This is a genomic window from Qipengyuania sp. B-5 (genome assembly GCF_056857815.1).
On sequence record NZ_JBSXNU010000053.1, the window covers coordinates 112,917 to 228,259 of the forward strand.

Annotated in this window: 107 protein-coding genes and 2 tRNA genes (2 of these 109 cut by a window edge); 63 read left to right on the plus strand and 46 right to left on the minus strand. The window is 58.8% G+C overall.

The window, feature by feature from the left end; translation table 11 throughout:
- Both istB and istA read right to left on the minus strand, forming a co-directional pair.
- A protein-coding gene (gene istB / locus AC13CE_RS12845) for an IS21-like element helper ATPase IstB (RefSeq protein ID WP_482972649.1) crosses the window boundary here: on the minus strand, positions 1-101 show its 5' end (the start). The gene continues 736 nt to the left of window position 1, outside the view; the window shows 101 of its 837 coding nt (coding positions 1-101); its start codon is at positions 99-101; the stop codon falls past the left edge of the window.
- Positions 98-1,612 (minus strand): IS21 family transposase, encoded by a 1,515-nt coding sequence (gene istA, locus AC13CE_RS12850; RefSeq protein WP_482972686.1) that lies wholly within the window; start codon positions 1,610-1,612, stop codon positions 98-100. Before istA ends, istB begins: the two co-directional genes overlap by 4 nt.
- A 181-nt stretch (positions 1,613-1,793) precedes the next feature.
- Here istA and AC13CE_RS12855 point away from each other — a divergent pair, with 181 nt between their 5' ends.
- From AC13CE_RS12855 to AC13CE_RS12870, 4 genes are all read left to right on the plus strand, one after another.
- Positions 1,794-2,312, plus strand: coding sequence for a ComF family protein (locus AC13CE_RS12855; RefSeq protein ID WP_482972650.1), 519 nt, complete (start codon positions 1,794-1,796; stop codon positions 2,310-2,312).
- A gap of 343 nt (positions 2,313-2,655) precedes the next feature.
- Positions 2,656-3,030, plus strand: coding sequence for a phosphoribosyl-AMP cyclohydrolase (gene hisI, locus AC13CE_RS12860; protein WP_221538874.1), 375 nt, complete (start codon positions 2,656-2,658; stop codon positions 3,028-3,030).
- Positions 3,031-3,063: 33 nt separating this feature from the next.
- The gene (locus tag AC13CE_RS12865; RefSeq protein ID WP_221538876.1) at positions 3,064-3,507 is read left to right on the plus strand and encodes a MerR family transcriptional regulator; all 444 of its coding nucleotides are present in this window, start codon (positions 3,064-3,066) and stop codon (positions 3,505-3,507) included.
- 58 nt (positions 3,508-3,565) lie between these two features.
- Positions 3,566-5,371, plus strand: a complete 1,806-nt coding sequence (locus tag AC13CE_RS12870) for an acyl-CoA dehydrogenase C-terminal domain-containing protein (RefSeq protein WP_221538878.1) — start codon at positions 3,566-3,568, stop codon at positions 5,369-5,371.
- Between the two features lie 77 nt (positions 5,372-5,448).
- Here AC13CE_RS12870 and cysK read toward each other — a convergent pair whose 3' ends face one another.
- The 4 genes from cysK to tyrS form a co-directional block, all read right to left on the minus strand.
- A complete protein-coding gene (cysK, locus tag AC13CE_RS12875) occupies positions 5,449-6,369 on the minus strand; it encodes a cysteine synthase A (RefSeq protein ID WP_482972651.1) in 921 nt (306 codons plus the stop codon).
- On the minus strand, positions 6,366-7,673 hold the full coding sequence (locus AC13CE_RS12880; RefSeq protein WP_345719427.1) for an MFS transporter: 1,308 nt from the start codon (positions 7,671-7,673) through the stop codon (positions 6,366-6,368). Before AC13CE_RS12880 ends, cysK begins: the two co-directional genes overlap by 4 nt.
- A gap of 74 nt (positions 7,674-7,747) precedes the next feature.
- Positions 7,748-8,086, minus strand: a complete 339-nt coding sequence (locus tag AC13CE_RS12885; RefSeq protein WP_160727993.1) for a PilZ domain-containing protein — start codon at positions 8,084-8,086, stop codon at positions 7,748-7,750.
- A 111-nt stretch (positions 8,087-8,197) separates the two neighbouring features.
- Positions 8,198-9,427, minus strand: coding sequence for a tyrosine--tRNA ligase (gene tyrS / locus AC13CE_RS12890; RefSeq protein WP_221538882.1), 1,230 nt, complete (start codon positions 9,425-9,427; stop codon positions 8,198-8,200).
- A 164-nt stretch (positions 9,428-9,591) separates the two neighbouring features.
- Between tyrS and AC13CE_RS12895 the strand changes: the two genes are divergently transcribed.
- Both AC13CE_RS12895 and AC13CE_RS12900 read left to right on the plus strand, forming a co-directional pair.
- Entirely contained in the window at positions 9,592-10,002 is a 411-nt protein-coding gene (locus tag AC13CE_RS12895) for a DOMON-like domain-containing protein (RefSeq protein ID WP_345719428.1), read from the plus strand.
- Entirely contained in the window at positions 9,999-11,201 is a 1,203-nt protein-coding gene (locus AC13CE_RS12900) for an exo-beta-N-acetylmuramidase NamZ family protein (RefSeq protein ID WP_221538886.1), read from the plus strand. Before AC13CE_RS12895 ends, AC13CE_RS12900 begins: the two co-directional genes overlap by 4 nt.
- Before the next feature lie 29 nt (positions 11,202-11,230).
- On the opposite strand, the gene AC13CE_RS12905 is transcribed toward AC13CE_RS12900, so the two are convergent.
- Complete coding sequence (locus AC13CE_RS12905; RefSeq protein WP_221538889.1) at positions 11,231-12,412, minus strand: vWA domain-containing protein; 1,182 nt, start codon at positions 12,410-12,412, stop codon at positions 11,231-11,233.
- 142 nt (positions 12,413-12,554) lie between these two features.
- Between AC13CE_RS12905 and AC13CE_RS12910 the strand changes: the two genes are divergently transcribed.
- Together AC13CE_RS12910 and AC13CE_RS12915 are read left to right on the plus strand one after the other, a co-directional pair.
- Entirely contained in the window at positions 12,555-13,955 is a 1,401-nt protein-coding gene (locus AC13CE_RS12910; protein WP_221538891.1) for a methyl-accepting chemotaxis protein, read from the plus strand.
- Positions 13,956-14,048: 93 nt separating this feature from the next.
- Entirely contained in the window at positions 14,049-15,332 is a 1,284-nt protein-coding gene (locus tag AC13CE_RS12915; RefSeq protein WP_482972652.1) for a Y-family DNA polymerase, read from the plus strand.
- 6 nt (positions 15,333-15,338) lie between these two features.
- Here the strand turns inward: AC13CE_RS12915 and AC13CE_RS12920 are convergent, their stop codons facing one another.
- Complete coding sequence (locus AC13CE_RS12920) at positions 15,339-16,193, minus strand: AAA family ATPase (RefSeq protein WP_221538896.1); 855 nt, start codon at positions 16,191-16,193, stop codon at positions 15,339-15,341.
- Between the two features lie 97 nt (positions 16,194-16,290).
- On the opposite strand from AC13CE_RS12920, the gene AC13CE_RS12925 reads away from it, so the two are divergent.
- Complete coding sequence (locus tag AC13CE_RS12925) at positions 16,291-17,511, plus strand: bifunctional alpha/beta hydrolase/OsmC family protein (RefSeq protein ID WP_221538897.1); 1,221 nt, start codon at positions 16,291-16,293, stop codon at positions 17,509-17,511.
- A 46-nt stretch (positions 17,512-17,557) separates the two neighbouring features.
- Here AC13CE_RS12925 and parE read toward each other — a convergent pair whose 3' ends face one another.
- Both parE and AC13CE_RS12935 read right to left on the minus strand, forming a co-directional pair.
- The gene (parE, locus tag AC13CE_RS12930) at positions 17,558-19,546 is read right to left on the minus strand and encodes a DNA topoisomerase IV subunit B (RefSeq protein WP_221538899.1); all 1,989 of its coding nucleotides are present in this window, start codon (positions 19,544-19,546) and stop codon (positions 17,558-17,560) included.
- A gap of 61 nt (positions 19,547-19,607) precedes the next feature.
- Positions 19,608-20,753: a penicillin-binding protein activator gene (locus AC13CE_RS12935; RefSeq protein WP_221538901.1), complete on the minus strand. Its 1,146-nt coding sequence runs from the start codon at positions 20,751-20,753 to the stop codon at positions 19,608-19,610.
- Between the two features lie 38 nt (positions 20,754-20,791).
- Here AC13CE_RS12935 and rsmI point away from each other — a divergent pair, with 38 nt between their 5' ends.
- The 4 genes from rsmI to AC13CE_RS12955 are packed head-to-tail and all read left to right on the plus strand — an operon-like array spanning position 20,792 to position 23,629.
- Positions 20,792-21,646: a 16S rRNA (cytidine(1402)-2'-O)-methyltransferase gene (gene rsmI / locus AC13CE_RS12940; RefSeq protein WP_345719429.1), complete on the plus strand. Its 855-nt coding sequence runs from the start codon at positions 20,792-20,794 to the stop codon at positions 21,644-21,646.
- Positions 21,643-21,993, plus strand: a complete 351-nt coding sequence (locus AC13CE_RS12945; protein ID WP_482972653.1) for a YraN family protein — start codon at positions 21,643-21,645, stop codon at positions 21,991-21,993. Before rsmI ends, AC13CE_RS12945 begins: the two co-directional genes overlap by 4 nt.
- A 34-nt stretch (positions 21,994-22,027) precedes the next feature.
- Positions 22,028-22,996, plus strand: coding sequence for a glutathione synthase (gene gshB, locus AC13CE_RS12950; RefSeq protein ID WP_221538908.1), 969 nt, complete (start codon positions 22,028-22,030; stop codon positions 22,994-22,996).
- A 24-nt stretch (positions 22,997-23,020) separates the two neighbouring features.
- Positions 23,021-23,629: a VTT domain-containing protein gene (locus AC13CE_RS12955; RefSeq protein ID WP_221538909.1), complete on the plus strand. Its 609-nt coding sequence runs from the start codon at positions 23,021-23,023 to the stop codon at positions 23,627-23,629.
- Here the strand turns inward: AC13CE_RS12955 and AC13CE_RS12960 are convergent.
- Complete coding sequence (locus tag AC13CE_RS12960) at positions 23,626-24,522, minus strand: tyrosine recombinase XerC (RefSeq protein WP_221538911.1); 897 nt, start codon at positions 24,520-24,522, stop codon at positions 23,626-23,628. The genes AC13CE_RS12955 and AC13CE_RS12960 overlap by 4 nt on opposite strands.
- The gene (hemW, locus tag AC13CE_RS12965) at positions 24,519-25,673 is read right to left on the minus strand and encodes a radical SAM family heme chaperone HemW (protein ID WP_482972654.1); all 1,155 of its coding nucleotides are present in this window, start codon (positions 25,671-25,673) and stop codon (positions 24,519-24,521) included. Before hemW ends, AC13CE_RS12960 begins: the two co-directional genes overlap by 4 nt.
- Positions 25,674-25,721: 48 nt before the next feature.
- Between hemW and AC13CE_RS12970 the strand changes: the two genes are divergently transcribed.
- Positions 25,722-26,297: a CAP domain-containing protein gene (locus tag AC13CE_RS12970; protein WP_221538916.1), complete on the plus strand. Its 576-nt coding sequence runs from the start codon at positions 25,722-25,724 to the stop codon at positions 26,295-26,297.
- Here the strand turns inward: AC13CE_RS12970 and rdgB are convergent.
- Both rdgB and rph read right to left on the minus strand, forming a co-directional pair.
- The gene (rdgB, locus tag AC13CE_RS12975; RefSeq protein ID WP_221538918.1) at positions 26,291-26,920 is read right to left on the minus strand and encodes an RdgB/HAM1 family non-canonical purine NTP pyrophosphatase; all 630 of its coding nucleotides are present in this window, start codon (positions 26,918-26,920) and stop codon (positions 26,291-26,293) included. The two genes, AC13CE_RS12970 and rdgB, sit on opposite strands and share 7 nt — an antisense overlap.
- Complete coding sequence (gene rph / locus AC13CE_RS12980) at positions 26,917-27,633, minus strand: ribonuclease PH (protein ID WP_221538920.1); 717 nt, start codon at positions 27,631-27,633, stop codon at positions 26,917-26,919. Before rph ends, rdgB begins: the two co-directional genes overlap by 4 nt.
- 84 nt (positions 27,634-27,717) lie before the next feature.
- Between rph and hrcA the strand changes: the two genes are divergently transcribed.
- From hrcA to AC13CE_RS13000, 4 genes are all read left to right on the plus strand, one after another.
- Complete coding sequence (hrcA, locus tag AC13CE_RS12985; RefSeq protein WP_221538922.1) at positions 27,718-28,761, plus strand: heat-inducible transcriptional repressor HrcA; 1,044 nt, start codon at positions 27,718-27,720, stop codon at positions 28,759-28,761.
- A 12-nt stretch (positions 28,762-28,773) separates the two neighbouring features.
- Positions 28,774-29,385 carry a nucleotide exchange factor GrpE gene (gene grpE, locus AC13CE_RS12990; RefSeq protein WP_221538924.1) on the plus strand — a complete coding sequence of 204 codons (612 nt, stop codon included), beginning with the start codon at positions 28,774-28,776 and terminating at the stop codon, positions 29,383-29,385.
- A 25-nt stretch (positions 29,386-29,410) separates the two neighbouring features.
- A complete protein-coding gene (locus AC13CE_RS12995; RefSeq protein ID WP_221538926.1) occupies positions 29,411-31,162 on the plus strand; it encodes a DUF885 domain-containing protein in 1,752 nt (583 codons plus the stop codon).
- A gap of 62 nt (positions 31,163-31,224) precedes the next feature.
- The gene (locus tag AC13CE_RS13000; RefSeq protein WP_482972655.1) at positions 31,225-31,515 is read left to right on the plus strand and encodes a hypothetical protein; all 291 of its coding nucleotides are present in this window, start codon (positions 31,225-31,227) and stop codon (positions 31,513-31,515) included.
- 56 nt (positions 31,516-31,571) lie between these two features.
- Here AC13CE_RS13000 and AC13CE_RS13005 read toward each other — a convergent pair whose 3' ends face one another.
- From AC13CE_RS13005 to AC13CE_RS13015, 3 genes are all read right to left on the minus strand, one after another.
- Positions 31,572-32,786, minus strand: coding sequence for a PrnB family protein (locus AC13CE_RS13005; protein ID WP_482972656.1), 1,215 nt, complete (start codon positions 32,784-32,786; stop codon positions 31,572-31,574).
- Positions 32,787-32,848: 62 nt separating this feature from the next.
- Positions 32,849-33,283, minus strand: coding sequence for a vgr related protein (locus AC13CE_RS13010; protein WP_247710344.1), 435 nt, complete (start codon positions 33,281-33,283; stop codon positions 32,849-32,851).
- A 101-nt stretch (positions 33,284-33,384) separates the two neighbouring features.
- Entirely contained in the window at positions 33,385-33,870 is a 486-nt protein-coding gene (locus AC13CE_RS13015) for a copper chaperone PCu(A)C (protein ID WP_221538930.1), read from the minus strand.
- A 176-nt stretch (positions 33,871-34,046) separates the two neighbouring features.
- Between AC13CE_RS13015 and dnaK the strand changes: the two genes are divergently transcribed.
- Entirely contained in the window at positions 34,047-35,978 is a 1,932-nt protein-coding gene (dnaK, locus tag AC13CE_RS13020; protein ID WP_221538932.1) for a molecular chaperone DnaK, read from the plus strand.
- 75 nt (positions 35,979-36,053) lie between these two features.
- Entirely contained in the window at positions 36,054-37,178 is a 1,125-nt protein-coding gene (gene dnaJ / locus AC13CE_RS13025) for a molecular chaperone DnaJ (RefSeq protein WP_221538934.1), read from the plus strand.
- 3 nt (positions 37,179-37,181) lie between these two features.
- Here the strand turns inward: dnaJ and AC13CE_RS13030 are convergent, their stop codons facing one another.
- On the minus strand, positions 37,182-39,497 hold the full coding sequence (locus AC13CE_RS13030) for a patatin-like protein (RefSeq protein ID WP_221538936.1): 2,316 nt from the start codon (positions 39,495-39,497) through the stop codon (positions 37,182-37,184).
- A 71-nt stretch (positions 39,498-39,568) separates the two neighbouring features.
- Between AC13CE_RS13030 and radA the strand changes: the two genes are divergently transcribed.
- The 9 genes from radA (at position 39,569) to rnr (ending at position 50,723) form a co-directional block, all read left to right on the plus strand.
- Positions 39,569-40,933 (plus strand): DNA repair protein RadA, encoded by a 1,365-nt coding sequence (gene radA, locus AC13CE_RS13035; protein WP_482972657.1) that lies wholly within the window; start codon positions 39,569-39,571, stop codon positions 40,931-40,933.
- A gap of 34 nt (positions 40,934-40,967) precedes the next feature.
- The gene (locus tag AC13CE_RS13040) at positions 40,968-41,513 is read left to right on the plus strand and encodes a CvpA family protein (protein WP_221539013.1); all 546 of its coding nucleotides are present in this window, start codon (positions 40,968-40,970) and stop codon (positions 41,511-41,513) included.
- Positions 41,510-41,938, plus strand: a complete 429-nt coding sequence (locus AC13CE_RS13045; RefSeq protein WP_221538940.1) for an iron-sulfur cluster assembly scaffold protein — start codon at positions 41,510-41,512, stop codon at positions 41,936-41,938. The genes AC13CE_RS13040 and AC13CE_RS13045 overlap by 4 nt, the downstream gene beginning before the upstream one ends.
- Before the next feature lie 53 nt (positions 41,939-41,991).
- On the plus strand, positions 41,992-43,635 hold the full coding sequence (locus AC13CE_RS13050; RefSeq protein WP_425594517.1) for an MFS transporter: 1,644 nt from the start codon (positions 41,992-41,994) through the stop codon (positions 43,633-43,635).
- Positions 43,636-43,666: 31 nt separating this feature from the next.
- On the plus strand, positions 43,667-44,680 hold the full coding sequence (gene alr, locus AC13CE_RS13055; protein ID WP_247710345.1) for an alanine racemase: 1,014 nt from the start codon (positions 43,667-43,669) through the stop codon (positions 44,678-44,680).
- 71 nt (positions 44,681-44,751) lie between these two features.
- Entirely contained in the window at positions 44,752-45,306 is a 555-nt protein-coding gene (gene phaR, locus AC13CE_RS13060; protein ID WP_221538944.1) for a polyhydroxyalkanoate synthesis repressor PhaR, read from the plus strand.
- 161 nt (positions 45,307-45,467) lie between these two features.
- The gene (gene proS, locus AC13CE_RS13065; protein ID WP_221538945.1) at positions 45,468-47,009 is read left to right on the plus strand and encodes a proline--tRNA ligase; all 1,542 of its coding nucleotides are present in this window, start codon (positions 45,468-45,470) and stop codon (positions 47,007-47,009) included.
- A gap of 36 nt (positions 47,010-47,045) precedes the next feature.
- Positions 47,046-48,404 carry a M20/M25/M40 family metallo-hydrolase gene (locus tag AC13CE_RS13070; protein WP_221538947.1) on the plus strand — a complete coding sequence of 453 codons (1,359 nt, stop codon included), beginning with the start codon at positions 47,046-47,048 and terminating at the stop codon, positions 48,402-48,404.
- 21 nt (positions 48,405-48,425) lie between these two features.
- Complete coding sequence (gene rnr / locus AC13CE_RS13075) at positions 48,426-50,723, plus strand: ribonuclease R (protein ID WP_482972658.1); 2,298 nt, start codon at positions 48,426-48,428, stop codon at positions 50,721-50,723.
- On the opposite strand, the gene AC13CE_RS13080 is transcribed toward rnr, so the two are convergent.
- Positions 50,720-51,172 carry a universal stress protein gene (locus tag AC13CE_RS13080; protein ID WP_160728033.1) on the minus strand — a complete coding sequence of 151 codons (453 nt, stop codon included), beginning with the start codon at positions 51,170-51,172 and terminating at the stop codon, positions 50,720-50,722. The two genes, rnr and AC13CE_RS13080, sit on opposite strands and share 4 nt — an antisense overlap.
- Before the next feature lie 129 nt (positions 51,173-51,301).
- On the opposite strand from AC13CE_RS13080, the gene AC13CE_RS13085 reads away from it, so the two are divergent.
- From AC13CE_RS13085 to AC13CE_RS13110, 6 genes are all read left to right on the plus strand, one after another.
- Positions 51,302-52,630, plus strand: coding sequence for a pyruvate dehydrogenase complex dihydrolipoamide acetyltransferase (locus AC13CE_RS13085; RefSeq protein WP_221538951.1), 1,329 nt, complete (start codon positions 51,302-51,304; stop codon positions 52,628-52,630).
- On the plus strand, positions 52,627-53,289 hold the full coding sequence (locus AC13CE_RS13090) for a hypothetical protein (RefSeq protein WP_221538953.1): 663 nt from the start codon (positions 52,627-52,629) through the stop codon (positions 53,287-53,289). Before AC13CE_RS13085 ends, AC13CE_RS13090 begins: the two co-directional genes overlap by 4 nt.
- Complete coding sequence (locus AC13CE_RS13095; RefSeq protein WP_221538955.1) at positions 53,282-53,686, plus strand: acyl-CoA thioesterase; 405 nt, start codon at positions 53,282-53,284, stop codon at positions 53,684-53,686. Before AC13CE_RS13090 ends, AC13CE_RS13095 begins: the two co-directional genes overlap by 8 nt.
- Before the next feature lie 274 nt (positions 53,687-53,960).
- Positions 53,961-55,376: a dihydrolipoyl dehydrogenase gene (gene lpdA, locus AC13CE_RS13100; RefSeq protein WP_221538957.1), complete on the plus strand. Its 1,416-nt coding sequence runs from the start codon at positions 53,961-53,963 to the stop codon at positions 55,374-55,376.
- 28 nt (positions 55,377-55,404) lie between these two features.
- Positions 55,405-57,261: a cation:proton antiporter domain-containing protein gene (locus AC13CE_RS13105; protein WP_221538959.1), complete on the plus strand. Its 1,857-nt coding sequence runs from the start codon at positions 55,405-55,407 to the stop codon at positions 57,259-57,261.
- 97 nt (positions 57,262-57,358) lie between these two features.
- Positions 57,359-57,538 (plus strand): hypothetical protein, encoded by a 180-nt coding sequence (locus AC13CE_RS13110; protein ID WP_221538961.1) that lies wholly within the window; start codon positions 57,359-57,361, stop codon positions 57,536-57,538.
- Position 57,539: 1 nt separating this feature from the next.
- Here the strand turns inward: AC13CE_RS13110 and AC13CE_RS13115 are convergent.
- Positions 57,540-57,629 (minus strand) — tRNA-Ser (locus AC13CE_RS13115).
- A gap of 128 nt (positions 57,630-57,757) precedes the next feature.
- Here AC13CE_RS13115 and AC13CE_RS13120 point away from each other — a divergent pair.
- From AC13CE_RS13120 to AC13CE_RS13150, 7 genes are all read left to right on the plus strand, one after another.
- Complete coding sequence (locus AC13CE_RS13120; RefSeq protein WP_221538963.1) at positions 57,758-58,777, plus strand: lytic murein transglycosylase; 1,020 nt, start codon at positions 57,758-57,760, stop codon at positions 58,775-58,777.
- A 130-nt stretch (positions 58,778-58,907) separates the two neighbouring features.
- On the plus strand, positions 58,908-60,062 hold the full coding sequence (locus AC13CE_RS13125; protein WP_247710346.1) for a D-alanyl-D-alanine carboxypeptidase family protein: 1,155 nt from the start codon (positions 58,908-58,910) through the stop codon (positions 60,060-60,062).
- Entirely contained in the window at positions 60,059-60,700 is a 642-nt protein-coding gene (gene tmk / locus AC13CE_RS13130) for a dTMP kinase (RefSeq protein ID WP_221539015.1), read from the plus strand. Before AC13CE_RS13125 ends, tmk begins: the two co-directional genes overlap by 4 nt.
- Positions 60,700-61,644: an AAA family ATPase gene (locus AC13CE_RS13135; RefSeq protein ID WP_221539017.1), complete on the plus strand. Its 945-nt coding sequence runs from the start codon at positions 60,700-60,702 to the stop codon at positions 61,642-61,644. Before tmk ends, AC13CE_RS13135 begins: the two co-directional genes overlap by 1 nt.
- Positions 61,637-63,199 (plus strand): methionine--tRNA ligase, encoded by a 1,563-nt coding sequence (gene metG, locus AC13CE_RS13140; RefSeq protein WP_247710348.1) that lies wholly within the window; start codon positions 61,637-61,639, stop codon positions 63,197-63,199. The genes AC13CE_RS13135 and metG overlap by 8 nt, the downstream gene beginning before the upstream one ends.
- A complete protein-coding gene (locus tag AC13CE_RS13145; RefSeq protein WP_221538967.1) occupies positions 63,199-63,975 on the plus strand; it encodes a TatD family hydrolase in 777 nt (258 codons plus the stop codon). The genes metG and AC13CE_RS13145 overlap by 1 nt, the downstream gene beginning before the upstream one ends.
- On the plus strand, positions 63,972-64,739 hold the full coding sequence (locus AC13CE_RS13150) for an MBL fold metallo-hydrolase (RefSeq protein ID WP_221538969.1): 768 nt from the start codon (positions 63,972-63,974) through the stop codon (positions 64,737-64,739). Before AC13CE_RS13145 ends, AC13CE_RS13150 begins: the two co-directional genes overlap by 4 nt.
- 237 nt (positions 64,740-64,976) lie before the next feature.
- On the opposite strand, the gene AC13CE_RS13155 is transcribed toward AC13CE_RS13150, so the two are convergent.
- Both AC13CE_RS13155 and AC13CE_RS13160 read right to left on the minus strand, forming a co-directional pair.
- Positions 64,977-66,944 carry a tetratricopeptide repeat-containing sulfotransferase family protein gene (locus tag AC13CE_RS13155; RefSeq protein ID WP_221538971.1) on the minus strand — a complete coding sequence of 656 codons (1,968 nt, stop codon included), beginning with the start codon at positions 66,942-66,944 and terminating at the stop codon, positions 64,977-64,979.
- 81 nt (positions 66,945-67,025) lie between these two features.
- Entirely contained in the window at positions 67,026-69,674 is a 2,649-nt protein-coding gene (locus tag AC13CE_RS13160; protein ID WP_221538973.1) for a TonB-dependent receptor, read from the minus strand.
- A gap of 567 nt (positions 69,675-70,241) precedes the next feature.
- On the opposite strand from AC13CE_RS13160, the gene mazG reads away from it, so the two are divergent.
- Positions 70,242-71,003, plus strand: coding sequence for a nucleoside triphosphate pyrophosphohydrolase (gene mazG, locus AC13CE_RS13165; protein ID WP_221538975.1), 762 nt, complete (start codon positions 70,242-70,244; stop codon positions 71,001-71,003).
- Here the strand turns inward: mazG and hflX are convergent.
- The 7 genes from hflX to dusB form a co-directional block, all read right to left on the minus strand.
- On the minus strand, positions 70,998-72,338 hold the full coding sequence (gene hflX / locus AC13CE_RS13170) for a GTPase HflX (protein WP_482972659.1): 1,341 nt from the start codon (positions 72,336-72,338) through the stop codon (positions 70,998-71,000). The two genes, mazG and hflX, sit on opposite strands and share 6 nt — an antisense overlap.
- Entirely contained in the window at positions 72,317-72,853 is a 537-nt protein-coding gene (gene hfq / locus AC13CE_RS13175; protein ID WP_221538977.1) for an RNA chaperone Hfq, read from the minus strand. The genes hflX and hfq overlap by 22 nt, the downstream gene beginning before the upstream one ends.
- Positions 72,854-73,023: 170 nt before the next feature.
- Positions 73,024-74,406: a nitrogen assimilation response regulator NtrX gene (gene ntrX, locus AC13CE_RS13180; protein ID WP_221538979.1), complete on the minus strand. Its 1,383-nt coding sequence runs from the start codon at positions 74,404-74,406 to the stop codon at positions 73,024-73,026.
- A gap of 3 nt (positions 74,407-74,409) precedes the next feature.
- Positions 74,410-76,650 (minus strand): sensor histidine kinase, encoded by a 2,241-nt coding sequence (locus AC13CE_RS13185; RefSeq protein WP_482972660.1) that lies wholly within the window; start codon positions 76,648-76,650, stop codon positions 74,410-74,412.
- Positions 76,651-76,711: 61 nt separating this feature from the next.
- Positions 76,712-78,127, minus strand: coding sequence for a sigma-54-dependent transcriptional regulator (locus AC13CE_RS13190; protein ID WP_221538983.1), 1,416 nt, complete (start codon positions 78,125-78,127; stop codon positions 76,712-76,714).
- Positions 78,124-79,200: a two-component system sensor histidine kinase NtrB gene (locus AC13CE_RS13195; protein ID WP_221538985.1), complete on the minus strand. Its 1,077-nt coding sequence runs from the start codon at positions 79,198-79,200 to the stop codon at positions 78,124-78,126. The genes AC13CE_RS13190 and AC13CE_RS13195 overlap by 4 nt, the downstream gene beginning before the upstream one ends.
- The gene (gene dusB, locus AC13CE_RS13200) at positions 79,197-80,222 is read right to left on the minus strand and encodes a tRNA dihydrouridine synthase DusB (RefSeq protein WP_221538987.1); all 1,026 of its coding nucleotides are present in this window, start codon (positions 80,220-80,222) and stop codon (positions 79,197-79,199) included. The genes AC13CE_RS13195 and dusB overlap by 4 nt, the downstream gene beginning before the upstream one ends.
- A 74-nt stretch (positions 80,223-80,296) precedes the next feature.
- Here dusB and AC13CE_RS13205 point away from each other — a divergent pair, with 74 nt between their 5' ends.
- Together AC13CE_RS13205 and AC13CE_RS13210 are read left to right on the plus strand one after the other, a co-directional pair.
- On the plus strand, positions 80,297-81,442 hold the full coding sequence (locus AC13CE_RS13205; RefSeq protein WP_482972661.1) for a bifunctional 2-C-methyl-D-erythritol 4-phosphate cytidylyltransferase/2-C-methyl-D-erythritol 2,4-cyclodiphosphate synthase: 1,146 nt from the start codon (positions 80,297-80,299) through the stop codon (positions 81,440-81,442).
- Positions 81,443-81,458: 16 nt separating this feature from the next.
- Positions 81,459-81,962: a CinA family protein gene (locus tag AC13CE_RS13210; RefSeq protein ID WP_221538989.1), complete on the plus strand. Its 504-nt coding sequence runs from the start codon at positions 81,459-81,461 to the stop codon at positions 81,960-81,962.
- Here AC13CE_RS13210 and AC13CE_RS13215 read toward each other — a convergent pair.
- Together AC13CE_RS13215 and lipA are read right to left on the minus strand one after the other, a co-directional pair.
- On the minus strand, positions 81,959-82,414 hold the full coding sequence (locus AC13CE_RS13215; RefSeq protein ID WP_221538991.1) for a type II toxin-antitoxin system RatA family toxin: 456 nt from the start codon (positions 82,412-82,414) through the stop codon (positions 81,959-81,961). The genes AC13CE_RS13210 and AC13CE_RS13215 overlap by 4 nt on opposite strands.
- Positions 82,414-83,376 (minus strand): lipoyl synthase, encoded by a 963-nt coding sequence (gene lipA / locus AC13CE_RS13220; protein ID WP_221538992.1) that lies wholly within the window; start codon positions 83,374-83,376, stop codon positions 82,414-82,416. The genes AC13CE_RS13215 and lipA overlap by 1 nt, the downstream gene beginning before the upstream one ends.
- Positions 83,377-83,485: 109 nt before the next feature.
- Between lipA and AC13CE_RS13225 the strand changes: the two genes are divergently transcribed.
- Both AC13CE_RS13225 and AC13CE_RS13230 read left to right on the plus strand, forming a co-directional pair.
- Complete coding sequence (locus AC13CE_RS13225) at positions 83,486-84,124, plus strand: carbonic anhydrase (protein WP_221538994.1); 639 nt, start codon at positions 83,486-83,488, stop codon at positions 84,122-84,124.
- Positions 84,125-84,160: 36 nt separating this feature from the next.
- Positions 84,161-84,886, plus strand: a complete 726-nt coding sequence (locus tag AC13CE_RS13230) for an NYN domain-containing protein (protein WP_221538995.1) — start codon at positions 84,161-84,163, stop codon at positions 84,884-84,886.
- A 65-nt stretch (positions 84,887-84,951) separates the two neighbouring features.
- On the opposite strand, the gene AC13CE_RS13235 is transcribed toward AC13CE_RS13230, so the two are convergent.
- Entirely contained in the window at positions 84,952-86,274 is a 1,323-nt protein-coding gene (locus AC13CE_RS13235) for a hypothetical protein (RefSeq protein ID WP_221538997.1), read from the minus strand.
- A 302-nt stretch (positions 86,275-86,576) separates the two neighbouring features.
- Between AC13CE_RS13235 and gyrA the strand changes: the two genes are divergently transcribed.
- On the plus strand, positions 86,577-89,420 hold the full coding sequence (gene gyrA / locus AC13CE_RS13240) for a DNA gyrase subunit A (RefSeq protein WP_482972662.1): 2,844 nt from the start codon (positions 86,577-86,579) through the stop codon (positions 89,418-89,420).
- A 14-nt stretch (positions 89,421-89,434) separates the two neighbouring features.
- Here the strand turns inward: gyrA and AC13CE_RS13245 are convergent, their stop codons facing one another.
- Positions 89,435-90,091 (minus strand): lysoplasmalogenase, encoded by a 657-nt coding sequence (locus AC13CE_RS13245; protein ID WP_221539001.1) that lies wholly within the window; start codon positions 90,089-90,091, stop codon positions 89,435-89,437.
- Between the two features lie 75 nt (positions 90,092-90,166).
- Here AC13CE_RS13245 and trmFO point away from each other — a divergent pair, with 75 nt between their 5' ends.
- Positions 90,167-91,534: a methylenetetrahydrofolate--tRNA-(uracil(54)-C(5))-methyltransferase (FADH(2)-oxidizing) TrmFO gene (gene trmFO / locus AC13CE_RS13250; RefSeq protein WP_482972663.1), complete on the plus strand. Its 1,368-nt coding sequence runs from the start codon at positions 90,167-90,169 to the stop codon at positions 91,532-91,534.
- Here trmFO and AC13CE_RS13255 read toward each other — a convergent pair whose 3' ends face one another.
- Both AC13CE_RS13255 and AC13CE_RS13260 read right to left on the minus strand, forming a co-directional pair.
- Positions 91,535-92,002 (minus strand): EF-hand domain-containing protein, encoded by a 468-nt coding sequence (locus AC13CE_RS13255; protein ID WP_221539021.1) that lies wholly within the window; start codon positions 92,000-92,002, stop codon positions 91,535-91,537.
- A 40-nt stretch (positions 92,003-92,042) separates the two neighbouring features.
- The gene (locus AC13CE_RS13260; protein ID WP_482972664.1) at positions 92,043-92,681 is read right to left on the minus strand and encodes a hypothetical protein; all 639 of its coding nucleotides are present in this window, start codon (positions 92,679-92,681) and stop codon (positions 92,043-92,045) included.
- 156 nt (positions 92,682-92,837) lie between these two features.
- On the opposite strand from AC13CE_RS13260, the gene AC13CE_RS13265 reads away from it, so the two are divergent.
- The 3 genes from AC13CE_RS13265 to AC13CE_RS13275 are packed head-to-tail and all read left to right on the plus strand — an operon-like array spanning position 92,838 to position 95,316.
- Complete coding sequence (locus AC13CE_RS13265) at positions 92,838-94,424, plus strand: TadE/TadG family type IV pilus assembly protein (RefSeq protein WP_221540025.1); 1,587 nt, start codon at positions 92,838-92,840, stop codon at positions 94,422-94,424.
- Positions 94,421-94,882, plus strand: a complete 462-nt coding sequence (locus AC13CE_RS13270) for a TadE/TadG family type IV pilus assembly protein (protein ID WP_221540023.1) — start codon at positions 94,421-94,423, stop codon at positions 94,880-94,882. Before AC13CE_RS13265 ends, AC13CE_RS13270 begins: the two co-directional genes overlap by 4 nt.
- Positions 94,879-95,316, plus strand: coding sequence for a TadE/TadG family type IV pilus assembly protein (locus AC13CE_RS13275; RefSeq protein ID WP_221540021.1), 438 nt, complete (start codon positions 94,879-94,881; stop codon positions 95,314-95,316). The genes AC13CE_RS13270 and AC13CE_RS13275 overlap by 4 nt, the downstream gene beginning before the upstream one ends.
- A 59-nt stretch (positions 95,317-95,375) precedes the next feature.
- Here AC13CE_RS13275 and AC13CE_RS13280 read toward each other — a convergent pair whose 3' ends face one another.
- The 3 genes from AC13CE_RS13280 to AC13CE_RS13290 all read right to left on the minus strand — a co-directional run bounded on the left by AC13CE_RS13280 (position 95,376) and on the right by AC13CE_RS13290 (position 98,280).
- Complete coding sequence (locus AC13CE_RS13280; protein ID WP_221540020.1) at positions 95,376-96,755, minus strand: pyruvate dehydrogenase complex E1 component subunit beta; 1,380 nt, start codon at positions 96,753-96,755, stop codon at positions 95,376-95,378.
- A 3-nt stretch (positions 96,756-96,758) separates the two neighbouring features.
- Positions 96,759-97,829 (minus strand): pyruvate dehydrogenase (acetyl-transferring) E1 component subunit alpha, encoded by a 1,071-nt coding sequence (gene pdhA, locus AC13CE_RS13285; RefSeq protein WP_247710430.1) that lies wholly within the window; start codon positions 97,827-97,829, stop codon positions 96,759-96,761.
- Between the two features lie 136 nt (positions 97,830-97,965).
- The gene (locus tag AC13CE_RS13290) at positions 97,966-98,280 is read right to left on the minus strand and encodes an FtsB family cell division protein (protein WP_482972665.1); all 315 of its coding nucleotides are present in this window, start codon (positions 98,278-98,280) and stop codon (positions 97,966-97,968) included.
- A gap of 192 nt (positions 98,281-98,472) precedes the next feature.
- Between AC13CE_RS13290 and hppD the strand changes: the two genes are divergently transcribed.
- The 3 genes from hppD (at position 98,473) to AC13CE_RS13305 (ending at position 101,132) form a co-directional block, all read left to right on the plus strand.
- The gene (hppD, locus tag AC13CE_RS13295; RefSeq protein ID WP_221540017.1) at positions 98,473-99,594 is read left to right on the plus strand and encodes a 4-hydroxyphenylpyruvate dioxygenase; all 1,122 of its coding nucleotides are present in this window, start codon (positions 98,473-98,475) and stop codon (positions 99,592-99,594) included.
- Entirely contained in the window at positions 99,591-100,163 is a 573-nt protein-coding gene (locus AC13CE_RS13300) for a VOC family protein (RefSeq protein ID WP_221540015.1), read from the plus strand. The genes hppD and AC13CE_RS13300 overlap by 4 nt, the downstream gene beginning before the upstream one ends.
- Before the next feature lie 90 nt (positions 100,164-100,253).
- Positions 100,254-101,132, plus strand: coding sequence for a mechanosensitive ion channel family protein (locus AC13CE_RS13305; protein ID WP_345719455.1), 879 nt, complete (start codon positions 100,254-100,256; stop codon positions 101,130-101,132).
- Positions 101,133-101,585: 453 nt separating this feature from the next.
- Here the strand turns inward: AC13CE_RS13305 and AC13CE_RS13310 are convergent, their stop codons facing one another.
- The 5 genes from AC13CE_RS13310 to grxC all read right to left on the minus strand — a co-directional run bounded on the left by AC13CE_RS13310 (position 101,586) and on the right by grxC (position 103,541).
- The gene (locus tag AC13CE_RS13310; protein WP_221540013.1) at positions 101,586-101,801 is read right to left on the minus strand and encodes a hypothetical protein; all 216 of its coding nucleotides are present in this window, start codon (positions 101,799-101,801) and stop codon (positions 101,586-101,588) included.
- A 74-nt stretch (positions 101,802-101,875) separates the two neighbouring features.
- Positions 101,876-101,952: transfer RNA gene (locus AC13CE_RS13315), tRNA-Arg, on the minus strand.
- 39 nt (positions 101,953-101,991) lie between these two features.
- Positions 101,992-102,456, minus strand: coding sequence for a DUF1178 family protein (locus AC13CE_RS13320; protein ID WP_221540011.1), 465 nt, complete (start codon positions 102,454-102,456; stop codon positions 101,992-101,994).
- 6 nt (positions 102,457-102,462) lie between these two features.
- Entirely contained in the window at positions 102,463-103,278 is an 816-nt protein-coding gene (locus AC13CE_RS13325; protein ID WP_221540009.1) for a carbon-nitrogen hydrolase family protein, read from the minus strand.
- Positions 103,275-103,541, minus strand: coding sequence for a glutaredoxin 3 (gene grxC / locus AC13CE_RS13330; protein WP_221540007.1), 267 nt, complete (start codon positions 103,539-103,541; stop codon positions 103,275-103,277). Before grxC ends, AC13CE_RS13325 begins: the two co-directional genes overlap by 4 nt.
- A 167-nt stretch (positions 103,542-103,708) precedes the next feature.
- Between grxC and AC13CE_RS13335 the strand changes: the two genes are divergently transcribed.
- Positions 103,709-104,176, plus strand: a complete 468-nt coding sequence (locus AC13CE_RS13335; protein WP_221540005.1) for an Hsp20 family protein — start codon at positions 103,709-103,711, stop codon at positions 104,174-104,176.
- A 373-nt stretch (positions 104,177-104,549) separates the two neighbouring features.
- On the opposite strand, the gene AC13CE_RS13340 is transcribed toward AC13CE_RS13335, so the two are convergent.
- The 3 genes from AC13CE_RS13340 to tpiA form a co-directional block, all read right to left on the minus strand.
- The gene (locus tag AC13CE_RS13340) at positions 104,550-106,184 is read right to left on the minus strand and encodes a CTP synthase (protein ID WP_221540004.1); all 1,635 of its coding nucleotides are present in this window, start codon (positions 106,182-106,184) and stop codon (positions 104,550-104,552) included.
- A gap of 101 nt (positions 106,185-106,285) precedes the next feature.
- On the minus strand, positions 106,286-106,645 hold the full coding sequence (gene secG / locus AC13CE_RS13345; protein WP_221540002.1) for a preprotein translocase subunit SecG: 360 nt from the start codon (positions 106,643-106,645) through the stop codon (positions 106,286-106,288).
- Positions 106,646-106,724: 79 nt separating this feature from the next.
- The gene (gene tpiA, locus AC13CE_RS13350) at positions 106,725-107,486 is read right to left on the minus strand and encodes a triose-phosphate isomerase (RefSeq protein WP_221540000.1); all 762 of its coding nucleotides are present in this window, start codon (positions 107,484-107,486) and stop codon (positions 106,725-106,727) included.
- 215 nt (positions 107,487-107,701) lie between these two features.
- Between tpiA and AC13CE_RS13355 the strand changes: the two genes are divergently transcribed.
- The 7 genes in view from AC13CE_RS13355 to trpC are tightly spaced (at most 60 nt apart) and all read left to right on the plus strand, a layout consistent with a single transcriptional unit that may run on beyond the window.
- A complete protein-coding gene (locus AC13CE_RS13355; RefSeq protein ID WP_221540043.1) occupies positions 107,702-109,639 on the plus strand; it encodes a SurA N-terminal domain-containing protein in 1,938 nt (645 codons plus the stop codon).
- A gap of 20 nt (positions 109,640-109,659) precedes the next feature.
- Positions 109,660-111,162, plus strand: a complete 1,503-nt coding sequence (gene trpE / locus AC13CE_RS13360) for an anthranilate synthase component I (RefSeq protein WP_482972687.1) — start codon at positions 109,660-109,662, stop codon at positions 111,160-111,162.
- Positions 111,159-112,004, plus strand: a complete 846-nt coding sequence (locus AC13CE_RS13365; RefSeq protein WP_221539998.1) for a phosphodiester glycosidase family protein — start codon at positions 111,159-111,161, stop codon at positions 112,002-112,004. Before trpE ends, AC13CE_RS13365 begins: the two co-directional genes overlap by 4 nt.
- Positions 111,997-112,959 (plus strand): prolyl aminopeptidase, encoded by a 963-nt coding sequence (pip, locus tag AC13CE_RS13370; RefSeq protein ID WP_221539996.1) that lies wholly within the window; start codon positions 111,997-111,999, stop codon positions 112,957-112,959. Before AC13CE_RS13365 ends, pip begins: the two co-directional genes overlap by 8 nt.
- Positions 112,960-113,019: 60 nt before the next feature.
- Entirely contained in the window at positions 113,020-113,634 is a 615-nt protein-coding gene (locus tag AC13CE_RS13375; protein WP_221539995.1) for an anthranilate synthase component II, read from the plus strand.
- Complete coding sequence (trpD, locus tag AC13CE_RS13380) at positions 113,631-114,623, plus strand: anthranilate phosphoribosyltransferase (RefSeq protein ID WP_221539993.1); 993 nt, start codon at positions 113,631-113,633, stop codon at positions 114,621-114,623. Before AC13CE_RS13375 ends, trpD begins: the two co-directional genes overlap by 4 nt.
- Positions 114,620-115,343 carry the 5' portion of an indole-3-glycerol phosphate synthase TrpC gene (trpC, locus tag AC13CE_RS13385; protein WP_221539992.1) on the plus strand. 62 nt of this gene lie beyond the right edge of the window, so 724 of the gene's 786 nt are visible here — the first part of the coding sequence; it begins with the start codon at positions 114,620-114,622; its stop codon lies off the right edge, out of view. Before trpD ends, trpC begins: the two co-directional genes overlap by 4 nt.

Genomic DNA, 115,343 nt, shown 5'->3' on the forward strand with positions numbered 1-115,343 from the left:
TCCGCGCGTTCGGCGAAGCTGGGCCACATCTGCTTGATCGTGGGAAGCCGCAGTTCGTTGAGCATAAGGGTGAGCCTGGTGGTGTCGATCGCCTGGGTCATGCTGTTTCCTCCACGCGCCGGTCGAGCAGCGCTTCGTAGAGGGCAAGCGGCACCGCATCGATCCGCACTTCGGGCAGCGTGGCCGGATCGGGTGCGAACCGGGCGCGAAGCTTCGCCATATCGGGCATACCGCCAGGCAAAGCGAGCAGGTCCTCCATTACGCCAGCCAGTTCGGCCTCGCAGGCCCTCTCATGCGCCAGGCTGAGCAGTTCGACCATGGTCCGGCACGCCATGCGATCGGCAAGCCGCTCGCGCAGCCGTTCGAACATCCTGGCATAGGCCTCGCGCGGGAACAGCTGGTCGCGGTAGACCAGGCCCAGCAGCGCCATGGGTTTTCGGCGGAGAGCGTGGATCACATGGCGGTAATCGACGACATGGCCATGCTTGCCGCTCGCTTCGGCGCGCCCGCGCGGCAGGGTAAACAGCGCGGTTCCGCCCAGGAAGAGATCGAGCCGGTCATCGTAGAGGCGTACACGCAACCGGTGACCGATCAGCCGCGAGGGAACGGTGTAGAAGACCTTGCGCAGGGTAAATCCACCCGAGGACGTCACCGCGACCAGCACTTCCTCGTAATCGGTCGTTCTCGTCGCCGGGAGCGGTTGCAGTGCCCCGCGCTCGGCATCGATGCGCTTGGCATTTCGGGCATTCTTGCGCGCGACGATCTCGTCGATGAAGCGCCGGTAGGCGGCAAGATCGGCAAAATCATTCGATCCACGCAACAGCAGCGCGTCGCGAACCGCGGCCTTCAGGTGACCATGCGAACTTTCGATCGCACCGTTCTCATGCGCCACTCCGCGATTGTTGCGGGTCGGCTCCATCCGGTAGTGCGCACACAGCGCATCGTAGCGCCGGGTGAGATCCTCCCTTGCATCGCGAGCGAAGTTGCGGAACGCGGCCGACAGGCTGTCGCTGCGATGCTCCCTTGGCGCTCCGCCCAGGGTCCACAGCGCATTTTGCAGGCCCTCGGCCAGCGCGACATGGCTTTCGCCGCCCAGGATCACATGGGCATGCTCGAAGCCCGAACAGGCAAGCCTGAAGTGATAGAGCAGGTGATCGAGCTTCTCGCCGACGATGGTTACGCCGAGTTCCCCCATGGCGGTAAAATCGGATAGACCGAGCCGGCCGGGTTCATGCACCTGGCGGAAGATCACATCGCGCTCGGGACCGTGCAGCGCCCGCCAGGAGCGGATACGCCGCTCCATCGTCCGTCGCACCCCATCAGGCAGCTCGGGATGACGGCGTTGCATCTCTTCGAACACCGCGACCGCGCGGATTCCAGGAGCCGCCTCGAGCAAAGGCACGATCTCGCTGTCGAAGATATCGGCCAGCGGATCGGGCCGCCGCCGGCCACGTACCGCCTTCTTCTGCGACGGCAGCCGGGTGTCGCTCTCGATCCGGTACGCCGTCGCCGTGCTGAACGCGCAGGCGGCCGCCGCCGTCACCGGCGGCAAGGTTCGTCTCAATGTCATGTAAAGCCTCATCTGATGATCGTTGACGTGTCTGCCCGGCACAAGACGGCTCTCCCGAAAAAGGAAAAGCCGTTCGCTACCAGACACATCGCGATCACCCATCACCTCTCCACCAAGCGAAAAAGGCCATTTGCGGTGTGGAGCCGAAAAACCTTCGGGCTACGCCCTACGGTCTCCCGGCTCCACACCGCATTCTCATCCTGATTGTCGCAAGATCCTCACCTTGTTTGTCGCGCAGCAAGCAGGCACACTCTACACCGATACCTCGCGCAAGCTGGTTCTGGCGCTCAAGCACGGCCGACGAATCGCGCTTGCTCCGCTGCTCGCCCGGTTGATCGCCGCCCGAATCGTGTCATGCGAAGAAGAGCGGCTTCTGATCCCGGTTCCATTGCATCGCTGGCGGTTGTGGCACCGTGGGTTCAACCAAGCGGCACTGCTAGCCCGCGAACTGGAGAAGTCAGGACACGGCCTCCTGACGGTCGACGGTCTTGTGCGGACAAAGCGCACCCCGAGTCTCGGCGGGATGGGTGCGAAAGCGCGGGCGAGAGCTCTGGCCGGTGCAATTGCAGTGCGCAGGCCCGATGCGGTCAAAGGGCGCCATATTCTCCTTGTGGATGATATTCTCACCAGCGGCGCCACCAGTACGGCGTGCGTCAAAGCGCTGAAGCGTGCAGGCGCGAAAAGCGTCGTCATAGCGTGCTTCGCGCGGGTTCTCGACGAGGCGCTCGATCATGCGCGATAAACGAAACGCCCGGAGTCCGAAGACCCCGGGCGCCACGTGACGAAATACACCGGACCCGTCTTGCGACTAAGTGCAGCCCCCCAGCATGCACCAGATCCTATCCCTCATCGTTACCGGATGCGCCGCGTGTAAACCCCCATGCGGCTGCGGATCCGGGACCCCCTGAACCTGGCGCTCTGCTGGCACCGATGCTCCGGCGGGCAAGCCTCACGTGCTTGCTGGGTGATACATCCTCTAAAATTTGCGTTCATCAAACAGCGATCTGCCGCTAGTGTCGATTTTGGACATCTCTTGTGGTGATCCTGCAACAACCTGTCGCATATATACAATTTCAGGAGCATTCGTGGCCCGAGATCAAAAAGAAATCGAACAAGGCACTACGTTTGTACCGAAATTCGATCCGCAGGGCCTGCTGAGCGCGGTCGTGCAGGACGTTACGACGGATCGAATCCTCATGATCGCCTACATGGACCGGGAAGCGCTCGATGCGACCATTTCCACAGGTGTGGTACACTTCCACTCCCGGTCGCGCGGGAGGCTGTGGAAGAAGGGGGAAAGCTCGGGCAACGTTCTGAATGTCGAGGAAGTACTGGTAGATTGTGACCAGGACGCGCTGGTCCTGCGTTGCCGCCCTGCGGGGCCGACTTGTCATACCGGCAAAGTCAGCTGCTTCTATCGCTTGCTGGAAGATGGCATTCTCCGGCCCGTCAATTCTTGACGCTTACGTAAACGTTGGGTTAGAGATGTCGACATGACCCAGCCGCTTTCCAATACCGATAACGAACGCCGCCATGCCGGTGCCCATCTCGACCGACCTGACAAGCTCGAGCGCGAGCAATTTTCGATTTCGGACCTGACCAGCGAATTCGATTGTACGGCCCGGGCCCTCAGGTTCTACGAAGACGAAGGCTTGATCGCACCATCACGGGTGGGGCTGACGCGAATTTATTCGAAGCGCGATCGTGCTCGGCTGGCATGGATCATGCGGGCCAAGAACGTGGGCTTTTCGCTCACCGAGATTCGTGAGATGATCGATCTTTACGATCTCGACGATGGCCGCGCCGAGCAGCGCCGCGTGACATTGGAAAAATGCCGCAAGCATGTCGCCAAACTGAAGGCGCAGCGTGCCGATATCGACAGCTCGATCAAGGAGCTCTCCGAATTCATAAAGCTGGTCGAAGACCAGCTCGACTGACCCCGCTTACTCCCCGGCGAGACGCCACCCGAACGACACTCTCTCCCAAGGACGAACAATGCCCACCTATACTGCACCCGCCCGCGATGCCCGTTTCATCATCAACGAATTGTTGGATCTGGCCAGCTATGGAAACCTGCCGGGATTCGAAATGGTCTCGGAAGATGTCGTGGAAGCCGTCATCAACGAAGGCGGCAAGTTTTGCGCCGAGGTGCTCGCACCGCTCAACCGCGTCGGTGACGAGCATGGCTGTGTCCGCAATGAAGACGGGTCGGTCACCACGCCTCCAGGTTTCAAGGAAGCATTCGACCAGTTTCGCGAAGCGGGTTGGGGTACGATCTCCGCTCCCGAAGAGTTCGGTGGACAGGGCATGCCGCATGTTCTGGGCTTTGTGATGGAAGAGTTCATCTCCAGCGCCAACCAGGCCTTCGGCATGTATCCGGGTCTCACCAATGGCGCGATTTCGGCACTTATCGCGAAGGGCTCGGACGAGCAAAAGACGATGTACCTTCCCAAGATGATCTCGAACGAGTGGACGGGTACGATGAACCTGACCGAGCCGCATTGCGGAACGGACCTTGGCATGATCCGTACAAAGGCAGAGCCACAGGGCGATGGCAGCTACTCGATCACAGGCACCAAGATCTTCATCTCGGCCGGTGAGCACGACATGAGCGAGAACATCATCCACCTCGTTCTCGCCAAGACCCCGGGCGCGCCCGACAGCACCAAGGGCATCTCGCTTTTCGTGGTGCCCAAGTTTCTCGTGAACGAGGACGGTTCGCTGGGCGAGCGTAACGGTGTGATGTGTGGCTCGATCGAAGAGAAGATGGGCATTCACGGCAATTCGACCTGCGTCCTCAATTATGACGGCGCAAAGGGCTGGCTAGTCGGTGAGGAGAACAAGGGGCTTGCCGCCATGTTCATTATGATGAACGCCGCGCGCCTCGGCGTCGGCATCCAGGGGCTGAGCCAGGCCGAAGTCGCCTATCAGAACGCAGTCGCTTATGCGCTCGACCGTCGGCAGGGCCGCGCGTTGACCGGTCCGGCCGAACCCGATCAACAGGCCGATCCGATTTTCGTCCACCCCGACGTCCGCCGCATGCTGATGGACGCGAAGGCTTTCACCGAAGGCATGCGCGCGCTCGCCCTGTGGGGCGGTTTGCTGGTCGATCTGATCCACAAGGCCGAAACCGAGGAAGAACGCGAAGAAGCCGACCTGCTACTCGGGCTGATGACTCCGGTGATCAAGGGTTACGGCACCGACAAGGGCTATGAAGTCGCCACCAACATGCAGCAGGTCTTCGGCGGCCATGGCTACATCGAGGAATGGGGCATGAGCCAGTTCGTCCGCGACGCGCGAATCGCCCAGATTTACGAAGGCACCAACGGCGTGCAGGCGATGGATCTTTGCGGTCGCAAGCTCGCCCAGAAGGGCGGGGCCGGGGTGCAGGCTTTCTTCAAGCACGTGGGCGAGGAAATCGCTGCGGCGAAGGAAGTCGACGAATTGAAGGACATGGCCGAACAGCTTGAGAAGGCCCTTGGGCAGCAGCAGGCAGCGACCATGTGGTTCATGCAGAATGCCATGCAGAACCCCAACCACCTTGGCGCAGGTGCGCACCATTATATGCACATTATGGGCATCGTGACCCTGGGCCTGATGTGGCTGAAAATGGCCAAGGTGGCGCAAGCGAAGCTCGGCAGCGCCGGCGATGACAAGGCGTTCTACGAGCAGAAGCTGGCCACTGCACGCTACTACATGGACCGTTATCTGCCCGACGCTGGTGCGCTGCGCCGCAAGCTGGAAGCCGGCAGCGACAGCCTGATGGCGCTGGGCGAGGATGCCTTCCAGACGGCCGCCTGATAGCGAGCTATGGCAAAAGAGAAGGGCGCCTTCCGCGAGGAGGGCGCCCTTTCTTTGCGTTGAAAGTCTGCCAAATCCTATTCGGTTGGCAGGAAGTCCGGCACCGATAGGTAACGCTCGCCTGTGTCGTAGTTGAAACCGAGGATACGGCTGCCTGCATCGAGTTCGGGTAGTTTCTTGGCGATCGCGGCAAGCGTGGCGCCGCTCGAGATGCCTACCAGCAAACCTTCCTCTGCGGCGCACCGGCGAGCCCACTGCTTGGCATCCTCCGGTTCGACCTGGATTGCCCCGTCGATTGCCGAGGTGTGCAGATTTTCCGGCACGAAGCCTGCACCGATACCCTGGATGGGATGGGGGCCCGGCTGACCGCCACTGATTACGGGCGAGGCGGTCGGTTCTACGGCATAGGCCTTCATGCCGGTCCAGGTTTCCTTCAGTACCTCGGCGCAGCCGGTGAGGTGGCCGCCGGTGCCGACGCCGGTAATCATTACGTCGATCGGCTCGTTAGCGAAATCCGAGAGGATCTCGCGTGCCGTGGTGCGCTTGTGCACCTCGAAGTTGGAAGGATTGTCGAACTGGCTCGGCATCCATGCACCCTCGGTCTGCTGGACCAGCTCGTGCGCACGTTCGATCGCACCTTTCATGCCGCCTTCCTTGGGTGTCAGGTCGAAGGTCGCGCCATATGCCAGCATGAGTCGTCGACGCTCGAGGCTCATGCTTTCAGGCATCACAAGGATAAGCTTGTAGCCCTTGACCGCGGCGGCCATGGCCAGACCGATGCCGGTATTGCCGCTGGTCGGCTCGATGATCGTTCCGCCCGGCTTGAGCTTGCCGTCCTTTTCCGCATCTTCGACCATTGCGAGGCCGATACGATCCTTGATCGAGCCGCCCGGATTGGCACGCTCGCTCTTCACCCAGACCTCGTGGTCGGGGAACAGGCGAGCGAGGCGAATGTGCGGCGTACCGCCAATGGTTTCTAGGACTGACTGGGCTTTCATGGGATCTGCTCCTGCAGCTTTTCTTCGGGTGTCTGTTCTTGCAATTCTTCAGGCGGGTCGAAGGTCCTCGTGGTGCGAAGAACGGGAAAAATCTTTGTCCAAGCCGCCACCGTGATGATCGCACCCGCCCCGCCGCTCACGACCGCGGCTACCGGGCCTATCGCATATGCCAGGCTGCCGGAAAAGAAGTCGCCGAATTCATTCGAGGCGCTGATGGTCAACAGGCTCACCGAAGATACCCGCCCTCGCTTTTCGTCTGGCGTGTGCAATTGGATCAGCGACTGGCGGATGTACACGCTGAACATGTCGGCCGCGCCGACGATGAAGAGCATGGCGAGGCTAAGCGGCATCGAGGTCGAAATGCCGAAAATGATCGTTGCCACACCGAAAATAGCGACGGCCCAGAGCATCTTGGGCCCGACCTGTGTCCTGAGCGGGCGGAAGCTGAACCATAGCGCCGTGAGCGCAGCTCCGACAGCGGGCGCCATTGCCAATTGCGCTAGCCCGGTTTCTCCGACTTGTAGAATATCGCGGGCATAAACGGGAAACAACGCCGTCGCGCCTGCGAGGAATACTGCGAAGAGGTCCAGTGTAATTGCACCTAGAACCATCTTGTTGCGCACGACATAGCGCAGCCCTTCGACCATCGCGTGGATCGGGCGCTGATTCTGCGGACGGGGCGGCTGCGGAACCTTGCCGATAAAGGAAAGCGCGGTGATCGAGACCAGAAACAACCCGCCGGCGACTATGTAGGGCAGGGAAGGAAAGACGGCATAAAAATAGCCGCCGACCGCGGGACCGACAATCATGCCGACCTGCCATGAAATGCTCGAAAGGGCGATGGCATTGGGAAGAATCGCCTTGGGAACGAGATTCGGAGCGAGCGCCGACAGCGCGGGACCTGCAAATGCGCGGGCTATGCCAAGCAGGATTGCGACGCCGAAAATCCAGGGCAGAGCAATGGCATCGGTCCATGTCAGCCACGCCAGAATTGCTGCGCAAAGCAGTTGCAGGAGGACGGTCAGTCGCCCGAGGTTTCGGCGGTCGAAATGATCCGCTGCCCAACCGGAAAAGGGCGTCAGCAGGAACAAGGGGACGAATTGCAGCAGGCCGATCAAGGCCAATTGGCCGGAGGCTTCACCAACGGACATCCCGCCGTCGCGCGCAATGTTATAGGTCTGCCATCCGATGATCAGCATCATCGCATATTGCGCCAGCGTCATCGACAGGCGTGAAAGCCAGTAGGCGCGAAAATTGGCTATGCGAAGCGGCGATGTGTTGGGGGAGGCGATGTCTAACGTCACCCCAGACGCATGGCAGGCGCCCTTTCGCTTGTGAAGAGACGCCTGCTTGCTCGATTAAAAAGAGATGTTGGCGTTCAGCGCAGCTTGCGCAGGCGCGGGTTCGGCTGCAGCGTGTCGATCATCGACAGGAAATCGTCGACACGGATGATGCGTTCGAACTGGAATCCGGCACGGTTGTCGCGGCACCAGATGCAATAGGCTTCGATGCGGCCGATGACCGGCAGGCGCACGACGACACGCTCGCCCCGATTGATGGCATCGGCATCGTCGATCATGAAACCGTTGGCGGAAATGTTCGCGATATGCATCCGCATGTCGCCCTTGCCGAAATGCTCGGCGATGACCGGGTGGTCGACCGGGTGCCGCGCCATCCGGCGCTGGTCGGTTACGCTGAGTTGTGCTCCGGCGCTCATGCGGTGTGACCCTTTTGATGTTCTCGTGACCCGCACCTTATCGCTCAAAATGCCGAAGAAATAGTAAACCGAAAGGGCGATTTTCTAAAGGATTTGGTACCCGCAGGGCTGCTACTGTCTGATAATCGCGTGTCTCTTCTTTCCCAGTGACAGCTTGGCCTCTTTGCCTGCTGCAATCTCGACAAGATGCCCCGGATCGGTCACTGCGACACCATCGATCTTCACGGCGCCTTCGGCCAGCTTGCGCTTGGCTTCCTTGCCAGAGGCAACGAAATTCAGCGCAGTAAGCACCGCACCGATCCGCATTCCTTCAGTGCCGACAGTGATCGAAGGAAGGTCTTCGCCTGTTCCGCCGCCGGCGAAGGTCTCTGCTGCGGTTTTCTCTGCCGATACCGCTGCGTCCCGTCCGCGGACCAGTGCCGTGACTTCATTGGCGAGAACCGTCTTCGCCTCGTTGATTTCGGCTCCTTCGAGAGCTTCGAGTTGGGAAATCTCGTCAAGTGACAAGTCCGTAAACAGGCGCAGGAAACGGCCCACATCCCGGTCGTCCACATTGCGCCAGTATTGCCAGAAATCGTAGTTGGGGAGTTGGGCTTCGTTCAACCAGACCGCACCGGCAGCGGTCTTGCCCATCTTTGCTCCGTCCGCAGTGGTCAACAGCGGCGTGGTGAGGCCGAAAAGTTCGCTGCCGTCCATCCGGCGCGCCAGTTCCATACCGTTGACAATGTTGCCCCACTGATCGCTTCCGCCCATTTGCAGGCGGCAGTCATAACGCTGTGCGAGTTCTCGGTAGTCGTAGGCCTGGAGGATCATGTAGTTGAATTCGAGAAAGGTCAGCGGCTGCTCCCGATCGAGCCGTAACTTGACCGAATCGAATGTAAGCATGCGATTGATAGTGAAATGCGGTCCGACGCTCCGAAGAAGTTCGATGTAGCCGAGCTTGCTGAGCCACTCGTCGTTGTCGACCATAATTGCATCGGTCGGACCGTCGCCAAAGGTAAGCAGGCGTTCGAACACCTGCCGGATTCCGGCAACATTTTCAGCGATGATCTCGTCGGTCATCAGGCGCCGGCTTTCGTCGCGTCCGCTAGGATCACCGATCTTGCCCGTTCCACCGCCCATAACGACAATGGGCTTATGCCCGGCCTGCTGGAGCCTGCGCAGCATCATGATCTGCACGAGACTGCCGATGTGAAGCGACGGTGCGGTGGGATCGAATCCGATATACCCAGGAACGATCTGCCGTGCGGCAAGGGCGTCCAATCCCTCCGCATCGGTAATCTGGTGGATATAGCCGCGCTCTTCGAGCAGACGCAGGAGATCGGATTGGTAGGTGCTCATGATGGAGCGCCCGCTAGCATGGGGATTTGGCTTTGCAAACGCATGAACTCATCGCTCACGGGGCCTACCCGCCACTGGAGGTATCTGCCGTATCCGCGCGGGTCGTCTCGCTAGATGGCAACTGGTTGCGACTACGCTGGAGAATCGAGGGTTCAGGCAAGCTGATGGTGCCTCCCTTCGCGGGGAAGGGACGAGCTGACGAATTGTGGCGTACAACCTGCTTCGAACTGTTCCTGAAACCCGATGGCGGGGATGCCTATTGCGAGTTCAACCTTTCCCCATCTGAGCGTTGGGCGGCTTATGACTTCTCCTCGCCCAGGGAAGGCATGAAGGACAGGTCTTCTCCACGCGAACCGGAGTGTACCATGCGGCAGGGCAGCAGCTTTGCAATCTTCGACGCGGCGATACCTGCGGGCGCTCTGCCCGCAGGCGATTGTTTTGCCGGAATAACTTGCGTGCTGGAAGAAGAAGGCGGGATCAAGAGCTTCTGGGCGCTCGCACATTCACAGGACGAACCGGACTTCCATGATCACGCTTGCTTCACCGCTCGCCTTGTTGCACCCACGCCCGCATGAAATTCGGGATCGATCGCCTCATCACTGAAGACGAATTGCGTGCGCCCCTTGAAGGCAAACGCGTTTCGCTTGTCGCCCATCCAGCCTCGGTCACTGCTCAGCTCGAGCATTCGCTCGATGCGCTAATAGGCCGCGGGATCAACGTGACCTCTGCTTTCGGTCCGCAGCACGGCCTGAAGGGCGACAAGCAGGACAACATGGTCGAGACTGCGGATGAGACCGATCCGCGATATGGCATTCCCATCTTCAGCCTTTACGGCGAAGTGCGCCGGCCGACTGGCCAGATGATGTCGACCGCCGATGTCTTCCTTTTCGACCTTCAGGATCTTGGCTGTCGGATCTATACCTTTGTCACAACGCTGCTCTATCTGCTTGAGGAAGCTGCGAAAACGGGCAAGTCGGTCTGGGTGTTGGATAGGCCCAACCCGGCGGGAGGCCCCGTCGAAGGCACACTGCTTCTCCCCGGACAGGAAAGCTTCGTTGGCGCTGCGTCCATGACGATGCGCCACGGCATGACGATGGGAGAGATGGGCCACTGGTTCGTCGAGCATTTCAAGCTCGATGTCGATTACCGCGTCATAGAGATGGAAGGCTGGAAACCGGGCAAGGCGCCCGGCTTTGGCTGGCCCGACAACCGCGTGTGGATCAATCCGAGTCCCAACGCAGCAAATCTGAACATGGCTCGAGCCTATGCCGGTACGGTCATGCTCGAAGGCACGACGCTGAGCGAGGGCAGGGGGACGACCCGGCCACTCGAAGTGCTTTTCGGTGCGCCCGATATCGATGCCCATGCCGTGCTGGAGGAGATGAAGCGCGTTTCGCCCATGTGGCTGCGTGGATGCCGCCTACGCGAATGCTGGTTCGAACCGACCTTCCACAAGCACGCAGGCAACCTATGCAATGGCTTGATGATACACGCTGAAGCGCCGTTTTACGATCATCACGAATTCAAGCCTTGGCGCTTGCAGGCGCTGGCCTTCAAGGCGATCCGCACCCTATATCCGGATTACGAACTCTGGCGCGATTTCCCTTACGAGTACGAGTTTGATCGCCTTGCCATCGATGTGATCAACGGCGGTCCAGTCTTGCGCGAATGGGTCGACGATACCGAGGCCGAACCGGGCGATCTTGAAGAGATTGCCGGAACCGATGAGGAAAGCTGGCGCGAAACAATCGCGCCGCATCTGATCTACAGTTGACCCCCTATCGAGTGGGATCCGACTGCCTCTCAGCCTTGTTTTCGGCTGAGTTCGCGCATCGCATCGTCCAATCCGTCTAGTGTGAGGGGATACATCCGATCGTTGACGAGGTGCTTCATCACCTTGGTCGATTGCGAATAACCCCACTGTTTTTCCGGCACGGGATTGAGCCATACAGTTGCCGGATAGGTGTTTGTCACCCGCTGCATCCAGGCGGCGCCGGCTTCTTCGTTCATGTGTTCGACGCTGCCACCGGGATGGGTAATCTCGTAGGGGCTCATCGCGGCATCGCCGACGAAGACGACCTTGTAGTCGTGTCCGTACTTGTGGAGTATATCCCAGGTCTTGGTACGTTCTTGCCACCTGCGTCGGTTGTCCTTCCAGACGCCTTCGTAAAGGCAATTGTGGAAGTAGAAGAATTCGAGGTTCTTGAACTCGCTCGTAGCGGCGCTGAAAAGCTCCTCGGTAATCTTGACGAAAGGATCCATCGATCCTCCGACATCGAGGAAAAGCAGGAGCTTCACCGCATTATGCCGTTCTGGCCGCATGCGGATGTCGAGCCATCCCTGCTTGGCCGTGCCCTCGATCGTCGCATCGAGATCCAACTCGTCCGCCGCACCTTCGCGGGCGAAGCGGCGTAGGCGGCGCAGCGCCATCTTGATATTGCGCGTGCCCAGTTCCTTGGTGTTGTCGAGGTTTTTGAACTCTCGCTTGTCCCACACTTTGATCGCGCGCTTGTGCTTGCTTTCGCCCCCGATACGCACACCCTCGGGGTTATAGCCCGAATTGCCGAAGGGTGAGGTGCCTCCGGTGCCGATCCACTTATTGCCGCCCTGGTGACGCTCGTGTTGTTCTTCCAGCCGCTTCTTAAGCGTCTCCATGATTTCGTCCCAGTCTCCCAGGCTCTTGATCTTTTCCATCTCCTCTTCGGAAAGGAATTTCTCGGCGACTGCCTTCAGCCAGTCTTCCGGAATATCCACCGGATTCTGGCCGTAATCGGTCATGATTCCCTTGAAGACCTTGGAGAAAACCTGGTCGAACCGGTCGAGAAGGCCTTCATCCTTCACGAACGTCGCGCGGCTCAGATAATAGAAGCTTTCCGGGGATTGCCCGATCACTTCCCTGTCGAGCGCCTCGAGCAGGGTAAGGTGCTCCTTGAAACTCGCGGGAATGCCTGCTGCGCGCAGCTCGTCGACGAAATTGAAGAACATCGTTCTTTCCTAACCCGCACATCGCCGACGCGCCAGCCCCCGCCAGCCACCAATTCTTCGAATGTGCAGTTAGACTTAACGCTCCCCTAACCATTCGCCCCTAGAGTGCAGGGCGAACATTCCAAAACAGGGGTCACGACAGATGGAAGTGAGCGCAATCGATGCACGGGGAGCATCGGCCCTCGACCGCATTCCGGAAGCCTGCGGCAAGGTCACAGTCGGGTGCTCCGATGTCGCCGGTATCGTCCAGGCGGTTCTCGACAGTTCGGGTGTCCTGCGGGCAGAGCACATCGAGCTTCAGGGAACGGTCAAGGAGCTCGAAGCCGATCAGCGCAAGGTTTCCGAGGCCAGCGACGAGGCGCGACTGCTTTCGGCGCGGGCGATCGAGCGGCTCAACATGGGCACCAGTCAGATCCAGTCCTCGCTTCAGCAAATTACCAATCTGCTCGATCTCGTGGAAACGCTTGCCACCCATGTCACCGGTTTCGCTGCTGCGATGGATCAGGTGAAGCGATGCTCGCAGGATATCGAGCAGATCGCGGAGACGACCAACATCCTCGCGCTCAACGCCACTATCGAGGCTATGCGTGCGGGTGATGCGGGGCGTACCTTTGCGGTAGTTGCCAATGAGGTGAAGACCCTCGCCGGCGAGACACGCAAGGCGACCGACGAGATCAGCGACGTCATCGAAACGCTGGGAAGCGAAGCGGCAACCGTCATCGAAAGGATCGAAGCGGGTGCCAAGGCATCCAATGAAGCGAAGACTTCGGTTGCCAGCATCGACGCAACTATTTCTGGCGTTAGCCAGTTGGTCGAGGAAGTCGACCAGCAGAACGACCAGATTACTCGCGCCACCGGTATGATGACCGAACACGTCGACCGGGTATCCAGTGTGATCGATAGCTTCGACCGGGCTGCCAATGAAAACGAGCACCGGCTTGAAACCGCGCACGAGCGGATCGAGGAGCTCGAACTGACCGCCAGCGAAATGTTCGACCAGATCGTGAAGGCCGGCCTATCTCCGCAGGACAGTCAGATGGTTGAAAAAGCGCAGCACTTCGCTGCCGAAGTCATCGCGACCGCGGAAAAAGCCATTAACAGCGGCTCGCTGAGCATGGACCAGTTGTTCGACGACAACTACCGGCTCCTCGAAGGCACCAACCCGAAGCAGTATCGCACGGCGCTGAGCGATTGGGCCGATGCCCACTGGCGCCCGATCAACGACCGGGTCGTAGGCGAGGGTGGTCCGATCATGATGTGTTCGCAGGCCGACATGAAAGGCTTCCTGCCCACGCACATCACCGACCGGTGTCGCAAGCCGACCGGCGATCTGACACATGATACCACCTACTGCCGCAACGGGCGGATCATGCTCTACGCGATCGACAAGAAAGCGAAGCAGCAGAACGATGCCTATATGATGGCCGTCTATCGCCAGGAAGGCGACGGGAAGAATTATGTCGTCGTTCGCAACGTCTATGTGCCAATCGTAATCAACGGTCGCCGCTGGGGTGATTTCGAACTGGCGTATAGCTTCCGTTGATCAGAGCGGTGCTTTTCGAAATGAGCTGACAGCGCAACTTGTTCTCAATATGTTCTCATCGCGAGCGATTCGCGAAGGAGGACGATTGCGACAATGTTTGCCCGTACCGGGCCGCACGAATTGCGGTACCTGTTCATCGACTTCAATGCCTATTTTGCGAGTGTCGAACAGCATGACGAGCCTGCGTTGCGCGGCAGACCAGTCATCGTCACGCCGCTGAAGTCCGAGTATAGCGGTGCAATTGCGGCCAGTTACGAAGCCAAGGCATTGGGTATTTCCCGCGGCACTTCGGTGGCCGAGGCACGCCGTCTCTGTCCAGACATAGCCGTGCGTCCGGCACGCCATGATCGCTATGTCGCGATCCACAAAGAGCTGATGGTGGAAATCGAACGGCACATCCCGGTCGTACAAGTTTGCTCGATCGACGAATGCTTGTGCGAGCTGGACCGGACCGAGACGACGAGACTTGCTGCAGAGGCAAAGGCACGGGATATCAAGCGCGGGATCGCGCGCAATATCGGTCCGATGCTGAAGGCTTCCATCGGCCTGTCGACAAGCCCGCTCCTTGCCAAGCTCGCCAGCGAACTGGTCAAGCCGGATGGGCTGACACTGATCGACAATTCCATGCTGCCCGACGCGCTGGTGGATTTACCGCTGCGTGCCATTCCCGGTATCGGGGAAGGCGTCGAGACACGTCTCGCCCGAGCGGGAGTGAACGATTTCACGGGTCTGTGGAAGCTTCAGCCAAAACAGGCGCGCGCGCTATGGGGTTCGGTCGAAGGAGAGCGCTTTTATTACGGCCTGCATGGATACGACATTCGACGCGAGACGCCTGCCGCAAAACGGATGATCGGTCATAGTCGCGTCCTTTCGGGCGAATACCGACGGTCCGACGGTGCGCGGATCGTCGCCCGCGCGCTGATCCTCAAGGCGGCGAGCAGGTTGCGATATTACGACCTCCACGCAGGCGCCATGCATTTCACCGCCAAGCTCGCAAGCGGGATCGCGCTTGGCCATGAGGCTGTTTTCCGTCCAACGCAGAATAGCTGGCGTTTTCTGCGCGAACTTGACGCATTCTGGCCGCAAATAATGGATGTTGTGCGCAGTAGCGATGGCGCGAACGCGGAGCTCAAGCTGGTATCATGCTATCTTCACGATTTACGCGCGGAACCGCCGCCGCTCGACCTGTTTGTCTCGCGCGAAGAAGATGCCCGCGATGCCCGCCAGGCTGCGCTATGGTGCTGCATCGACGACCTCAACCGCCGCTATCGCAAACAAGCCGTGGTCCTGAGTTCACAATATGGACTCGATCTCAACTATCTCGGCGTGAAAATTGCCTTCAGCCGCGTGCCTGAGGCGGCGGAGTTTGAATGTTGATCGGCCTCAGGTCTGACGCCGGGCCATGAAGGCAAGCCGCTCGAACATCATCACGTCCTGCTCGTTCTTCAGCAATGCACCATGGAGTGGCGGGATGGCGCTGTTCGGATTGCTGTCCTGCAAGACTTCCAGCGGCATGTCCTCGTTCAGCAGTAGCTTGAGCCAGTCGAGTAGTTCACTGGTCGAAGGCTTTTTCTTGAGGCCGGGTACGTCGCGAAGTTCGTAGAAGATTTCCATCGCCTTGCTGACGAGGTTCTTCTGGATACCGGGGAAGTGGACCTCGATGATGTCACGCATCGTCTCGCGGTCTGGGAATTTGATGTAGTGGAAGAAACAGCGGCGCAGGAAAGCGTCGGGCAGCTCTTTCTCGTTGTTCGAGGTGATGACCACGATAGGCCGTTCTTTCGCCTCGATCCGCGTATGCGTCTCGTAGACATCGAAACTCATGCGGTCGAGCTCCTGCAGGAGGTCGTTAGGAAACTCGATGTCGGCCTTGTCGATCTCGTCGATCAATAGGACTGGCAGCTCGGGTGAAGTAAAGGCCTCCCACAGCTTGCCTTTCTTGATGTAATTCGAAATGTCGTGAACACGCTCGTCACCAAGCTGGCCGTCGCGCAAGCGAGCTACCGCGTCATATTCATAGAGGCCTTGCTGCGCCTTTGTCGTCGATTTGACGTTCCATTCGATCAGCGGAGCATCTAACGCTTTCGAAATTTCATGAGCCAGTACGGTCTTGCCCGTCCCCGGCTCCCCTTTGACCAATAGCGGACGACGAAGCGTAACGGCTGCATTGACGGCGACTTTCAGGTCTTCGGTGGCGATATAGGACTGCGTACCTTCGAAGCGGGTCGTTTCGGACATCGGTTTTCCCTTGCAACTTTACGGATGCGTTAGGGCGCTGGCACTTCAAGGGCAAGGGGGCGTTGTAGTGACAAGGCCAAGGAACGACGGAGGGATCATGCCGACGGAAAATATCACGATTACCACGGATGCGGGACACGACCTGACCGGTTCGCTTGAGCTTCCTACCGGACTGGTGCGAGGGGCTGCCCTTTTCGCCCATTGCTTCACCTGCACGAAGAACAGCAAAGCGGCAGTTGCCGTGGCAAGAGAGCTGGCTGGCCAGGGCATCGCCTGCTTGCGCTTCGACTTCACGGGGCTTGGAGGGAGTGGCGGCGATTTCGGAAGAGCGGGCTTTGCCGTCGACGTGTCAGATCTGGTGGCAGCCGCCCAGGAACTGATCGACAGATTCCCTCAGCCAATCCTGCTTGTGGGACACAGCCTCGGCGGTGCGGCAGTCCTTGCTGCTGCGGACGAACTCGGCTTCGACAAGGTCGCGGCGATTGCAACCATTGGGGCACCATCGGATGTGCCTCATGTCCTATCGAATATCGATGGTGATCTCGAAAGGATACGCGACAAGGGTGAGGGCGTGGTGAAAATTGGCGGCCGCGAATTTACTTTGGGCCGCGAGTTTATTGAAAAGGTCGAAAATACGGACCTGCTGGCCGAAGTCGGTCGCTTACGGAAGCCGCTCCTGTTTCTCCATTCCCCGACAGACGACATCGTCGGTATCGAACACGCTAGTGCACTGTTCCAGGCGGCCCGGCATCCGAAGAGCTTCATCAGCCTGGAAGGCGCAGACCATCTCCTCTTGAAAGAGCAAGACGCGAAATTCGCCGCGAGCGTCATCGCTGGCTGGGCCGGGCGCTATCTACCGCTTCGCGAGGACTGGCCGATGCCTGACAAAGGCGTGGTGACCTGTATGGGTCATGGCAAATTCGGCACGGAAATCCACACGACCAGCCACCGGTTCATCGCCGACGAGCCGAAATCCTACGGTGGCGACGATACCGGCCCCACGCCATACGATCTGTTGCTAGGCGCCTTGGGCGCGTGCACCTCGATGACCCTGGGGATGTACGCCGAGCGCAAGAAATGGCCGCTCGAGGGCGTTAAAATCAATCTGGTTCACTCGAGCAATCATGCCAAGGATTGCGAAGAATGCTTGGCGGAAGAAGAGGGAATGCCGCATCAGCTCATTACCCGTGAAATCGTTCTCAGCGGGAATGATCTCTCCGAGGAGCAGCGGACACGTTTACTCGAAATTGCCGACAAATGCCCGGTTCACAAGACCCTGGAAGGTAGGATTTACGTAAAGACGCGGCTTGCCGAATAACTAATTATTTCGGGCATACCCATACGGCCCTTCCGGATCACGGGTGTCAGGCATCAATCATTTCTCGGTCGAACTCGCCTGCATTGTTCTGGATGAAATTGAAACGGTGTTCGGGATTGCGGCCCATGAGTTGATCGACCAGTTCCTTAACCACTGCACGTTGCTCGAATTCGGCAGGCAGCGTGATGCGGATCAGGCTGCGCGTATCCGGGTCCATCGTGGTCTCGCGTAGTTGTTGAGGATTCATCTCGCCAAGACCCTTGAAGCGGCCGACGTCTACCTTCTTTCCCTTGAATACGGTTTCTTCGAGCTCCTTGCGATGTGCATCGTCACGCGCATAGCGGCTCTCCTTGCCTGATGTGAGACGGTAGAGCGGAGGCTGTGCGAGGTAGAGATGTCCGCCGCGTACCACTTCGGCCATTTCCTGAAAGAAATACGTCATAAGCAGCGTGGCGATATGCGCGCCGTCGACATCGGCGTCGGTCATGATGATGATGCGGTCGTAACGCAGGTTCTCCGGGTCGCAATCCTTGCGTGTGCCGCAGCCCATGGCGAGCGTCAGGTCGGCTATTTCACTATTGGCGCGGATCTTGTCGGCAGTGGCGCTGGCGACGTTGAGAATTTTGCCGCGGATAGGCAGGATCGCCTGTGTTTTGCGGTTGCGAGCCTGTTTGGCGCTGCCGCCTGCACTGTCGCCTTCGACAATGAACAGTTCGGTTTCTCCGTCGCCTTCGCCGGAGCAATCGGTAAGCTTTCCGGGCAGACGCAGTTTTTTGGCATTGGTTGCGGTCTTGCGCTTGATCTCGCGTTCCTGCTTGCGGCGCAGGCGCTCGTCCATCCGCTCCATAACCTGGCCCAGCAGAGCCTTGCCTCGGTCCATGTTGTCGGAAAGGAAGTGATCGAAATGATCGCGCACTGCGTTCTCTACCAGTCGAGCTGCCTCGGGTGATGTGAGGCGGTCTTTGGTCTGGCTCTGGAACTGCGGATCGCGGATGAAGACGCTGAGCATGACCTCGGCACCGACCATGATATCGTCAGCCGTGAGGTCCTTTGCCTTCTTCGTGCCGGTCAGTTCGCCGAACGCACGCAGCCCCTTGGTAAGGGCCGCACGGACACCTTGCTCGTGCGTACCGCCGTCGGGCGTGGGCACCGTGTTGCAGTACCAACTCGTCGAACCGTCAGAATAGAGTGGCCATGCAATCGCCCATTCGACGCGGCCCTGTTCCATGCCGTCCTGCTCGGGAAAGTCCTGCGATCCGGCGAATGGCTGGGCAGTGACGCATTCTCGTCCGCCGATCTGCTCGGCGAGGTGATCGGCCAGGCCACCTGGAAACTTGAAAATTGCCTCTGCAGGGACTTCTTCCGAAGCCAGACTTTCGGTGCATTTCCAGCGGATTTCCACGCCCGCGAACAGATAGGCCTTAGAGCGGGCGAGCTTGAATAGCCGTTTGGCGCTGAACTTGCGGTCACCGAAGATTTCGCTGTCGGGAACAAAAGTTACCGTTGTCCCGCGCCGATTTGGGGTAGGGCCAAGTTCTTGGATATCGCCCTTGGGCGCGCCCTTGGAGAATTCCTGCGCATACAGCGTCTTGTCGCGCGCTACCTCGACCCGTGTGTAGTCCGACAGAGCGTTGACCACGCTGACGCCCACGCCGTGGAGACCGCCGCTGGTAGCATAGGCCTTGCCCGAGAACTTGCCGCCCGAATGGAGCGTGGTGAGGATGACTTCCAGCGTCGACTTGCCCGGATACTTCGGATGCTCTGCCACCGGCATCCCGCGCCCGTTATCAGAGATGGTGATGCGGTTGCCTTCCTCGACCCGGACCTCGATCCGGCTGGCATGGCCGGCGACCGCCTCGTCCATCGAATTGTCGAGCACTTCGGCGACGAGATGGTGCAAAGCCCGGTCGTCAGTCCCGCCGATATACATGCCGGGGCGTCGGCGCACAGGCTCAAGGCCTTCGAGGACCTCGATGGAAGAAGCATCATAGTCGCCGGAAGATGTCGGCGTATTTTCGAACAGGTCGTCGGACATTGCCGCAGGCTATATCGCTCGCAGTGCTCGCCGCAAGCTGGACGGTAAGGTTATCCGCCTGTCAGAAGCCCTTGGGGGCAGCCGAGACAACCTCTACGTCGCCATTGGTTACCCGGCGTACTTCCATCGAGCGCTGAATCACGCCGTTCCGTTGAAAGCGAAAGGGGCCATCGATACCGTCGAATCCCCCCGACTGGAACAGAACATCGGTAGGAAATGGACGGCCGAAGCGCCATTCGCGTGCTGCCCGAAGCGTCAGCAGGACAGCGTCGTAACCAAGCGTCGCAACGCGATAAGGCTGTCCGCCGAACCGTTCCTGATAGCTACGCACAAAGCCGGCGTAGCGAGCATCGCTGACAGCGGAGAAGAGCGCGCCGCGCAGTGCGGAAGACCGTAGTAACGCACTGTCGCCGCTCCAACGTTCGGTCCCCAAAATCCGGAGGCCAGCAGACTTCACGGCTTCCGCACCCCGGATCGAATTGGCACCTCCGTCAGCGATCAGGATCGTGTCGAAGCCGCCGCGCTGCTTCAACCGGCCCGCGGCACTGACGACCGAAGTATTGCTGCGGGTATAGTTTTCGCTCGCGACGAGGTTCCCGCCGTATTCGGAAAGAGCCGAACGCAGCGCTGCGTCGGCGCGCACTCCATAATCACCGTCGGGCGCGAGTATGGCGAAACTGTCGGCTCCATTGTCGCGTGCATATTCCACACTGCGCGCAATCGATTGTTCGGGAATATGACCCATCACGAATACGCCAGGGCCGGCCACAGTCGCATCGTTGGAAAAGCTGATAATCGGCACGTTGGCTGGAGCGGCCTCGGCGCGGACCGAAACGACGTTGCTGCCCAGCAAGGGGCCTATTATCAGCTTGCTGCCGTCGGCAATCGCCTGCCTAGCCGCTGCCTGCGGACCTTCGGCAGTGTCATAGGTGGTAATGCGCAAGTTGCTCGCTTCAGTGTCGAGGATCGCCATGGTCGTTGCGTTGGCGATCGATTGTCCCACTTCGCCGTTCTGGCCGGAAAGGGGCACCAGCAGTGCAACTCGGTGCAGGTTCTCGTCCTGGGGAAGGGTGGTCGCGCTCGGCTCCGGTGTGGGGGTGCCCACGGTAGGGGCATCGCCGCCTTTCGGAATTATCGAACAGCCTGAAAGCAGGACTGCGCCTGCCGCCATCATTACGTTACGCCGGGTGACAAATGCGCGCTTCATTCTTGCCGCGTCCCTCTAAGGTAGTTCATGGGGAGAGAGTGAGCGATGCCGCCCAGCCTCTACAGGACCGCCTTACACCCGGTCTTTACCTTGTTGCCACCCCTATCGGCAATCTGGGCGATATCACCATGCGAGCCGTGGACATTCTGTCACGCTGCGACGCGGTTGCTTGCGAGGACACGCGGGTCACCGGCAAGCTTTTGAAGCATCTGGGTATTTCCAAACCGCTTTGGCGGTACGACGATCACAGCGAGCATCGCGACCGATCCCGCCTTGTCGAATCCGTCCGTACGCGCGCGGTCGCGCTGGTGAGCGACGCGGGGACACCGATGATCTCCGATCCAGGATACCGGTTGGTGAACGATTGCCGTGCGGAAGGCATTCCTATCACGAGCCTGCCCGGTGCATGCGCTGCGATCGTAGGGCTGACGCTTTCCGGCTTGCCGAACGACCGATTTCTCTTCGCCGGTTTCCTGCCGGTCAAGGACAAGGCCCGGCGCGAAACACTCGAGGAACTGTCTGCCACCAATGCGACACTGGTTTTTTACGAAACAGGGCCACGCCTGCTCAAATCGCTGAAGGTACTGGGCGAGGTCCTGCCCGAGCGGGAAATCGCAGTTGCGCGCGAACTCACCAAGTTGCACGAGGAGTGCCGCCGTGGACTGTCCGACGGATTGATCGCCTATTACGATGCTAATCCTCCGAAAGGAGAAATCGTGCTTCTCGTCGGACCGCCGCAAGATCATGCTCCCAGTGATGCGGATGCGGACCATATGCTCCGTGAAGCCATGCAGACGATGAAGGCAAGTCAGGCCGCCGGACAGGTCGCGAAGGCGACCGGTCTGGATCGCAAGGCGCTCTATGCCCGCGCGATGGAGTTGAAGTCCGAATGAACCGTCAGCAGGCCGAGCGCAGCGGTCGCGATGGCGAGACGCGTGCGGCGCTCTGGCTGCGGGCGAAGGGGTGGCAGATTCTCGACCGGCGCATCAAGACGCCGGCAGGAGAGATCGATCTCGTGGCGAAACGCGGCAGGCTGATCGCTTTCGTCGAGGTGAAATGGCGTAAGAAGCGCGAGGAACTAGACTACGCGATTGACCAGACGCGCTTGACCCGCGTTGCCGCAGCGACCGAGGCCGTGGCGCATCGATATGCACAGGAGGGGGAGGATATCCGTGTCGATGTAATCCTGCTTGCACCTGGTGCCTTCCCTCGCCACATCGCCAACGCCTGGCAGCCCTGATCCTGCGGCGGGCTCAGTATAACCGGAGTTTGAGATGACCCTACGTGTCGCCGTACAGATGGACCCGCTCGAAAGCATCAAGATCGCGGGAGACAGCAGCTTCGCTTTGATGCTCGCAGCGCAGGAGCGCGGGCATGAGGTCTGGCATTACGATGTCGCAAGTCTCGCCTGGCAAAGCGACGGTACGCCCGCGGGCCAAATCACAGCGCATGCCGCACCGGTCAAGGTTCAGCGGGTCGAAGGCGCTCACTTCACTGCCGGGGAACGCCGCCGTATCGATCTTGCAAGGGATATCGACGTCGTGTTGATGCGGCAGGATCCCCCGTTCCATCTTGGCTATATCAGTGCCGCTTTTCTGCTCGATCGGTTGAAGGGCACTACTCTGGTCGTAAATGATCCGCGCGAAGTGGTGAACGCGCCCGAGAAGATGTTCGTGCTCGATTATGCCAGGTTCATGCCACCGACCATGATCGCGCGGCATCTTGACGACCTCAAGACCTTCCAGCGTGAGCACGGTTCGGTGGTTGTAAAGCCGCTCCACGGCAATGGCGGCAAGGCGATTTTCCGCCTTGATGAGAGCGGTACAAACCTGTCGGCACTCAGCGAGGTATTCGACCTTACCTGGCCAGAGCCGCATATGTTGCAGCCATTTCTCCCGGAAGTGGCGGAAGGCGACAAGCGTATAGTCCTCGTCGATGGTGAATTTGCCGGGGCAATCAACCGCTTTCCCGGAGAAGGTGAGTTTCGTTCGAATCTGGCGCAAGGCGGTCATGCGGAGGCTGCGACATTGACCCCGCGTGAAGAGGAAATTTGTGCTGCAATGGGGCCCGAACTGAAGAAGCGCGGTCTGGTATTTGTCGGGATCGACGTGATTGGCGGGAAGTGGTTGACGGAAATCAACGTTACCTCGCCAACCGGAATCGTTGCAATCGACAGATTCAACGGTACCGACACGGCCAGCCTTATCTGGGAAGCGATCGAGCGCAGATACGCGGACCAATAACTCCGATCGGCCGTTAGACGCACTGTGAACGATTTCATCCTAAGTGCTATCGCCAGCGGCGGATATTTCGGCATCTTCATCCTGATGGCGCTGGAGAATATCTTTCCGCCCATGCCGTCGGAAATTATCATGGGCTATGGCGGTGTGCTGGTTGCACGCGAGCAGATGTCCTTCATGCCGCTTCTGATGATCGGCACGCTGGGCACGGTGGCGGGAAACTATTTCTGGTATTGGCTCGGTTATCGCTGGGATGAAGATCACCTCAAGAATTTCATCGAAAAGCGCGGGCGCTGGCTGACCTTCGAATGGGAAGAATTCGAAAAGGCGCGCCACATGTTCCGTCGCCACGGTGACTGGATCGTCTTCCTGCTGCGCTTCTCGCCGTTCCTTCGCACCATTATCTCTTTGCCTGCCGGGCTTGCCAGGATGAAGCTCTGGCGCTTCCTCCTCTTCACCTTCCTCGGATCGCTGATCTGGAATGGAGCGCTGATCCTTGGCGGCAGTGCTCTGTCCGGCCTGATCGACCGGTACGATGTCTATGCGAGCTGGGCGGTCGGCGGTTTCATTGCCATGGGTGTAGCCTGGTATGTGTACCGGGTGGCCACGTGGAAACCGGCGAGCAGAAAGTCCTAGTCCGTCTCTCGCGGGTGGGCGCTGCGGTAGGTATCCAGCAAGCTCGCCGCATCGACCTTCGTATAGATCTGGGTCGACCCGAGACTGGCATGGCCGAGCAGCTCCTGCAGGCTGCGTAGATCGGTCCCGGCGCCTAGCAAATGCGTTGCGAAACTATGTCTCAGCGCGTGAGGAGTGGCGGTATCGGGAAGGCCAAGCACACGCCGCGCACGGGCGGTGACTTTCTGCACCACGCCTTGTGAGAGCGGCCCGCCCTTGATGCCGCGAAAGAGCGGATCTTCGCCGGAAAGAGACCACGGGCATTGGCGCACATAGGCATCGACCGCCTCACGGATCAGTGGGACGAGCGGGACCATCCGCTGCTTGTTGCCCTTGCCGGTAACCGTGAGCGTTTCACCCAGCGGCAAGTCGCTGCCCTTGAGCGAAAGCGCCTCCGAAATGCGCATACCTGCGCCATAAAGCATCAACAGCACTGCCCGGTCGCGTGCGCCGACCCAGCCTTCGGCGGCGAGCGCTTCTACCGTTTCGGCCAGTCCGATCGCGTCGTCGGGGGTAACCGGGCGAGGCAAACCTTTTTTAAGGCGCGGTCCCCTGATGCGAGGGGATTCGGTCACCTCGTATCCCGCCTGCGCACGGGCAAAGCCGATGAAAGCTTTGAGCGCCGAGAGTTCGCGCGCGGCGGAGGCGTTGGACAGTCCGTCGACCCGCCGTGCAGCCAAGTGGGCGCGCAGTTTGGCAGTCGAAAGGCTGGCGATTTGTTCGAACCCGGTTATTTCGAGACTGGTCAGTAAGCGCTCGGCGGCCTTGTGATAGGCGCGCACGGTATGTGGTGACCGCCGCAGGCCGAGCGCAAGATGGTCATGCCACGCGCCAAGAACATCCTGCCTGCTCAACTGCTCACGAGCTCCTCGGGTACGAGTTCACCGAGAAGCCCATCTAGCAGCGGCATACCCGCTTCGGACACACCCAGCCGACCGTCCATGGTCCATATCAGTCCGAGATTTCGATAAAGAGCCAGCTTCTTTTCATCGATCAGGCCACCGCGGGAAATGCCGAAGCGGGATTCCAATTCGGCGAGGTCGATGCCATCGGCGAGGCGCAGGCCCATGAGTATGGCTTCCGAGGCCTGTTCGCGATTATCCAGAATTCTGTGCTCGGCGATACCGTCACCTTGCCTATCGATGGAGGCGAGGAAATTCTCGGGTTTCTTGTGGCGTGTCGTTCCAATACCGCCGCGCCGCCCATGCGCGCCCGGACCGATGCCGTGGTAGTCGCGGTATCGCCAGTAGGTGAGATTGTGACGGCTTTCCTCGCCCAGCTTCGCGTGGTTGCTGATTTCGTAAGCCGGGAGGCCAGCCTCGTCGGTCATGGCGCGGGTAAGGGCGAAGAGGTCGGCCGCCGGATCATCCTCCAACGGATTGACACGCCCCAGTCTAACATCCGTGGCGAAGCGCGTCGTAGGCTCGATGGTCAATTGGTACAGTGACATATGCGACGTTCCCAGCGCCAGCGCCTCCGAGAGTTCCTGCCGCCATTCGTCCGGCGTCTGATCGGGCCGGGCATAGATCAGGTCGATCGAAACGCGGCTGAACAGTTTCTGCGCTGTTTCGAGCGCATCAAGCGCTTCATTCGCACCATGGAGCCTCCCCAGAAAGCGCAACACGTCGTCACGCAGGCTCTGTACACCAAGCGAGACACGGTTGATCCCCGCGCTAGCAAGATCGGCAAAGTTCGCGGCTTCCACCGATGAGGGATTTCCTTCGAGTGTAATCTCGATGTTCTCCGCAAAGCCCCACAGTTTTTCAGCTTCTCGCAGGAGAGACGCCACGAGGGCAGGCGGCATGAGCGAAGGTGTTCCTCCACCGAAAAAGATACTTAGAAGCGACTCTTCATTTTCTACCGAAGCAAACTCGGCGCGCATATCGGCCAGCAATGCAGCTTCCCATACGGCCATGTCGGTGCGTCCGCGAACGTGGCTGTTGAAGTCGCAATAGGGACATTTCGCCAAGCAGAATGGCCAGTGGATGTAGAGAGAACGGGCCAATTCTTGGCTTCACCTCAAATTAAGCAGGAATACGGTTATAGCATTGCCATGGACGGGTCTAAAATTCTGATTGCGGCAAGCGCCGCATTCGCTGCGCTATGTGCCACGGGCATCACGGTTGCCGCAAGCGCTAGCAACAGCGGCAATGGGTACCGAACCGGAACAGCTTACGACAATCGCATGGATGATAGGCTCGCCTTGCGCATGCTCGACGCGCATAATCGTGAGCGGCAGCGCCTCGGCTTGCCCAAGCTGAAATGGAACCGCGCGCTGGAGCGCGAGGCACAGCAATGGGGCCGCGAACTCGCCAGACGTGGACGGCTAGAACATGCCGACCGCCGCACGCGCAACAGCACGGGCGAGAATCTATGGATGGGTAGTCAGGGCCAATGGGACGTGCTTGTCGGGCTCGAAATGATGATCGATGAAAAGAGGCATTACAGGCACGGTAATTTTCCCGAAATTTCCTCGACGGGAAAGTGGGCCGACGTAGCGCATTATACCCAGATAGTCTGGCGCGACACCAAGGAAGTTGGCTGTTCGGTAGTCAACGACCGGGGCTGGGACGTGCTGGTGTGTCGCTACTGGCCCGCCGGCAATGTTTGGGGTCAGAAGGCTTACTGACCGAACTGTTCGTTTACGAGTTTGGCGAAGGCATCGGCGCGATGGCTGATCGCGTGTTTTTCTTCCGGTGCGATCTCTGCGAAAGTTTGCTCGCGTCCCTTGGGAACGAAAACCGGATCGTAGCCGAACCCCATTTCCCCGCGGGGCGGCCACGTCAACTTTCCGGGTGCCGTACCTTCATAGACGGCGTGCTCGCCATCGGGCCAGGCGATTGCAAGTACACAGTGGAACGCGCAGGAGCGATCGGCATCGGGGCCTTTCCGCTGGAGCATTCCCTCGACCTTGCCCATGGCCATGTACCAGTCGCGGCCCGGATTGCCCTCGAACCACTGCCGTTCCGCCCAGTCTGCGGTATAGACGCCGGGGCGTCCGTCCAGTGCATCGACCGAAAGACCGCTGTCGTCGGCAAGGGAAGGGAGGCCCGAGGCCTCGGCTGCTGCGCGCGCCTTTAGCAGAGCGTTCTGGACGAAAGTCGTCCCCGTTTCCGCCGGTTCGGGCAGGCCCAGAGAGCCTGCGGAGATGCACTTCACCCCATGCGGGGCGAGCAGCGCGGAAATCTCCTTGAGCTTGCCCGCATTATGCGTGGCGATCACCAGGCTGCCCGAACCGATGCGGCGTGTCATTTGCGCGTAGCCTCGTCCTGCGCCTTGAAGATTTCGGCACAGCCCATCTGGGCCAAACGGAGGAGCCGCAGGAAGGCTTCTTCGTCATAGGGCGCGCCCTCTGCGGTTGCCTGTGCTTCAGCGATCTTGCCGCCTTCGATTAGTACGAAATTGGCATCGGCATCTGCCGAGCTGTCTTCGGGATAATCGAGGTCGAGCACAGGTGTTCCCTTGTAGATTCCGCAGGATACCGCGGCAACCTTGGCAGTAATCGGATCCTCGACGATGTCGCCCGACTTCATCAGCGCATTCACGGCGAGGCGCAGGGCGATCCATGCGCCGGAGATCGAGGCTGTGCGTGTGCCGCCATCGGCCTGGATGACGTCGCAATCGAGTGTAATCTGACGTTCGCCAAGTTTCCTGTGGTCGACTACAGCACGCAAGCTACGACCAATAAGGCGCTGTATTTCCTGAGTTCTTCCACTCTGTTTTCCCTTGGCTGCCTCACGTTGGCCGCGAGTATGGGTTGCGCGTGGCAGCATTGAATATTCGCCGGTGACCCAGCCTTCGCCTTTGCCGCGAAGCCACGGCGGTATGCGTTCTTCGACGCTGGCGGTGCACAGCACCTTGGTATCGCCGAAACCGATCAGGCAGCTGCCCTCGGCATGTTTGGTGTAACCGGTCTCGATGGTAATGGCGCGCATTTCATCGGGCGCACGTCCTGAAGGTCGCATAAAATCTCCAATGCAGTCGAATCTCTCGGGCAGGCTTTGGCCGAAGCCCCTTGAGGCCGCAAGGGGAGCGGCTAGATAGGAACAATGAACTCGCCGCCTCTACCTGACATGTCCGACCGTGCTCGCGAGATATTTCGCCTCGTGGTCGAGGGATATCTCGAGAGCGGCTCGCCGGTCGGTTCGAAAGCTCTTTCGGGCGAGGGAGGTGTGAACCTCTCACCCGCGTCGATCCGGTCCGTTCTGGCGGAATTGGAACAGCGCGGGCTTCTTGCCGCTCCGCACACCAGCGCAGGCCGTATGCCGACGGACAGCGGACTTCGTCTCTTTGTCGATGCGATGATGCAGGTGGCCGAACCGACCGCGGAGGAACGCGCCGCCATCGAACAACGCATCGCACAGCCGGGTCCTATCGAACGTGCGTTGGAGCAGACCAGTGCCTTGCTTTCCGACCTTTCGGGTGCGGCGGGCATGGTCATGGTGCCGAGACGAGAGCCGCGCCTTGCGCAGGTCTCGCTTACCCCGCTCGATGCCGGCCGGATTCTCGCCGTGCTGGTTGGTGAGGACGGGCATGTTGAAAATCGTGTCTTGCCTATGCCGGTCGAAGCGCTCGGCACCTCGCTCGAACAGGCGAGTAATTTCCTTACAGCCCAGACTGCGGGCCGGACGTTGGCAGAGGCGGCACAGCTGATAGAACGCGAAATCGCCAGCGGTCGCAGTGCATTGGACGAAGCCAGTCGCGACCTGGTGGAGCGCGGTCTCGCCGTGTGGACCGAAGATGCCTCGAACCGTCCGGTCCTGATCGTGCGGGGGCAGGCTAACCTGCTCGACGAAAGTGCGCTGTCCGATATCGAAAGGGTCCGTTCGTTGCTGGACGACCTCGAAAACAAGCAGTCGGTTGCCTCGTTGCTGGAAAATGCGCGTGAAGCGGAAGCCATGCGAATTTTCATCGGTAGCGAGAATCGCTTGTTTTCGCTTTCGGGCTCGTCCGTCATCGCCGCGCCCTATCGCGACCGGGAGGGAAAAGTGGTCGGGGTACTCGGTGTCATCGGTCCAACTCGGTTGAATTACGCGCGTGTCGTCCCCATGGTGGATTTCACGGCCCGATCCTTGGGCAAGAGAATTGGCTGACAGGGTTTTCAAGTGAACAACGAGAACACGAACGAACCGCAGGAAAAGGCGGTCGACGATGAAGTGGCGCGCGAAATGGAAGGCGTGCCGGAACACCTGCGCGAAGGCGCGGACGAAGACAAAAGCGAAGGTGAAGACGCGGAGGAAGCGCTGGAAGATGCGCTCGCCAGCCTTCGCGGAGATCTTGAAGCAGCGAAGCAGGACGTACTTTATGCTCGCGCAGAGACACAGAATGTGCGTCGCCGCATGGAGAAGGATATTCAGGACGCCCGCAATTATGCTGCCACCGGTTTCGCGCGCGATGTGCTGAGTGTGGCAGACAACCTTGCGCGCGCACTCGATGCGATCCCGGACGAACAGCGGGAAGACGAGAAGCTCAAGGGTTTTATCGCGGGTATCGAGGCAACCCAACGCGAACTGGAGAAGGTTTTTTCGCAGAACGGCATTACGCGCATAGCCGCCAAGGGTATGCCGCTCGATCCGAACCAGCATCAGGCAATGATGGAAGTGCCGACCGACGAGGTCGAACCCGGCACGATCGTTCAGGAGATGCAGGCTGGCTACATGATCAAGGATCGTCTGCTGCGCCCGGCAATGGTCGGCGTAGCAAAGAAGCCGGACTGATCAGAACACTTTCGGGAGAGAATCGATGAGGACTGCCATTTTCGGAGCGGCGGTCCTCGCCGTCTCCGCTTTCGCTAGCCCGCTTGCAGCTCAGGACACAGCCGACGAGCGGCTCATGGCACTGGCCGACGAATATCATGACTTCCAGTTGGCGGAATATGGACTGACGGAACGGGACGACGGAGGCACCGAACAGGGCGACCGGCTATGGTCGGTGACTCCCGAAGCGCATCGCGCACGCGCGGCGCAATTCGCCCGCTACCTGGAACGTCTCGAAAACATCAATTCCTCGGACTTGTCGCCGGAAGCCCGCACCAATGCGATGGTCCTTCGCACACTTCTCGAAAGCGACATCGGCGATGCGCGCTTTGCCGAATGGGAAATGCCCTTCGACAGCGACAGCAACTTCTGGTCCTATCTCGCTGCGAGAAGTGCTTTCAATACAGTCGAGGATTATGAGAATTACATCGGGCGCATGCGCGATTTGCCGCGCTATTTCGATGAACAGATCGCCAATGCCGGTGCAGGGCTGGAACGAGGTTTCAGTGTTCCGCGCGTAACGCTCGAAGGTCGGGATGCTTCGATCGAGGCATATGTCGTCGATTCCCCCGAAGAGAGCCCGTTTTGGACGCCCTTCGAGAGCTTGCCCCAACGGTTCTCGGCCGAGGATCGCGCGCGGCTGGTGGCAGAAGGTCGCGCTGCGATCGAGGAAAGCGTCACGCCTGCCTATCGCGAGTTGCTGACGTTCTTCCGGGAGATCTATTTGCCCAACGCCCGCACCACATTGGGTGCTCGCGAGTTTCCAGATGGCGCGGCCTATTACGCGCAGCAGATACGGCAATATACCACGCTCGACCTGACCGCAGAGGAAATCCACCGTATCGGTCTGGGAGAGGTCGCTCGAATCACTTCGGAAATGGAGCAGGCAAAGGCGGATGCCAGTTTCGAAGGCACGCTGGCGGAGTTCATCTCTTTCCTGCGCACCGACGAACAATTCGTGGCCGATACGCCCGATGAGCTGATGGGCGTCGCCGCTTACACTGCCAAGCGTGTCGACGACAAACTGGATGAGTACTTCGGTTTCCTTCCGCGTTACCGTCATGGACTACGTCCGGTCGATCCCGCGATCGCACCTTTTTACACTGCAGGGCGGGGAGGGCTCGAATATTGCCAGATCAACACGCATGACCTGCCGTCGCGACCGGTGTACAACATCCCGGCGTTGACCATGCACGAATGCGCGCCGGGACATTCCTTCCAGGCTGCGATTGCGCTCGAGCGTGAGGATGCACCGCGCTTTCGCCGACAGACCTATTTCTCAGGTTTCGGCGAGGGGTGGGGCCTGTACACGGAATATCTCGGCAATGAGATGGGCATCTATCGCGACCCCTATGAACGGTTCGGACAGCTGTCCTATGAAATGTGGCGCGCGGCACGGCTCGTGATCGACACCGGCATCCACCACTATGGCTGGACCCGTGAGCAGGCGGTCGAATATCTTTCCAGTCATACGGCGCTTTCGGATCGCGAAGTCGGGACCGAGATCGACCGCTATATAAGCTGGCCGGGACAGGCTCTGGCTTACAAGCTGGGCGAGATGACCATTCGGCGTGTGCGCCAGAAAGCGGAGAACGCGCTTGGGGAAGACTTCGACATCCGCAAGTTCCACGATGTCGTTCTATCGCTGGGCTCGGTCCCCCTGCCTGCGCTCGAAGCTCGCATCGACGCCTTTATCGCTGATGGTGGGCAAGGTTTGCCGGGGGTAAGCTACGACTGATCGGGAACGGTCTGGCCAACACTCCGTAGTTTGACCAACAGGGAAATTGACGGAGAAATGCCATGAGAAGCAAGATACTAATCGTGCCGACGCTCGCACTTTCGGCACTCGGCCTTGGCGCTTGTGCGCAGAACTATGGCGTTGAAGGTGCGGTTGCCGGGGCAGCTGCCGGTGCGGGTCTGGCTGCAATCACCGATGGTGATATCGAGACCTATGCGCTTGCCGGTGCGGCAATCGGTGGAGTTGTCGGCTACGCTACGGACAAGAACGATCGGTGCGATGGCTACTATGGCAATGGTCGCTATGTGGACGACGATTGCCGTTATGATGACCGTTACGCACGTTATTGGTAGAACTGGTCAAGCTTTGAACAGGGCCGCTCCCAACGGAGCGGCCCCTTTTTGATTGATCAGACTACCTGAGCGCGGTTTTCGTCCCGATGCTTTTTGAGGTATTTCATGAAGGGCGTACCGCCCGTACCTACATCGGGGTCGTTACCCGCGATTGAGCCGGCCTGCTTGTTGATATAGCTCGCCGCATATTCGAGATGCCGTGTGCGGAAACGCGCCGACTGTTCAAGACAGGCGTTGAAGGCATCCTTCAGTTCCTGATTATCGCTGCCACTGACGAAGTCCCGCAGTGTCGACTGCCTGGCGAGATCCTCGATGAAGCGACGGTGTTCGACGGGGCGATACTGGTGGAGTTCGTCGAGGAACTGGCGCAGGGGATCGTCGCTGTGATCGACCTGGAAAAGCGCATCCATCGCCGGAACGATCGAGCTTTGCGAACCCGTTTGCCCGCGGAAAGCCTGCGGCTTGCCTTCGTAACGGTCCATCCCCTCGTAGATAAGACCGCCGCCTTCCAACGCGGGATTGTTCGCCCAGCCGTGGATATAGGGGCGCACCCGGTGGAAATAGATGTATGGGTCGCACTGTTCGGGCATGCGGGAAAAGTGCGCGTAGATGCCTTCCCATGCTTGGTCCATTTCCCTGAGTAGGCGTGTGGCCTCGGCTGCGTTGCCATCCTTGGCAACCGAGACCAGTTTCGCCGCATTATCCAGCAGCACGCCAGCTTCGGCCTCGATTGCGACATGGACCAGCACAAACCAGTTCTCATCGGCCCCGCCGAAGAAGTTCTGGTACATTGCGATATTGTCGAGTGTGATCGGCCCCGATTTGTCGAGCCGGTACCAATTGTCGAGTACATAGCCCGAATAGGGAAGAAGTGGCGCCTGGCCTAGGCGATCGGCAATCTCGCACATGGGGCGGCCGAGATTCGCGGGCAAATGCTTCGGTGGTTCTGGTTCTCCCCAAACATAGGCCTGCACGAGGAAGGAATAATGCACCATCGCAGTGCGTACTTCTTCTTCCGGCGCAGTCTTGACCCATTCGCCGATTTGCGGATCGGGCAGCGCGTCGAGCCAGTGACGAACGCGGCCGGTGGTCAGTAGTGCGGAGAGTTTGCCCGCAGCGTCCAGGATGGGAGCGAATTGCTCCGGAAGGGTGATTTCGTCGATTTCGTAATGCGAAAGATAGCCGCGTTCGCGGCTCATACCGTAATCTTTAAGCTCCATGTGATGACTCATCGCCGGGCGCGGGTTGGGCCGCCCGATCAATGCGCGCATTCGTATCCATCCGTGGCGATCTTCTCAAGCATCGGCGTGGAAAAGTTCCGAACGCCGTAACGTCAGGCAGCTTTTTCCGAAAATCTTACCAGCAATTCATATGCTTCGGCCGATGGGGCACCTGCAATCTTCACGCCATTGCGCAACCAGAAGGCGTGCTTCACGATTTCCGCCTGTTGCTCGATCCCATATTGCTCGAGCCGCCATCCAGGTTTGAGGGAATAATCATAACGCGCCCACGGCATTCGGTGGGTAACCAGGTACCAGTTACCTCTTGTCTGGGTTTGCCAGACATGGACCAGTTCGTGGATCAGCAGGCCTTGCCGGATCAGCCCTTCACGAGAGAAATCATCGCAATAATATTCAGATCGGGGGTGGAAATGCAGGTGCCCGCGCGGAGCCATGGTGACGCGGCGAGGTTGAAACGGAAACCACTTTCGTCGCCTTATGGTGACCCGGTCATAGTCGATGGCGTCACCGAAAACTGTCCGGGCCAAAGCAATTTCGCCTTTTGTCAGGCTGCGTTCCCCGCCCGCCGCGCATTGCGGCGGGAGAGGGTCATCGTGGCTTTCGACGCCAAGTTTGTCGCGCAGGTCGTTCAGCGATCGTCCCCGGCGGACCGTACAGTCGCCTCGAACGTGTGGCGCCTGTTTCCCGCGGCGATGAGAGTGACTTCGGTCGTAGCGCCTTCTGCGATATTCTCGGCAAGCTCGAAGACCATGATGTGCTTTCCGCCTGGTTCGAAGCTCACGGTACCGCCGCTTTCCACCAGGATCGGAGGCGCCTCTCCCATCACCATCTTTCCATCTTCCATGATCGTATCGTGTATTTCGGCGCGACCGGCATCGGCGACCTCGGCGTTGCGGAAAGCCAGGTTACGGTCGCCATTGTTGGCGAGGTCGAAATAGATAGCAGCAGGGTTGCCGGCAACGGGCGGAAGCACAAGCCGCGCATTCGTTATCTCGACCCCGGCTATCGCATTTTCATCGACAATTGCGGCGGGCTCCTCCGTCTCGTTGCCGCAGGATGCCAGCCCGAGAGATGTTCCGGCAAGGAGCAGGGCGGCGTAGATCGATTTGGTCATTGTATATCCCTCCTGTGAATTGGTCGAAAATCTAGCGGGACCCATCTCTTGTGCCAAGGAAAAGCGAACCTATATCGCCCCTGTAATACACCGTTTTAATGAGCCGCCGACCGGTTTTGCCAGTTCTGGGAAACCAGCTGTGCGGCGTCCAACGATTTGAAACAGATGGGGAATCCATGAGCAAAGTTATCGGTATCGACCTCGGCACCACGAATAGCTGCGTTGCCGTGATGGACGGCGGCAAGCCCAAGGTCATCGAGAATTCCGAAGGCGCGCGTACGACGCCCTCGATTGTAGCCTTCACCAAGGATGGCGAACGCCTGATCGGTCAGCCGGCCAAACGCCAGGCTGTCACCAATCCCGACAACACACTTTTCGCCATCAAGCGCTTGATCGGTCGCCGGTTCGACGATCCGATGACCAAGAAGGATATGGATCTCGTTCCCTATGACATCGTCAAGGGCAAGAACGGCGATGCCTGGGTCGAAGCTGGCGGCGAAGATTATTCGCCCAGCCAGATTTCCGCCTTCATCCTCCAGAAGATGAAGGAAACAGCCGAAAGTTATCTCGGCGAAACCGTGACGCAGGCGGTCATTACCGTGCCCGCATACTTCAACGACGCACAGCGCCAGGCGACGAAAGACGCGGGCCAGATCGCCGGCCTCGAAGTGCTGCGCATCATCAACGAGCCGACTGCGGCCGCGCTGGCCTATGGCATGGACAAGGACGACGGTAAGACCATTGCGGTCTATGACCTTGGCGGCGGTACTTTCGACGTTTCGATCCTCGAAATCGGGGACGGCGTATTCGAAGTGAAGTCGACCAATGGCGACACTTTCCTCGGTGGCGAAGACTTCGACAGCGCTATCGTCGAATATCTCGCGGACGAGTTCAAGAAGAAGGAGAACATGGATCTCCGGACGGACAAGCTCGCCCTGCAGCGTTTGAAGGAAGCAGCCGAAAAGGCCAAGATCGAGCTGTCGAGCTCGGCCCAGACCGAAGTCAATCTTCCCTTCATCACTGCGCGCATGGAAGGCGGCAGCTCGACCCCGCTGCACCTCGTGGAAACGCTGACGCGTTCGAAGCTCGAACAGCTTGTCGGCGACCTTGTGAAGCGCACGCTCGAGCCCTGCAAAAAAGCACTGGCAGATGCCGGCATCGACAAGGGCGGCGTTGACGAAGTCATCCTCGTCGGCGGTATGACCCGCATGCCCAAGGTGCGCGAAGTCGTGGAAGAATTCTTCGGCAAGAAGCCGCACACCGGCGTGAATCCAGATGAAGTCGTGGCCATGGGTGCCGCCATCCAGGCCGGCGTGCTTCAGGGCGACGTCAAGGACGTGCTGCTGCTCGACGTGACCCCGCTTTCGCTGGGTATCGAAACGCTTGGCGGGATCATGACGAAGATGATCGATCGCAACACGACGATCCCGACCAAGAAGAGCCAGACCTACTCCACTGCAGAGGACAACCAGCAGGCGGTGACCATCCGCGTGTTCCAGGGTGAGCGCGAGATGGCCGGCGACAACAAATTGCTCGGTCAGTTCGATTTGGTCGGTATCCCGCCCGCACCCCGCGGCGTGCCGCAGATCGAGGTCACCTTCGACATCGACGCCAACGGCATCGTCAACGTCTCGGCCAAGGACAAAGGCACCGGCAAGGAACAGCAGATCCGCATCCAGGCTTCGGGCGGGCTGTCGGATAGCGACATCGAACAGATGGTTCAGGACGCCGAGAAATTTGCCGACGAGGACAAGAAGCGCCGCGAAAGCGCCGAGGCTCGCAACCAGGCCGACAGTCTCGTCCACGCGACCGAAAAGCAGCTCGAAGAGCATGGCGACAAGATCGACGCTTCGTTGAAGAGCGAAGTTGAAGAGAAGGTTGCGGCGCTCAAGACGGCGCTCGAAGGCGACGACGCGACCGATATCAACGCCAAGGCCCAGGATTTGTCGCAGAGTGCGATGAAGATGGGCCAATCGATCTACGAGCAGGAGCAGGCGAAAGCCGCTTCCGACGCGCCGGAGGGCGGAGACGCCGCTTCCGACAGCAAGTCTGACGAAGAAGTGGTCGACGCCGAATTCTCCGAAGTCGACGAAGACGCCAAGAACTGAGACGCCTGATGGAAACACTGCCGCCACCGGTGCCGATATGCGCCGGTGGCGGCTGAGTTTTGGGCGGGGAAAGTAATGTCAGCTACCGAAATCGATTTCTACGAATTACTTGGTGTCAGCCGCGATGCGGATGGCGCTGCGATCAAGAGCGCCTACCGCAAACTCGCGATGAAGCATCATCCGGACCGCAATCCCGGCTGCAGCGAGAGTGAAGCCAAGTTCAAGGCGATCAGCGTCGCCTATGATTGCCTGAAAGACCCGCAGAAACGCGCTGCCTATGATCGCTATGGTCACGCTGCTTTCCAGAACGGCGGCGGTCCCGGGGGTGCGCACGGCAATGCCGATTTCGGAGATATTGGCGATATCTTCGAGACGATCTTTGGATCTGCTTTCGGCGGTGGCGGGGGTCGCCCACGGCCGCGGCGCGGCGCGGACCTTCGCTATGACATGCAGATCGGCCTCGAAGAGGCTTTTCACGGCAAATCGACAGAGATCGAGATCGAAGTCAGCAAGTCCTGCGACACATGTCACGGGTCAGGCGCCCAGCCGGGAACGCACGCGCGCACTTGCAACCTTTGTGGCGGACAGGGGAATGTTCGCGCAAAGCAGGGTTTCTTCGTTGTCGAACGACCCTGTCCGAATTGTCACGGTGCAGGCGAAGTCATCACGAGTCCCTGCCGCGATTGCCGAGGTGAAGGGCGGGTCGATGTACCGCAAAAGCTCCAGGTGGATATTCCGCCGGGCGTCGACACCGGCACACGCATTCGCCTGTCTGGCAAGGGCGAGGCCGGGCCCCGGGGCGCGCCTTCAGGCGATCTGTACATTTTCGTCCATGTGACGCCGCACGAGATATTCCAACGTGAGGGGACCACACTCGCCACCCGCGTGCCGATCAGCTTCACCAAGGCCGCTTTGGGCGGCTCGATCGAGATACCCGGCATCGATGGCGAAGAACTGACCCTGGAGATTCCAGCAGGCATCCAGTCGGGCAAGCAATTGCGCCAGCGCGGTGCAGGCATGCCCGTCCTCCAGGGCCGCGGCCGCGGAGACTTGGTGGTGGAGATCGCAGTCGAAACCCCGACGCGGCTCAGCAAGGAACAGCGGAGTCTGCTCGAACAGTTCCGCGAACTGGAAACGGGCGACGAATGCCCGCAGAGCCAAGGGTTCTTCGACAAGATACGAAGCGCTTTCGGAAGCTGACCGTCAGATCATCCTTGCAAGCACTTCGCTTCGGATCTGGTCAATCAGAGCCTCGTCGCAGCGCAGTATCTCGGCCTCTTCGTCGAGGATGGCGAGGAAAGCCCGACGCTTGAAGTCGCGCACTGCAGCGTCGTCGACTTTCCCTTCCAGCGTCGAAAAGACGAGGTCGATCATTCGCTCGGCCCCGTGGAGGCGGCCCCACAAATAATCGTTCTCACGATAAGCCCGGCTGAAAAAGGCCCCGAAATTGTAGAATTCGATCCCACGCAGGGTGGCCGGGGTGCCGCCTTCGCGAATGCTTTTGGCATCGTCAGGACTGATGCGGTCGACCTTGACCGGGTCGAATTCGGTCAACCCCTCATGGCGGAGCAATGGCAAGGTCGCGACATCGTAGAAGGGGAAACCGAGATAAGCGAACAATATGCGTCGCTTGAGGTTTGCGGGCATGGCCGAAAGCGCGTCCGCCAACAATTCTTCCGCGCGTTCGTCGATTTCTGGAAGGAGCCTCCTTGCCTCTACATGGTCAAGCAGCGCGCCCGGATTGTCCAATACCTGCCCGGCGATCTTCTGGAATTCGTCCCCTAGGGCTGGCAGGCCCTCCTTCTCGAAGTACATGGCCATGATCGTGAATATGGCATCGCGGCCGGCTTCCAGCGCCTCGTCGGGAATTTCCGGATCGGCTTCCCAGTCGCGTGCGAGCCGTCGGGCCAGAAGGCGTAGGCGGCGGATACGGAAACCAATGTCATGTTCGCGGAAGAAAAGGATCGCTTCGGGCGTCGCGCCGCCCTTGGGCGCGCCGAGGCTGTCGAGGCCGCGGCGCCGCAACTCTTCGCGCAAGATCTCGGAAATCGGCGCATGGTCCGAAAAATGAAGTGGCGGGGCGACCTCCCAGGCCAGCTTGGCAAGCCGGGTCACAATCCCGCTCAGCTTGCTCTGCGCATAAGAGTGGAAAGCGTAACCGGCTTGTTCGGCGGCGGCCTGTTGTGCCTTTTGCCGCCACGCCTTGAGCCGCTTGGGCGTGGGGTTGTCTAGGAACAGTGTGTAGCCGAACAGCCTCTCGACCGTCCGTTCGACTTCCGGGCGTAGCGCAGCGATTATCCTGCCGAGCCTTTCGGCCTCGCGGCTTTGTTGTTCAAGCTGTTCGAGATTGTCGCGTATTGGCTGCTCGCGGGGGATCGTCGAAAGCGATCCGAAGATTGCGGAAAAGAACCCGACTTCTGCTTGCCCTTGCGCATGGCGTTTGCTGAAGCGGTCGGGGCGCGGATCGACATAGACGAACCGCCGATCAACCTCACGCTGGGCAGGCCGCCCCCGCAAGGCGGCGATGGCCCCGGCAAAGGGTTTGTTCACGAGTACCGAACCGTCGATCAAGGACACATTTGAAACGGTGTCCCGCATCACGTGAACCGGCATTATCCGTTCGAGGAACTCTTCCCGCGAATCCCAGGACCGTCCCGACTCCGAAGAGAGCCTATCGATTTCCGTGACCTGCAAGGGAGGAAAGGCACCGGGAAAGCTCGCAGTCGCTCTTGCCGCGAATACGAGCTCAAGAGGGTTGGCTAGATCTTCGCCGCCAGCATAGGGCGTTTTCCTTCGGATCGAGATCGGCAATCGGTGTTCGCTGTCCTCCACCACCGGGGGGCTATGGAGATGCAGCAATTCCAGATAGCCATGGAAATCGGTGGTTGTGACATAGAGATCCAGCGGGTGACCCGGTGGTAGAAGCGGTGCTTCGGGCTCGGTTTCAGACATCGCCGTGAGCGCGCGTTCGAGTAGTTTGGAAAAGCCGAGCCCCGAGAATGGCGGCTCGAACCAGCGCCCGCGGATGAGGTGGGATACCTTGCGCCGGACCTCGTCACGGGTCTCCGGTGCCACTTCCGTCGCAATCTCGTTGCCCGGACGACTAAGCAACCAGTTTGCCAATGGCTGCGCCCAGATCTTGCTGCCCGACCAGCGCAGCTTTGCATCGGGGTGGGTCAGTTCATCGACATCCGCAACCTCCAGCCAGAGATCGGTCAGCGGTTCGAGGCTCTGGCCGGAAAACACGGCCTGGCCCAGGAAGACGGCGTTGATCCCGCCCGCGCTTGCGCCGCTCATGATATCGGGAATGACGCGCAGTTTGAGCTCGTGATGTTCCTGAATGTGTTCGAGGATATCCCGATAAACCGAATGGACGCCGCCGCGATCCGGACCGCCAGCGTGAAAATCGCGGCTGGCTCTGGCGAGTTGCCACAACTCGCGGGTTACCCCGTGCATATAGATGGCCAGACTGACCCCGCCGTAACAGACGAGCGCAATCCTGAGTTCCTTCTGCCGCATCGCTCTACCTTCTGCACAGCATCACTATCGAAGGCAATTGCGTTCCACAAATGTTCTGTTAGTGAATCCCTATGGCGAAACCCAAGAAACGCTATGTCTGTCAGGCCTGCGGGTCCGTATCTCACCGCTGGCAGGGGCAATGTGCCGACTGTGCGGAGTGGAATACGCTGGTCGAAGACGCACCGGCCACGGTCTTCTCACTGAAACACGACCTGTCGAGCGGGGGCAGGGCGGTCGAGTTCGTGGATCTCGACAAACCCGGCGCAATGCCTGTGCGCCAGAAAACTGGTCTCGCGGAATTCGACCGCGCTCTTGGTGGTGGTTTGGTGCCGGGTAGTGCGATTCTGATGGGTGGCGATCCGGGCATCGGAAAATCGACCTTGCTGTTGCAGGCAGCGGCCAAGGTAGCGCGGGAAGGGCATGGCGTAGTCTATGTCAGCGGCGAGGAGGCTGCCGGCCAGGTGCGCATGCGTGCCGCTCGGCTTGGCCTTTCGGACGCTCCGGTCAAACTCGCAGCTGCTACGGGCGTGCGCGATATCCTCACCACGCTCGGCGGGATGGATACGCCCAAATTGCTCGTTATCGATTCGATCCAGACCATGCATTCCGACACGATCGAAGGAGCTCCCGGCACCGTAAGTCAGGTTCGCGGGTGCGCATTCGAATTGATCCGCTATGCCAAGGAAACTGGCGCCACGCTGGTACTGGTCGGCCACGTCACGAAGGACGGAAATATCGCCGGTCCTCGTGTGCTCGAACATATGGTCGATGTGGTGATGAGCTTCGAGGGGGAACGCAGCCATCAGTATCGTATTCTCAGGGCGCTCAAGAACCGGTTCGGCGCGGTCGACGAAATCGGTGTCTTTGCCATGGAAGGTGACGGGCTGGAGGAAGTCGACAATCCTTCCCTGCTGTTTCTCTCGGGGCGCGAGCAGCCGATGGCGGGCAGCGCGGTATTTCCGGCAATGGAGGGCACGCGCCCCGTGTTGGTCGAGATACAGGCGCTGATCGTGCGCCTGCAATCGGGTGCCACCCCCCGCCGCGCGGTCGTGGGTTGGGACACCGGCAGGCTGGCGATGTTGCTGGCCGTACTTGAATCGCGTTGCGGACTGTCTTTCAGTTCGGCCGAGGTTTATCTCAACGTGGCCGGCGGATACCGTTTATCCGATCCGGCGGCAGATCTTGCCGTAGCAGCTGCGCTGGTGAGCGCGCTGGCCGACAAGGCTCTGCCTCAGCGGAGCGCATGGCTCGGCGAGGTAAGTCTGGCCGGAGAGGTCCGTCCGGTGGCCCATGGCGGCGTGCGATTGCGCGAAGCAGCCAAGCTCGGTTTCGACCGTGGCTTCGGCCCGCCCGATGCCAAGAACAGCTCGGCGGAACTGGAATATGTGGGCGTGGGACAACTGGCAAACCTCGTTGACCGCGTGATGAGCAGTTAATACACCTAAAACCCCTTGGGTTTATATGGGTTTTATGACGGGTTTCGATCTCATTGTTCTGCTCATCGTGGGTGTGGCAGCAGTAGGCGGCTTTTTGCGAGGTTTCGTGCAGGAAGTCCTGTCGCTGGGCGCGTGGATATTGGCTGCATTCGCAATCCGTTATCTCCATACACCGCTTACCTTGACGATGCAGGATTTTCTGGGTTCGGGCGTGACCACTTCTGTGCTCGCCTTTACCTTCCTTTTGCTCATTCCCTACGCCGCAATGAAGTTGATCGCGAACAACGTCGGTAAGGCCTCCCGCAATTCCGTCCTCGGTCCAATAGACCGCGTGCTTGGGTTCGGCTTCGGTTCGCTCAAGGGCCTGCTGATCGTCATCATCGCCTTTTCGGTGCTGGTGCTGGGTTACGATACGGTCTGGGACTATCGCGGCCGGCCGGTCTGGATAACAACCGCCCATAGTTACGAGCTGGTCGATGCCGGTTCGCGCTCGCTGGTCGAAGTGCTGGCGCAGCGTCGCGCGAAATTGCTGGGTGAGGAACCCGCGGCAATGGAACCCGTGGAAGCAGGGGCCGAGTGACCGGCAGTACTCGCGCCGCGCTTTATTCCCCGCAATTGCTCGCCCTTGCGGTGGAATTGGCCGACTACCCCTTCGATCCTTCAGCTCCCAGTTTGGGGGAGGCGAACTCGCGCACCTGCGGCAGCAGCATCCGCATGTCATTCGAAGGCGACATGAGAGATGTCGGGGTGAAAGTTTCGGCCTGTGCCGTCGGGCAGGCCAGCGCAGCAATCTTCGTGCGTCACTGCCTCGGCAAAAGCGAAGCAGAGTTGGCGGACTTCCTGGCACAGATCGAAAGCTGGCTCGAAGGAAATGCGAGTTTGCCGAATTGGCCCGATATTCATCTGATCCAACCGGCGCGTGATTATCCGGGACGGCATGGCGCGATCCTGTTGCCGTGGAAGGCCGCACTGGCCGCGCTTTCCAATGGCGCAGACCGGCGCTAAATCCGCCCAGGCGTACAGGAGAGGGGACTGGAAAAATGGCGGCTGCGGAGGGCATGCAGAGGGAACCGACCGAAAAGGAAATCCGACTGGTCATCGCCGCGAGCAGCGCGGGCACGATCTTCGAATGGTATGATTTCTTCATCTACGGCACACTTGCCGGGCTTATTGGTGCAGCCTTCTTCCCGAGTGGGAACGAAACGCTGCAGATCCTGCTCGTGTGGGCGGGTTTTGCGGTAGGTTTCGGCTTCCGTCCGCTTGGTGCGATTCTGTTCGGTTTCCTGGGTGACAGGCTGGGCCGCAAATACACCTTTCTCGTTACCGTCACTTTGATGGGTGTCGCCACGGCAGGCGTGGGCATGATCCCAAGCGCTGCGAGCATCGGTATCGCTGCGCCGATTATCGTTATCTGCCTGCGCATCCTTCAGGGCCTTGCGCTCGGCGGGGAATACGGCGGTGCGGCGATCTATGTCGCCGAACATGCTCCGCCCGAGAAGCGGGGATTCTACACCAGCTTCATCCAGGCCAGCGTGGTCGGCGGTTTCGTCCTGTCGATCCTCGTCGTGCTGGCGTGTCGCGCCATTATCCCGGCCGATGATTTTACCGAATGGGGCTGGCGCATACCCTTCCTGCTCTCGATCGCATTGCTGGGCATTTCGCTCTGGATGCGATTGAAGCTTTCCGAAAGCCCGGTCTTCCAGGCGATGAAGGAAGCCGGCGAAACGAGCGCAAATCCGTTCAAGGAAAGCCTGACCTATCCGGGCAATCCCAAGCGCATTTTTGTGGCACTGTTCGGCATCACCGGCGTGCTGACGACTATCTGGTATACCGCCTTCTTCTCATCGCTCAGCTTCCTGCGGCGCGATATGCGGGTGGATGAAAGCACGGTCGAATGGATTCTGCTGATCGCCGGATTCATCTCGATGAGTTTCTATGTGATCGTAGGCAAATGGTCCGACCGTGTGGGACGCAAGAAACCGATCATTATCGGTGCCGTGGCCGCGCTGGCGCTGCTTTTTCCGATCTTCTGGACGATGGGCAATCTCGCCAATCCGGGCCTGGCGCAGGCGGCTAGGGAGAATCCGGTAGTCGTTACGGGTCGGCAGTGCACTACCGATCCCTTCGCCGTACTGTTCGACAAGGAGCAGACCGATTGCGGAAAAGTGCTCGAAACGCTGACTGCGAGCGGCGTCGCCTATAGCGTCGAGCCGGGGGATGACCTTGGGCTGGCCGTTGGCGGAGAGCAAGTGGCAATCGATGCCGATTGGCTGGAGGATGCAACCGCCCGCCGCGATGGTATCCAGACAGCTCTCGCCGGGCGCGGTTTCGACTTTGCGAAGCAGACGCCGCCCATGGCCAATATTCTGGGTATCGGGGCGCTGATACTGGTGATGGGAATGCTGTCGGCCTTGACCTACGGTTCGGTCGCCGCACTGCTTTCCGAGATGTTCCCTGCCAAGATCCGCTACAGCTCGATGTCGATCCCTTACCATATCGGAGCCGGGTATCTTGGCGGGTTCCTGCCGCTTATCGCCGGTATCATCGTCGCGCGTACTGGCGATGTTTACGCGGGACTGTGGTATACGATGGCCGTAGTCGGCTTCGGCCTGCTCGTCGCCTGGTGGGGGCTTTCTGGCGGGCCGCCGCGTGACTTCGAGGAATCCGACGAGGCACCGCCCGTAGGCCCGGCTATTCCGTGACTGTCATTTGATTGTGCCACCGTCCCCCACTTTGCGGCTCGATATCGACCGTCAGGCACTCGCGCATAACTGGCGGGCGCTCGATCGCATGTCGGATAAGGCAAGAGCGGGAGCAGCCGTAAAGGCGAATTGCTATGGGCTCGGCGTCGATCAATGCGTGCCGGTGCTGCGCGATGCTGGCTGCCGGGATTTTTTCGTCGCCCACTGGAGCGAAGTCGAACCGGTTCTGAAGCATGTGCCTACGGACCAGTTGGCTGTCCTGCACGGCCCGCTCGATGCCGGCGAAGTTTCCTACGCCCGGCAGGCAGGTGTCCGGCCGGTCATCGATTCCGTTCGGCAGGCGAAGCTCTGGCTGGAGGGCGGAGGCGGGCCCTGCCATCTCATGGTCGATAGCGGTATCAACCGCCTCGGCATTTCTCCGCGTGAAATCTCCGATCCTTCGGTGCAGCAACTCGATGTTCAAATCCTGTTGAGCCATCTCGCCTGTGCCGACGAAGACAGCGTAATGAATGCGCGCCAACTCGAAATTTTTCGCGATGCCATTCAGCGCATCCGGCATAGTAAGACGAGTCTCGCTAACAGTGCAGGTATCGCGCTCGGTCCCGACTACCATTTCGATCTTACCCGGCCCGGGCTGTCACTCTACGGCGGCATACCGCGCGAAGAGCTGGAGGATGAAATCCGGCAGGTGGCTCGGCCACAAGCTGCGATCATCCAGACGCGGCAGCTTTCGGTGGGTGAGACCGTGGGATATAACGCCACCTTCACCGCACCGCAGGATATGCGGATCGGCGTAATCTCCCTCGGTTATGCGGACGGCATATTGCGCAGCTGGGGAGGGGCGGCCCTTCGCCATGGCGAAAAGGTGCTCCCCATTCTAGGCAAGGTCTCGATGGATATGATCGTGCTGGACCTCACCAATGCGCCCGAACTGGGGGAGGGCGATTGGGTGGAGCTACCGTACCACCTCCCCGATGCTGCGCGGCAAACCTCTGTTTCCCAATATGAACTGCTCACCGTGCTGGGCAATCGCTTCCAGCGCTGAGACGCGTGTTGCGCTGCACATTGTGCAAGTGCTAAGCCTGCTTGCATCGCACAATGGGGAGAGCGCGCATCATGGCTAAACGGACCGCCGAGGGCGAACCGATCATCATTAAGAAATATGCCAACCGGCGGCTCTATAATACCGACACATCGAGCTACATCACGCTCGATGATCTTGCCAAAATGGTCCGTGAGAATGTCGATTTCCAGGTGCTGGATGCCAAGACGGGCGAGGACATTACGCATACGATCCTCACCCAGATCATCGTGGAGGAAGAAAGCAGCGGCGCGCAGCAATTACTGCCGGTCAGTTTCCTGCGCGACCTGATCTCGATGTACGGCAATTCGATGCAGTCGATGATGCCAAGCTATCTCGAAGCCAGCATGGCGAACTTCCGCAAGAACCGCGAACAGCTGCAGACGGCTTTTGCCAAGGGTCTCGAGGCGAATCCGCTGGCCAAGATGGCCGAAGCCAATTTCAAGATGATGCAGAATGCGGCGGAAGCCTTCATCCCGGCCACCCGCAAATCTGCGGATGCTCCGAAGAAGGACGAGAAGGACGAACTCGCCCAGATGCGCGAGCAAATGGCGGCAATGCAGAAGAAGCTCGACGAGCTGAGCAAATGACCCAACCCCGGAAAAATCTCTGGTTCCGTGCGCCCTGAGCTTGTCGAAGGGTCATTGTTTTCTTTAAGGGCGGCGCCAGAAGTAAGGACGGTGCTTCGAAAGGCTCGGCACGATTGGGTTGCGAGCTTGTCGCCAGTGCCGAAAACAAGGCTCGTCTCTCAATGTCCAACATTCGCCATGCCCTCACCACCCGCCGTGCCGACGATTTCGCCGCTTGGTACCAGGAAGTCATCTCCGCCGCCGAAATGGCCGAGGAATCTGGCGTACGCGGCTGCATGGTGATCCGGCCATGGGGATATGGCATCTGGGAGCGGATGCAGCGCCTGCTGGACGATCGGATCAAGGCGACCGGGCATTCGAACGCCTATTTCCCGATCTTCATCCCGCTTTCCAACTTCGAGCGGGAGGCGGAACATGTCGAAGGTTTTGCCAAGGAAATGGCGGTTGTCACCCACCACCGCCTGATCGCGGGCAAGGATGGCGGCCTGATTCCCGATCCCGAAGCGAAGCTGGAAGAGCCGCTGGTCGTGCGTCCGACTTCGGAAACCATCATCGGCGATGCCATGGCGCGGTGGGTGCAGAGCTGGCGCGACCTGCCGCTCAAGCTCAACCAGTGGGCCAATGTCGTGCGCTGGGAAATGCGCACCCGCATGTTCCTGCGCACCAGCGAATTCCTCTGGCAGGAAGGGCATACTGCCCATGCGGAAGAGGCAGAGGCCAAGGAGCACACGCTGCGCATGCTCGAAGTCTATCGCGCCTTTGCCGATGAAGACCTCGCGCTGGCGGTAATACCGGGTGAGAAGCCGGAAAACGAGCGTTTCCCGGGCGCGGTCGAGACATGGTCGATCGAGGCGATGATGCAGGATGGCAAGGCGTTGCAAGCCGGCACCAGCCACTATCTGGGCACCAATTTCGCCAAGGCTTCGGGCATCAAGTTCCAGAACCGCGAGGGCAGCGAAAGCCTCGCGCATACGACCAGCTGGGGTGTTTCGACCCGCATGGTCGGCGGCGTCATCATGACCCACGGTGACGATGACGGTTTGCGCCTTCCGCCCAAGATCGCACCGCAGCAGGTCGTGATCCTGCCAATGCTGCGCGAAAAGCCCGAAGACCAGGACCTGATCGACTATTGCGAGACCTTGCGCGCCACGCTTGCCAGCCAGCACGTCATGGGCGAACCGCTGCGCGTCCTGCTCGATACGCGTCCCGGCAAGGCAGCGCAGAAGCGCTGGGACTATGTCCGCAAGGGCGCGCCGATCATCATCGAGGTTGGTGGCCGTGACATGGAGAACGGTGTCGTTTCGATGCTGCGCCGCGATCGCCTTTGGGATGAAGAGACGGGCAAGCCTGCCTTCCAGACCCCGACGCGCGAAGTGGCCGGGCAAACCATTCCCGATGTCCTCGCGGACATGCAGAATGCCTTGCTGACGCAGACGCAGGAACGCCGCGATGCCAATATCACGCGGGGCGTGACCGAATTCACCGATGTCGAGAAACACTTTGCCGCTTCGCGCTATCCGGGCTGGATAGAGGTGCAGTGGTCGAAGCCGACCGGCGAGGCGCTCGAAAAGATCGTCGAGCGGCTCAAGGAACACAAGCTCACCATCCGTAATGTGCCGATGGATGCGGTCCCGGTGGACGGACCCTGTATCTTCACCGGTGAACCGGCGGTGGAGCGTGTGCTTCTGGCCAAGGCTTACTAGCTTGATCTGACGGCGTTTCTGTTCGACACAGGGGCAATGAGAAAACTCATCCCGCTTGTCGCCCTCGTCGCATTCCCGATCTCTGCGCAGGAAACGTCACCGTCGGATCCGGCTGCCGGCGTTTCACAGGAGAGATTGCGGGCCGATATCGATACGCTGGTGGGTTTCGGTACCCGCCATACATTGTCGGCACAGGACGATCCCGAACGCGGTATCGGGGCCGCAGTTGATTGGGGCCTGGCAGAGTTTGGCCGGATTTCCGAAGATTGCGGATCGTGCCTCGAAGTCCTCGCGCCCGAACGCACCGAACCTGAAGGCGGGCGCCTGCCCCGGCCGACCCGTATCCGCAACGCGGTGGCCATACAGAGAGGCACCGAACGCCCGGATGAGGTCATTATCGTCCAGGCGCATATCGACAGCCGGGTAAGCGACGTGATGGATTGGGAAAGCGATGCCCCGGGCGCGAACGATGATGGTTCGGGCACGGTGCTCGTGCTGGAGGCTGCCCGAAACCTTTCGCGTAACAGCTATCCTGTGACCATCGTCTATGCCCTGCTTTCGGGCGAGGAGCAGGGCCTGTTCGGCGGACGTCTGATGGCCGATTATGCCGAGGAACAGGGCTGGGACGTGAAGGCCGTGCTCAACAACGATGTCGTCGGCAACAGCTGCGGCAGCGATGGTTATTGCGACCCCGACCATGTCCGCGTCTTCTCCGAGGGGCCGCGCGCCGACCTGACCGATACCATTCGCGCAGCCCAGCGGCGCGAGGGCGGTGAGAACGACAGCCCGAGCCGCAATCTCTCGCGCTGGCTCGACAATCTAGCCAGTGAGACCGAAGGCGGGCTCGATGTGCGGCAGATCTGGCGGGTCGACCGGATGGGCCGCGGCGGCGACCAGATTCCCTTCATGGAAAAGGGCTATCCCGCAATCCGCATCGCGGTGGCGGTCGAGGATTACGAACATCAGCACCAGGATCTGCGGACCGAAGACGGGATCGTCTACGGAGACACTGCGGACGAAATGGACTTCGCCTATCTGGCCAAAGTGACGCAGTTCAACATCCGCGCGCTGGACAAGCTTGCCCGTTCCCCTGCACCGCCAGCCACCAGTGCCCAAGCGGCCGTGCAGACTTATACCGACATCAGCTGGAGCGAAGTGCCCGGTGCGGTAAGCTATACCGTGTGGCAGCGCCGGACCGACGAGCCCTATTGGCGCGACGAGCCGGTTATCGAGAACGTGGTCGCCACCAACGCCAGGCTCGAAGGCGTTCGCGGGGATGACTGGATATTCGGGGTTAGCGCGACCGGCGAAAGCGGGGTTATGGGGCCCGTCTCCAGCGCAGTTCCTGCGGGTCAATTCGCGCCTCTTGCGGCGCCAGAGGATGACAGCGAGTAAGCGCGTCCCCATATGGCGGGGATGACAAGACAGAATAGAACCGGAAGGAAGCAGGGGCTTCCTTCCAAGACAGAAATACTCGAATTCATCCAGACCTCGGAAAAGCCGGCCGGAAAGCGGGAAATCGCCAAGGCTTTCGGCATCAAGGGGCAGGAAAAGATCGCGCTGAAGAAGCGCCTCAAGGACATGGCCGAAGAAGGCCTGATCGACGGCAGGAAGACCGCCTATCACCAGATGGGCGGCCTACCGAAGGTGACCGTGCTCAAGGTTCTCGAAATCGAGGACGGTGAGCCCATCGCCGTGCCCGAAAGCTGGGACCCCGACAGCAACGAGAAGCCGCCTCGTTTGACGGTCAAGGAAAGCAAGAAGGTTGCTGCGCTCAAGCGCGGCGACCGCTTCCTGGCGCGGACCGAAGAAAAACCGCGCGGGTGGATCGCCCACCCGATGAAGAAACTGCCGGCCCGCACCGAAGGCCTGATGGGCGTCGTTGAATTCGACGGCAGCGGCAAGCCGTGGCTCGCTCCGGTGGACAAGCGCGTGCGCAATTCCTCGCCCATTTCCGATCTCGGCGGTGCGGAAGAGGGCGAGCTGGTCCTTGCGGAAAAGGCCGGTAAGTCGGCCCGCTCTGCGGTAAAGGTGGTCGAGGTTATCGGCGATCCGCTGGCGCCCAAGAGCTTCAGCCTGATCGCCATCGCCAAGCACGGCATCCCGCACATCTTCCCCGAAGAGGCGCTGGCGGAAGCACAGGCCGTTTCGGAACTGCCGCTGAGCGAGGACAAGCGCGAAGATCTGCGCGGCGTGCCCATCGTGGCGATCGACCCTGCCGACGCGCGCGACCATGACGACGCGATCTGGGCCGAGCCGGACGGGGAAGGGGGCTACAAGGCCATCGTCGCGATTGCCGACGTCAGCTTCTACGTCCGCCCCGGCAGCCAGCTCAACCGTGAAGCGAGGAAGCGCGGCAACTCGGTCTATTTCCCAGACCGCGTCGTGCCGATGCTACCGGAAATCCTCAGCGCTGACGTCTGCTCGCTGGTCGAGGGCGAAGACCGCGCGGCGATGGCATGTCACCTGCGCATCGCGCCCGATGGCAAGATCACCAAGTGGCGCTTTACCCGCGCCATCGTGAAGCTCGCAGCGAATATCGCCTATGAGGACGCGCAGAAGGCCATCGATGATGGCAGCGCGGACGAAAACCTCAAGAACCTCTGGGGCGCCTGGGACCTGCTGTTCAAGGCCCGCAATGCCCGCGATCCGCTCGATCTCGAATTGCCGGAACGCCAGGTGCGCCTCAACGACGAGGGCGTGATCGAGGAAATCGCCGTGCGCGAACGCCTCGACGCGCACCGCGTGGTGGAGGATTTCATGATTGCCGCCAATGTCGCTGCGGCAAAGGCGCTGGAGGAAAAGGCCGCACCGGTGGTCTACCGTGTCCATGAAACGCCAAGCCGCGAGAAGCTGGTGGCGTTCAAGGAATACCTTGCGAGCCAGGGCCGGTCCTTCGCCATGGGGCAGGTAATTACCCCCGGTCTCTTCAACCGGATGCTCAAGGACATATCCGAACCCGCTGAAAAGGCGCTGATAATGGAGGCAGTTCTACGCAGCCAGACGCAGGCCTATTATGGCCCCGCCAATGCCGGGCACTTCGGCTTGGCGCTGGGCAGCTATGCGCATTTCACCTCGCCTATCCGCCGTTATGCCGACCTTCTGGTCCACCGTGCGCTGGTCGATGCCTACAAGCTCGAACAGCCGAAGCCGAAAGGCGATATTCCCGAGCACAGCGGTCTGTCGGACCGGGACCGCACGGCACTCAACCAGATTACCGATGCGATCAGCCAGACCGAGCGCCGCGCCATGGAGGCGGAGCGCGATACCATCGACCGTTATGTCGCCGCCTGGCTCTCCGGCCGCGTGGGCGAAGTGTTCGACACGCGCATTACCGGCGTTCAAGGATTCGGCTTCTTCGCGACCATCGAGCAATTGGGCGGTGACGGCCTCGTCCCCGTTTCGACCTTGGGCCGCGAGTATTTCCGCTATGACGAAGGTGCGCGCGAACTTGTCGGCGAAAGTACCGGCACGACTTATGCCGTAGGCGACAGGCTCAAGCTGAAGCTGGCCGAATCCAACCCGCTGACCGGTGCGCTCAAATTCGAGATACCCGACAGCGAGGGCGCACCGATCGAAAAGCGCGGTCATCGCCCGCCGCCCAAGAAAAAGCCGCTCCAGAAGGACAAGGGCGCCCCGCGTCAGAAGCATGCCCAGGGGCAACGCGGCAGGCCCAAGAACATCCGCCGTCAGGGCCGCGGGAAGAAGCGTTAGGCCAGCTCGTCCAGCTGTTCACGGGTAAGGTTGCCCGGCACGAGATAGAGCGGGCAGGGCAGGCTGGCGGCATGCGCGGCGAAATGCGCCACCAGCGGGTCTTTTCCGCCTTCCTTCGCAGTGCCGAGCACCAGCGCCGCGATGGAGCCGTGTTCCTCGAGATATTTCGCGATCACGTCGGCCGGCGATCCGGGGCGTACGGCGATCACCGGCATCTTGCCCATTTCGCCGAAGATGTTGCCCGCGGCGTTATTGGCCATGACCTCGGCCCGCTCGCGGGCTTCCTGCTCGATCGTGGCCTGCACGCCGCCGAAGGCATTGAAGGTCTGCTGCGGCACGAGCGCGAGGATATGGACCGAACCGCCCGTCTTCATCGCACGCATGGAGGCGAAGCGGAGCGCCTGCTTGGCCTCCTCCGTCTCGTCCATGACGACCAGATATATGCGCATGTCCCCGGCTCCCTTTCCGCGCACCGACTACAGGCTAATTCGTATTCTGTGCAAGGACCTTGCGGGCGCGCGGCAAATTGGCCAGAGACGCCCGGAACACTCTCCCCAGCGAGGACGTAACGTCAGAACATGCCCACGCCGATAAAGATGCCCGCCCTGTCGCCCACCATGGAAGAGGGCACGCTCGCCAAATGGCTGGTAAAGCCGGGCGATACCATTTCCGCCGGTGACATCATGGCCGAGATCGAAACCGACAAGGCGACGATGGAATTCGAAGCGGTGGACGAAGGAACGCTCGCTTCGATCGAGGTCGAGGAAGGCAGCGAAGGCGTGAAGGTCGGCACGGTCATCGCCATGCTCGCCGAAGAGGGTGAGGATGTGGAAGAGGCCGCCAAGGCTGCGCCTTCGGGTGATGCGAAGGCGGAAGAGAAACAGGACGCCGCCAAGCCGGAAGCGAAGTCCGAGCCGGCTAAGGCAGAACCTCGCGAAAGCGCTGAACCCGCGCGCGCCACCGAGGATGATGGCACCAAGGCTCCAGCCGCACCGAAAGACGACAGCGGCGCACGCATCAAGGCCTCGCCGCTCGCGCGGCGCATTGCCGAGCAGAAGGGCATCGATCTGAGCGCCGTCACCGGTTCCGGCCCGAATGGCCGTATCGTGAAGGCCGATGTCGAGAGCGCGAAGCCCGGCGAAGCTCCGGCGAAGGGTTCGGCAGAATCCGGCGCACCGGCTCCGGCCAAGGCTGCGACGCAGGGCGGCGATCTCGATGCGCCTTACGAAGCGCAGAAGCTCAACAATGTCCGCAAGGTCATCGCCAGGCGCCTGACCGAGGCGAAGCAGACCATCCCGCATATCTACCTCACCGTGGACGTGCGCCTCGATGCGCTGCTCAAGCTTCGCGGCGAACTCAACAAGAGCCTCGAGGCGGACGGTGTGAAGCTGTCGGTCAACGATTTGCTGATCAAGGCGCTCGCCCGCGCGCTGCAGCGTGTCCCGGCCTGCAATGTCAGCTTCCAGGGCGACGAATTGTACCAGTACACGCGCGAGGATATCTCGGTCGCGGTTGCCGCGCCTTCGGGCCTGATCACTCCGATCATCCGCGATGCGGGCAAGAAGGGTCTCGCCCAGATCAGCACCGAGATGAAGGAGCTGGCGGGCAAGGCCAAGGACGGCAAGCTGCAGCCGCATGAATACCAGGGCGGCACCGCCTCGCTCTCCAACCTCGGCATGTTCGGCACCAAGCAGTTCGACGCGGTGATCAACCCGCCGCAGGCGATGATCCTTGCAGTCGGCGCGGGTGAACAGCGTCCCCATGTGATCGACGGCGCTCTGGGCGTCGCCACCGTGATGAGCGCCACCGGCAGCTTCGACCACCGCGCGATCGACGGCGCCGACGGCGCGCAGCTGATGGAAGCGTTCAGGCAGCTTTGCGAGAACCCGATGGGACTGGTGGTTTGAGCTCGATCGATTGGGCTGCAACTGGCGCGATGATAGCGGGTCTCGGCACTTTTGCTGGTGCCGGGGCAATTTTGGTCGCAGCGCTTCTTGGAAAAAATGCACTTTCGGACTACCGAGCGCAACGCATCACGGACAACCAGATCGAGGTGGCAGATAGGGCTCTCACCGGCGCATATCGCGCGTTGGATGCGATCAGAGGAATGAGGGCGCGTTGGATGCCTGCCGCAGAATTGCATGCGACTGAGGAGCAACTGAAAGAGCTCGGAATGAAGCTAGACGGTATGCCCGATGAGCTAAAGTCGGCGCAGATCACAAAAGGTGTGGTCTATCGCCGGGCCGAATATTTTAAGGACGATTTTGACGCCGTATTCGCAGTAATCCCGTCTGTTCGTGCCTACTTTGGCAAAGAGTTGGTCGAGGCGATGGAAGCTTTTCCGAAGGCTCGCAATCGCATTCTAAGCAGTGCTGATATGCTTTACATGGTTGAGCGGCGAGGCAGAGACGAAGACGACAAGTTTTCAATCAATATCCGTAAAGATGTCTTCGGATCATGGGGAGAGGAAGACGAAGACTCCATCTCTACAAGCCTCAAGGACGCGATCTTAAAGCTAGAAAAAGTGCTTTTGCCAATCATCGGCCGCGAGCTCGAAAATGCCTGACCGCACCCCCCTCATTCGCGTCACGGCCATGCCTGCCGACACCAACCCCTATGGCGGGGTTTTCGGCGGGTGGCTGATGAGCCAGATGGCCCTCGGCGCAGGCTCGCTCGCCAGCCGGTTGGGGCAGGGTAAGGCGGTCGTCGTCTCGGCCAGCGATTTCGCCTTCCCCGGCGCAATGGCGGTGGGGGACGAACTCTCGGTCTTCGGCGAGGTCACGGCAACCGGAACCACTTCGATGACCGTGCAGGTCGAAGCCATTGCGCGCAAGCGGAACAGCGAGGTGACGACGCGCGTCGCCGAAGGGACGTTCAAGTTCGTCCTGCTCGACGAGGAAGATCGCCCGCGCCCGGTGCGCGAAGCCACGCTGTCGCGCCAGCGCGAGAACGACAATGGCTGATCGGCTGTCCTACACGGCGGGCCATCTGGCATGACTGCGGTGATGACCTGCGGATCCACCCCCTTGGCGACCGGCGCCAGTCGCTTTCGCCAAGCTGACACGGCAGTTTGCGAAGCCGACAGTCGCGGCCTGCAAACCGACATGCCTGCTCCGCAAGCCGACACCAATTCCCGGCAAGCCGACGCTGATGCGCGCAAGCCGACTTCTTTTGCCCTTGGACGGTGTAACACCCGGTCCATGTCTCGGGCGAACACGCAACTGACAGGTACGAATCATGGCTGACACCCAATATGACGTTATCGTTCTCGGCTCCGGACCCGGCGGCTATGTCTCGGCGATCCGCTGCGCGCAGCTGGGGCTGAAGACCGCCATCGTCGAACGCGAACTGCTGGGCGGCATATGCCTCAACTGGGGCTGCATCCCGACCAAGGCCCTACTGCGCTCGGCAGAAATCCTGCACTATGCCCAGCACGCGAAGGATTACGGCCTCAAGATCGCGGGCGCGATCGAAGCCGACCTGGAAGCGGTGGTGAAGCGCAGCCGCGGCGTGGCCAAGCAATTGAACCAGGGCGTCACGCACCTGATGAAGAAGAACAAGATCGCGGTGCATATGGGGGAGGGCACGCTGACCGGCCCGACCAGCCTGACGGTGAAAGGCGAAAAGGGCGAGGAAAAGCTCACCGCCAAGCACGTGATCGTCGCCACCGGCGCGCGGGCGCGCGACCTGCCCTTCGCCAAAGCAGACGGCAAGCGCGTGTGGACCTATCGCCACGCGATGACGCCGAGCGAAATGCCCAAGAAGCTGCTGGTAATCGGCAGCGGCGCGATCGGGATCGAGTTCGCCAGCTTCTACAACGACATGGGGGTCGACGTGACCGTGGTCGAAATGCTCGACCGGATCGTTCCCGTGGAGGACAAGGACGTCTCGGCCTTCCTCGAAAAGAACCTGACCAAGCAGGGTATGACGATCATGACCGGCGCGGGCGTGGAAGACCTGAAAGTTTCGGACGGTGGCGTGAAGGCCAAGATCAAAGACGCGAAGGGCAAGACTTCGGAAACCGAGTTCAGCCACTGCATTGTCGCCATCGGCATCGTGCCGAACACCGAGAATATCGGCATCGACAAGCTGGCCGAAATGGACCGCGGCTTCATCCAGATCGACGATTACGGCCGCACGAAGTCCAAGGGCCTCTGGGCCATCGGCGATTGCACCCCCGGCCCCTGGCTGGCGCACAAGGCGAGCCATGAGGGCGTCACCACTGCCGAGGCGATTGCCAAGGAACTGGGCAACAAGGACGTCCACCCGCACCCGCTCGACCGCAACAACATCCCGGGCTGCACCTATTGCCACCCGCAGATCGCCAGCGTCGGCCTGACCGAAGCCAAGGCGAAGGAAGCTGGCCACGAAGTGAAGGCAGGCACTTTCCCCTTCATCGGCAATGGCAAGGCCATTGCGCTGGGCGAGGCGGAAGGCTTCGTGAAAACCGTGTTCGACGCGAAGACAGGCGAGTTGCTGGGCGCTCATATGGTCGGCGCGGAAGTGACCGAGATGATTCAGGGCTTCGTCGTCGGCAAGACGCTGGAGACCACCGAGGCGGAACTGATGCAGACGGTCTTCCCGCATCCAACCATCAGCGAAAGCATGCATGAAAGCGTGCTTGCGAGCTACGGCAGGGCGCTGCATATCTGAAGCCTGATCGGGTGAGGGCAAGACTAGAATGACCAGCTTCCTGACACTCGCCTTCGTCCTGCTCGTAGCAGGGGTGGTAGCGGTTCCGCTGGCCAGCCGCTTCGGACTCGGCTCGGTGCTCGGCTATCTCCTGGCCGGCATGGCGATCAGCCCGCTGCTCGGCGCTTTGCGTGTCGATGTGGAGGCGCTGCAGGTTTTTGCCGAATTCGGGGTGGTGATGATGCTGTTCATCATCGGGCTTGAAATGGAGCCTAAGCGCCTCTGGGCCATGCGCGGCAAGCTGCTGGGCCTTGGCGGGGGGCAGGTGCTGCTGACTACGCTGGCAATTACCGGGATTGCCCTGCTCGATGCGCAGCCCTGGCAGACGGCGCTGGCTATCGGCATGGTGTTGGCGCTGTCCTCCACGGCAATCATCATGCAGACGCTCACCGAGAAGAAGCTGCTGAAGAGCGAGGGCGGGGAGGCCAGCTTCTCCGTGCTGCTGGTGCAGGACGTGGCCGTCATCCCGATCCTGGCATTGCTGCCACTGCTCGCCATGCCCGATCTTTATGGTGGCGGGGCCGCACACGGGGGCGGAGGGCATGGTGGAATCGACCTGACCGAACCGATGCCCGTCTGGCTCGCCGCCGTATCGCGCATCGCCGCCGTCGCGGCAGTCATCGCCATCGGCATATTCGCGATCCGTCCGCTGTTCAGATATATTGCGGCTGCAAACCTGCGCGAACTCTTCACTGCGGCGGCCCTCGTGGTGGTGATCGGCATCGCGCTGCTCATGTCGCTGGTCGGCCTCTCGCCCGCACTCGGCGCCTTTGTGGCCGGTGTGGTCCTCGCGACGAGCGAGTACCGCCACGAACTCGAAAGCGATATCGATCCCTTCAAAGGCCTGCTTCTCGGGCTCTTCTTCATCACCGTGGGCGCGGGCATCGACTTCGCACTGGCCAGCGAGATGTGGGGCAGCGTGCTCTTCTGGGCCGCCGTCATCATTGCGGCAAAGTTCGCTGTCCTGCTCTCGGTAGGATGGCTATACGGTCTGCGCAGGCAGGCCCTCTGGCTCTTCGCCCTCAGTCTGCCCCAGGCAGGCGAATTCGCCTTCGTGCTGATTGCCTTCGCGGTGGGCAATGCCGTGTTCCCCGGTGCGCTTGCCGACCTCCTGCTGCTCGTCGTCGCGCTGACCATGCTGGTGACCCCGCTGCTCTTCATCCTGTACGATAAGGTCATCGCCCGCGCGCTGTGCGAAGGGGAAGGGCGAGAGGCCGATACGATCGAGGAGGAGAACCCCGTCATCATCGCGGGCCGCGGGCGCGTTGGAGGAATAGTCGACCGGATGCTGCAGGCGGCGGGCTATTCGACGACGGTGATCGATTACGACAGCAAGCAGCTGGAAATCGGTCGCAAGTTCGGTTTCCGCACCTATTTCGGGGATGCCACGCGGCCCGACCTGCTGCATTCGGCGGGGATCGATAAGGCCAGGTTACTGGTGGTAGCCCTCGACGAGCGCGAGCAGATCGACCGGCTTGTGAGGTACGTTATCCAGAACCACCCGCAGGTACATGTCACTGCGCGCGCCATCGACCGCAACCATGTCTACGAGCTATGGGCCTATGGTTGCCGCGACGTCATCCGTGAAACCTACGACAGCAGTCTGCGCATCGGGCGTTCCGCCTACGAGGCGCTGGGCATGACACGCCAGCAGGCCATGGCCGCCAAGGATGCATTCGAGGACATGGACCGGCAATCCATGCGGCAGGTCGCAGAGCTGTACCGGCTCGACATTCCCTATCACGAGAACGAGGAACTGATCGCCAAGGTGAAGGAACTGCGCAAGGACTGGGACCCGGTGCTGCGCGAACAGATGGATGCCATTCTCAGGCGCGAGGGCCACTAGCGGCCTGCGTGCAATTAGGCGCTGCCCGATAACGCCTGGTCGCAGTCTCTGGCGCCGTTCTCCCCGACAACCGTTTGGTTTTCGAGGAGTTAGAGCAATGGAATACGAAATTCTGGATGAACCGCAGGGCCTCGACGAGGACGACGAAGCAACGCGCGACGGCGGCCTGATCGAAGACCACATTGCGCTGAAGAATCAATCGAACGTGGGGCCGCAAGATTATCCCCGTCCGGATCGCCGCGATGGCTCACTCATCGTACCCAAGCAGGCGGAATAGCTGGCGGACAGGGTGGGATTCGAACCCACGAAGGGCTTGCACCCTTGCCGGTTTTCAAGACCGGTGCATTCAACCGCTCTGCCACCTGTCCGCGAGCGAAAGGCGGGCTAGCCAAATCGAATTGGAATGTCACCTGCGAATTGTCGGAACCCAGTTCTGCCTCCCAGCGTAAGGCTCTATGACATTTGCCATTCATCTAGGGCCTGCAAGAACACACTCATGAAATTTCGAAAGCTACTTACTCTCGCCAGTGCTGCGCTTCTCGGGCTGCCAGCTGCTCCCCTGGCCGCGCAGGACATGTCCTTCGACGCCTATTTACAGCTTTTGATGGCGCGGGCTCGGGCAGAGGGAGTAAGCGAAGCGACGATCCAGCGCATGACAGCGGGCCTTACGCCCAATCAGCGGGTGATCGAGCTGGATCAGACTCAGCCTGGCTCTTCCAGCGGTTCCGGCTATCCCCCCCTCGCGCCCTATATCGCAACCCATGTCGACAATGCGCGCATTAGCGGCGGGCGGCGCGAATTTGGCAATTGGCGCACCACCCTTTCCGCAATCGAGCGCGAGTATGGCGTGCCGGGCGAGATCATCGTCGCAATCTGGGGGCACGAAACCGCCTATGGCCGGGTCAAAGGCGGGTTCGATCTGTCGCGAGCCCTGGCGACCCTCGCCTGGGAAGGTCGCCGACGCGAGCTTTTCTCCTCCGAGTGGGTGGATCTCATGAAGGTGGCCGACAAGGGGTACTCGCGCAGAGAGCTGCAAGGAAGCTGGGCTGGCGCGTTCGGAAATCCGCAGTTCCTACCAAGCGTTTACCTTCGCCTTGCGACCGACGGCGATGGTGATGGCAGAGCCGACATCATGAACAACAGCGCCGACGCGCTGGCATCGATCGCGAATTATTTCCGCGATGCGGGTTGGCGCGAGGGACAGCCTTGGGGTGTAAGGGCCTACGTACCTTCCGGCTTCGATGTCGACCTGTATCGAACCGATCTGGTCGCTCCGGTCTGCCCCCGGGTTCACGAGCGACACAGCCAATACAAGACCGCAGCCGAATGGCGCTCTCTCGGTGTGCAGCCCCAGCGTCCGCTCGCGGACGATACGTTGGCGTCGCTTTTCCAGCCTGACGGACCCGGTACGCCCGCCTGGTTGCTGACGAGCAACTACCGCGTCATCCTCGAATACAACTGCTCGAATTACTATGCGATGAGCGTCGGACTGTTGGCTGATGAGATCGCGCGATAATCTGCTTCGGTGGAAACGCCTTAGGTGCGCTCGCCAAGGGGTGACAGGCTGGCTATAACAGCCCGCTATTGAAACTCTGATCAGGGAGGCGTCGTCGAAGAGCGGCGCCGCACACCGCTTGGGTCCGAAATTGCGAAAATTTTCTGCGCTCTGTCTTGCGATATCATTCGCCGTTGCACCGGTTTCCGCGCAGGAGGAGCCACTTCCTACTCCTCCGAATGCGAAGGAAGCGCCGATTGCGTTTCTTTTCGACGTGACCAGCGGCCAGGTGCTGTTCGAACGCGAAGCGGACCGGCGCTTCATGCCCGCATCGATCGCCAAGGTCATGACAACCTTTCTTGCATTCGAGTGGATGGAAGAGGGCAAGATTACGCCGCAGCAAAGCTTTTCGATCAGGCCGGAAGTCTGGAAGAAGTGGAATAACGTCGGATCCACCATGTTCCTGCCCCATGATGCACGGGTAACGGTGGATGATCTCGTTCACGGCGTTACCACTGTATCGGCCAACGACGGTGCCGCTGCCCTTGCGGACGGTGCCGCAGGCTCGATCGAGAAGTGGGTTTCCGCGATGAACGCAAAGGCCAGCGAAATCGGCATGCGTGATAGCCATTTCGGAACGGCAAACGGTTGGATGGATGAAGGTCGTACATTCACGACTGCACGGGATCTGACCACTTTGGCGACGGCCATGCTCCGGCGCCACCCGGCGAAATATCGCCATTTCGTGGGGCATCGCGAATATAGCTATAACGGGATCACCCAACCAAACCACGATCCGATCAGCGGCGTGGTAGAGGGCGCAGACGGGATCAAGACTGGTTTCACCAATCAGGCCGGGTTTGGCTTTCTGGGCTCTGCAGCGAGGAACGGGCGCAGGCTCGTCATGGTCGTTGCAGCAAGCCCTGACCCGCGTGATCGAACCCGTGCATCGCGCGATTTGATCGAATGGGGGTTTTCGAATTTCGAGCAGGTTCGCCTGTTTACCCCTGATACACCCGTTGCATCGGCGCAGGTCCAGGGTGGAAGCACGAGGGAGGTCGAGCTTGTTGCGGCGGATGGAGTATATGTCGATCTGCCGAAAAGCGCGTCGCGAGACGTCACATTGAGGCTCGTTTACGAGGGGCCACTACGCGCTCCGATCCGGAAGGGTGAGCGAGTCGCGGAGCTTGCGGTTTCGATCGACGGTATGCCCGATTATCGCGTGCCGCTGGTCGCCCGTGAGGAAGTGAACGAGGCTGGTTTCGCACGCCGGATGTTGAACGGCTTGCTGGGCTGGGTTTCCTGATGCGCGGTAAATTCATCGCGTTCGAAGGAGGGGAGGGCATGGGCAAATCCACCCAAGCACACCTGCTGCGCGACTATCTCGAGAAGCGCGGCATCGAGGTTGTGCTGACCCGCGAACCCGGCGGGACACCGGGCGCTGAGGCGATCCGTGATCTGCTGCTGCATCCTCCCGGCGAGGGCTGGGGACCGCAAGCTGAAGCCCTGCTTTTTGCCGCAGCACGTGCCGATCATGTTGCACGATTGATCCGCCCGGCGATCGAAGAGAAAAAGTGGGTCGTGTGCGACCGCTTCATCGACTCCAGCCGAGCCTATCAGGGAATTGCGGGTTCCCTCGGTGATCATACGATCCGCAAATTGCACGAGATCGGCAGCGACGCACTACTACCGGATTTGACGCTGCTCATCGGCGCTGACACGCGCGAGGTCGAAAAACGCCTTCGAGCGCGTGACGGCGGGTCTTCAGATGCAATAGGCGGGAGGGATGATTACTATCACGCTGCAGTAAACTCGGCTTTTGAAACTTTCGCCGAAAAGGAGCCGGGACGCTTCGTTCGGATCGACGGAAGCGGCACGATCGAGGAAGTACATTCCCGCGTGGTGGCAGCGATTTCGCCGCTTTTCGAAACTGCTGCCTCGTGATGTTACTTGGTCACGAGAAGGCCTGGGATGCATGGCGGAGTGCCATGGCTGGCGATCGTATGCATCACGCATGGCTTCTGGCGGGCAAGAAGGGGCTGGGCAAGGCGAATTTTGCACGAGCAGCTGCACGATTGCTCGTGGATGCGGACTGGGAAGGTGAGCACCCGGACATCCTGACGCTTACTTACGGCGCAAAGAACAAGGACGAAGCCAAGAAGCGGGACGATGGAAAACCTTTTGAATTGGCGCGCGGCATCAAGGTGGACCAGGTGCGCGATATCCAGCGCAGGCTTACTACGCGGCCCACGATGGGAACGAAGCGAGTCGTAATCATCGATCCCGCGGACGATATGGAAGTTTCGGCTTCCAACGCGCTGCTCAAGAGTCTCGAGGAACCACCTCGGGGGACCTATTTCATGCTTATCGCGCATAGCCCGGCACGGCTCCTGCCCACCATCCGCTCACGCTGTCGCACGGTGCGCTTTCCGGCTCTTGCGCACGAAGAAATGGATGGACTTTTACGCGAACTTGCTCCCGGCGCGGACATCGCCACCCGAGACGCCGCGATCGCGGCTGCAGCGGGATCTCCGGGAGCGGCGCTTTCCTTTGTCGACCTTCAACTCGGTAAAGCCGCGCAATTGATGCGCGCCATCGCAACGCATGGGGATCCCGATTTTGCCCTGCGGGGCGAACTCGCAGGCGTAATTGGCGCCAAGCAGGACATTCCGCGTCTCCAGGCCATACTCGACCTTGCCCGCGCGATCCTTGCGGAACGGATCGACGACTCTCATGATGATCCCCGCAAATTGATAGATACGCATACGGAACTGGTTCGTCTGACAAGAGAGCAACCGACCTACAATTTCGATCCAGGCCTGCTCGGCATGGAAATCGGGACCTTGCTCGCACAAGCGGGCGCGGCTAGCGAGCGCGGCAATGGCTGAACCTTACTATATCACCACCGCGATCCACTATCCCAATGGCAAGCCGCATATCGGGCATGCCTACGAAACTATCGCCGCCGACGTCATCGCGCGTTTCCAGCGCCTGATGGGCCGCGATGTGCGATTCCAGACCGGCACCGACGAACACGGGCTCAAGATGGCGCAGAAGGCGCGTGATCTGGGAAAAACCCCGCGGGAGTTGGCCGATGATATGTCGGGCGCGTTTCGGGATCTCTTCGACCGGCTCGATATCAGCTACGATCGGTTCATTCGCACGACGGATGAGCATCACCACAAGGCGAGCCGCGCCATCTGGGGAGCGATGGAAGCCAGGGGCGATCTTTATCTCGACCGCTATGAAGGCTGGTACTCAGTCCGCGACGAGGCCTATTACGACGAGAAGGAACTCGTCGAAGGGGAGGGGGGGCAGAAACTTTCCCCGCAAGGCACTCCGGTCGAATGGACCGAGGAAGAGACGTGGTTCTTTCGCCTGTCGAAATATGCCGAACCTCTGCTCGAACTGCTCAACAAACCCGGCTTTCTCGAACCGGCGAGCCGCCGTAACGAGATGATCGCTTTTGTCGAAGGCGGGCTAAAGGACCTCTCAGTAAGCCGCACAAGTTTCGACTGGGGCGTAAAGGTTCCCGGGCATGACAATCACGTGATGTATGTCTGGGTCGACGCTCTGACCAATTACATCACCGGCGTAGGTTACCCCGATGGCGGCGAGATGTGGCAGAAATACTGGCCTGCCAGCCTGCACCTGATCGGCAAGGATATTGTGCGCTTCCACACGATTTACTGGCCCGCCTTTCTGATGAGCGCGGGAATCCCGGTGCCGCAGCGGGTATTCGGCCACGGCTTCCTGCTCAATCGCGGCGTCAAGGAATCAAAGTCGGCTGGCAATGTCACCGATCCCAACGAGTTGATCGATCTGTTTGGGGTTGATTCCCTGCGCTACTTCCTGATGGCTGAGGTTGTCTTCGGAAAAGATGGAAGCTATTCGGCAGAAGCGCTTGTTAACAAGGTAAATGCCGAACTGGCCAACAGCTTCGGCAACCTTGTGCAGCGTACACTTTCGATGATCCACAAGAACATGGATGGCAAGCTCGAGGCGTTCGAGCCGACCGGCGACGACAAGGCGCTGCTCGCCACCGTACGCGATGCGTGCGGGGCGGTGCTTCCGTGCGAATTCGAGGCGCTCAACTTCAGCGTAGGGATCGAAGCCTGGCTGAAGGCGGTATTTGCCTGCAATGCCTACGTCGACGAGCAGGCTCCCTGGGCACTCAAGAAATCGGATCCTCAGCGGATGAAGGCAGTGCTGCAAACGCTGTTCCTCGCGATTCGGGATCTCGCCATCGCTATTCAGCCAGTCACTCCGACCAAAGCTGCGGTAGTCCTTGACCAGCTTGGCGTCACGACACGGCAGCGGACCTATGCCGATTTGTCGGATGAAAGCTGGTTCGCAGAATTGATCGCAGCCGGACACGTGATCGAGAAGCCGACACCTGCCTTCCCGCGCCTCGAACTGCCGGAAGCGGAGGCTGCCGCTTGATGCTGGTCGACAGTCACTGTCATCTCGAATACGAAGGACTGGTCGAGAGCCAGTCCGAGGTGCTTGGGCGAGCTCGTGAAGCAGGGGTTGGGGCCTTCCTCAATATCTCGACGAAACGGGCGGAATGGGACCAGGTCGTCGGGACGGCCAATACCGAGTCCGATGTCTGGGCCAGTGTGGGCATCCATCCCCACAACGCCGACGGTCATCCAGACCTGACCCGAGAAGAGCTGCTCGAAGCAACCCGGAATCAGCGGGTCGTTGGAATCGGCGAAACCGGGCTCGACTATTATTACGACCATTCCGATCGCGCCGAGCAGCAGCGATTGTTCCGCATCCATATCGAAGTTGCCCGCGAAACAGGGCTGCCTGTCATCATTCACACCCGCGATGCCGAAGACGATACGATCGTCATCCTCGAGGACGAGATGAAAAAGGGTGGCTTCCCAGCGCTGATCCACTGTTTCACTGCCTCCGCTTCTTTTGGGGAAAAGGTTCTCGATCTCGGTCTTTCGATCTCACTTTCGGGCATAGTGACTTTCAAGAATGCAGTGGATTTGCAGGAAGTTGCCAAAGCTATCCCGCAAGACCGGCTATTGGTCGAGACCGACAGTCCTTTCCTTGCTCCGGTCCCCCATCGTGGGAAGGCTTGCGAACCCGGTTACGTGCGCGACACCGCTACTTTTCTGGCAGAGCTGCGTGGCGAACCGCTGGACCAATTAGCCGAATACACGACCCGCAACTTCTACCGCTTGTTCAGCAAGGCCGCTTCGTGAAGCTCATAATGCTCGGCTCGGGCACGTCGACGGGCGTGCCGCGTGTTGGCAACGATTGGGGTGAATGCGATCCGCAGGAACCCAGGAACCGCCGCAGCCGCGTGTCCATCATCGTCCAAAACGGTGCAGGCCAGCGAATCCTTGTGGACACTTCGACAGATCTGCGCGCGCAATTGCTAGCGACCAACATTCCCAAGGTAGATGCCGTTTTCTGGACTCACGACCATGCCGACCATTGTCATGGTATCGATGACCTGCGCGTCATGCGGTATGATCGCTCCAACCCGCTTCCCGGTATAGCAAGCCGAGTTACCTGCGAACGATTGCGGCGGCGGTTCGATTACGTTTTCGAAGGTCAGTTCGGTTATCCGACGATCGTCGAACTCAGGGAATGTTCACAAGTTCAGCTGGTTGCAGGATTTTCTTTCGATAGCGTGGAAATGCCGCACGGTCCTGTGAAGAGCACGGGATTCCGCTTCGAAGCGGATGGAAAGTCGATAGTTTATGCTACCGATTTCAGCGAAATCACTCCCGCAATGATCCAATGCTTCAGATCTTGCGATTTGCTTGTGGTCGATTGTTTGCGCGAGCGACCTCATCCAACGCACGCCCATCTCGATATGGCGCTGGACCTCGCAAGACGATGCAAAGCGAAGCGTACAGTGCTGACGCATCTGGACAAGTCCATGGACTACGCCACTATCGGCGGGAAGATCCCGAAGGACGTAGCAGTCGGATTCGATGGGATGGAGGTGTCGCTATGAACGCGGACGGAGGAACGATCGCTTGGGCGGCATTAATGAGTGCCTTGGTTGTCGCTTATTTGTGGGGAATGAGGCGCGATTCCGGCTTGAACAGTAACCGGATGATCAAGATCGCGTTGATCTGGGTCGCCATAATCGGGGTCGCCTATATTCTCGTGAGAGCATTTACGGGAATGTATTGAGTCGAACGGTCAGCCATAAGGCAGACCAGCGCCCATCAAGACGGGATTGGCCGGATCAGGGCGCAAGCGGGCCTAATGCATCCTTGAGTGGATCGAGCCATTGCTCATAAGGCTTCCACGCGTCCTGTCCGCTGCGGTTGATTGGGCGTCGCACCTGTTCGCTGCTTGCCGTACGCACTGCGCGGTCTGTTTTGTGAAAGTCGAGGCAGGCTTCTTCGAAAGGCAAACGGCAATACTCGAGCATACGGCGCGTTTGGCCTTCTAGATCATCAAGAACGTCCTCATGGTTTACGCGCAGAACCTTTCCAGGCAGCACACGGTCCCAGTGATCCATCAGCGCGACGTAATCGGAATAATAGCGTCCGATCTCGGTTAGGCCGTAGGTAAACTCCTGCCCTTCGGCAAAGAGCTGCTTGAAGCCGGAAAAACAGCAGTCCATCGGTGCCCGGCGCGCATCGATGATCTTTGCATTAGGCAGGATTAAATGGATCAGGCCGATATGCCGAAAATTGTTGGGCATCTTGTCGATGAAGAAGCGTGCGCCCTGCCGATGAACGCGTGTGTCCTCGATATACTTCTCACCGAACTTCGCAAGTTGCTCTCGCGTCAGATCATGGAGTACCTGCGGATAGCGCGATTGCCCTGCCTTGCGACCACGCAGCCGATGGGCGAGGGCGAGAATATTGGGTAGCTCGAGGGTGCCATCGACTTGACTGTGGCTCGAGAGAATCTGTTCCAGCAGCGTCGAGCCGGCGCGCGGCAACCCAACGATGAAGATGGGGTCGGGCGACAAATGGCCAGCGCCTGAGTATCTTTCGAACAAATCGTGCGTGCAGCATTCCGCTTGCTTCGACAATTCATTCGTCATGGCGTCCGCACTATAGCGGGTTTGTGTACGCTTGAGAGTATTGCCTTCGTCGTAGAACCGGAATGATTCCGCGTTGTCGTGGCGATCTTCATAGGCCTTTCCCAGAGCGAAGCAGAGATTGACACGGTCGGTGAAACTCAGTTCGCTCCGTGCAACCTGCTCGCGCATTGCGGCAATCTCGTCGTCACGGAATTTGTAGGTCTTCAGATTGGCAAGCGCATAATAGGCGTCGCCATGATCAGGCTTGGCATCTATAGCGGCGCGGTAGCTGGCCACGGCTTCTTCCTGGCTGCCAATAGTCTTGAACGCGTGGCCTCGACTGGTCAAAGTGGCGGGATCCCCGGGAATTTTTTCCAGCACCGCGTCAAACAGCTCAAAGGCACTGTCGTAATCGCCGGTCTGCATGCTCTCGATAGCTAGGTGTGACTGAAAGAGTGGGTTTTCCGGATCGCGCATGTACAGCGCTTCTGCCTCATGCCTTGCTTTTTCGTATTTCTGGCGACGGCGCAGTGCATCTATGTAGTCGAGCCGCACCTGCACATTTTCGGGTTCGAACGTTGTCGCGCTCTCGAGCAGGAATTCGGCATCGTCGAGTATGCCCAGTTTGATGCCAATCTGCGCCAACAGACGCATGCCCTCAACGTTGCTTGGATTGGCACGCAGAAACTGACGGCAGATTTCCTCGGCGCGGAGAAGGCGGCTTTCATGCAGGTGGTTCGTAACGGCGACCAGTTCTCGCGGCAACGTTGCGATCCGTTGCGCCTGTGCGCGCGCAGCGCCGGCCTCTGCGGTCCGACCGGATTCTTCCAGCAAATCCGTCAATGCAACCCAACTTGCCTCGAGTGACGGGTTGAAGCGGGTTGCACGTGTATAAGCCGCGATCGCGATGTTACGCTGCCCGCGTGAACGCGCGAGATGACCGGCTTCCTGCCATGCCCGGCCATATTCCGGCATTGCCTGATGAAGTGCCTGCAAATGTCCTTGCGCCTCGTCGAACCGTTTGAGGTAACGCGCTGCGACTGCCGCCATGTATAACGCTTCGGCATCCTCGGGCGTCTCGGACAGCACATTCTCAGCCAACTGAGAGCCACGAGTGAAATCGCCCGACTGGAGTGCAGCCTGCGCAGCTTTCAAGGTCTCGTCGCGGGCGATCATGTCCACGTTCCTAACAAGCAAGAGTGGCGGAAGCGATGCTAAAGCCCGCTCCCGCCGCAAATACTTGCGCTTCCCGCTAGATCAGTAGTCGAAACCGACGCGCAGACCGACAGTCAGAGGACGGTTGGTGGCGATACGCTTGCGGTCGTTGACGAAATTGCCCGATATCTGGGCGCGTTCGTCGAAGATGTTGCTACCAAACAGCTCGAAGCTCCACTGTCTGCTTTGAATGCCGGTCGAGAAATCAAATATCGTGTAGCTGTCGAGTTCGAGCTTGTTGATCTCGACTACATCGGTGAACTTCGATGCCGAATGCGAGACCTGCGGTTGAACGAATGCATCCCAATCGCCTGAAAGTGACCATTCATACCGGGCGCGCAGGTTGCCTTGGAACGAAGGAGCAAAGGCCAATTCCCCACCTTCGACGACGTCATTGGTAGGGATGAGCACATCGGTGATCTCGGTATCGAGGATGGAGAACGCGCCTGTCAGGGTCAGGCCGGGAAGGGCATAAGGCGCGAAAGTGAAGTCTGCCTCTACTCCCTTGATTTCTGCATCGGCCGCATTGGCCGAGAAGAACAGGTTGGTGATCGAAGGGTCGAAGATCGTTGTTTGCAGACGGCTGATATCGACAAAGAACGCACTGCCGTTGAAACGCAGTTGCCCGTCGACGAGTTCGGTTTTCCAGCCGAGTTCGTAGTTTTTCACCTCATCCGTATCGAGTTCGAAGGGAACCACAAAGCCTGCGCCATTCGTGGCGCCACCTGGACGGTTCAGCAGCCCAGGGCGGAAACCTTCAGAATAGGTCCCATAGAACATCAGATCAGGCGTCGGAGTGAGGGTTAAAGTACCTTTGTAGATTACGCCTTCGGCCTTGGCTTCGTCAGGTGCCCGGACCGCGTTGAATACCTGTTGCGCTTGCGAAGCGCTGAGGCCGGCTGCCTGAATGTCCTGCATACTATCGGCCCGCGTGAATGTCTGGCGTAAAGCGGGGTCGCACGATCCAATGAAGGTATACTGCCCGTCTCCGTCGTAAAGATCGGAAAGATTGGTTCCGAATGCATTCGCGTCTTCCGCTGCGCCGCTGTTACAGAAGCTGGCATTTGCGCTGCCTTCGAAATCCACCCTGACGTTGTAGTAGCGAATGCCGCCGGTGATAGTCAGCAGATCCGGTACGATGTCCACACTGGTTTCACCGAAGATACCGAACTGCTTGTCAGTGCGACGAATGTCGTTGCGGAAGATGGTTTCCGGCGCGAAAGGTCCCGGATCGGAGTTGAACCCGGGGAACGGGAAGTTCGGGGCGAAAGGTCCAAAGGGCTCCGCCTCGATATTGCCCGGATAATTGAAGTCGTTGCGCTCCTCCAATTCCAGGTCGGAGAAGAACAGCCCCCCCGTGGTACGGATCGGGGCATCGGCATCGGTGCTGAAGCGAAACTCGTTGGTGAAGACCTTGGTATCGCTGAACGAGGTAACGTTGAGGTTTGGTTCCTGGCAGGTCCCGCTGGGGGCGGCGTTACCCGGATAGGTCACACTGCCGTCACAGATATAATAAGGCAGATACTGGCCGACGAAGAGATAATCGGAATAGTCGATCCGCTGTTCGGTAGTACGGTCGGTATAGGCGCCGGTATAGACGATATCCAGCGCGGCAAGGCGGCCTTCGATCGTCCAGCTGGTGTTCGAGAATTCATCTTCGAGCGTATCTTCCTCGAATCGCTGGATTTCGAGATCGTCCAGTCCGTCGAGTTCTGGATCGGCGAAGAAAACGCCGTCGCTATCGACCTGCTGACGTGTATGCGCGACGGTCAGGTTCCAGTCTGGAGTAATTTCCCAAAGAGCGGTTCCGCGGAAACCCATATATTGCGTGTCGTTGAAATCGTCTTCGACGAGGGCGGCATTATCGGCATCGAGGAACGTCACATCCGAAAGGTCTGCTTCTGCCTGAAAGCCCGCCCGCAGAGAGTTCACCGGAACTCCGTTGTCGCGGACAGTCCCCTCGGGGCGGAAGCGCGCGCTTTCGCTGGCATCGCGCGTACCTGCGACATTGTCGATATAACCGCCCTGATGGTCGTAATAGGCGACCGCGCGCAGCGCGATCGTGTTCGCCACCGGCACGTTGACCATTGCCTCAGCCTTGTAGCTTGCCTCTCCGCCCTTGGTGAAGGAAAGACCTGCGTCCATGCTGGCATCGAAACCTGCCAATGATGGCTTGGCCGTGATCAATCGGACGACACCGGCCTGAGAGCTGGCTCCGAACAGTGTTCCCTGCGGACCGGAGAGAACCTCGATACGCTCCATATCCGCGGCGTAGACATCGAGATTACGGCCTGGTTGCGACAGTGGCTGCTCGTCCAGATAAAGCGCAACATTGGGGGCGAGACCCGCCACGCCGGCGGTAGTCAGGTTCGGCGTGGTCGATGCGAGCCCGCGAATATAGATCGTGCTTTGCCCGGGACCACTGCCGCCTGCGGTGACGGTGGGAAGCTGATCGAGATAGTCCTCGAATGTGTCGATGGCGAGTTCGTCGAGATCTTCTGCGCCTATGGCTGCAACAGAGACGGGTACGTCTTGCAGATCTTCGCTGCGCTTCTGCGCAGTCACGACGATTGTTTGAACGCCGCCTTGGCGTTGCTGGGCTGAAGACGAGGTAGTCTGCTGCGCTACAGCTGGCGTTGCGACGGCGATGGCGAGTGCGCTGGCCGACGCACCGCTGACGAAAATTCTCATGAGTGGAAATCCCCCAACCGGATCATTTGAAAAGCCCGCCGATGACTGGGCTAGTATTGACGACAAGATTCTTTGAAAAATCTCGTTCTTCGATCTTAATAAGTGGCAGACTATGGGGCATCCACCACGTCGTCGTCAATTTTGAAAAAGAATGGACGGGTGTTGCTTAACTACAACAAGAAGTAGAGATTGCTTAAATTACACAAATTAGATTCAGTTAAATTTAAATATATCCATATCTATATTATAGATAGTGGATTTTATAAATTAGTCTAATGGAATAATGATTTCAAGAATTCAAATACCTAATTCTTTTTTGGTTTTTTTGCTTCAGTATGACTGAAAACTATTGTGGAGATTTACTTCGTCTGCGGGCATTCTGAGCCGTCTGCGACAGTAACTGATTTTCCTGTCTCCAGCCTCAGTGGTTGAGTCCTTATAATTAACATAATATATATTATCAATCTAAAGGGGTTCTGCCAGAGGGAAAGAGCCATCTCCACCTACGTACCTAGGTAAAAACTTTAGCCTCTTTCCCCTTCGGGGATCGCTCTCTAAGCGTTCCGTATGTCTGAACAATTAGACCGCCTCCTTAAAATTATGGCACGCCTGCGTGACCCGGATCATGGTTGTGAGTGGGATACCGCGCAGAACTTCGCCACGATTGCGCCTTATACGATCGAGGAAGCTTACGAAGTGGCCGATGCGATCGAGCGCTCGGACATGGCCGATCTTGAAGGAGAACTTGGCGATCTACTTTTCCAAGTCGTCTTTCACGCCCGCATGGCAGAAGAGTCCGGACATTTTTCCTTTAGCGATGTCGCACGCAACATTGCGGACAAAATGGAGGCGCGTCACCCTCACATCTTTGGAAATGAAACCGGTGTGATGATGAAAAGCCGGTGGGAAGATCTCAAGGCCGCAGAACGCGAAGCTTCGGGAACGACTGGCGCGCTCGATGGTGTAGCATTGGCACTGCCAGCACTCTTGCGTGCGCAGAAGCTTCAGAAGCGTGCGGCGCGTCATGGATTTGACTGGCCCGACGTTGATGGACCGCGCAGTAAAGTTTTTGAAGAAATAAAGGAGCTTGACGAGGCTTCCGCAGATGAAGTCGAAGAGGAGGCTGGCGATTTCCTTTTTGCTGCAGTCAACCTTGTGAGAGCTTATGGCGTCGATGCCGAGGCTGCATTGAGGGCAGCAAACGCGAAGTTCGAACGCCGATTCCGTGCAATGGAAGATCTATCCGGCGGCGATTTTTCCGATAGGGATTTGGAAGCGCAGGAAAGACTTTGGCAGGAGGTCAAGCGGCGCGAGAAGTCCGCTTCATAAGGTCTCGAACTGGCCCAGTTCCTTGGGGTTGAGCCTGACGATAAAGCGCCGCTGCGGACCGGCCTTGCCCTCCCCCGCATCCTCTTCGACCAAGACTTCGCCATGTGCGTGGAGCCAGGCGATACGCCTCCCGTCGCTTGTGGAAAGCTCGAACTCGTGGATCGATGCTTTTACCGTAAGCATCTCCCCCAGTTTTTCCAGCAATTCGTCGATGCCTTCGCCACTGATGGCCGATACTGGCACAATATCGTCGCTGGAGGCTGCGTTATAGCTCAGTTCCTCGGCTCGATCTTCGTCCAGAAGGTCCCACTTGTTCCAGACTTCCAGGATCGGGATCGAACTCCCCCCGCCCTCATCCCCGATAACACCGAGCTCGGTAAGGACGCCCAGGACCTGCGCTTTTTGGGCTTCTGCAGAGGGGTTGGATATGTCGCGAACATGGCAGATCACGTCAGCAGCTGTCACTTCTTCCAGCGTCGCTCGGAAAGCCGCAACGAGTTGGGTCGGCAGATCGGATATAAAGCCGACTGTATCGGAGAGAATAGCTTTCTCCACACCCGGCAAGGAAATGGCCCGCATAGTCGGATCGAGTGTAGCGAAGAGTAGATCCTCGGCCATGACCTCGGCCCCAGTCAGCCGGTTGAATAGCGTGGACTTTCCAGCGTTTGTATAACCGACCAGGGCGATAACGGGCCATGGCGCGCGCTCGCGCCTCTCCCGGTGGAGGCCCCGAGTCTTACGAACCTGTTCCAGCTCCTTGCGTAAACGGCCCATCCTCTGACGGATCATTCGGCGGTCGGCTTCAATCTGTGTTTCGCCGGGGCCGCCTAGGAAGCCGAAGCCCCCGCGTTGGCGTTCAAGGTGAGTCCAGCTGCGGACCAGGCGGCTCTGTTGGTAGTCGAGATGCGCCAGTTCGACCTGCAATCGGCCTTCTGCGGTCGCTGCCCTCTCGCCAAAGATTTCGAGGATCAGGCCCGTGCGGTCGATGACCTTACGCGACAGCTTCTCTTCGAGATTACGTTGCTGGATCGGACTCAGCGCACCGTCGACAACAATCAGTTCGGCATCGTTCTGTTCGCAGGCAATCCGGATGTTTTCGACCTGTCCTGCCCCAAACAGGAGGTTCGGCCGAACTTCACGCACCGGAAGAACGAAGCTGTCCACGATCTCGATACCGATAGCGAGCGCCAGCCCCTCGGCCTCGCGCAGGCGGCTTTCGGCGTCGAGGTCATAGCTTTTTCCCCGAATATCGGGGCAAATGACAAGGGCCCGCGCACCGCGCGAAACCTCGCCGAGGAGATCGTCGTCGAAGCTCAGTTGTCGTCCTCGTCCCAATCTTCGGTCAGATCGACCGGAGTTGCAGGTTGAATGGTAGAAACAGCGTGCTTGTAAGCGAGTTGCACGAAACCGTCCCGCTCGAGCAACATGGAAAACAGGTCGTAGGCGGCGATCTTCCCCTGCAACATCACGCCATTGACGAGAAACATCGTCACCTGTGCCTCTGTCTCACGAACCCGGCTTAGAAAAACATCTTGGAGGAGCCGCTGTTTGGCACCTGAGCCCTGACTTGCGAATTGTTCGGCATCTATTGGCTGGCCAGGCATGATGGTGCTGACAGCGTGCTTATAAACCAGTTGGGACTGACCGTCTCTCCTGAGTAAAATCGAAAAATTGTCGAACCACGTCACAATCCCTTGGAGTTTCACGCCTTTCACAAGAAATACCGTCACCGGAGTCTTGTTCTTGCGAAGAAGGTTGAGAAATGCGTCCTGTAAACTCGGTTGCTTGCCATTCGAAGAAGCCGACTTGTTCGGCTTGGGGCGAGCGGAAAGCGTACGTTCGCCAGACATCTTGCGTGTCTCCTGTTGTTGGCGGCTATTGCTAAAGCCGCGGTCTGGACGCTCCCACCGCGTCCGGGCACCGGTTGTTTAGTCCGGATTTGAAACGCAATGTGGCGATTGCGGTGCCCGACCGCAATAAATAATTATTTCTGGGGGTTCCGAGCGAAATTGCTGGCGTGCTATTTGCGCTCACCGCCCTTGCGCTGGGCCATCCCAAGTAGTTTGAGTTTGCGATGCAAAGCTGAGCGTTCCATTCCGATGAAACTCGCGGTTTTCGAGATATTGCCCGAAAACCTCCGGATCTGGATCGCGAGGTATTCCCGCTCGAAACTCTCGCGCGCTTCGCGCAAAGGCGCGCCCATCAGTGCCGCCATACCACCATTGCCTGCTGCATTTCCGCCTGAAATCTCTTCGGAAAGCATTTCGGCTTCAACCGTTTCCAGCTGATCGCGGGGTGTGAGAATAATTGTACGTTCGACCACATTGCGCAGCTGGCGCACATTTCCAGGCCAATCATAGGCCTGGAGTGCAGCCATCGCTTCTTCGCTGATTGCGGGCGGGCGAATTCCCTGCTCTGCGGCATATCGAGCGAAAAAATATTCGGCGAGTGCCGGAATATCGTCCCGCCGCTCGGAAAGAGAAGGTATCTCGACCGGCACGACATTGAGCCGATAGAAGAGGTCTTCCCGGAAGTTCTTGGCTTCCATTTCGCCGGCAAGGTCACGTGCTGTAGACGACACCACCCTTACGTCTACGCCGATCTGCCGCGATCCCCCAACCCTCACGAAGCTCTGTTCGGTCAACACGCGTAGTATTCGCGCCTGTGTTGAGAGGGGCATGTCGGCAACCTCATCGAGGTAAAGTGTGCCGCCATCGGCGGTTTCGAGCAAGCCGGGCCGCACCAGCTTTCCATCCACTTCTTCGCCGAACAGCTCTTCCTCGAAGCGTTCGGGAGTAATGCGTGCAGAATTCACGATGACAAACGGCTTGTCCGCCCTCGCCGACCAGCTGTGAAGCAAGCGCGCGGCGACTTCCTTTCCGGAGCCGGCAGGCCCGCTGATGAGGACGCGGCTACCTGTTTGCGCCACACGTTTGAGCGTGGCTCGTACCGTGTTGATTACGGCGGAATTGCCGGTGAATTCGCCCCCTTCTCCCAAACCTTCGCGTAAGCGTGTGTTCTCGCGCCGTAACCGCTCCGTTTCAGTGGCACGCTCTACGAGATGGAGCAGGCGTTCTGCTTCGAAGGGCTTTTCTATGAAGTCCATCGCCCCGCGACTGACGGCGCTGACTGCAGTATCGATGTTGCCGTGACCGGAGAATATTATAACCGGAAGTTCGGGTTCACGGGCCTTGATCGCGTCGAGCACTTCCAAGCCATCCATCTGGCTTCCATGCAGCCACACGTCGAGCAATACGAGGCTCGGACGCTTCTCATCCACGGCATCGAGAGCCGAAGCGCTGTCCGCCGCCGTCCGACACTCATAGCCCTCGTCGCTCAACACACCGGCTACAAGTTCGCGGATATCGCGTTCATCATCTACGATGAGAATGTCCAATGCCATTACTCAGCTTCCTGTTCTTGCATCGTTGGGTGCATCGGCGTCGGCTGCAGGGACACCATGGGGGTCCTTCGCAAAACGAAGGGTAACGCGAGTCCCACCGCCCTCGACCGAGGAAAAACTCATCTCTCCGCCGTGCTCTTCGACAATCTTGTTGACGATTGCGAGGCCCAGCCCGGTGCCCTTGTCACGCGTTGTCACATACGGCTCGAGAATACGCTCCCTATCCTGAGGGAGTCCAATTCCGTTATCGGTGATTGCGATCGCGATCGTATGTTCGTCCTCGCTCACATCCACCGCGATTTGTCCGCGATAGTCGGCATCTGCATGGGCAGTGCGCGCTTCGATCGCTTCCGCAGCGTTCTTGAGAATGTTGGTAACGGCCTGCCCTAATTGGTGGCGGTCCGCCTGGATCTTGAGGGGCCCTTCCAGCGTAGTGGACAGGCCATAATTGATTTCAGGATTGGCGACTTCCTGGAGAAAGATTGACTGTCGTATTAAATCCAGTGCGTCCTCCGGACGGAAAACCGGTTTGGGAAGACGCGCGAAACTGGAAAATTCATCGACCATTTTTCTCAAATCGCCGACCTGTCGGACAATCGTGCTGGTCAATTCATCGAACAACTCCCCGTCCTGTTCTATTTGCTTGCGATAGCGGCGTTTGAGGCGCTCGGTCGCCAACTGGATGGGTGTGAGCGGATTCTTGATTTCGTGGGCGATGCGCCTTGCTACATCGGACCAGGCAGCCTGACGTTGATCGAGCAGTTGGCGCGTAATGTCTTCGAAGGTAATGACGTGACCATCGCCCTCTTTGACCAGCTTAACGGCGAGCGTCATCAGTTCCCCCTGCCGGCTATGACTGACAACACCCCGCTCGAGGTTCGCAGCAACCATTGCGGCAATTTGAGGTGCCATTTCGTCCAGGGTTTCTGGTTGATTACCTCCCTGCCCGCCTTCTAGCAGAGTAGCTTGCGCCGGCGCATTCATCAGCAAGACCCGGCGCTGGCCATCAACAGTAATGACCCCGGCACTGACTGACTCGAGAACGGCTTCGATAAAGCTACGACGATCCTCCAACTCGGCGTTGGCGGTAACAAGCGCGTCGGTCTGGCGCTCAAGCTGAGCTGTCATGCGGTTGAAGGCACGGTTCAGCAATCCGATTTCATCCGCGCCTGTGCGCCCTTCTACTCTCATACCGAAATTGCCCGCGCCGACTTTCCTCGCAGCGGCGACAAGGTCGGTGAGCGGCTCAACTTGTCGATCGGCAAAACGTAGAGCAAACCAGACGGCAATGCCTACAAGGGCAAGGCTTACGAAGAATAGCGCAAGATTGAAGCGGAGCTGGAGCGCGCGGGCACGAGAAGTCAATTCGTCATACGCACCTGAGATTGTGCGGGCCCGTTCCCAGCTACGAAAGCTCGCCCCTTCCGCATTTCGCGCTGTGTAAAGATAGATGCCTGCAACCCTGTCGATCGGTGCAATGGCCTCGATCCGCTCTGAGCTGCCCCGCACCGCCACCTGCTCGCCCCTGCGTAGGTCGCCGAGGCTTTCCTCGGTGAAGGCAACGGGATCGCTGCTCTCTGAAATATTGTACAATACTGCCGTACGTGCAGTGCCGTCCGGCATGGCTTGCAGGATTGCACTTTCGACTACATCTCGCGGCTGTGCCTGGTATTCATAAACCAGCATGAAATCGGGATCGGTAACGGAAATTCGCTGCAGATTGGCACGCATGTCCATCGCCATCGAAATCGTTTCCTGCGCAAGATCCAGCTGGTTATCCTCGTAATAGCTTTCCGCCAGCGCATTGGCGTTTTCCATCAATCCGCGGGAATTGTCGGAGAACCAGAAGTCGACTCCCGACTGGAATAATACAGCAGCGAAAGCGGCGACCAGCAATGTGGGCACGGCGGCGACCATTGAGAAGAAAAACACAAGACGGACATGGAGCCGCGCCGTGCTGCCCGCCGCACGTCTTAACGCGAGCCTTCGTCCCGCCAGAACCAAAAGGGCCATAGCCGGAATCAATGTGCCGATCAGAAGCACCGCCACCTGGCTGCTCGGGAGCAATTGGCCGTCTGGTGGTGCAGACGTGAATGCAGCCCACGTCATAACTACCATCCCGAGAAACGTGACCGCTGCAGCGATTTCTATCAGAGAGATCAAGTTCGCTCTGCGTGACGTCACGACGAACTTGCGCCACCAGCGTGGGGTCCGTCGGGTCTGAGGAGCGGCCTGCGTCGCCATCGTGGCGGCCTTACATCGCTACTGTTGCAGATTTGCAAGCATAAAAACGACGAACTGGGCGTCAAGTTCGCTGTGCGAAGCGCTGCGGCCGTATGTCCAGCTCGCCGAGCTTCTTGCGCAATGTATTGCGATTGATGCCCAAAAACTGCGCCGCACGCAGTTGATTGCCGTGAGTCTCCCGAAGCGCGTGCTCGATCAGGGGTTTTTCGAAAGCAGCCAGCGTCTGCTGGTAAACGGTCCCCTCTATGGGTTTTTCCCGTTCCAGCCATTCTGCCAGTGCGATTTCGAGAGCGATCTGAGTGTTGCCAGCATTGGCCAGTGTTTTTGGGGGTAGAAGTTCGTCAACAAGGCTCGCTTCGATTACGTCGTTGCGTGCCATGAGAGCCATCCGAAAGACGAAATTTCGCAATTCTCTGACGTTGCCGCGCCATTCGCATTCGGACAACCGGGAAATCGCATCATCACTGATGGTATGGAGCGAAAGTCCTTCGTCTCTAGCTTCTGCCAGAAAATGACGGGTAAGGGCGCCGATATCGTCTGTCCGTTCGCGAAGAGGCGGCAAGTGGATCGGAACCACGTTCAAACGGTAGAACAAGTCTTCCCGAAATAGCCCGCTCGCGATCATCGGTGCTAGATCGCGGTTTGTTGCTGCAACGATGCGCACTTCGACTGCAATTTCCTGGCGTCCGCCCACGCGGCGAATCCGGCCCGATTGCAACGCACGGAGCAGCCTCGTCTGTGCTTCGGCGGGCATGTCGCCGATCTCGTCGAGAAACAGCGTGCCACCATTCGCTTGCTCGAATTTTCCAATGGATTGAGATTGGGCACCCGTGAAAGCTCCCCGCTCATGCCCGAAAAGTTCGCTTTCGAGCAGGTCACGAGGGATTGCAGCCATGTTGACTGCCACGAATGGGCCTGTGCGGCGAGATCCCAACTGATGAATGGCCTCTGCTACCAGTTCCTTTCCCGTGCCGCTCTCTCCGGTCACAAGCACGGTGAGATCGTTCCGCAAGACGCGCGTGATCATGCGATAAACGTCCTGCATTGCGCGGCTGCGCCCGATTAATGGGAGTTCACTACCCACATCGTTGCGCTCTTCAACTTCGGTTCGGGGAATGCGCTCGGCCGCCTGCCGGACAGCGTGAGTCAGCTGATCGAGGTCGAAAGGTTTGGGAAAATATTCGAACGCTTGGCTATCGCTGGCGCGAATCGCGGTATCGAGCGTGTTCTGGGCGGACAGAACAATTATCGGCATATCAGGAGCGCATTTGTGTACACGATCGATGGTATCGAGACCGTCACCATCCTCCAGCATGATGTCGGTTAGCATAACATCATAGCTTTCCTTTGCGAGCAGTGCGTCCCGCTCAGCCACACTGGTGCATGCTGTCAGGTCGAATCCCTCATCGCGTAGCGCTTCGGTGATTACAGTAGCAATGGCACGGTCGTCCTCGACCAGCAGGACCTTACGGCTCATGACGATTTCCTGTCTGCGACGGGCAAGTTGATCCGAAAGTGGGTCAGGCCTGCGCGCTCGTCGCGCTCGTGGACGATGCGTCCGCCCATGTCGCGCAGCAATTTTCGGACGAGCGCAAGACCAAGCCCCTGCCCATTTTGTTTGCCAGATACGAATGGCTCGAACACATGATCGCGCAAGGCGGGCGGAAGCCCGGGTCCGGGGTCGGAGACCGTAATTTCGATCGGAAGCCGCGTCGCCTTGCCGAATCGGATAGCCGAGAAAACCAGTCCGCTGACGAAGCGCGTGCGTATCACGATCTGCGCCTTTTCCATTCCCGCGCAGGCATCGCACCCGTTCGCCAAGAGGTTAATCAACACCTGTTCAAGCGCCACTTGGTCCGCTTCTACCGCAGGAAGGGAAGGATCGAATTCCTCGACCAATTCACACCCGTCCTCGCGTCCTGCACGAACGGTCGCCATCGCGTTACGGATTGCTTGATGCAGGTTGCAAGGACCGGTTTCAATGCGATTGCGGCTACCAAGTTGTTGCATCCGATCGATCAGTCGAGCGATCCTGTCGACCTCACCTTCGATCATCGTGGCGAGCGGTCGGTCGCGTTCCGATGCACGTCGAGCTAGTAATTGACTGGCTCCGCGGATTGCGGAAAGCGGATTTTTGATTTCATGAGCAAGTACAGCAGGTGCACGCAGTTCGACCCGCTCGTCGTTTCCATTGTCGTCCTGTCCCTCTTGGCCCGCCTCGGATAGCGTTATGACACGCCACCCGGGATGCGCGTGCATAGGAGAGCTTGTTATATTGACGTGTCGAGCACCCTGCCCCGCCTGAACGGATATGCCACGGGCGATGACCTGCGTACCGCAATTTTGCAGGCTCTCGCGCACCCGCTCGTTGTCAATTCTGATAACTTCCTCGATGCGCGAACCCAACAATCTATGAGCGCTCTGCCCTAGTAGCTCTTCCGCAGCCGGGTTGGCCTCTGCAATATGATTACTATCATCGAGCAGCAATACGGCAAATATCAGCCCGGAGATCTGTGCAGCGGCATCGGGTGCGCCCGGGGTCTCGTTCATGCAGCCCGTCGACGAAGGAATGGTTCGTAGAAGCGCTCTAATTCCTCAACGACCTCAGCTGCTTTATCAATGAAGTTAACCCGATTGCGGAACTCGGCGGAACCGTGCATTCCCTTTGTGTACCAGCCGAGATGCTTGCGCGCGATCTTGACTCCGACCTGTTCGCCGTAAAGTTCGAGCATCTCTCGGTAGTGTTCGATCACGACCTCATACTGCTCATCGAAGCTGGGGGTTTCGAGCTTCTCACCCGTGCGCCACCAATGCATCACCTGTGCCAGCAGCCAAGGCTTGCCGTAAGCTCCGCGCCCGATCATCAGGCCGTCTGCACCTGACTGTTCGAGTGCATTCGCGGCATCTTCAATGGTGCAAATATCGCCGTTGACGATGACTGGAATGGAAACAGCGTCCTTGACCTTGCGCACAAATCCCCAGTCGGCGCTGCCTTTGTACATCTGGTTGCGTGTGCGTCCATGAACGGTGACCATCTTCACGCCAAGGTCTTCGGCAATCCGCGCTAATTCAGGCGCATTGAGGTCGCCGTGATCCCAACCCATGCGCATCTTGACGGTAACCGGCACATCTACCGCCTTGACCGTCGCTTCCATCAGCTTTGTTGCAAGGGCAACCTCCCGCATCAGGGCTGAACCTGCGAGCTGCCCTACGACCTTGCGCACCGGGCAACCGAAATTGATGTCGATGATATCTGCACCATTGCCTTGCTGGAGCTTGGCAGCTTCAGCCATGCTGAGAGGATCGCAACCGACCAATTGCATCGAGACAGGTTCCTCGATCGGGTCCCAAGCCGCTTTTTGTAACGATTGGCGTGTTTCGCGGATCGCAGCCTCGCTTGCGATCATCTCCGTGACGTTGAGTCCCGAACCGTATCTGCGCACGAGTTTCCGAAACGGGAGATCGGTCACGCCCGTCATCGGCGCGAGGATAACCGGCGTGTCGATAGACACGTTGCCGACGTGGATTGGCTTCGGCGGAGCCGGAGGAGAGGTTTGCGCGCCTATATTCATCAAAATGCCTAAATTTTGGGCAGCACATAGTGCGTTGCGGTGAAAACCTCAAGCCGCTAGCGCGAGGCATAGCTATGCTGGAAGCACCCCCTCCTTTCCCCTCCTTCGCAGCCATCGTGGTGGCGGCAGGCAAGGGACTGCGCGCGGGTCTGCCGCTTCCGAAACAATTCGCTATGTGGCGGGGCAAGCCCGTGGTCCGACACTCGGTCGAGGCTCTGCTAAACGCCGGGGCGGATCAGTTGATCGTGATGATCCCTGAAGGGGGCGAGGAGTCGATAAGAAAAGCGCTCTCCGGGCTTTCGAATTGGGAAGCGGTTGTTGGTGGCGAGACGCGTCAGGAATCCGTAGCACGAGGACTGGAGGCTCTTGAAACGGCGGAGAGGGTGTTAATCCATGATGCGGCGCGCCCAAACCTGCAGGATCATGTCATCCACTCGCTCCTGAAGGCCTTGGACGATTATCCCGGTGCCATCCCGGTCCTTCCGGTTGTCGACAGCCTCGCCGTAGGTGAAAATGGCGTAATGGCAGGCACTGCGGCGAGAGAGAAGCTGCGTAGGGTGCAGACGCCGCAGGCTTTTCGTTTTCAGGACATTCTCGAGGCCCACCGTGCGTGGACGGGCAGTTTGACGGCAGGTGACGATGCTCAGGTCCTTGACGCTGCAGGTGGCTCGATTGCTCTGGTCGATGGCGATGAGCGGCTGAATAAACTCACATTCGCGGAGGATTTCTTATCCGACCTACTTCCGGTTCGGATCGGTACCGGATTCGATGTGCATAAGCTGGTCACAGGGCAAGATCTCTGGCTGGGCGGCATCAGAATTGATCACGACAAGGGGCTTGCTGGCCATAGCGATGCCGATGTGGCGCTCCATGCGATTGTAGATGCCCTCCTCGGCGCCATTGGCAAAGGCGATATAGGCAGTCATTTCCCGCCTTCCGATCCCCAATGGAAAGGAGCAAATAGCAGTCAATTTCTTGCTCATGCCGCTGAATTGGTTGGAAAATCGGGCTATCGTACAGGCAATATCGACCTGACAATCATTTGTGAAGCACCCAAGATCGGCCCGCACCGGGATGCCATGCGGCATCGAATTGCAGAGCTGCTGGGCGTTGACATGGACGCGATATCGGTAAAGGCGACCACAACCGAAAGACTAGGATTTACCGGCCGAGGCGAAGGAATTGCCGCCCAGGCTGTCGCCACCGTAATCCGCAATTGATAAATTGGAGACGCGCATGACGCTCCAGAAACTCCTTCCCGACGAGATCGAAGCGCTCGCCCAACGCGTGGTTGACGAGAATAAAGCGGCTGGTCGCAAGATAGTGGTGGCGGAAAGTTGTACCGGGGGGCTGGTTTCGGCGGCACTTACCGAAATCCCTGGATCATCTTCCATTTTCGATCGTGGTTTCGTTACTTATTCGAATGAAGCTAAGATGGAAGCGCTCGGCGTCCCGCTGGATATCATCGAAACCTTTGGCGCGGTCTCAATCGCCTGTGCCTGGGCCATGGCGAAAGGCGCTCTTGCGGCGAGCAATGCGGATGTTGCAGTGGCAATCAGCGGCGTAGCTGGTCCTGGCGGCGGAACAGCGCTCAAACCTGTGGGAACAGTTGTGTTTGCGCGGGTGGTGCGAGGCCATGAGGGAGCACCGGAAGGCGAACTGAAGAAGTTCGAACCGACTTCGCGCGCTGACATTCGTAGCGAAGCCACCATATGTGCGCTGGAACTGCTGTTGCCCTAAAGATTGGCCGCCGCGTTTTCACGGCCGTAGAGTTCGTCCGCACGGTTTTCGAATGCCTCGACCATCTTACGGAATGCGCGATCGAAATATTGCCCGGCCAACGCTTCGAAGACGGCATTACGGAAGGTAAATTCCACGCAAAAGTCTATTTCGCAGCCACCGTCCGGTAAACTCTTGAAAACCCAGTTGTTATCGAGGTCCTTTAGCGGCCCATCCACGTAAAATACTTCGATGTGCTCGGGACGGTTCTTGATCACGCGAGAAGTGAAACGCTCACGGATTGCCTTGAAGCCGACCAGCATGTCGGCCTCCATCTCGGTTTCGCTATCGCTACGCACCCGTGTGGCGACGACCCAAGGCAGGAATTTGGGATAGTTCGCCACATCGGCAACGAGGTCGAACATTTGCTCGCGACTATAGGGAAGACGGCGCGTTTCGCGTATTCCAGGCATCAGGCCTTCGTCCTTGCCTGCTCCTTCGCCAGCCGCTCTTCACGTGCAGCTTTCATGACTGCAAAATCCTCGCCCGCATGATAGCTCGACCTCGTCAACGGGCTCGATGCGACTTGCAAAAAGCCTTTCGCCCGCGCGATCGACCCATATGCGGCGAAGGCTTTAGGGGTGACGAAATCCTCGACATTCGCATGTTTTGGTGTTGGCTGAAGATACTGCCCCATAGTTATGAAATCGACATCGGCACTGCGCATATCGTCCATGACCTGATGAACTTCGAGGCGTTGTTCGCCCAGTCCGAGCATGATCCCCGACTTGGTGAAGATCAGCGGATCATGCGCCTTCACTTCTTCCAACAACCTGAGAGAGGCATAATAGCGCGCTCCGGGCCGGATCGTGGGATAAAGGCGCGGCACCGTTTCGAGGTTGTGGTTGTAAACGTCTGGGCCTGCTTCGCAGATCTTTTCGACCGCCGTGCGCATCTTGCCGCGGAAATCGGGTGTAAGAATCTCGATAGTCGTTCCAGGAGTCTCACGGCGAAGCGCTTTGATAACCTTCACGAACTGGTCGGCGCCGCCATCCGGCAAATCGTCACGATCTACACTGGTTATGACGATATGATTGAGGCCCATCTGGCCAGCTGCAATGGCGACGTTCTCGGGCTCCATCGGATCGACCAGCCTCGGCATCCCTGTCTTCACGTTGCAGAAAGCACAGGCACGCGTACAGACATCGCCAAGTATCATCACCGTGGCATGCTTCTTGTCCCAACATTCGCCGATATTCGGACAGGCCGCTTCCTCGCACACGGTGTTGAGCGACAGGTCGCGCATCAACTTGCGCGTCTCGTGATATCCCTTGCTGACGGGTGCCTTTACACGGATCCAGTCAGGCTTGCGTTGCTTGCGAGGCTGTTCGCCTCCGCTATCAGCGGGATTGGGCGTAGAGGAGAGGTCATTCATTGCGCGGCCCATCTAGGCCTCATCCCCCTTTCCCGCAACCTTGGATCGCCTTGCCGAATTGGTATGGTCGGTCTTGCCACGCCCGACGAATTTGGGCAGCAGCGATCACATGAAAACATTCGAGCAGATGATCGAGGGCTATCGTAAATTTCGCGCTACCGAGTGGCGGGAAGAGCGGGAGCGTTGGAAAGCGCTTGCCGAAGGCCAGTCACCTCAGGTGATGGTGATTTCCTGTTCGGACAGCCGGGTAGATCCGGCGCAGATACTCGGCGTGGCTCCGGGCGAAATTTTCGTTGTACGGAATGTTGCTGCTCTGGTTCCGCCATTCGAGACGACACCTGGTCGGCACGGTGTTTCAGCTGCAGTCGAATTCGCTGTCCAGTTTCTCAAGGTACGAGAAATCGTTGTCATGGGTCACGGCTTGTGCGGCGGCTGCAAGGCAGCGCTGACACAAGACCTGCACGGAAACGAGATTGGCGAAGGCGGATTCGTCGCCCATTGGGTAGATATGCTCGACGAGGCTCGCGAACCGATTGCCGCCACTCTCGGAACGGAGGGCCGCGATGCGGAACTTGCGATGGAACTGGAGGCAGTGAAGGTCAGCTTGGCCAATCTTGTAACGTTCCCCTACGTGGCTGAGAAAGTGGATAGCGGTGAGCTAACTCTTCGCGGCGCACATTTTGCGATCTCAGACGGTATTCTGCGCGTGCTGGACAATCATACGGGCAAATTCGTTGCAGCGGATTGACTTGCCCTTGTCGTCACTGCTCGCCATGTGTTCGGCATGGCAGACAAAGACCTGAACAACATCGCCCTGCTGATCGACGCGGACAATACGACCCCTCGAGGGATCGATCCGGTCCTCACCGTTATGGCGGAACTGGGCCAAGTTAATATCAAACGCGCCTACGGCAATTTCGCGAAGAACAACCTCGCCAAATGGGATAAGATCACGCACAAGTATGGCATCCGTCCGCAGCAGCAATTCGATCTGACCGCGGGTAAAAATGCGACGGATATGGCGATGACTATCGACGCGATCGACCTGCTTTATCAGGGCAAGGTTGACGGGTTCGGTATCATGAGTTCCGACAGCGACTTCACCCCTCTAGCAACCAGGCTCAGACAGGATGGCCTTATCGTCTACGGCTTCGGCAGCAAGAACAAGACGCCGGACGCTTTCAAAAGCGCCTGCACACGCTTTATCGATATCGATGCGCTAATTGCGGGGGCATCGGACGAAGCCACCCCGTCCAGAGCACCGGGAGAAAAGGCCAAGGCTGCTATCGACGAGGAGCTGGTTGAGCTCCTAGGGACTGCGTGGAAGGCTGCAAACCGAGACGAGGATGGTTTCGCTCAAATGGGCGAAGTGGGAAGTCTCGCGGGAAATCGATCGAGCTTCGATGTTCGAAACTACGGATTTAAACGCCTGTCGGACCTTTTCCAGTCGATGGATCAATTCAAAGTCGAAAGGCGCGACAACACCCTATATGTAAAACGCCTTCGCTAGATGTGAATGCGGCGCGGATGCCTAATGGACACCGCGCCGCATACTTATCTGGTTTTCAATTGCGATTACGCGCCGGCTTTCTGCGCCGTATAGATTGCCCAGAGATTGGCGATATCCTTGCGTGCACCTTCCACCTTCTTGAAGGTTTCGATGGCTTCGGCATACTTGCCCTGGTCATACTGCGCGATGCCGAGGCGGGTCAGGATCAAAGGCGTTTCCACGCCGGTCATTCCTAGCGCCTTCGTGTAGAATTCCTCTGCCTCGCCTGGCTGGTCATAGCTAAGGAAAGTGTCGCCAGCGACCACCAGGGTCTTGAGAGTGGCTCCCGATGATCGAGCATCAGCGGCAAGGCTCGGCAAATCAGCACGATCGGTTTCGACGCGGCCTGCAGCCTCGCGGCGCGTTTCGGCTATGAAAGGATCGGACTTGTCGACTACGCCGAGCGCACTGCCTTCATCGATCACCGAGACAACTTCGCCAGGATAACGGCGGGGATCTAGGATTTCGACGTACTCTGACAATACGCGCGCATCATTATAGGCCTTCGTACGTCGCGAAAGGCGCAGGAGGTCCAGAACTTCCGGATTCTGGTAATTGTTGGCGTTCAAGGTAACGATTACTGCGTCGCCCCAAACGACATCGCTGGGATAGTTTTCGGCGAGGAGGGCAACGTACTTCGGAGTTTGATCGTTGATCTCGTTTTCGTAGGCAACAGAAAGTCCCTTGCGAATCCAGCTTTCCGGAATTTTCTCACCAGCACTCCGGCGTTCATCGATCTGGGTCGACAGGTAGTTAAGCCCTTCAGCATAATTTTCCTGATCGAAATATAGGTCGGCAATCATGGTGCGCATGTCGTCCGCGCCAAAAGTTCGTTGGCTGCCGTCGGTCATGGTCGCTTCGAATGTATGATTCACTGCGATCGCCCGCTCGAGAGCCGTGCGCGCTGCCGCGATATTGTTCTGATCCCGGTAGGCTTGATAGGCCGCAAAGCTCAGCTGGCCCTCCAGATTGGGCTCCAGAATGCCACTATCGAGCATCATCTCGATACCCTGGAGACGAAGCCCGGCATCATCGGTTTCGTTGCCAAGATTAAGCATCACCCCGCCAGTAGCCCGCTTTTCGTCCGCACTTTGACTAGCGGCGACCAAAGCCGGGATCAGCGCTTTCGCCGCAGCGGGATCTGATGTTTCTGCTTTAAGAGCCGCGTCTACGGGCTGATAGGCAGCGATAAATTCCTTGGAATACTCGGGCTTGCGCTCTTCTTCCTTGTTCTGGGCGTGCGCAGGCTCCGCGATGGCTGTTATGCCTAGCGTGCCGGTGGCCGCTATAAGTGCCAGCGCGACTGCCGAGGCCGAACGCGAAGCATTGTTTTGGCGTGTGAAAATCATTCGAAAACTCCCAAGAGTGGATAGGGGTACGAGCGCAGCAGGCGCAAATCTCAAGAATGGATGCGGCCATTGCCGCTTCTGCGCTCTCATTGCAAATGGTGTAGCCGGAATGCGGTGAACGGTGTTTGAATGCAGACCTGTCCCTCGGTTAATCCTTTCTATCGGTGCAACAGGCACCCATATGTGGAAAAAGCGCACGAAACTGTGCTTCGGTTCCCGCAATCAGTGGCGCTACCGGGCCCCCTCCCCTAAGCTTCGTTGCCTGCACATCTGTCACTAACAGCACATGGATTACCCGAGTTTTGGCTGACGACATCGATCTGATCGATTCCCCCGTACCCAGCGGCGAAGAACACACCCGCATCGACATCGTCGAAGAGATGAAGACCAGCTATCTCGATTACGCAATGAGCGTGATCGTGAGCCGGGCTCTTCCCGACGTGCGCGATGGCTTGAAGCCGGTCCACCGTCGGATACTCTACGCCAGCAACGAAGGTGGGTTCGTTGCAGGGCGACCGTTCCGCAAGAGTGCCAAGATCGTCGGCGATGTGATGGGTAACTATCACCCGCACGGTGATGCTGCCATCTACGATGCCCTCGCCCGCATGACCCAGAGCTGGTCGCTCCGTGTACCTCTGATCGATGGTCAGGGAAACTTCGGCTCGATGGACCCGGATCCGCCCGCCTCGATGCGTTATACCGAAGCAAGGCTTGCCCGAGTGGCAAACTCGCTTCTGGACGACCTCGACAAGGATACCGTTGATTTCGCCGACAACTACGATGGTTCGCGACGGGAGCCTACAGTCCTTCCGGCGCGCTTTCCAAATCTGCTTGTAAATGGTGCGGGCGGTATCGCAGTCGGGATGGCAACCAATATTCCGCCTCATAATCTCGGCGAGGTTATCGATGGCTGTTTTGCCTATATGGACAATCCCGCGATCACGAACGAGGAACTGTTCGAGATCATTCCGGGCCCCGATTTTCCTACGGCCCCACTGATCCTCGGTAAATCGGGCGCACGCGCGGCCTACACGACAGGCCGCGGCTCGATCCTGCAGCGCGCGCGCCACGAAATCGAGGACAAGCGCGGCGACCGCAAATCGATCGTGCTGACTTCTATTCCTTTTCAGGTTGGCAAAAGCGGACTGGTCGAGAAGATCGCTGAGGCCGCAAAGGACAAGCGGATCGAGGGCATTTCCGACATCCGCGACGAATCCAGCCGTCGGGGTATGCGTGTGGTTGTGGATCTCAAGCGAGATGCCTCGCCAGAGGTCGTGCTCAACCAGATCTGGCGTTACACACCGGCACAGGCCAGCTTTCCGGCCAACATGCTGGCGATTAGTGGCGGTCGCCCCGAAGTCCTGACACTGCGTGAATTCATCCAGGCGTTCATCACTTTCCGCGAGGAAGTGATTACGCGTCGTACCAAATACGAATTGAACAAGGCGCGGGACCGGGCACATATTTTGCTTGGTCTTGTGGTCGCCGTCTCCAATCTCGACGAGGTGGTGGCGATGATCCGCAGTGCGCCCACCCCGGCCGAAGCGCGGGCACGCCTGCTAACCAAAGAATGGCCGATCGGGGATATTGCTCAATATATTGCTTTGGTCGAGGCAATCGAGCCGAGCGCGGAGCAGGACGGCGGGACCTACCGCCTGTCCGAACGTCAGGTTAAAGCCATTCTCGATCTGCGCTTGCACCGTCTGACTGCACTGGGACGTGACGAGATTGGTGATGAGCTCAAGCAACTCTCGCTTTCGATCGAGGAATATCTTTCGATCCTTGGCGATCGGGTGAAGCTTTATGGTGTGATGCGAGGTGAGCTGGAAGAGATCAAGGCGGCCTATGCTACACCGCGCGTCTCCGAAATTGCGCCCGCATGGGATGGTATCGATGACGAAGATCTGATCGAGCGTGAGGAGATGGTCGTCACCGTCACGCATGGCGGATATATCAAGCGCACTCCGCTGGATGCTTTCCGCGCTCAGGCACGTGGCGGCAAGGGCCGTAGCGGCATGGCGACGAAGGATGAGGATGCTGTCGTCGAAATGTTCGTAACTTCGACACACAACCCAGTGCTTTTCTTTACGAATACAGGTCGCGTTTACCGAATGAAGGTGTGGAAACTGCCTGAAGGTGGTCCCCAGACCAAGGGCCGCCCTATGGTCAACCTCCTACCGCTGGGAGACGAGGAGCGCGTTACCAATGTTCTGGCGCTGCCAGAGGATGAGAACGAGTGGTCCAAGCTCAACATCGTCTTCGCCACCGAACAGGGTATGGTGCGGCGCAACTCGATGGATGCCTTCACCAATGTTCCCAGCAACGGCAAGTATGCCATGGGTTTCGTGGAAGGGAGCGGTGATCGATTGATCGGCGTAGAGTTGCTGACCGAAGAGCAGGAAATCTTCCTTGCCTCGGATTCGGGCAAGGCGATCCGCTTCTCTGCAACAGATGCGCGCGAAACCAAGAGCCGTACCGGCATCGGTGTGCGCGGCATGAAGCTGAAGGAAGGCCAAAAAGTCGTGTCGATGGCGGTGCTCGACGCTGGCGAGCGCGACACGGAAGCCCGTGAAAGTTATCTTCGCGCAGCCGACTGGAAGAATAACGACAATGAACCGACTCTCGATGCCGAGAAGGCAGCTGAACTCGCCGAGACTGAGGAATTCATCTTAACGCTGACCGCCAATGGCTATGGGAAGATTTCGTCATCCTACGAATATCGGACCATTGGACGCGGAGGCATGGGCCTGACGAACATCGGCGAACCTTCGAGCAATCCCGATCGCAATGGCCCGGTAGTCGCCAGCTTCCCGGTCAAGCACGGTTCGCAGCTGATGCTCGTGACCGATCAAGCCAAGTTGATCCGCTTGCCGATCCGTCTTCGTCATATGATTGAAGGCGGGTTCGAGAATCACGAAGGCTTCTCGATTTCAGGCCGTGGGTCTTCAGGAGTCCGCATCTTCAATGTCGCCAAGGGCGAGCATATCGTCGGGGCGGCGTTGATCGATGAATCCGAGGAACCGGAAAATCTGGCCGAAGAACTCGTTCAGGACGAGATTGCTGCACGTGGAGGAGGTTTGAATCCGACATCTCCGCACACAACTCCGCATTCGGACAAGAATATCGAAGGGGAGCCGGGCGGATAGGGCGAGAGGTCGGGTCAGACCTCTTCTTTGCGGATGGTCTGGATCACTCCCGTCGCGATCAGAAACTGGCCGCTGTAATACAGTGGCCAGACAAGCCAATCGGACAGATCACGCGAGATATGTCCTGCTTCTTGGGCGAAAAGAACCAAGTCGCTCACAACGAAGAGAAGTGCTCCAACCCCCACGCGATAACGCGGAAAGCGGCTTGTCCAGGCCGCTCCTGCCATAGCGCCTACAAGGGCCGCATAAAGCGCTGCGAGCCACCAATTATCGAGCGGATATGTAAGAGTTCCTGCCAGAACGGGTGTAATCACTAGCAACGCCACACCGGCCGCCTTTTGGCTACTGCTTGTGCGCTCACGGCGGTTCGAAACGTAGAGCCCGATAGCGACCATGTGGCCGATTGCAAAAATTGCGCCGCCGGCCAGGAAGCTGAACTGGATCGTCACATCGGCCAACGCGCAAAGGGTCATGACTATAGATATCAAAACGCCATCCCGACCCGGCCCGCGGTGAACAGCGTAAATCGCCAAGAAACCGACGCCTGCTCCCTTCCACAAAGCAAGCCAGCTGCCTCCGACCTTACCGTCCATCATGAAGAAATAGGTAATCGCGAACAGCAGGCTCAAGACCAGGTAAGGCCGATGTTCTATCAGTGCGTGCTTGGGCATATAGTCTTTTCCCCTCTCCCGGCTCCCGCTAGGCCTTGATAGAGGCCATGCGCAAGCACTAGGTGCACAGGCGCAATGACTCATGACATCCAGATCATCGGTGGCGGCCTCGCGGGAAGCGAGCCCGCCTGGCAACTCGCTCGACGAGGCTTCAAGGTTCGCCTGTCCGAAATGCGTGGGAGTGGCGATACGACGCCCGCTCATCAGACGAACGGTTTGGCTGAACTTGTCTGTTCGAACAGCTTTCGCTCCGATGATAGCGATAAGAATGCGGTTGGTTTGCTACATCACGAAATGCGCCGCCTCGACAGTCTTGTGATGTTCGCTGGTGAGAAAGCGCGTGTTCCCGCTGGTAGCGCGATGGCGGTGGATCGCGATGTGTTCTCTGCCGAGGTGCAGCGTGCGCTTGAAGATCATCCGAATGTTACTGTCATGCGCGAGCGCATCGACACACTTCCCGCCTCAGGCCCGACTATTGTCGCCACCGGTCCGCTCACAGCAAAAGCTCTGGCGGAGAGTATTGTCACGGTAACCGGTCAGGACCGGCTTGCCTTCTTCGATGCCATTGCGCCTATCGTACATCGCGACAGTATCGATATGGACATCTGCTGGATCCAGAGCCGTTGGAACAAGCGCAACGAAGCCTCGAACGAGGCGGGCGATTATATCAACTGCCCTATGACGAAAGAGCAGTATCTCGCCTTCCACCAGGGCTTGCTTGACGGCGAAAAGACCGAATTTCGCGAATGGGAGGCCGACACGCCTTATTTCGATGGCTGCATGCCGATCGAGGTGATGGCAGCGCGGGGCGTGGATACGCTGCGCTTCGGGCCGATGAAACCAGTCGGTCTTGATAACCCTCGTGACGCCACTCCCGAGTTCCCGCAAGGTCGCTGGCCCTACGCAGTCGTGCAGCTGCGACAGGACAACAAGCTGGGTACGCTTTGGAACATGGTGGGTTTTCAGACCAAGCTAAAATATGGTGCGCAAATTGAGCTGTTTCGCACCATCCCGGGGCTCGAGAACGCCGAATTCGCCCGCCTGGGTGGCCTTCACCGCAATACCTTTATCAACTCCCCGCTGGTGCTCGACAGGCAGTTGCGGTTGCGCGGCGGTGAGCATATCCGCTTCGCCGGCCAGATTACTGGCTGCGAAGGTTATGTCGAAAGTTCCGCTGTCGGTTTGATGGCAGGAATAATGGCGGCGTGTGAATTGGCGGGTCGTGACTGGTCCCCTCCCCCACGTAGCACGGCCTTAGGAGCGCTACTTTCGCACATCACGGGTGATGCCGAAGCCGAGACCTTCCAGCCTATGAATGTAAATTTCGGCCTCTTTCCGCCCCTTCATGATATCAAGAAGAAGCAGCGCAAAGAGGCTTACACCGCCCGCGCAAAGGAAGAGTTTGGTACCTGGTTGAAAGGACTAGAGGTGGTTCCGGCCTGATCAGCAAGCACAACGCCGCTTCTTGGAAGGCTTGGGCCTGGTCGTGGCGAATTCGCTGGGAGACAATTCACGATCGCCATTGGCATCCGCCCCTTCGAATTTTTCGACCGTAGTTACAGCCCATTCCTCGAAAGTGAGAAGATTATTGCCATCTTTATCAAGCTTTCTGAACCCATCGCTGCGAGAAGAAAGCATTTCGCTGCGCGTTATGCGCCAGTCCCGGTTGCGATCGTAACGGAAGAAACGCCGCTGCTCTTTCGTTAGTTCGCTCGCTTCCGGAGGAGCCGGCCCCTGCATTTCGCCAGGATCGGTGATGGGCAGCGCATCGGGATCGGCCATTTCCTCGGCCAGCGCAAGAGGGTCGGGCGGCGGCGCGGCCTTTTCCACCTCGGCCCGCCCCTGCCACCAGAAAAGCCCTACCCCCATGATCATGAGTGTCACGAGTGAACCGGTAACGAAGGCTTTCACTGGCATGCCTCTCCTCATCTATAGCCTCGACAAGCCTAATCTAAGCACCGAAGATTCCAAGCCTGAGCGCGACAAAGGGGCTGAGACGATCTCCAAACAAAGGCTGGCCGCCACGTTTGAATGCCCGGGCCGCCAGCCCCCCGATAATGGCCAGCGGTCGCAATTCCCTTGGCAAGCGAGGTAATTTCGGAGGCCGGCTCGGATCCAGCGAATTGAAGCAGGCAAAATCGGCTCGTGCCCACATCACGCCGTGCATGGCGGCGGCTGGCGCGCAGTCGGAATAGCCCAGCTGATCGGCCAATCCTTCGAAAAGCGCTCCCCGGCCCTTTGCCAAGGCATCGCCGACGCTTGGTTCCCAAGGAGGGCCGCCGACCAATTCTTCCCATCCGTTCACCAGCGCGACCAGACCGGACTTGCTTGTCGTCCATGCACTCAGCAGGGATGCCAGAAGCGGATCCGGTGGCAAGATATTGGGGTCGCTTCGATCCCGACGAAGTTCTTCGCGCCACCAAGCCAATTGAATTTGCGCGAGCGCGGGTTCGTTAGCCGAAAGAGCAATACGAGCTAGTTTGGCATCCAATAGCAAGCCTGATTCGAGGATGGGCCGAAGGCACGTATTTGCCGAAGCCAGCACCATGGGTGCCCAGTCGGCCAGTTTAGTGTCGCGGCTGTCGATCACTTCTTCCGCTTCGGATTCCTACCCCCACCTGTCAAGCCGACCTGAAACTGGGGACGGGGCTGATACGACTAATTAACCAAAACCAGTGCATAAAAAATAAGTAATGGATTCTTACAAGGCACGTTCGAGTCGAACCGTTCGAGGTGGATGCAGACAATGAGCTTAGCCGAATTTATGCGCCGACTGAAAGTCGACACAAGCGGAAACGCTCTCATGCTCGTCGCCATGGGGGCGCCGGTCTTGTTCGGCACGGCAGGGCTAGGCGTCGACATGGCGCAATATTACACTTGGAAACGTGAAGCGCAGTACGCAGTGGACCAAAGCGCTCTGGCTGGTGCTTGGGCGCGTGGAAACGGCGATACCGGCACTGAATACGAAACCCGCGCTAGCCAGGAATTCTACGCCAATCTTTCGGTGACGAAGGATTACCTGCTGACCCACAATGTTGGCCTGGAAACGTGGGATGGCACTGCTGACAGCAGCGTCATGGTGGATGCCACTGTATCAGCTTCCCTCCCCTTCACCGAACTGGTGCTGGGTGACGGCATGACGATCGCCGTAGAGGCGCAGGCGATCTGGGAAACCACGCAGCAGTTTACAGCGTGTCTATACTCGCTCGATCCAACCTCCACCCGCACCATGTGGTTCAACGGCGGGCCGACAGTCGACGCCGCCTGCGGCGTGGGTGCGCGCTCTAATGCCGAAGATGCCATCGTTACCAATGGCAGTGGTGGAGCTCAGAATATCAATTGGGTCATTGCTGGTGGCACTATCGACGACGGGATGGGCGCATTTGAAAATGCCGAAGTCGTAGAGAATTATGACAACATGGTGGATCCATGGGAAGGACTGACCCCACCTGACAACACAACTCCTCGAACAATAAGTTGCGGCGATGCCACTGCATCGTGGCAGGCCGATGAAACTCAGTCCGATGACGTCACGTTCAAATATTACAGAGGCAAAAACAAGAGCGCAGCGTATTCGGCAGGATCAATAGATTATTCCGGCGAGGGCACGCAATCCCCCTATACTACGACATATCCGACAGAAATTGCGGCTTCTTTCATGAGTGAGCCCAATGATTACTCCCAGCCTGCGGTCCACGAAAATTTGAGTCAAATTGCTGGCAGCGGCCCGGACAGGATATACATCGAAAAAATCACAACGACCCATTTCACCTATGCCAACAAGGTCAATCTCTCTAGCGACACCGATCTTCAGCCCGGCACCTACACCAACTTTGACGTTGGTTGTGATCTAAACATGGCCGGCGGCGTATATGTGATCGATGGGGGTACCCTGAAGATCAACGGAGGAGTCTCGCTTACTGGTACAGGCGTGATGTTCGTCCTGAAGAACGGTGCTGGCATCGACGTCAATGGCGGCGGTAGCCTATATTTGACCCCAATGACAAAGACCGAACTTATCGCAGTGGGCGTCTCATCAGATGATGCAGATCGCATGGAAGACATGCTCATCTTCGAGGACCCGGACTCGCCGGGCAGCTCGGGAAGTAAGATCACGGGCGATGCTGGTCTCGACCTCAATGGAATCATCTACATGCCAAACAGCGACCTGAAGATTGCAGGTACGCCCAATGCGTCTTCCGAATGTATGATGGTTGCCACAAAAACTCTTCAAATCAGCGGTACTGCAGATCTGACCACACTTTGCCCGGCTGGTAAGACGCACGATATCGTCGTAGGCGAAGGTGGCACACGCGTGAGGCTGGTTTTGTGATCCGCCTTTTCGACACTCTCAAAACGGTTGCCGGGGATCGCAAAGGCTCGATGGTCATCGAGACTGCGATCGTTCTCCCCGTACTGGTCATGCTCTGTCTCGGAGGGTTCGAGGTTAGTCGGCTTGTCTCTCGCAATAACGAGTTGCAGATTGCCGTGGCAGAAGCCGGATCGATCGTGCTCGCCTCTCTGCCTGAAGACCAGAGCGACATCGACAAGTTAGAAGAGATCATCGAAACTTCGACGGGCCTTCCCGCCGACAAAGTGACGCTGGTCAAGAAATATCGCTGCAACTCCGATGCCTCGCTTGTGGTTGACCTTTCAACATGCCCTACAGGCGCGGTCATTTCCGAATTCATCGAAATCGAAATTGCCGACTGGTACACCCCGCTTTGGACCGATTTCGGGGTTGGGAACACGGTAAATTACGACCTTACCAGGCGGGTGCAGATTTCATGAGAAGGCCGCCTCTCTTTTCGAGTCTTCGCATCGACGAGCGCGGGACTACGATCATCGAGTTCGCACTCCTGGCGCCGGTGGTTCTCGGTCTCTTCTTCGGAGCGATCCAGATCGGGATCAGCATGCAGGCTTATAATTCGCTACGAGGCGTGGCTTCCGACACTGCACGTTATGCCGTGATCGAATATATGAAGGAAAACACGATCTCCGATAGCGCGATACAAACCAAGGCAATCGCTATCGCACAATCCTCACCTTACATGCTCAACGACAGCGTTGCCGTGACGATAGTACCCGTGGCGACTCCGCGTGTGCATGGCACCTTCGAAAAAACCATGACCATTACGTACACGCCTCCGGACGTGCTGCCATTCTTCGATTTCACCAGCACGCAAATGTCATTCTCGCGGCCGATTTTCGTCATCGACGAGTGATTTAGAGGACTTCCGGGAATCTCTTCGTTACATTGTGCAGCTTAGGGATTTCCCTTTCATCAATCTCGATAACAGACCTTCTTCGCAGCCTTCACGATTTTGGGCGTGTCGATCAGCGCCAGTTTCTCAAGATTTGCCGCATAAGGCAGCGGCACGTCCTCGTTACAAACGCGAGTGACCGGCGCGTCCAGATGATCGAAACCTTCTTCCATGCAGATCGCCACGATTTCAGAGGCAATGGAACAGGTTGGCCAGCCTTCCTCGGCGATGACGAGACGGTTGGTCTTCTTCAGGCTTTCGAGTACAGTTTCTTTATCGAGAGGGCGTAGCGTGCGCAGATCGATCACTTCGGCTTCGATCCCCTTGCCCGCCAGTTCTTCCGCTGCTTCCAGCGCGAGACCGACAGCGATCGAGTAAGCGACTATCGTGACGTCTGTACCTTCGCGCATGATCCGCGCCTTGCCGATCGGCAGGACATGATCGTCCAGCTCGGGTAGTTCGAAGCTTCGTCCATAGACCAGTTCGTTCTCGAGAAAGACCACCGGGTCTTCGCAGCGGATCGCGGCCTTCAGCAACCCCTTCGCATCAGAAGCATCATAAGGCGCAATCACAATCAGGCCAGGGACGCTTGCGTACCAAGGGCCATAGTTCTGGCTGTGCTGCGCGCCCACGCGGCTTGCCGCCGCGTTGGGGCCGCGGAATACTACCGGGCATCGCATCTGGCCACCTGACATATAATTGGTCTTGGCTGCAGAATTGATGATGTGGTCGATCGCCTGCATGGCGAAGTTGAATGTCATAAATTCAACGACCGGACGCAAACCACCCATTGCAGCCCCGGTCCCGATACCGGCGAAGCCGTATTCGGTAATCGGCGTATCGATCACGCGCTTGGGACCGAATTCGTCGAGCAGGCCCTGCGTGACCTTATAAGCGCCCTGGTATTGGGCGACTTCCTCGCCCATCACGAAGACTCGTTCGTCGCGGCGCATTTCCTCGGCCATCGCATCGCGCAGCGCTTCGCGAACAGTGACGGTGGCCATATTGGTACCGTGTGGGATTTCCGGGTCTTTCACACCGGATTTTTTCGCAGGCTTGGTGATCTCGGCTTCTGACGGCTCTCTACCGACGTCCTTCCCCTCTCCGGGCTTATCATCGGTCGCGGGTGTTTCGACGGCAATATCGGATACGTCCTCACCTTCGCCTGCGAGCATCGCGATGACCGTGCCGACGGCCACGTTCTCGGTACCTTCGGGCACGAGGATTTTACCGAGCGTTCCTTCGTCGACCGCTTCGAATTCCATCGTTGCCTTGTCGGTTTCGATCTCCGCAATAATGTCGCCGGCGGTGATTTCATCACCTTCCTGCTTGAGCCATTTGGCTAATGTACCCTCTTCCATCGTGGGCGACAGCGCGGGCATCTTGAGTTCGATAGCCATGGCTCAATACTCCTCCACCAGAACATCGGTGTAGAGTTCGCTCGGCTCGGGCTCTGGCGAGTTCTCGGCGAAGTCCGCAGCTTCGCTGACGACCTTGCGAATGTCCTTGTCGATGGCTTTCAATTCGTCCTCGGTATTGCCCTGTTCCATCAGGATCTTCTTCAGTCCCTCGATCGGGTCCTTGTGGTCCTTCATGTCCTGTACTTCTTCGCGCGTGCGATACTTGGCCGGGTCGGACATGGAGTGCCCGCGATAGCGATAGGTTTCGCATTCCATCAGCACCGGCCCCCTGCCCTCGCGCACATGCTTGAATGCAATTTCGGCGGCCTGGCGCACTTCGAGTACATCCATGCCGTTGACCTTCATGCCGGGGATGCGGAATGCCGTGCCGCGACGGTAGAATTCGGTTTCCGCACTTGAGCGGCCGACCGCGGTACCCATGGCATACTGATTGTTTTCGACCACGAAGACGATCGGCAGCTTCCACAGCGACGCCATGTTGAAGGTTTCGTACACCTGCCCCTGGTTCGCCGCACCGTCGCCGAAATAGGCAAGACAGAGGCCGCCATCATCGTTGTACTGATGCGCAAGCGCGAGCCCGCCACCCAGCGCGACCTGCGCACCGACAATCCCGTGCCCGCCGTAGAACTTATGCTCGGTCGAGAACATGTGCATCGACCCGCCCTTGCCCTTCGAGATGCCTGCCTCGCGGCCGGTCAGCTCGGCCATGATCAATTTCGGATCGATACCATAGGCAAGCATATGGCCGTGATCACGATAGCCGGTGATCACGCTGTCCTTATCGCCGTCGAGCGCCGATTGCAGGCCGATCGCGACCGCTTCCTGCCCAATATAAAGGTGGCAGAATCCGCCGATCAACCCGAGACCATAGAGCTGCCCTGCCCGCTCTTCGAAACGACGGATAAGCAGCATCTGTTCGTAGAACTGGCGCAATTGCTCGGGCGAGGCATCGTAACGCTTTGCCTTCTCGAACTCTTCCTGAAGCGAATGCAGCGCAAATTCCGGGTTTTCCGCCGGGCTTTGCGGCGTCTTGTTCTTGGAGGGCTTGGCCAAAACAATTGTCCCTTGTTCTTCCGGGGAGGAATGATGCAGCGCCTATAGGCACAGCCTTGCAGGCAGCGCAACGGTGCGTGTAGCTTGCATACGAAAACCTTACGGAACGGCAGGGTTCCACCCCCGGCGCAGGAGGCTAGTCGTCGAGTTTTATGACGACTTCGTCGGGGTGGACGACGTTGAGCTGGCTGCGCAGAAGTTCGCCGACCATGTCCGGATCGGCGCGATCGGGATGCAGTAACGCGACCTTGTTTTCCAACGCGGCGCGCTTCTTCTGGAGAGCCGCAAGCTGGGCTTCTCGCTGATCAAGAAGGCGCAGGTTTTCGCTCCAGGCCAGCAGGCCCGAAGGACCGGCCACCGCAAGACCGCCGAGAATGAGCAGGACAACGAGCGCTGCGTTTTGCGCCGCCTTCTGCTTCCGAACCAAGTCGAATCTGCTTGCCCGCTTCATGGCCCGCACAGAATCACAGTTAACCGTTTGAGGCAAGTGCAATTCGCAAGGATTCCGGCGGCTAGCGGCCGCTTTCGCGGCGGTTCGGGCGAAGGAACCCTGCCCCTGCCCGACCCGTTGCAACCTTGACAATCTCAGCCATCAAGCGTAATTGGTTTCCATTGAAACTAATTTAACCGACAGAGGATTTCCATGCCCGACCTTTTCGAAAACCCCATCGGTCTCGACGGCTTCGAATTCGTCGAATTCTGTGCCCCAGATAAAGGTGTGATAGAACCGGTTTTCGAGGCCATGGGCTTTACCAATGTCGCGACCCATCGCTCGAAAGACGTTCACCTGTGGCGCCAGGGCGGGATCAATCTGATCATCAATTATGAACCGCGCAGCGCGGCCTGGTACTTCGCGCGGGAGCACGGCCCCTCAGCCTGCGGTATGGGATTTCGCGTACGCAATGCGAAGGCCGCATATGAAGAGTTGTTAAAGCGCGGTGCGGAGCCGGTCGTCGTAGATACCGGCCCGATGGAATTGCGCATTCCGGCGATCCGCGGGATTGGCGGCGCGATCATCTATCTGATCGATCGTTATATCGAACAGGACGGGGAAGGTCTTTCGATCTACGACATCGACTTCGAGTATCTCGATGGTGTGGAGAAATTCCCGGTCGGCGCGGGCTTTAACGTGATCGATCACCTGACCCACAATGTCTACAATGGCCGCATGAAGTACTGGGCGGACTATTACGAGACGCTCTTCAACTTCCGCGAAATCCGCTTCTTCGACATCAAGGGCGAATACACCGGCCTTACCTCGAAGGCGCTTACCGCACCCGACGGCAAGATCCGCATCCCGCTCAATGAAGAAGGCGAAGGTGGCAAGGGCCAGATCGAAGAATTCCTCAAGGAGTTCAACGGCGAAGGCATCCAGCACATTGCCCTGATCTGCGACGATCTCATCGGCTGCTGGGATAATCTGAAGGAACTTGGAGTTCCTTTCATGACCGCCCCACCCGAGACCTATTACGAAATGCTGTCGGAGCGTCTTCCCGATCACGGCGAAGACGTCGACCAGCTCAAGATGCGAGGCATTCTCCTCGACGGCACGACCGAAGGCGGCCAGCCGCGCCTTCTTCTGCAAATTTTTGCCGAAGCACAGGTCGGCCCGGTGTTCTTCGAATTCATCCAGCGCAAGGGTGACGAAGGCTTCGGCGAGGGCAACTTCAAGGCGCTGTTCGAAAGTATGGAGCGCGATCAGATCAAGCGGGGTGTCCTGAATGTCGAGGATGCGAAGTCCATTGAAACGGAGCCTGCGGAATGAATGACGTAGCCGACCACCCCGTCAAACTTGGCGGCGTCCACCACGCCGCATACCGTTGCAAGGATGCGAAAGAGACCGTCGAATGGTACGGCAAGGTTCTGGGCATGGACTATACTACTGCCTTTGCCGAAGATCATGTGCCTTCGACTGGTGAGTACGATCCCTACATGCACGTGTTTCTGGACGCGGGTAATGGCAACATACTCGCCTTTTTCGAGTTGCCCAACCAGAAGGATATGGGGCGCGACGAAAATACCCCTGCATGGGTCCAGCACCTGGCGTTCAAAGTTGGAAGCGAAGAAGAGCTGCAAGCTGCCAAGGAGCATGTCGAAAGCTTGGGCATCGACGTTCTCGGTCCGACCCATCATGGCATCTTCAAATCGATTTATTTCTTCGATCCCAATGGACATCGCGTCGAATTGGCGACCGACATCGGTACAGACGAGCAGTATGCCGAATTAAAACGTGTAGCTCCGATGATGCTGGAAGAGTGGAGTGAAACGAAAAAGGCTCCCCGGCACGCAGACTGGCTGCACGAAATAGCGCGTAAGGAACACAGCAAAAGCTGAACCAATTCGCCTAACAGATAGAAACTCTACTTCTTGGCCATTTTGGAACCTGCTGCGCTGCACAACGTTGCCGTGCAAAGGGAGCCATCTGTGAATTACGTCGAAACGCTGCGTGAGCAGCTGCAGGAAATGAGCGAAGCCTTCGTTGCGTCTTTGCCCAGCCTTGCCATATCGCTTCTGATCGTTCTGATCACTTGGATCATCGCGCGCTTCGCGGTGCGCATCTCGGATATGATCGTGGGCCGTACCGAAATTCGGTCGAGCCTTAAAAACCTCGTCGATACTTTGGTCAGGCTGACCATATGGATCGTGGGGCTGTTCATCGCTGCAGTGGTGGTCATGCCGGGGCTTACAGCTGCAAGCCTCCTTGCGGGCCTGGGCATAGGTGCAGTTGCGATCGGCTTCGCGTTCCAGGATATCTTCGAGAATTTCTTCGCCGGCATACTGATTATGCTGCGGGAAAAAATGCAGATTGGCGACGTCATCGAATGTGAAGGCATCACGGGTAAGGTCGAGCACATTACCCTGCGCGAGACCCATGTCCGCAAGCTCTCGGGTGAGCTGACGGTGGTGCCGAATTCGATCCTGTTCAAAAACCCGGTCGAGATTCTGACCGATGTAGAACAGCGTCGATACGATGCGGTGGTTGGCGTTTCCTACGACACCAATCTCGATCACGCGGCCGATATTATCCGGCGCGCAGTCGAGGGCGTTACCGATGTGCTGGCAAGCAAGGGGGTCGACATCTTCGCACAGGAGTTCAACTCCAGCTCGGTCGATTTTCTCGTGCGATGGTGGGCGGGTAGCACGCCTCGCTCTGGCCGGGAGAGCAAGGACAAGGTCATTCGCGCGATCAAGGCATCGCTTGATGAAGCGGGTATCGAAATCCCATTTCCCTACGTTACTCACACGTTCAAGGAGACGGTTCCCGTCAGCCAACTTGGACGGACGAGTAAAAAAACGCCCTGATCTCGGTGCCGGGAAGACTGGCCTGCGCAGGTCTGTCGGACTAGCTGCAATTTGTCTCCGATCGGCGCAGCCGTGCCTTTTTCGCGCCACCGATGCGGAGCCAGAGCCCCCCGTTCCTTACTAGCCAGCGGACTTGCCCCGACAGTACCAGCGATTGAATATCCTGTCTCAGGAACTCGGCGGGTGACGAAGGCGACACTATGTCACTCCGGATAAATCTGCATAAAGTATTGGAATTAAAGAGAATATTTTCCCTCGCAGCGATTGACACTTTTGCAGGTGCCCTCCGGGGGGAGGCAGGGCGTCGAATGGACTGCATTTACGACGTTCAAAGAGCAATGGATGCGGTAGCGCGACAGGAAAGAGTAGGAAAGCAGTTGCGGGCCGGAGCCTGCAACCACCTCGAGTTAAGTATACTGTCCCTTGAATTGCCTGACGCTTCGCGAGGGTTAATTACCAATCTTCCGATTGAACCGCCACCAACGCCGAAGCCTGCATGAAATGCTCAATCATCCGCTCTGCGAATGCACGATCGAAAAACGACCGCAGTTGATGGATCAGAGTGAACAGAATGGATATCTGTCCATCTCGAACGGCCTTTTTTAGTTTGTCGTGCTCTGGAGGAAGCTTGCTGGCGAAGGCCTTCAAGTCGATTAGCTTCTTTTCCAAGCCGCCACCTGTACCTATGCCTTGCCTCAACTTAACGAGATAACTCCCTTACCCCTACCAAGCCTTTGAAAAGGTGGTGCGCCCGACAGGATTCGAACCTGTGGCCCCCAGATTAGGAATCTGGTGCTCTATCCGACTGAGCTACGGGCGCTCCGAAGGCGCTCTATAGCGGCTCGGGACGGAGTGGCAATCAGTTGAGTTGGTCGGGTTCGGCGATCGGGAAGAGTATAGGAGCCACCGAAATCCCTTCGGCCGCCAGTTCTTCGGCTTCCTTGCGCGTAGCCTTGCCGTGGATCGGCGTCTCATCTTTTTCGCCATAATGTTGCGAGCGGGCTTCTTCGGCGAATTTGTCACCCACCCACTTGCTACTCTCAAGCGCCTTTGCCTGTGCGTTCGCCAGTTGCCTGATCGCTTTTTCGACCTCTGGCGGCATGGGTGCATTGGATAGTTGCGCTTCTTTTGCAGGGTGACGGCTTTCGCGTTTATTGCCCTTTGTGCCGACGGACGGGGCCATGGGCGCCTTCCCGATACTTTTGCTGCCACATTCGGGGCAATCGATCAGTCCCCGTTCCATCTGATTATCAAAATCGTTGGAGGAGCCGAACCAGCCCTCGAAACGGTGGCCCTGGTCACAATGGAGGTCGAATACGATCATGCGCGCCTAGTTGGAGATTTTGCGTCGATTGGCAAGGCTGGGCACCTGCGAACGCACCTGTTCTATTCTTTCAGCGTCTATCTCGGCCAAACCCAGACCGGCTTCGTGCCCTCCCATGTCAAGCAGCACCTCGCCCCAAGGGTCGATTGCAAGGCTGTGACCATATGTTCGGCGGCCGTCCTCGTGATTTCCTACTTGCGCTGCGGCTATGACATAGGCGCTAGCCTCAATCGCCCGGGCACGTTGCAGCACATGCCAGTGGGCTTCCCCGGTCGGCACGGTAAAGGCTGCCGGAATTGCGATCGCATCGCAGCGCGCATTTCCAAGTGCTTCGAATAGCGCTGGAAACCTGAGGTCATAGCAAACGGCCAGGCCGAGCTTGCCGATCGGGGTCTCTACCGTCACCACGTGCTCGCCGGCGCGATACGCGTTGGATTCGCGCCAGCTTTCCCCCGACGCCAGATCGACATCGAACATGTGGATCTTGTCGTAACGTGCGGCAATATTGCCGGAGGCATCGATGATGAGTGAACGGTTTGCCCACTTACCCTCGCCCGTATCAATCGCCAACGAGCCAATGCATGTCCAAATTCCGTGTTTCGCACTAGCTTCGCGAACTGCGCCAAGGACCGGATCGTTCTCTTCTCGGCTGATCGATGCAGCAGCGCGGCTCCGGTCGCGATCGAGCAGTCCTGACATCTCGGGCGTGAAGAGCATAGCCGCTCCCTCGCCTGCTGCTCGCGCAACAGCCTTGCCCAAATGATCGGCATTCGCCTTGGGGTCAATGCCGGTAGTCGTTTGAAGGACGGCTATACGGGTCATTCAGCCTCGAGCAGCGCGTCCAGCTTCCCGGCGCGTTCGAGCGCTGCGAGTTCATCGGACCCACCGACGTAAGTTTCGCCGATAAAGATTTGCGGAACCGTACGAGCTTGAGGTGCCCGCTGGAGCATTTCCTCACGCTTGGGGCCGCCCATGGTGATATCGTGTTCCTCGTAATCCGCACCTTTTTCATCGAGCAGGCGCTTGGCGCGGAAGCAGTACCCGCAACCGAACTTGGTGTAGATGTCGATACGCGGCTGGTTCATTTAATATCCTTTTGGGTTCCTGTTCATGAATAGGGCTTGCAGGCTCTGCTTGAAAGCAATTTGGAAGAGATTATCTTGGTTGTGCCGTCGCATGGTGCGGCAGCGCGGGGGTGCCACTGATGGGCCCCTTTTACACACTCAAATTGCTCATTGGAGGATTTGTTTCGATGAACCGTTTCGACACCACCCCTTATCGCCGCTCCACCGTCGGTTTCGACCGTCTGTTCGACCTGATGGAGCGTCAGGCGCGCAACGCCGGGGGCGATAACTATCCACCTTTCAATATAGAACGCTGCGATGATGATGAGTACCGCATCACACTCGCGGTGGCCGGCTTTCGCGCCGAAGATCTCGACATTACCGCGCAGCAGAACCTTCTGGTAATTCAAGGACGCAAGCGCGACGACCAGCCCGAAGGCGAAATGCTGCATGTCGGCATTGCAAACCGCGGTTTCGAACGTCGGTTCGATCTGGCGGACTATGTACGGGTCAAGGCTGCCGACCTCAAGGATGGCATGCTGATAATAGATCTCGTGCGTGAAGTGCCCGACGCGATGAAGCCAAAGAAGATTTCGATCGGCGGCAAGCAAGCTCTCGAAATCGTCAAGGACGACGACGAAACTGCCGCAGCCTGATCGGATCGGATATATAGAGAGAGCGGCGCCTTTCCGGAGGCGCCGCTTTTTCTGTGCCGGATAAAGAATGGGGACGGCACCAATGGCACCGCCCCCGCGACGACTAGCGCCGCCAAGCCTCGGATTCGGCCGTCCGGGTCGCAGAAGACGACCGGGTTCGAGGCAAGTCCCACCACTTGCGCGCTCAGCGAAAACCTCGTGCACTCAATAGCTTTTTGAAACCGAGTCGCGGGCGTCCTGCATTAATTGTAACAAAAGATAAAGCGGCGTCGCGAGCAATAGACGTGACGATGTGTCGCGTGCCTACAAATGCTCTTGGGTACAGTGCAACATATCAGGCACTTAGATCTGGCGCCTTGGTGCGAAAAATATTTCAGACCAAGCGCGCTTGCTCGAGTGCCGCTCCAATAAAGCCCGCAAACAGGGGGTGCGGCTCGAACGGTCTGGACTTGAGTTCGGGATGGAATTGTACGCCTACGAACCAGGGATGGTCGGGTCGCTCGACGATTTCCGGTAGCAGGCCGTCGGGTGACATGCCGGAAAAGATCAAACCCTGCTTTTCGAGCGGTTCGATGTAAGCCGCGTTGACCTCGTACCGGTGCCGGTGACGCTCCGAAATATCGGTCGTGCCGCCATAGATCGAAGAAACATGACTGTTGGCTGCCAGTTTCGCATCGTATGCACCAAGCCGCATCGTGCCACCGAGGTCCCCCCCCTTCTCGCGCTTCTGAAGTCCCTCTTCGCTCATCCATTCGGTGATGATGCCGACTACCGGTTCGGTGGTTTCGCCAAATTCCGTCGAGCTGGCCTTATCCAGACCGGCTGTGCGGGCACCCTCGATACAGGCCATCTGCATGCCCAGGCAAATTCCCAGGAACGGCACTTTCCGCTCGCGCGCGAAACGCACACTGGCAATCTTGCCCTCGCTGCCGCGCTCACCGAAGCCGCCGGGTACGAGGATGCCGTGCATGGGCTCGAGTTGCGCAGCAATCTCGCCATCGCTTTGCTCGAAGACCTCGGCGTCGATCCACTTGATATTGACTTTGACGCGGTGCGCCATGCCTCCATGGATCAGCGCTTCGTTCAGTGACTTGTAGGCATCCTGCAATCCGACATACTTGCCGACCACGCCGATGGTCACCTCGCCTTCCGGATTGGAATGGCGATCGACGACATCATACCAGCGCGACAGATCCGGGTCGGGCGCATCGGTGATACCGAAGCCGCGCAGCACCTCGGTATCCAGTCCTTCTGCATGATACTGTAACGGAACAGAATAGATCGACGGTGCATCCAGCGCGGGGATGACGGCTTCCTTGCGGACATTGCAGAAGTTCGAAATCTTCTGACGTTCGCTATCAGGAATGGGATGCTCCGCCCGGCAGAGCAAGACATCGGGCTTGATACCAAGACTCGCCAGTTCCCGCACGGAATGCTGGGTAGGCTTGGTTTTCAGCTCGCCCGCCGCTGCGATATAGGGGACCAGCGTCACATGGACGCTGAGTGACTGCATAGGCTCCAGCTCGTTACGGAGCTGACGAATCGCTTCCATGAACGGAAGGCTCTCGATATCGCCGACCGTACCGCCGATCTCGCACAGGATGAAATCGTGATCGTCCTGCCCGGCCAGCGCGAACTCCTTGATTGCATCGGTGACGTGCGGAACTACCTGGACGGTCGCACCGAGATAGTCCCCGCGCCGTTCCTTCGCGATGATCTGCTGATAGACGCGACCGGAAGTGATATTATCACCCTGATGGGCGGAAACGCCGGTAAAGCGTTCGTAGTGCCCAAGGTCGAGATCGGTCTCTGCGCCGTCGTCGGTCACAAAGACTTCGCCGTGTTGATACGGGCTCATCGTTCCCGGGTCGACGTTCAGGTAAGGATCGAACTTGCGGATGCGGACCTTGTAACCGCGCGCCTGCAGCAGCGCAGCCAGAGAAGCCGCCATGAGACCTTTACCGAGCGAGGAGACCACGCCGCCGGTGATGAAAATATACCGCGCCATGGGAGTCGGGCCTTAAGCGTGCGGGTTGAGTCGGCGCAAGCGAAAAGGCGCGCAATCAAGCGCGCCATCCACAGAGCGCATGCGAAATGGGTCAATAACGCCTATTCGGCGAGTGGATCATCGTTTGTCACGGGAGCATCTGTCGGCGCAGCCGGAGCCGTGCCCGGTCCGCCCAGCGGATCGGTTTCAGCAGGCGTCACCGAACGGTCGAGCGTCGATTCGATCGTATCCGAACCGACACCTTCGACCGCCAGGGCAGCCAAAGCGATCGACAGTGCGACAAACGCAACGGCCAGCCACTTGGTCGACCGGGTGAGGAAGTCGGCTGCTCCGCGTGCACTCAACATACCGCTCGGGCTGCCCCCGATGCCAAGACCGCCGCCCTCGCTCCGTTGCATAAGAATGACGGCGATCAGGGCCGCTGCGATGATCGCCTGGACGACGGTAAGGAAGAGGAACATGGGTAGACTACTCTATCGATAAGTGTGCTGCAGCGCATCTAGTCGCGACGCGGCCTCACGGCAAGGTGCGGCTATCGGTTCAGGCTTCTTCGGATTCCGAAGCAGCGACCACAATACCGAGGAAACTCTCCGCCGAGAGACTTGCGCCCCCTACGAGCGCGCCGCCCACTTCCGGGATAGAGAGGATTTCGCGGGCATTGTCCGGTTTTACCGAGCCGCCATAGAGAATACGGACCTGGGCAGAATGATCCTCACCGTAAGTCTCGTCGAGAAGGCCCCGAATTGCCTTGTGCATGGCTTCGATATCGTCAGGCGTCGCTGTCTTGCCGGTGCCGATCGCCCAGACAGGTTCATAGGCTACCGTCAATCGCTCAGCCGCATCCTCGATCTTGGGCAAACTGGCACGAAGCTGTTCGAGTACGAAGGTCTCGGCTTCGCCCTTTTCGCGAGTCGGCAGCGTCTCGCCGCAACACAGGATGATGCGCAATCCGGCTTCAAGAGCGCTCTCGATCTTGGCGTTTATCTGGCTTTCTGTTTCACTATGATCGGCACGCCTCTCGCTATGTCCGAGGATTACGAACTTCGCGCCGGCATCGGCAATCATCGTGGCTGAAATATCACCGGTATGAGCACCGTCTTCCCCCGGGAAGCAATCCTGGGCACCCACTCCGATCTGTTCTACTTCTCGGTGGACAGCGTGAATAAGAGTATAGGGGGGCGCAACGGCGACCTCCGCTTTCATGTAACGCTGTGCGGCTCGGTCGATGGCGCGTGCTTCGGAAAGCATCGCCCTTGTGCCATTCATCTTCCAGTTGCCAACAATGTAGGGCCGCTCGGCCATATTTGGTGTTCCAATCGCGAATCTTGATTAGGCGGGCGCTATATAGGCGGTGAAAGTCGCTCCGCTAGACGTGGTTTGTTTATAGGTCAAAACCGGACAGGACCTGTTGCGGCGAGGTCGCATGGCGGATAAAGCGCGCTGCTCAACCGGTGATCGGTCGCCTCCTGTCGGAAGTGGCGCGCCCCAAAGTACATGAAAAGGCCCGTTCGCAAGCCATGCTCACTTTTTTCCGGAATTTCTTCAAGACGAAGATCGGTCTGGCCATCGCCCTCGCATTCCTTGCACTGATCGGATTTGCCTTCGCCAGTATGGATGTTTCGAACACCGGCACATTCGGCGGTGTTGCCGGGGGCGATAGTGTCGCTGTCGTTGGCGATGCGAAAATAGGAACGGCAGAACTGAATCAGGCGGTAAACGATGCATTGGCACAGGCCAGGCAGGAGAATCCCGAAGCAACCATGCAAACCCTGCTTGCCGAGGGAGGTCTGGATCGTGTGCTTGATGATCTAATTACCCGCTATGCATTGATGGACTGGGGCGAATCCAATGGTCTTCGCGCGGGCACAAATCTGGTAAATAGCGAAATTCGCCAGATTCCGGCAGCCCGGGGGCCGAGCGGGGAATTCGACACCGATGCCTACAACGCCTTCCTCCGCACCAACAGCCTGACCGACAGCCAGATCAGGCAACAAATTCGCACCTCGCTCTATTTCCAGCAGTCCATTTTCCCTGCGATCTACGGGGCTCAAATACCTGAATCCATCGCTCGAACCTATGCACGCAGCTTCAAGGAGCGTCGCAGGGGCGCGATTGCGACAATTCCGGCGAGCCTCTTTGCACCGGATGGCGATCCGACGGATGCGCAACTTTCCGAGTTCTACACCGAAAACCGCACCCGCTTCGTCCGGCCGGAACGCCGGGTAATTCGCTATGCCACCTTCGACAGCGCCGCGCTTGGGGACAGTGTCGAGCCCACTGATGCGGAAGTTGCCGCATTTTACCGAGAAAATGCCGGGGACTTTGCAGCGAGAGAAGCACGAAGCTTCACCCAGCTTATCGTCCCGACACGCGAAGGAGCAGAGGCTATTGCCTCGCGTGTGCGCGCCGGAGAGAGCTTCGCACAGGCCGCTGCGAGCGCCGGGCTCCGGACAACAGAGCTCGACGATCAGGAGCGCTCGAATATTCTCAGTGCGGCGTCAGCCGGGGTGGCCGATGCATATTTTTCCGCCGCGCAGGGCGAAGTGACAACGCCTGCACGCAGTTCACTGGGATGGCATATCGCTCGTGTTAGAGCGGTTGATACCCAGCCGGCGCAAAGCCTGGCGCAGGCCCGGGCCGGGATTGAAGAGACCTTGAGAGAGACCAAGCGTCAGCGCGGCATTGCAGAGCTCGCGGTCAGCATCGAAGACAGGCTTGCCGATGGTGCATCGCTCACGTCGATAGTGGAAGAACTGGATCTGGAACTCCAAACCAGTCCGGCCATCACCGCAGCGGGCCGCGTTTACGGAACTTCGAACGAGGCTCCTGCCATCCTGGGATCCGTCTTGGACTATGCTTTTCAGATCGACGAAGGTGATTCTGAAATCGGAGCTCTTCCTGACCAGCAGACTTTCCTGATCTACGAAGTTGCCGACATCGCGCCTTCGGCCGTCGCACCTCTTGCCCAGATCCGTGACGAAGTCATTGCCGAATGGCGCCGGGTACGTGGAGATCAGGCCGCAGAGGCCGCCGCCAATCGCATCCTGAAGCGAGTCGAAGGCGGGCAAGATCTTGCGGCTGCTGTCGCCGCCGAAGAAGCTGCGATCCGCCCTCCCCAGCCAGTCAATTACAGTCGCGAGGAACTGGCACGGCTTGGTTCCACCCGAGTTCCGGCTCCCATCGCGTTGCTTTTCGGAATGGCCGAAGGATCGGTCAAAAAGCTTGAGGGCACTGGTGACCAGGGTTGGTTCGTGGTCGATCTCGAAGATATTACACTTGAAGATCTCGAGGAAAACGATCCCCTGATCGCCCAAGCCCGAACTCAGGTCGGCCAGTCGTGGGGCAACGAATATGCTGAGCAGATGCTTGCTGCGATGCGCGCCGAGCTTGGGGTTGAACGCAATGCTGAAGCTATAGCGGCCGTGCGTCGCCAGCTTCTCGGCGAAAGCAACTGAGGCCGCCCTTGACTGGCCAGATGGAAGGCCGCGCAAGGGCATTGGAGTCGCTTAAGGAAGGGCGCCCTGCGCTCGTTTGGCGCAAGGTCGTTGCCGATACGATAACCCCGGTGGGGGCAGCCTCACGTCTGATGCGAGAGGGCCGCGGCGACTTTCTTCTGGAGTCTGTGGAAGGTGGTGAGGTGCGCGGACGCTATAGTCTGCTCGGCCTCGACCCCGACCTCGTTTTTCGCGCGTCAGGTGACCAGGCGGAGATCAACCGGGATTGGAAAAAGGGCCTCGACTCCTTCGAGAAATGCGAAGGCAGTACCCTTGACGAACTGCGTACTCTATTGGCGGAGTGCCGTATCGACGTTCCCGAAGGTTTGCCGCCCGCCCTTGCCTGTTTGGTCGGATATTTCGGCTACGAGACCATCACGCTCGTCGAGAAGCTGCCACGACCCAGCGAGCAGCCTCTCGATCTGCCTGACCTGCTATTTGTTCGGCCGACTCTTCTGCTGGTGTTCGATGGCCTGAAGGATGAATTGTACTGCATCGCTCCTCTCTGGCCGCAGGGGGACGATGCCGCAGCGCAACTGGAACTTTCGAGCGAGAGAATCGACGCTGCACTGGCGGGTATCAATGACAGTATCGAGCGCCGTACCTCGGCCGCTGCCGATCATCCCCTCCCGGAGGCGAAGCCTACCATGACGCCCGAAGACTATTTCGCCATGGTCGATCGGGCGAAAGAGTATATTCGAGCCGGGGACATCTTTCAGGTAGTGTTGTCGCAGCGCTTTACCGCGCCATTCGAATTGCCGCCTTTCTCGCTTTATCGCTCGTTGCGCCGCGTGAACCCTTCGCCGTTTCTCTACTTCTTGGATTTGCCGGGATTCGCGGTGGTCGGATCGAGTCCGGAAATCCTCGTCCGGGTTCGCGATCGACAAGTAACAGTCCGTCCGATTGCCGGCACACGCCCTCGGGGTCTTAATGAAAAGGAGGATCGCGCAGCCGAAGCGTCACTCCTGAGCGACCCCAAGGAACGCGCAGAACACCTTATGTTGCTTGATCTGGGGCGCAACGATGTGGGGCGCGTCGCGGTAAGCGGCAGCGTATCTGTGACGGATAGCTTTGCGGTCGAGCGTTATAGCCATGTGATGCATATCGTAAGTAACGTGGTAGGAGAGCTCGATCCTTCGAACGATGCGCTCGACGCGCTGTTCGCAGGTTTTCCTGCAGGCACGGTCAGCGGAGCACCGAAAATTCGAGCTTGCGAGATTATCGCCGAACTCGAGCCCGCGACCCGGGGCCCCTATGCAGGCGGTGTCGGTTATTTCGCCCCTGATGGGTCGCTGGACAGCTGTATCGTCCTGCGCACTGCCATTGTGAAAGACGGTACGATGCATGTGCAGGCGGGGGCGGGAATAGTTGCGGACAGCGACCCCGCAAGCGAACAACGCGAGTGCGAAGCGAAGTCCGGTGCGCTATTCGCTGCAGCACGCGAGGCCGTGCGCCTCGCTCAGGAACCCGGTTACGGACAATGAAATACGCAATTCTCACGCTCTGCCTGCTCACTCTTTCCGCCTGCGATCCTGCACCGGAGGGCGAACCTGTAACGCGGACGCGGATCGACGGGCAAACCGGTTCGCCCAGTCCCACGCCGAGCCCCAGCGAGACGGCTACGGGTACTACACAGGTGGAAAGCGCCTGCCGTTCGATCATTTTCGAGGATACACCCCTCACCCACTGTCTTGCGACGCCCGCCCGGCACCGGATCGCGATGGATTTGGGGCCCTCCGGGGAATCTCCCTACCGAAGTCTTACCGCATATTCGAAAGATCATAGCGCCGACGCGATCGCTTTTGCGATGAATGCCGGAATGTTCGACGAAGATGGAAAGCCGGTGGGCTATTTCGTCGAGGATGGTGAGCGGCTCCAGACGCTCAACACTGCCGATGGCGAAGGCAATTTCCATATGAAGCCCAATGGGGTCTTCTTCGGAAGTGGCGACACATGGGAAGTGCGTTCGACCGAAGATTTTTTGGCCAATGTTCGCGAACGCCCTCAGTTCGGTACGCAGTCCGGACCGATGCTTGTAATCGACGGCAAGCTCCATCCGGAATTGTCCCGGGACGGTGAATCGCGACTTGTACGCAACGCAGTTGGTGTCGACGATAAAGGGCGCGCGCATTTCGTTATTTCGAACGCCGCGATCAGTTTCGGCAAGATAGCGCGTTTCTATCGTGACGAATTGTCCGTCAAGAACGCGCTCTATCTCGATGGCAATGTGTCGGCGCTATGGAACCCTGCGACCGGCCGTCTGGATACCGGCGCCCCCATCGGCCCGATCGTCGTGGTCGAGAGGAAGGAACAGAACAATGATTGAATATGGCCGCACTCTTTACCCCGAGATCGAGCCGTATGAGACTGGTATGCTGGATGTCGGCGAAGGGCACTCGCTCTACTACGAACGTGTCGGGACTCCCGGGGCGAAACCGGCCGTATTCCTGCATGGTGGACCCGGGGGCGGTATGTCGCCCGATCACCGACGTCAGTGGGACCCGGAACTTTATGACGTGCTTCTGTTCGACCAGCGCGGCTGCGGCCAATCGCTTCCCTTTGCCGAGATCGAGAACAACGATACCTGGCGGATTGTCGAAGATGTCGAGCGCCTGAGAAAGATGTGCGGTCATGAGAAGTGGCAGGCATTCGGCGGTAGCTGGGGTGCGACCCTTGCCCTCGCCTATGCCCAGAGCCATCCTGACCGGGTCAGCGAGATCGTGCTGCGCGGCGTTTTCCTGGGTCGCCAGAAGGAGAAAGACTGGCTCTACTCCTATGGCGCCAGTGAAATCATGGCCGAGCAGTGGGACGATTTTGCCGGCCTTATTCCGGAAGAAGAGCGCGGCAATCTCGTTCAAGCCTATTACGACAGGCTGACCAGCGACGACGAGCAAACCCGTCTTGATGCGGCGCGTGAGTGGTCGTTGTGGGAAGGAAACGTTGCGACGCTGCTGCCCAACGAAGAACTGCTGGGCAGCTTCGCCGATCCCGCCAAGGCAGTGCCTTTCGCGCGGATTTGCGCGAAGTTCTTCCTCAAGGATTTCTTTCTCGAAGAAGCGCAACTTCTCAAGAATGTCGGCAAGATCAAGAACATTCCGGGCATCATCGTGCAGGGTCGCCATGATATTTGCACTCCGCCGACATCAGCCTGGGAATTGAAAAAGGCCTGGCCCGAAGCAGAGCTCTGGATTGTCCAGGATGCCGGTCACTCCGCTGGTGAACCGGGCATTATAGACGGCCTCGTTCGCGCGACCGACAAGCTTGCCGGCAAGGAAGGATGAGACGTCAGGCAGCTTTCCTTGCTTGAAAGGAATGCAGACTGCCCGCAATCACGCGCCGAAATGACCGCCAATCACTCCATCCTCGTCATCGACAATTACGATAGCTTCACCTTCAACCTCGTCCACTATCTTATGGAACTGGGTGCGGAGGTCGAAGTGGTGCGCAACGATGCGGTGACGGCTGCCGAGGCTCTCCAGCGTGACGCGGCGGGCTACCTCATTTCGCCCGGCCCGTGCACGCCGAACGAGGCTGGCGTCAGCCTCGATCTCGTTGCCGCTTGCGCCGAGGCGGGAAAACCCTTGCTGGGCGTGTGCCTCGGTCATCAGTCGATCGGTCAGCATTTCGGTGGCAGCGTAGTTCGCGGTGGCCTCATGCACGGCAAAACCAGTGCACTGACGCATGATGGGTCTGGTGTCTTCGCAGGACTGCCTTCCCCTTACACAGCAACGCGCTATCATTCATTGGTGGTCGAGGAGATTCCCGATTGCCTGGTAGTCAACGCCACGAGCGAGACACCCGGACTCGACGGTTCCAGCGTGATGGGCTTTCGCCACCGCACGCTACCTATCCACGGCGTCCAGTTTCATCCCGAAAGCATAGCCACAGAACATGGCCACGCATTGCTCGCCAACTTCCTTGCCATGTGCGGGATCGACACCAAGGTGCGCGTATGAAAAATCTTCCCTCAGCTACGACGCATCTTAACGAGACCGAAGCGCACGAAGTGTTCGGGTGGATTCTCGATGGTGAGATCGACGATGAATCTATTGGTCGCTTTCTGGCCGAGATGTCAGCGCGTAGCGAAACGTCCGAAGAGATCGCCGGGGCGGCGCGTGCCCTTCGCGAGCGTCTGATCCCGATCGATGCGCCTGACGGTACAGTCGACTGTTGCGGGACCGGGGGAGACGGGCATCACACCCTCAACGTATCGACAGCAGTAAGCCTTCTGGTCGCGTCCTGCGGCGTGCCGGTGGCAAAGCATGGCAATCGTGCAGCAAGCTCCAAGTCGGGAGCCGCCGATACGCTGGAGGCGCTCGGCCTTGACATGGAAGCTGCAGGAAGAACCGCAGAAAAGACTCTGAATGAACTGGGAATTTGTTTCCTCTTCGCCAAGAATCATCACCCGGCGATGGGCCGCATCCAGCCAATCCGCCAGAAACTGGGTGTACGCACGATATTCAACCTGATGGGCCCCCTGTCCAATCCGGCAGGTGTGAAGCGACAACTGATCGGTATTGCACGGCCGGCCTATGTCCCGATCTATGCCGCAGCCAAGGCGAGGCTTGGGACCGAGCGCACCTTCATCGCTTCAGGTGACGAGGGCCTTGATGAGCTCAGCCTCGCGGGCGGTAACGAATTGGCCGATGTGAAAGGCAATGATTTCGAAATGCGCCGGGTCGTCGCGGTGCAGGCGAACCTGCCGCACGCCCCCGTCGAAGCGATCCGTGGAGGCGATCCTCAGCATAATGCCAAGGCGCTGGAAGCATTGCTGATGGGCGCACCAGGGCCCTACCGAGATGCAGTACTCTTCAACGCCGCCGCCACGTTAATCGTCGCGGGGAAAACTACCGATTGGACAGAAGGTGCAGAGATGGCCGGCGAGGCAATCGATTCTGGCCGGGCCAAGCAACTGATGGCCGACTGGATCGAACTCGCGCAATGAACAAGCTCGCGGAGATCTGTGCAACCAAGCGCGATGAAGTGGCTGTCCGCAAGGCAGAGCGGAGCCTTGCCGATCTGGATGCCCTCGCTCGGGAACAAGGTGAGCCGCGCGGTTTCTTGCGATCTCTGGAAGCGGCGCAGGACAGCGGCTTTGGATTGATTGCCGAGATCAAGAAGGCCAGTCCGTCGAAGGGGCTGATACGTGCCGATTTTCACCCTGCCGATCATGCGCGGGCTTACGAGGCCGGCGGTGCCGCCTGCCTTTCGGTCCTGACCGACGCGCCCTATTTCCAGGGACACGAGGATTACCTGGTCGCCGCTCGCGAAGCATGCTCATTGCCGGTTTTACGCAAGGATTTCATGGTCGATCCCTGGCAAGTGGCAGAGGCACGGGCGATCGGCGCCGACGCTATCCTGATTATCGTTGCCGCACTCGAAGATGCGCAGATGATCGAGATCGAGGCGGCTGCGATTGATCGGGGGATGGACGTTCTTGTCGAAGTCCATGATGCCATTGAGATGGAACGCGCGGCTGGATTGAAGTCACGGCTTCTTGGAGTGAACAATCGTAATCTCAAGACGTTCGAGACTGATCTTCGCATCACGGAAGAACTTTCCTCCCGTGCACCAGCAGGCACCCTTCTTGTCGGCGAAAGCGGGATCGACACCCATCGGGACTGCCAGCGTCTTGCGCGATCCGGCGTCCGCAGCTTTCTCGTCG

Coding starts and splice junctions, on each gene's coding strand:
- AC13CE_RS12865 (WP_221538876.1), top strand. CDS start 3,064: ATGACCCAGCCGCTTTCCAATACCGATAACGAACGCCGCCATGCCGGT.
- AC13CE_RS12870 (WP_221538878.1), top strand. CDS start 3,566: ATGCCCACCTATACTGCACCCGCCCGCGATGCCCGTTTCATCATCAAC.
- cysK (WP_482972651.1), bottom strand. CDS start 6,369: ATGAAAGCCCAGTCAGTCCTAGAAACCATTGGCGGTACGCCGCACATT.
- AC13CE_RS12885 (WP_160727993.1), bottom strand. CDS start 8,086: ATGAGCGCCGGAGCACAACTCAGCGTAACCGACCAGCGCCGGATGGCG.
- tyrS (WP_221538882.1), bottom strand. CDS start 9,427: ATGAGCACCTACCAATCCGATCTCCTGCGTCTGCTCGAAGAGCGCGGC.
- AC13CE_RS12895 (WP_345719428.1), top strand. CDS start 9,592: ATGGTGCCTCCCTTCGCGGGGAAGGGACGAGCTGACGAATTGTGGCGT.
- AC13CE_RS12900 (WP_221538886.1), top strand. CDS start 9,999: ATGAAATTCGGGATCGATCGCCTCATCACTGAAGACGAATTGCGTGCG.
- AC13CE_RS12905 (WP_221538889.1), bottom strand. CDS start 12,412: ATGTTCTTCAATTTCGTCGACGAGCTGCGCGCAGCAGGCATTCCCGCG.
- AC13CE_RS12910 (WP_221538891.1), top strand. CDS start 12,555: ATGGAAGTGAGCGCAATCGATGCACGGGGAGCATCGGCCCTCGACCGC.
- AC13CE_RS12915 (WP_482972652.1), top strand. CDS start 14,049: ATGTTTGCCCGTACCGGGCCGCACGAATTGCGGTACCTGTTCATCGAC.
- AC13CE_RS12920 (WP_221538896.1), bottom strand. CDS start 16,193: ATGTCCGAAACGACCCGCTTCGAAGGTACGCAGTCCTATATCGCCACC.
- AC13CE_RS12925 (WP_221538897.1), top strand. CDS start 16,291: ATGCCGACGGAAAATATCACGATTACCACGGATGCGGGACACGACCTG.
- parE (WP_221538899.1), bottom strand. CDS start 19,546: ATGTCCGACGACCTGTTCGAAAATACGCCGACATCTTCCGGCGACTAT.
- AC13CE_RS12935 (WP_221538901.1), bottom strand. CDS start 20,753: ATGAAGCGCGCATTTGTCACCCGGCGTAACGTAATGATGGCGGCAGGC.
- AC13CE_RS12945 (WP_482972653.1), top strand. CDS start 21,643: ATGAACCGTCAGCAGGCCGAGCGCAGCGGTCGCGATGGCGAGACGCGT.
- gshB (WP_221538908.1), top strand. CDS start 22,028: ATGACCCTACGTGTCGCCGTACAGATGGACCCGCTCGAAAGCATCAAG.
- AC13CE_RS12970 (WP_221538916.1), top strand. CDS start 25,722: ATGGACGGGTCTAAAATTCTGATTGCGGCAAGCGCCGCATTCGCTGCG.
- rdgB (WP_221538918.1), bottom strand. CDS start 26,920: ATGACACGCCGCATCGGTTCGGGCAGCCTGGTGATCGCCACGCATAAT.
- rph (WP_221538920.1), bottom strand. CDS start 27,633: ATGCGACCTTCAGGACGTGCGCCCGATGAAATGCGCGCCATTACCATC.
- hrcA (WP_221538922.1), top strand. CDS start 27,718: ATGAACTCGCCGCCTCTACCTGACATGTCCGACCGTGCTCGCGAGATA.
- AC13CE_RS12995 (WP_221538926.1), top strand. CDS start 29,411: ATGAGGACTGCCATTTTCGGAGCGGCGGTCCTCGCCGTCTCCGCTTTC.
- AC13CE_RS13000 (WP_482972655.1), top strand. CDS start 31,225: ATGAGAAGCAAGATACTAATCGTGCCGACGCTCGCACTTTCGGCACTC.
- AC13CE_RS13005 (WP_482972656.1), bottom strand. CDS start 32,786: ATGCGCGCATTGATCGGGCGGCCCAACCCGCGCCCGGCGATGAGTCAT.
- AC13CE_RS13015 (WP_221538930.1), bottom strand. CDS start 33,870: ATGACCAAATCGATCTACGCCGCCCTGCTCCTTGCCGGAACATCTCTC.
- dnaK (WP_221538932.1), top strand. CDS start 34,047: ATGAGCAAAGTTATCGGTATCGACCTCGGCACCACGAATAGCTGCGTT.
- dnaJ (WP_221538934.1), top strand. CDS start 36,054: ATGTCAGCTACCGAAATCGATTTCTACGAATTACTTGGTGTCAGCCGC.
- AC13CE_RS13030 (WP_221538936.1), bottom strand. CDS start 39,497: ATGCGGCAGAAGGAACTCAGGATTGCGCTCGTCTGTTACGGCGGGGTC.
- radA (WP_482972657.1), top strand. CDS start 39,569: ATGGCGAAACCCAAGAAACGCTATGTCTGTCAGGCCTGCGGGTCCGTA.
- AC13CE_RS13040 (WP_221539013.1), top strand. CDS start 40,968: ATGACGGGTTTCGATCTCATTGTTCTGCTCATCGTGGGTGTGGCAGCA.
- AC13CE_RS13050 (WP_425594517.1), top strand. CDS start 41,992: ATGCAGAGGGAACCGACCGAAAAGGAAATCCGACTGGTCATCGCCGCG.
- phaR (WP_221538944.1), top strand. CDS start 44,752: ATGGCTAAACGGACCGCCGAGGGCGAACCGATCATCATTAAGAAATAT.
- proS (WP_221538945.1), top strand. CDS start 45,468: ATGTCCAACATTCGCCATGCCCTCACCACCCGCCGTGCCGACGATTTC.
- AC13CE_RS13070 (WP_221538947.1), top strand. CDS start 47,046: ATGAGAAAACTCATCCCGCTTGTCGCCCTCGTCGCATTCCCGATCTCT.
- rnr (WP_482972658.1), top strand. CDS start 48,426: ATGACAAGACAGAATAGAACCGGAAGGAAGCAGGGGCTTCCTTCCAAG.
- AC13CE_RS13080 (WP_160728033.1), bottom strand. CDS start 51,172: ATGCGCATATATCTGGTCGTCATGGACGAGACGGAGGAGGCCAAGCAG.
- AC13CE_RS13085 (WP_221538951.1), top strand. CDS start 51,302: ATGCCCACGCCGATAAAGATGCCCGCCCTGTCGCCCACCATGGAAGAG.
- AC13CE_RS13095 (WP_221538955.1), top strand. CDS start 53,282: ATGCCTGACCGCACCCCCCTCATTCGCGTCACGGCCATGCCTGCCGAC.
- lpdA (WP_221538957.1), top strand. CDS start 53,961: ATGGCTGACACCCAATATGACGTTATCGTTCTCGGCTCCGGACCCGGC.
- AC13CE_RS13105 (WP_221538959.1), top strand. CDS start 55,405: ATGACCAGCTTCCTGACACTCGCCTTCGTCCTGCTCGTAGCAGGGGTG.
- AC13CE_RS13110 (WP_221538961.1), top strand. CDS start 57,359: ATGGAATACGAAATTCTGGATGAACCGCAGGGCCTCGACGAGGACGAC.
- AC13CE_RS13120 (WP_221538963.1), top strand. CDS start 57,758: ATGAAATTTCGAAAGCTACTTACTCTCGCCAGTGCTGCGCTTCTCGGG.
- AC13CE_RS13135 (WP_221539017.1), top strand. CDS start 60,700: ATGTTACTTGGTCACGAGAAGGCCTGGGATGCATGGCGGAGTGCCATG.
- metG (WP_247710348.1), top strand. CDS start 61,637: ATGGCTGAACCTTACTATATCACCACCGCGATCCACTATCCCAATGGC.
- AC13CE_RS13145 (WP_221538967.1), top strand. CDS start 63,199: ATGCTGGTCGACAGTCACTGTCATCTCGAATACGAAGGACTGGTCGAG.
- AC13CE_RS13155 (WP_221538971.1), bottom strand. CDS start 66,944: ATGATCGCCCGCGACGAGACCTTGAAAGCTGCGCAGGCTGCACTCCAG.
- AC13CE_RS13160 (WP_221538973.1), bottom strand. CDS start 69,674: ATGAGAATTTTCGTCAGCGGTGCGTCGGCCAGCGCACTCGCCATCGCC.
- mazG (WP_221538975.1), top strand. CDS start 70,242: ATGTCTGAACAATTAGACCGCCTCCTTAAAATTATGGCACGCCTGCGT.
- hfq (WP_221538977.1), bottom strand. CDS start 72,853: ATGTCTGGCGAACGTACGCTTTCCGCTCGCCCCAAGCCGAACAAGTCG.
- ntrX (WP_221538979.1), bottom strand. CDS start 74,406: ATGGCATTGGACATTCTCATCGTAGATGATGAACGCGATATCCGCGAA.
- AC13CE_RS13185 (WP_482972660.1), bottom strand. CDS start 76,650: ATGGCGACGCAGGCCGCTCCTCAGACCCGACGGACCCCACGCTGGTGG.
- AC13CE_RS13190 (WP_221538983.1), bottom strand. CDS start 78,127: ATGAGCCGTAAGGTCCTGCTGGTCGAGGACGACCGTGCCATTGCTACT.
- AC13CE_RS13195 (WP_221538985.1), bottom strand. CDS start 79,200: ATGAACGAGACCCCGGGCGCACCCGATGCCGCTGCACAGATCTCCGGG.
- dusB (WP_221538987.1), bottom strand. CDS start 80,222: ATGAATATAGGCGCGCAAACCTCTCCTCCGGCTCCGCCGAAGCCAATC.
- AC13CE_RS13205 (WP_482972661.1), top strand. CDS start 80,297: ATGCTGGAAGCACCCCCTCCTTTCCCCTCCTTCGCAGCCATCGTGGTG.
- AC13CE_RS13210 (WP_221538989.1), top strand. CDS start 81,459: ATGACGCTCCAGAAACTCCTTCCCGACGAGATCGAAGCGCTCGCCCAA.
- AC13CE_RS13215 (WP_221538991.1), bottom strand. CDS start 82,414: ATGCCTGGAATACGCGAAACGCGCCGTCTTCCCTATAGTCGCGAGCAA.
- lipA (WP_221538992.1), bottom strand. CDS start 83,376: ATGAATGACCTCTCCTCTACGCCCAATCCCGCTGATAGCGGAGGCGAA.
- AC13CE_RS13225 (WP_221538994.1), top strand. CDS start 83,486: ATGAAAACATTCGAGCAGATGATCGAGGGCTATCGTAAATTTCGCGCT.
- AC13CE_RS13230 (WP_221538995.1), top strand. CDS start 84,161: ATGGCAGACAAAGACCTGAACAACATCGCCCTGCTGATCGACGCGGAC.
- AC13CE_RS13235 (WP_221538997.1), bottom strand. CDS start 86,274: ATGATTTTCACACGCCAAAACAATGCTTCGCGTTCGGCCTCGGCAGTC.
- AC13CE_RS13245 (WP_221539001.1), bottom strand. CDS start 90,091: ATGCCCAAGCACGCACTGATAGAACATCGGCCTTACCTGGTCTTGAGC.
- trmFO (WP_482972663.1), top strand. CDS start 90,167: ATGACTCATGACATCCAGATCATCGGTGGCGGCCTCGCGGGAAGCGAG.
- AC13CE_RS13265 (WP_221540025.1), top strand. CDS start 92,838: ATGAGCTTAGCCGAATTTATGCGCCGACTGAAAGTCGACACAAGCGGA.
- AC13CE_RS13275 (WP_221540021.1), top strand. CDS start 94,879: ATGAGAAGGCCGCCTCTCTTTTCGAGTCTTCGCATCGACGAGCGCGGG.
- AC13CE_RS13280 (WP_221540020.1), bottom strand. CDS start 96,755: ATGGCTATCGAACTCAAGATGCCCGCGCTGTCGCCCACGATGGAAGAG.
- AC13CE_RS13290 (WP_482972665.1), bottom strand. CDS start 98,280: ATGAAGCGGGCAAGCAGATTCGACTTGGTTCGGAAGCAGAAGGCGGCG.
- hppD (WP_221540017.1), top strand. CDS start 98,473: ATGCCCGACCTTTTCGAAAACCCCATCGGTCTCGACGGCTTCGAATTC.
- AC13CE_RS13300 (WP_221540015.1), top strand. CDS start 99,591: ATGAATGACGTAGCCGACCACCCCGTCAAACTTGGCGGCGTCCACCAC.
- AC13CE_RS13320 (WP_221540011.1), bottom strand. CDS start 102,456: ATGATCGTATTCGACCTCCATTGTGACCAGGGCCACCGTTTCGAGGGC.
- AC13CE_RS13325 (WP_221540009.1), bottom strand. CDS start 103,278: ATGACCCGTATAGCCGTCCTTCAAACGACTACCGGCATTGACCCCAAG.
- grxC (WP_221540007.1), bottom strand. CDS start 103,541: ATGAACCAGCCGCGTATCGACATCTACACCAAGTTCGGTTGCGGGTAC.
- AC13CE_RS13335 (WP_221540005.1), top strand. CDS start 103,709: ATGAACCGTTTCGACACCACCCCTTATCGCCGCTCCACCGTCGGTTTC.
- AC13CE_RS13340 (WP_221540004.1), bottom strand. CDS start 106,184: ATGGCGCGGTATATTTTCATCACCGGCGGCGTGGTCTCCTCGCTCGGT.
- secG (WP_221540002.1), bottom strand. CDS start 106,645: ATGTTCCTCTTCCTTACCGTCGTCCAGGCGATCATCGCAGCGGCCCTG.
- tpiA (WP_221540000.1), bottom strand. CDS start 107,486: ATGGCCGAGCGGCCCTACATTGTTGGCAACTGGAAGATGAATGGCACA.
- AC13CE_RS13355 (WP_221540043.1), top strand. CDS start 107,702: ATGCTCACTTTTTTCCGGAATTTCTTCAAGACGAAGATCGGTCTGGCC.
- trpE (WP_482972687.1), top strand. CDS start 109,660: ATGGAAGGCCGCGCAAGGGCATTGGAGTCGCTTAAGGAAGGGCGCCCT.
- AC13CE_RS13365 (WP_221539998.1), top strand. CDS start 111,159: ATGAAATACGCAATTCTCACGCTCTGCCTGCTCACTCTTTCCGCCTGC.
- pip (WP_221539996.1), top strand. CDS start 111,997: ATGATTGAATATGGCCGCACTCTTTACCCCGAGATCGAGCCGTATGAG.
- AC13CE_RS13375 (WP_221539995.1), top strand. CDS start 113,020: ATGACCGCCAATCACTCCATCCTCGTCATCGACAATTACGATAGCTTC.
- trpD (WP_221539993.1), top strand. CDS start 113,631: ATGAAAAATCTTCCCTCAGCTACGACGCATCTTAACGAGACCGAAGCG.